Here is a 96749-nt window from a genome sequence, read left to right on the forward strand (position 1 = left end):
GCCGCGTCGCGGGCGAGCGTCAGCCAGGCCAGCCCCCGGGCGCGCTGCACGGTCACGCCCTGGCCGTTGATCAGGAGCTGGCCGAGCAGTGCCTGCGCCGCCGGGTGCCCCTTCTCGGCGGCGAGGTTGAACCAGCGCGCCGCCTGGCGCGGATCCTGGGTCACGCCGGTGCCGTCGAGGTAGAGCCGGGCGAGGTTGTACTGCGCGTTCGGGTCGCCGTAATAGGTCGCGGCGTAGTTGAACATGTCGTAGGCGCGCTCGACGTTCGCGCGGACGTAGGAGCCCTTGATCCCGTCGAGGAAGTAGCGGCCGAGCGCCGTGAAGGCGCTCGCCACCACGCCGGCATTCGGCGCCTCCGGGCCCTCGTCGGCGTTCTCGTCGGCGATCTTCGAGAAGAACTCGAACGCCTTGAGGTCGTCGTGCGGGACGCCGTCGCCCTCCGCGTACATGCGGCCGAGCTTCCACAGCGCCAGGGCGTGGCCCTGGCCGGCGGCGTATTCGAGGGCGCGGGCGGCGCCCTCCTTGTCGCCGGCATTGTAGTCGCGCATGCCCGTCCGCATCGCCTCGCGGGCGTTGCGGTAGCCCACGGCTGCGGGCACCGGGGTCCGGACCGCGGCGTCGAGCGCAGCGGTCGGTCCCGCCCCGGCCATCGTCAGACCGAGGAGCGCGAGGAGGAACCGGCGGCCCGCCCGGGAGGGCAGGCCGGCCTCAGATATCCGCATAGGAGAGCGTCTCCTGGGCCCCGCCCGGATGCGTGACTGCGCCGGTCACCGCCGGGCCGACGGTCTGCGCGTACTTCCACAGGTAGCCCGAGGTCGAATCGTTGGCCCGCGGCTGCCAGGCCGCGCGGCGCTGGGCCAGCTCCTCGTCCGAGAGGTCGACCGAGAGCGTGCCCTGGATCGCATCGATGCGGATCAGGTCCCCGTCTTGCAGAAGGCCGATCGGCCCGCCCACCGCGGCCTCGGGCCCGACATGGCCGATGCAGAAGCCGCGGGTGGCGCCCGAGAAGCGCCCGTCGGTGATGAGCGCCACCTTGTCGCCCATGCCCTGGCCGTAGAGGGCGGCGGTGGTCGCCAGCATCTCGCGCATGCCGGGGCCGCCGCGCGGTCCCTCGTAGCGGATCACCAGGACCTCGCCCTCCTTGTAGGTACGGTTCTTCACCGCCTCGAAGCAGGCCTCCTCGTTGTCGAAGACCCGGGCCGGGCCGGCGAAGCTCTGCTTCTCCGGCGGCATGCCGGCGACCTTCACGATCGCGCCCTCGGGGGCGAGGTTGCCCTTGAGGCCGACCACGCCGCCGGTCGCGGTGATCGGCTGGCTCGAGGGGCGCACCACGTCCTGGTTCGCGTTCCAGGCCACCTTGGCGAGGTTCTCGGCGATGGTGCGGCCGGTCACCGTCAGGCAGTCGCCGTGCAGGTAGCCGCCGTCGAGGAGCGTCTTCATCAGCAGCGGGATGCCGCCGACCTCGAACAGGTCCTTGGCGACGTAGCGCCCGCCGGGCTTCAGGTCGGCGATGTAGGGCGTGCGCTTGAAGATCTCGGCGACGTCGAACAGGTCGAAGCTGATCCCGCATTCATGCGCGATCGCCGGGAGGTGGAGCGCCGCGTTGGTCGAGCCGCCCGACGCCGCCACCACGGTGGCGGCGTTCTCGAGCGCCTTCCGGGTGACGATGTCGCGCGGGCGGATGTTCTTGGCGAGCAGCTCCATCACCATCTCGCCGGCGGTGGCGCAGAACCGGTCGCGGATCTCGTAGGGAGCCGGGGCGCCGGCCGAGTAGGGCAGCGCGAGGCCGATCGCCTCGGAGACGGTCGCCATGGTGTTGGCGGTGAACTGCGCGCCGCAGGCGCCGGCCGACGGGCAGGCGACCTGCTCGAGCTCCTCGAGGTCGTCGTCGCTCATCGCGCCGACCGAGTGCTTGCCGACCGCCTCGAACAGGTCCTGGATGGTGACCGGCTGGCCCCGGAAGGTGCCGGGCAGGATCGAGCCGCCGTAGATGAAGACGGAGGGCACGTTGAGGCGCACCATCGCCATCATCATGCCGGGCAGGGACTTGTCGCAGCCGGCGAGGCCCACGAGGGCGTCGTAGGCGTGGCCGCGCATGGTCAGCTCGACCGAATCGGCGATGACCTCGCGGGACGGCAGCGAGGCGCGCATGCCGCGGTGCCCCATGGCGATGCCGTCGGTGACCGTGATGGTGCAGAACTCGCGCGGGGTGCCGCCGGCCGAGGCCACGCCCTTCTTCACGGCCTGGGCCTGGCGCATCAGCGAGATGTTGCAGGGCGCCGCCTCGTTCCAGCACGACGCCACGCCGATCAGCGGCTGGTGGATCTGCTCGCGGGTCAGGCCCATGGCGTACAGGTACGACCGGTGCGGGGCGCGGTCCGGACCCTCGGTCACGTAGCGGCTGGGCAGCTTCGATTTGTCGGTGGTGTGACGCGCGTCCATGGCCCTGTCCCGTACCCGTGGTTTCTTGAAAGGCCGGTTTTTCCCCGGTCCCGCTCCCTGCACCGCCCTGGGACGGCTCACGCGAAACGAACCCGTCTCCGGGTCAATCCGCCAGCGCCGCCCGCGATCCCCGGGAACACCGGAACACCACGATAAATCACTGTGGGGACAGTCGTTTAACGTAGCCGTTGAGGTGCCGTCGGTTTATGGCGGGAACGCGGCGGAGCAAAGTGCGGTCTGGGGCAAACCTGGGATGCTTTCGGGGTGTTGCGACCTCGCCACAGCTAAGCTTGCGGCCAAGTGCTGACGGCAGGTGAGCGATGCCTTCCGGCGGGTGGGCTCTACCTGACGCGCGTTTGTGCCCGGCGTGAGGCGACGCGAAGGAAATCCAAGGACATGGACATCCGGATCGGCCGGGATCCTGCCCGATTCCGATCGCTGGCGTGACGAAGCCTGGGGGTATTGTCCCCCCGGACCGTATTCGGAAGCCGGCGCCGGCTTATCCCGCGCACGACCTCGGGCGGGATCGCGGTCGATACGGCCTGTTCTCGCCGGGACCCGTCGCGGATACCGAACAAGTCTTTCCTCGTCGACATCCCGATCACGCCGAGCGCGGCGCCGCCACCCTTTGGCGCAGGCCCGCGATCACCGCCCGGAGCGTCCCGATCTCGGCCTCCGGCGCGTCGGTGCGGGCGTAGATACGGTCGTGCACGAAGGAGAGCTTGCCGATCGTCGCCGGCGTCATCCGGAACGGGTACAGGTCCGGCTGGCCCATGCTGCGGTTGAGCGAGTTCATCGCGAAGGTGAGCGGCAGCCAGGCCTCGATCAGCCGGCCGAAATCCGGGCTGCGATAGGGGTCGAAATCGACCTTGGCCGAGAGCTGGATCAGCCCGGCCTGGGCCTGGAGCTTGGGCTGCACCCGCAGGCCGAACTGGCTCGCGGTCTCGAGCGTGTCGACGATGTGCATGTAGTGCGCCCAGGTCTCGGCGAAGTCCTCCCACGGATGCGAGGTCGCGTAGGCCGAGACGTAGGTCTCCTGCCAGCCCTCGTTCGGGCCGTGGGCGTAGTGGCGCTGGAGCGCGGCGCCGTAATCGGCGCGCTCGTCGCCGAACACCGTCCGGAACGCATCGAGGCAGGGATCGGCCCGGACCAGCACGTTCCAGAAGTAGTGCCCGATCTCGTGGCGGAAGTGCCCAAGGAGCGTGCGGTAATGCTCGCCGAACTGCGTGCGCCGGCGCTCGCGCTCGACGTCGTCGGCCTCGGCGATGTTGAGGGTGATGAGGCCGTTGTCGTGCCCGGTCAGCACCGGCGGGCCGATGAGGTAGGATTCGGCCGGGTCGACCAGGAAGTCGAAGGCGAGGCCGGCCGGGTCGTCGCGCCGCGAGGCCAGCGGCAGGCGCAGGCGCAGCATGGCGTAGAACAGCCGGCGCTTGGCCGCCTCGACCTCGCGCCAGCGGGTCTGGTTCCAGGCGATCGACAGGTCCGGCACCACCCGGTTGTGGCTGCAGGCGAGGCAGAAGGTCTCCGGCGAGCCGGCGGGAACCAGCCAGTTGCAGCCGCCCGATTCGCGGTTGGCGCAGGGACGGTAGGTCCGGGCCGTATCCGCGAGCCCGCGCCAGTGCGGGCCGGCGCGCAGCATCGCCGTCATGTCGGCGATCTCCGGATCGTAGCCGAGCCGGCACTCGCAGCTCTCGCAGGCATCGGCCTCGAAATGGGCCGGCTGCGCGCAGGCCTGGCACTGGAAGATCTTCATCGGGCGTCCGGGCAGGCGCCCCGGGGACGGAAGGCGGGACCTGCCTGCACCAAGGGGCAATCCCCGCCCACGGTTCCGTCGGGAGCGGCACGGGACTTGCCTCAATTTTTCGCCCGCTCCCCGCGACGAGGCCCCGCGATGACGCAGAGTGAGAGACGGGATCGCGGTTCACGGGTCCGACGCGGCGGCTGACGCCGGCCCGGCCAAGGTGTAGAACCGGCCGAACGCGCGCGGACGGCGCGGCGGGCTCACCCCTCATCCAGCAGAAGGTTCGGAGTCGTCGTGTCGATCAAGGCCGCCCTGCACCACGTCACGTCCTACACCTACGACCGGCCGATCGCCCTCGGGCCCCAGGTCATCCGGCTGCGCCCCGCGCCGCACACGCGCACCCGGATCGAGAGCTACGCCCTCAAGGTCACGCCGGCCAACCACTTCGTGAACTGGCAGCAGGATCCCAGCGGCAACTGGCTCGCCCGGCTGGTCTTTCCCGAGAAGACGACGCAGTTCCGGATCGAGGTCGACCTCGTCGCCGACCTGTCGGTGATCAACCCGTTCGACTTCTTCGTCGAGGACTACGCCCAGACCCGGCCCTTCGCCTATCCGGACGACCTGAAGGCCGAGCTGGGCCCCTATCTCGCCGTCGAGGCCGGGGGACCGGAGATCGACGCCCTGATGGCGCGGCTGCCGGCCGAGCCGAACACGGTGCAGTTCCTGGTGGCGCTCAACGCGCTCGTGCGCGACACGGTGGCCTACGTCGTGCGGATGGAGCCGGGGGTGCAGACCCCGGCCGAGACGCTCACGAAGGGCAGCGGCTCCTGCCGCGACTCGGCCTGGCTGCTGGTGCAGGTTCTGCGGCGCCTCGGCCTCGCCGCCCGCTTCGTCTCCGGCTACCTGCTCCAGATGGTGCCCGACACCACCGCCGTCGACGGGCCGGCCGGCACCACGACCGACTTCACCGATCTCCACGCCTGGGCCGAGGTCTACGTGCCGGGCGCCGGCTGGATCGGGCTCGACGCGACCTCGGGGCTTCTCTGCGGCGAGGGCCACATCCCGCTCGCCGCCACCCCGCATTACCGCTCGGCGGCGCCGATCGCCGGCCTCGCCGAGCCGGCCGAGGTCGCGTTCGACTTCACCATGCAGGTCACCCGCGTCGCCGAGGCCCCGCGGGTGACGAAGCCGTTCTCCGACGAGGCCTGGGCCGCCCTCGACGCGCTGGGCGAGCGCATCGACCGCGACCTCGCCGACCAGGACGTGCGCCTGACGATGGGCGGCGAGCCGACCTTCGTGTCGGTCGACGATTTCGAGTCGCCCGAATGGAACGCCGCCGCGGTCGGGCCGACGAAGCGGGGCCTCGCCGACCAGCTGATCCGGCGGCTGCGCGAGCGCTTCGGCCCCGGCGGCTTCCTGCATTACGGCCAGGGCAAGTGGTATCCGGGCGAGAGCCTGCCGCGCTGGGCCTTCGCCCTCTACTGGCGCAAGGACGGCGAGCCGGTCTGGCGCGATCCCGCCCTCGTCGCCTCGGAGACCGGCCCGCGCGACGCCGGGATCAAGGAGGCCGAGGCGCTGATCCGCGGCCTCGCCCGGCGGCTCGGCCTCGCGCCCTACGTCCAGCCGCTCTACGAGGACCCGGATTACTGGGAGCGCAAGGCCGCCGAGCTGCCGGTCAACGTCACCCCCCTCGACCCGAAGGTCGGCGACGAGGAATCGCAGCGGCGGATGGCCCGGGTCTACACCCGCGGGCTCGGGACGGCGGCGGCCTACGTCCTGCCGCTCGCCAACATCGCGGTCGGGGCCGACCGGCACTGGGTCTCGGAGGCCTGGCAGCTCAAGCGCGGCGCGATCTACCTGGTGCCGGGCGATTCCCCGGCGGGGTTCCGCCTGCCGCTCGCCTCGCTGCCCTACGTGCCGCCGAGCTCCTACCCGTACTACGCGCCCCAGGACCCCCTGGAGCCGCGCGGTCCCCTCGGCACCGCCGCCGGCGCCAAGCCGGGCCGCAAGCCCGCACCGGTCGGCGTCGCGGTGCGCACCGCGCTCGCGATCGAGCCGCGGGACGGGGTGCTGTGCGTGTTCATGCCGCCGATCGAGCGGGTCGACGAGTACCTCGCGCTCCTCTCGGTCCTGGAGGCGGCGGCGGCCGAGATCGGCCAGCCGCTCCACGTCGAGGGCTACGAGCCGCCCTACGACCCGCGCCTGTCGGTGATCAAGGTCACGCCCGATCCCGGCGTCATCGAGGTCAACGTCCAGCCGGCCAAAACCTGGCGCGAGGCGGTCGAGATCACCAGCGGCCTCTATCAGGATGCCCGCCAGACCCGGCTCGGCGCGCAGAAGTTCATGATCGACGGGCGCCATACCGGCACCGGGGGCGGCAACCACGTCGTGCTCGGCGGGTCGACCCCGGCCGATTCGCCGTTCCTGCGCCGGCCCGACCTCTTGAAGAGCCTGGTGCTCTACTGGCAGCGCCACCCGTCGCTGTCCTACCTGTTCTCGGGCCTCTATGTCGGCCCGACCAGCCAGGCACCGCGGATGGACGAGGCGCGGCACGACGGGCTCTACGAGCTCGAGATCGCGCTCGCACAGGTGCCGCCGCCGGGCGGGCCCGAGCTGCCGCTCTGGCTCGTCGACCGCCTGTTCCGCAACATCCTCACCGACGTCACCGGCAACACCCACCGGTCCGAGATCTGCATCGACAAGCTGTTCTCGCCCGACGGCCCGACCGGGCGGCTCGGCCTGCTGGAATTCCGCTCGTTCGAGATGCCGCCCGAATCGCGGATGAGCCTCGCCCAGCAGGTGCTGCTGCGCGCCCTCGTCGCCTGGCTGTGGCGCGAGCCGCAAGGCGGCAGCTTCGTGCGCTGGGGCACGGCGCTCCACGACCGCTTCATGCTGCCCCACTTCCTGTGGGAGGATTTCCAGTCCGTGCTCGGCGATCTCGGCCGCGCCGGCTACGCCTTCGATCCGGCCTGGTACGAGGCGCAAGGAGAGTTCCGCTTCCCGCGCTACGGCGAGGTCGAGCGCGGCGGCGTGAAGCTCGAGCTGCGCCAGGCGCTGGAGCCCTGGCACGTACTCGGCGAGGAGGGCGCCATCGGCGGCACGGTGCGCTACGTCGATTCGTCGGTGGAGCGGCTGCAGGTCAAGGTGTCGGGGTTCGTGCCGAGCCGGCACGTCGTCACCTGCAACGGGCGGCGCCTGCCGATGACCGATACCGGCCGCTCGGGCGAGGCGGTGGCGGGCCTGCGCTTCAAGGCCTGGCAGCCGGCCTCGTCGATGCATCCGACCCTGCCGGTCCACGCGCCGCTGACCTTCGACGTGCTCGATACCTGGAGCGGCCGGTCGCTCGGCGGCTGCGTCTACCACGTCGCCCATCCGGGCGGGCGCAACTACGAGACCTTCCCGGTCAACACCTACGAGGCGGAGGGGCGCCGCCTCGCCCGCTTCCAGGAGAACGGCCACACCCCGGGCCGGGTGGGCGTGCCGCCGGAGGAGCCGCGGCGCGAGTTCCCGCTCACCCTCGACCTGCGCACGCCCGCGCCCCGGTGATCGCGGCTCCGATGAGCGCGGCCGCGACGGGCGAGGCTCTTGCGGAGGCAGGAGCCGCCGGGGCCGCGCGGGCCGACGGGCCTGCGCAGCGGCTGGCGCGCTGGACGGCGGGCTACGCCCCGCTGCCCGGCCTGCCCGACGAGCTGGTCGCCGGCGACGGCGCCCTGCGCCCGGCCTGGGACCGGTTCCTGCGCCGCCTCGCCGGGCTGCCCGAATGCGAGATCGCCGCCCGCCTCGCCGCGGCCGGGCGGCACATCCACGACACCGGCATCGCCTACCGGGCCTACGGCGAGGCGACCGAGCGCGACTGGCCGATCGGCGCCCTGCCGCTCCTGATCGAGGGGGCGGAGTGGGAGGCGATCGCCGCCGGGGTGGCGCAGCGCGCCGAGCTGCTGGAAGCGGTGCTGACCGACCTCTACGGCGACGGCGCGCTCGCCCGCGCCGGCCTGCTGCCGGCCGCCGCCGCCGCGGGCGATCCGGAATTCCTGCGCCCCCTCGTCGGCGTCGCGCCCCCGGGCGGGCGCCACCTGCATTTCTACGCCGCCGACCTCGCTCGCGGGCCGGACGGCGCCTGGCGGGTCTTGGCCGACCGGACCCAGGCGCCGTCGGGAGCCGGCCACGCCCTCGAGAACCGCCTCGTCATGGCGCGGGCCCTGCCGGAGGTCTACGGCGCGCTCGACGTCGAGCGCGTCGCCTCGTTCTTCCAGGCCTTCCGCGACGGCCTCGCGGCGGCGGCCTCGCGCCAGGACCCGCGCATCGGCCTGATGAGCTCGGGGCCCTACAGCGACACCTACGTCGAGCAGGCGGTGCTCGCCCGCTATCTCGGCTTCGCCCTCGTCGAGGGCGACGACCTCCTGGCCCGCGACGGGCTAGTGTACATCCGCACGGTCGCCGGGCTGAAGCGGGTCGACGTGCTGTGGCGGCGCATCGACGGCGACTTCGTCGACCCCCTGGAGCTCAACCCGGCCTCGCGCCTCGGCGCGCCCGGCCTCGTCGAGGCCCTGCGCGCCGGGGCGGTGGCGATGGGCAACATGCCGGGCACCGGCCTCGTCGAGAGCGCCTGGCTCGCCGCCTCGCTGCCGGCCCTGTGCGAGCGGCTGCTCGGCGAATCGTTGCGCCTGCCCGGCCTGCCGACCTGGTGGTGCGGCGATCCCGGGCAGCGCGAGGCGGTGATGGCGCGGTTCGACGCGCTCGCCTTCCGCCCGGCCGCGGCGCCGGCGCAGGGCGCCTTCACCAGCCGGGCGTTCGGCGAGGGCCGCGACGCGGCCGAGACCGAGCGCCTGCGGGCCGTCCTGCGCGACCGGCCCGGCGACCTCGTCGCCCACGAGCCGGTGCGGCTCTCCACCGCCCCGGTCTGGGACGGCACCCGGCTGGTGCCGCGGCCCTTCGTGCTCAGGGTCTTCGCCGCCGCGACGCCGGAGGGCTGGCGGGTGATGCCCGGCGGCTTCTGCCGCATCTCCGAGACGCCGGAGGGGCGCCCGGTGGCGATGGGGGCGGGGGTACGCGCCGCCGACGTCTGGGTCCTGTCCTCCGGCTCGACCGAGGCGCAGGCGAGCCTCCTGCCGCCGAGCGACCGGGTCGCGGTGCGCCGGGTGCCCGGCCTGCTGCCGAGCCGGGCCGCCGACAACCTGTTCTGGCTCGGCCGCCACCTGGAACGGGCCGAGGCGGTGATCCGCCTCACCGTCTGCCTGCTCGACGGCGCCGGAGCCGTCTCGACCGCCGCGGAGGACCGCGCCACCTCGGCGCGCCTGCGCGCCCTGCTCCATGCCTGGGGCGCCGTCCCGGCGGTCGAGGGCACGGCGGCGGCGCTCGCCCACCACGCCCTGTCGGATGGCGGGCGATGGGGCTCGGCCCTCAGCCACGCCCTCTCGGCCCGGCGCAACGCCGCCTCCCTGCGCGAGCGCCTGTCCGGCGAGGCCTGGCGCGCGCTCTCCGCCCTGCTCGCCGTGCTGGAGGCGCCCGCCGAGGGGCCCGATTCGGAGGCCGTGCTCCTCGACCGGGCCGAGCGCGCCCTGTCGCTGACCGCGTCGCTCGCCGGCCTCGCCCAGGAAAACATGAACCGGGCCGGCGGCTTCGCCTTCGTCGACATGGGACGGCGGGTCGAGCGGGCGGTCAATGCCTGCCGCTTCGCCCTCGATTTCGGCGCCGCGGGGGCGAGCACCGACGATCTCGGGGTGCTCCTCGACCTCGTCGATTCCCGCATCTCCTACGGCGCCCGCTACATCCTCGGCGTGGCGCTGGCGCCGGTGCGCGACATGGTGCTGCTCGATCCCTACAACCCGCGCTCCCTCGCCTTCCAGGTCGAGCGCCTCGCCGAGCGCCTGGCCGGCCTGCCGGCCCTGCGCCCGGACGGGGTGGCGGAGGCGCCGGCGCGCCTGGTGGCGGGGCTGTCGGGCGAGATCGCCGGGGCGGAGGCCGCGACCCTGCCGCTCGACACGGTGGCGGCCTGGGAAACGCGCCTGTGGACGATCGCCGAGGCGATCGGCGCGCGCTACTTCCCCGGCGGGTCGGACGCCGCGCGGCCCGAAACCCTCACCACGCTGGCCTGAGCCCCGCTCGACGAATGCTCTACCGCCTGCGCCACCTGACGGCCTACGCCTACCGCAACCCGGTCGGCTTCGCCCGCTGCTCCCTGCGGCTCGCCCCGGCGGCGGGGGAGGGGCAGGCGCCGCTCTCGCACGAGGTGGTGGTCGAGCCCGCGCCCCGCGCGGCGACCGAGCGCGGCGACTTCTTCGGCAACCGCACGGTCTCGTTCACCGTCGAGACGCCGCATCGCGAGTTCCGGATCGACGCGCGCTCCCGCGTCCGGATCGCGCGGCCGCCGCTGCCCGACCCCGGGACCGGGCCGGCCTGGGAGGCGGTGCGGGACGGGGTCCTCGGCGGCGCGAGCCTCGCCCCGGAGGCGGCCCTGCATTTCTGCGCGCCGAGCCGGCGGGTGCCGCTCCTGCCCGAGGTCACCGACTACGCGCGGGCGAGCTTCCCGGCCGGCGGCGGGGCCTATGCGGGCGCCTTCGACCTGATGCGCCGCATCCGGGCCGACTTCACCTTCGACGCCGAGGCGACCGAGGTCGGCACGCCGCTCGCGCAGGCCTTCGCCGGCCGGCGCGGCGTGTGCCAGGATTTCTCGCACGTCATGATCGCCGCCCTGCGCGGCCTCGGCCTGCCGGCGGCCTATGTCAGCGGGTATCTGCGCACCCTGCCGCCGCCGGGCCAGCCCCGGCTCGAGGGAGCGGATGCCAGCCACGCCTGGGTCGCGGTGTGGTGCGGGGAGGGGGGATGGGTCGGCCTAGATCCGACCAACGGCATCGGCGTGCGGGACGACCACATCGTCGTCGCCCGCGGCCGCGACTACGCCGACGTCGCGCCGGTCGCCGGCATCATCGCCGGGTCGGGCGCGCAGAGCCTGCGGGTCGCCGTGGACGTGGTGCCGGAGGACGAGGACGAGCCCTGAGACGAGGTGGGCGGGCCGGGCCGATGCGCTGAACGTCGAGGAGAGATGTCCCGGCCCGCGGGAGCGACACCAGCCGAGTGCCGTCGGTCGGGACGGGACAGGGCCGGCGTGGCGCGGCAGAGAGTGGGCCGGTTCCCAGGGCCCGTCCTCAACTTGGATCAATCTCCGGCGATTTTGGCGAACCCGCCGGGCGCTCCTGCGTCAGCCTCCCGCCGGGCGGGCGATCGACTGCGGCAGGGCGGGCGGCGCGGGTCCCGCTCCCGGCGGCAACCACGCGGTCGCAGCCATGTGCCTTGCATGCCCCTGGTCGGCGCGACGCGACAGAACCAAGCTAGCGCGGCCCCGTTGCCCCGGCATGGATCTCACGCTCCAGCCCGTTCGCGTCAGGACCGGCAGCGAGGACGAGCAGGGGCTGCTGGTCTTCGCCGACGGCGCGCTCGCGGCCGTACTGGTCTGCCTCTCCGACACGCACGGGGACGATGCCGGCCTGTGGTTCCTCGAGGCCGGGTTCGGCCCGCTCGCCTCGCCGCAGCCGGGCAAGTTCGCCGATCTCGACGCCGTCCAGGACTGGATCGCGGCGCGCCTCGCCGCGGGCGTCACGCCAGGCCGGAGCCTTCGTCGTCCTCCGTGACGGTGTCGGAGAACGGCACGGTCATGACCGGCCGGCCGGCCGCATCCGTCACCTCGAAGGCGCACGTGAACCAATCCCGCACCGAATGCAGTCGCGTCCGGGCGATCAGGTCGTGGGCGGCGGCGAGGGCGCGGGCGCGGGCCTCTGCCGGCCCGGCCAGCTCGTCCCCCTCGGTGTCGACCGCGAGGCCGTCGGCACCGGGACCGTGCCGCAGGTTGAAGAAGTAGAGCGACATCAGGCGCCCTCGATCAGTCGGGCGTATTCGGCCTCGGGGGTACCGTAGCTGCCGTTCGTCAGCGCCAGGAGCCTGTCGCGGTCGAGAATCTCGATCCGCCGACGCTTGGCCCGGATGCGGCCGGCGCCCTCCAGGTTCTGGATCGCCAGCGTCACCCCCGCCCGCTGCACGCCGAGCATCATCGACAGGAACTCGTGCGTCAGCACCAGTTCGTCGCCGTCGGTCCGGTCGTGGCACATCAGAAGCCAGCGCGCGAGGCGGCCCTCGAGGCTCATGGAGGCGTGGGCGTAGGCGGTCTGGGTGATCTGGACGATCTGGACATGGACGTAGCGCAGCAGGAGCCGGCGCAGGACCGGGTTCTCCCGGATCGCGGCGCAGAACGCCTCCCGGCCGATGCTCAGCGCCTCGCCGGAGAGCTGCGCGAAGTAGACGTGGGGCGTCGTCACGCCGTCGAGCGCGACCGGGACCGCGCCGACCAGCCCCTCGCGCCCGACCAGGCCGACCTCGATCCGCCGCTCGTCGTGGGCGGTCGAGATCGAGACCATGCCGGTCTCGATGAAGAAGAGCTCCTCCACCGGCGCGTCCGGGGCGATCACCACCTCGCGCAGCTGCAGCGACACCGGTTCGAGATAGGGCTGCAGCTGCGCGAAATCCTCGGGCGCGAGCACCCTGAGGAGGCGGTTGCACAGCTTGGATTGCTGGGTCAGCGGCACAGTGTCCTCCACGCGGTACGGGCAGCCGGGGCCCCCTGTCCGACCAGGAGGCAGGATGATTCAAGTGCCGACAACATGGAGCGGCACGATGTAAAATCGAGCATTTTATTTGTCAGCATCAAATGACATATCCCTTATCAAAAGATAATTCCGAGAATGTCGCAAAACATGAGAGGCCTCTACGGGAACCCACGTCTCGTGAGCCGATTGTTTGATACAACACCAAAACGCACGACATCTTACAGGCGCCCCAACCTGCGCTTATAAATCTTTGTATCGGCACGCATCCCGTGGGCCCGGGCCGGAGGGATCGGCTTTGCGAGAGGACGAACGCCATCCGATGGTGCTGCTGGTCGAGGAGGAGCCGCTGGCCGGCCTCGATCTCGGCGACGCGCTGAGGGAGGCGGGCTACCGGATCGCCGGGCCGCTGACGGGCCAGGCCGCGGCCCTGGACTGGATTGCGCGATGCAGGCCGGATCTCGCCGTCATCGATCTTCCGCTCCGGGACGGCGACGGCAGCCGGCTGGCAGGGACGCTGCGGGCGCAGGGCGTGCCGTTCCTGGTCCAGGCACACGACGCGCGCGAGGCGGCGGCCTGCGCCGCCCTGCGCGCCGCGCCCCGGCTCGCCAAACCGGCCTGGCACGGGGACCTCGTCCACGTGCTCCGCCAGCTTTCCCGCGAGGCCCGTCGATGACGCCCACGACCCACACGAGCCACCTCGACCCGGCCTGCGGAGCGCAGCGGTCCGCGCAACTCCTCCACCCCGTCGTGCGCAAGCTCTCGGCCTACGGCCCCCTGACGGCGCAGGAGCAGGAGGCGCTGGCCGATCTCGGCGCCGGCGCCCAGCGCGTCGAGGGGCGCCACGACCTCCTGGCCGAGGGCGGGGCGCCCGAGAGCGCGGTACTGATCGTCGAAGGCGTCGCCTGCCGCTACCGCCACCGCCCGAGCGGGGCGCGCCAGATCACCGCCTACCTGCTGCCGGGCGACCTCTGCGATCCCGATTTCGCGCTTCTCGGCCGGATGAACCACAGCGTCGGCACCCTCGGGCCCTGCCGGGTGGCGCGGGTCGCGCGCGAGGCGCTGTCCGGCCTGACCGACCGGCATCCCGGACTCGCCCGGGCGTTCCGCCTCGCCAAGCTCGCCGAGGAGGAGACGACCCGCGAATGGGTGATGAACATCGGCTGCCGCTCGGCGATCGAGCGGGTGTCGCACCTGCTCTGCGAGCTGCACGAGCGGCTGCGCACCGTCGGCTGGGCGACGAAGGGCGGTTACGACCTGCCCCTGACGCAGCAGGACCTCGCCGACACGACCGGCCTGTCGAACGTCCACGTCAACCGGGTGCTGCGGCAGCTACGGCTGATGCGGATCGTCGAGGTCGGCGGCCGGCGGGTCGACATCCTCAACCTGCCCGGCCTGCAGGGCATCGCCGAGTTCCAGGCCGATTACCTGCGCCCCGCCCAGGCCGCCGACCGGCATCCGGCCTTGGCCTGACGTCCCGCGTCAGCCGAGATCGAGTTCCACCGTCACCGGCACGTGGTCGGACGGCTTGTCGAGCCCGCGCAGGTGCTTCTGCACCGAGGCCGAGACCAGCCGGTCGAGGGCCTGCGGCGACAGGAGCAGGTGGTCGATGCGGATGCCCTGGTTGCGCGGCCAGCAGCCGGCCTGGTAGTCCCAGAAGCTGTAGACGCCCGCCCGCCCGTCGCAGGCGCGCAGCGCGTCGGTGAAGCCCTCGTTGAGGAGCGCGCGGAACGCCGCCCGGGTCTGGGGCAGGAACAGCGCGTCGTGCGACCACGCCGCCGGGTCGGCCGCGTCCTCCGGCTCGGGGATCACGTTGTAGTCGCCGGCGAGCACCAGCACCTCCTCGCGCTCGCGCAAGGACACGGCGTGGGCGTGCAGGCGGCGCATGAAGGCGAGCTTGTAGTCGTATTTCGGCGTACCGACCGGATTGCCGTTCGGCAGGTAGATCGAGGCCACCCGCACGGTGGCGGTCGCGGTCGGGATCACCGCCTCGATGTAGCGCGCCTGCTCGTCGCTCGCGTCGCCCGGCAGGCCGCGGCGGATCTCCTGCAGCGGCAGCGGCCGGCGGGCCAGCAGCGCGACGCCGTTGAACGCCTTCTGGCCGTGGGTCGCCACGACGTAGCCGGCCTCCTCGATCTCGGTGCGGGGAAACGCATCGTCGACGCATTTCAGCTCCTGGAGGCAGACCACGTCCGGCTGCGCCTCGGCCAGGAAGCCGAGGAGATGCGGCAGCCGCTGCTTGACCGAGTTGACGTTCCAGGTGGTGATCCGCATCGCGTCCCGCGCCGCTCGCAACCAAGCTCTTGCTGCCTGGATCCTGCCGAAGGTCCCCGTCATCGGGGTTTCGCGCCCCGCTGGCAAGCCGCGGGGCGGCGGTGGAGTGGGGACCGGGCAGCATGGCGTTCGATTGGTGGGATCCGGTCCGCGACTATTGCGAGCGCGCCGGGCCGGAGCTGTGGGCGGAGCCCTTGAACGCGGCCTCGAACGCCGCCTTCGGGGTCGCCGCGTTCCTGCTGTTGCGGCGCGGGCGGGCGCCGGACCCTGCCGCAGACGCCTTCGCCTGGCTCGTCGGCGTGATCGGGCTCGGCAGCGCCCTGTTCCACACCCTCGCCGTCGCGTGGTCGGCGCTCGCCGACGTGATCCCGATCGCGCTGTTCATCCACGCCTACTTCTTCCTCGCCCTGCGACGTTTCCTCGGGCTCTCCGCGCTCGCGGCGCTCGCCGGCACCCTCGCCTTCGCGGCCGGGGCCGCTTTCTTCGAGCCCGTCCTGTCGGACCTCGCCGGGCAGCCGCTCGGGCCGCTCAGCAACGGCTCGGTCGCCTACGCGCCCGCCGCCCTGGCGCTGTTCGGGGTCGGGCTCGCCTCGCTCCGGTTCGGCAAGCGGGACGGCGCCGCGCTGATCGGCATCGGCGGCCTGTTCCTGCTCTCTCTCGCGGCGCGCACGGCCGACGCCGCCCTGTGCCCGGTGGTGCCGTCGGGCACCCACTGGATCTGGCACCTGCTCAATGCCGCCGTGCTGTTCGGCCTCGTGCGGGCGGCGCGCCGCGCCGGGCCGGCCGCGTGACGTTGAAGGAGCCCGCTTGCTCTGGGGCGGGTTCCTTGCACGGGTCCGGAAACCGTTGCAGAAGGACGCCGCTGCGGGGCCGCCACGGTTACGGCCTCCACGCGCCTGCCTGCCCGGATTGCACGCCATGACTCAAGCCCTCCGCCTCGGCATCGCCGGTCTCGGCACCGTCGGAGCCTCCGTCGTCCGCATGGTCGCGCGCCGCGCCGAGGCGATTTCCGCCACCGCCGGCCGGCCGGTCGTCGTCACCGCCGTCGCCGCCCGCGACCGCGCGCGCGACCGCGGCCTCGACCTCGCCGGCGTCGCCTGGTTCGACGATCCGGTCGCCCTCGCCCGCTCGGCGGAGGTCGATTGCGTGGTCGAGCTGATCGGCGGCGCGGAGGGCAAGGCCCGCGAGACCGTCGAGGCGGCGCTCGCCGCGGGCAAGCACGTGGTGACCGCCAACAAGGCGCTGCTCGCCCGCCACGGCCCGGGCCTCGCCCGGGCGGCGGAAGCCGCGAAGGTCGCGCTCGCCTTCGAGGCCTCGGCGGCGGGCGGCATCCCGGTGGTCAAGGCCCTGCGCGAGGCGCTGACCGGCAACCGGATCTCCCGCGTCTACGGGATCCTCAACGGCACCTGCAACTACATCCTCAGCCGGATGGAGCTGGAGGGCCTGACCTTCGAGGCCTGCCTGAAGGACGCGCAGGCGCTCGGCTACGCCGAGGCCGACCCGACCTTCGACGTCGAGGGCTTCGACACCGCCCACAAGCTCGCCATCCTGACCAGCCTCGCCTTCGGCACCGAGCTCGACGCCGAGGGCGTCTCGGTCGAGGGCATCTCGGCGATCACCCCCCTCGACCTGCGCATGGCCGACGAGCTCGGCTACCGGATCAAGCTGCTCGGCGTCGCCGAGGCGACCGCTGCCGGCATCGAGCAGCGGGTCCACCCGACCATGGTGCCGAAATCCTCCGCCATCGCCCAGGTGATGGGCGTGACGAACGCCGTCACCATCGACACCGATGCGCTGCGCGAGCTGACCCTGATCGGCCCCGGCGCCGGCGGCGAGGCCACCGCCTCGGCGGTGGTCGCCGACATCGCCGACGTCGCGGCCGGCCGGGTGCCGCCGGCCTTCGGGCGCCCGGTGGCGGGCCTCACCCCCCCGGCGCGGGCCGAGATGCAGCGCCACGAGGGCGGCTACTACATCCGCCTCACGGTGCACGACCGTCCCGGCGTCGCCGCCGGCGTCGCGACCAAGATGGCCGAGCGCGAGATCTCGCTCGAGAGCATCCTGCAGCACCGCTCCGAGAGCGCCGCGGCGCGCGACCGGCACGGCCGCTCGGGTCTGCCGGTGCCGCTGGTGCTGATCACCTACGCGGCGACCGAGGCGGCGATCCGCGCGAGCCTCGACGCGATGGCGGCGGACGGCCTCCTGTCCGAGCCGCCCCAGCTCATCCGCATCGAGCGCGAGTAAGCCGCGCGGTCATCCGCAAAATCCGTCCTGCGCCGGGTCCACACGATTCGTGTGCGGCCGGTCGACCGATTGATAAAATTCAATTCAGCGGCGCCGGTTTCTCCTTTAAGACCCGGCCTCAAGGACCAGCACGAGGATCACCAACGCATGTCGGACGCCAAGAAGCCGGGACCGAGCCAGGTCATCGAGCGCATCCTGACCCTCGAGCTGGTGCGCGTCACCGAGCGGGCGGCGGTGGCCGCGGCACGCCTGCGCGGCCAGGGCAACGAGAAGGCCGCCGACCAGGCCGCCGTCGACGCGATGCGCCGCGAGCTGAACCGCCTGCCGATCGACGGCACCGTCGTCATCGGCGAGGGCGAGCGCGACGAGGCCCCGATGCTGTTCATCGGCGAGACCCTCGGCAACGGCTCCGGCCCGAAGGTCGACATCGCGGTCGACCCGCTCGAGGGCACCACGTTGTGCGCCAAGGACATGCCGGGCTCGGTCGCCGTGATGGCGATGGCCGAGGGCGGCACCCTGCTCGCCGCGCCCGATGTCTACATGCACAAGATCGCCATCGGCCCGGGCTACCCGGCCGGCACCGTGCATCTCGACGCGAGCCCTGAGGAGAACATCCACGCGCTGGCCAAGGCCAAGGGCGTGCCGCCGTCCGAGATCACCGCGCTCGTCCTCGACCGGCCGCGCCACACCGACCTGATCGCGGCGATCCGCCGGACGGGCGCGGGCGTGCGCCTGATCTCCGACGGCGACGTCGCCGGCGTGATCTTCACGACGATGCCCGAGGAGACCGGCATCGACATCTACCTCGGCATCGGCGCCGCCCCCGAGGGCGTGCTGGCGGCGGGCGCGCTGCGCTGCATCGGCGGCCAGATGCAGGGTCGCCTGATCCTCGACACCGAGGAGAAGCGCGACCGCGCCGCCAAGATGGGCGTCGCCGATCCGAACCGCCTCTACTCCCTCGAGGACCTCGCCCGCGGCGACGTCGTGGTGGCGATGACCGGCGTGACCGACGGGGCGCTCGTCAAGGGCGTCAAGTTCGGCCGCAGCACGATCCGCACCGAGACGGTGGTGTACCGCTCGCATACCGGCACCGTGCGCCGCATCGAGGCCGAGCACCGCGACTTCGACAAGTTCCATCTGAAGTAGGCTCCTCCACGGGGGCCGCGCCGGAAACCCGGTGCGGCCCCCGCGATCGGCCCCTTGATCCGGGAACCTTTCCCCGCGACCCTGCGGCGTCTCTCACCCGAGGATTCGCCGCTCATGCCGAGCCCCATCATCCGTCCGCTGCGCCCCGACGAGCGCGCCGCCTGGGACCCGCTCTGGCAGGGCTACCTGAGCTTCTACGGCGCCACGGTCGCGCCCGAGGTCACCGACCTCACCTGGACCCGCCTGCACGACCCCGCCGAACCGATGCACGCCCTCGTGGCCGAGCAGGACGGCGCCGTGACCGGCCTCGTCCACTACATCTTCCACCGCTCGACCTGGACCGCCGGGCCGTACTGCTACCTCCAGGACCTGTTCACCGCGCAAGCCGCGCGCGGGCAGGGGGTCGGCCGGGCGCTGATCGAGGCGGTCTACGCGGCGGCCCGCGAGGCGGGGGCGAGCCGTGTCTACTGGCTGACCCAGGAGGCCAACGTGACGGCACGCGCGCTCTACGACACGCTGGCCGACCGGCCGGGATTCATCCAGTACCGGAAGGTGCTGTGAGGTCCCGCACCACGATCCGCGGGTAGAACCCTCCCGCGCGGAGGCCGCGCCGTCCGGGGAAGAGGAGGGCGCCGCCCCCCTCGTCCCCACGGGAGAGAGGATCCCGCGCCTTGGGTTCCACGAGGGATTGTCCCCGCACAGCCCTGCCGCAGAGGGAGGAGGGTTCCGCGCAGGTGCGGTGATCGCGCCTGCAAAAAAGGCCCCCGGCGCGCCGGCCGGGAGCCTTCCGATTCGTTAGACTCGGGTTGCCCTACCGGAACAGCGACGCCATCCCGCCCTGCATCCGGCCCAGGCCCTGCTTGGCGATCGCGTTGCCCTGGTCGATGGCGATGGCGCGCTGGTAGCTCTCCGTCGCCTCCTGGCGGCGGTTGGACTTCTCGTAGGCGAGACCCCGGTAGGCCCAGGAATCCGCGTCCTTGTTGTTGACGTTGAGGGCCGCGTTGTAGTCCTCGATCGCCTTGTCGTACTGGTTCGTCGCGATCAGGCTCTGGCCGCGGGCGGCGTAGGGCGCGGCGACGAAGGGGTTGCGGTCGATCGCGGCGTCGAAATCGCCGATCGCGGAGCGGTGCTGCCCTTGCGCCTGCCGCACCAGGCCGCGGGCGTGGTAGGCCTCGGCCGATTCCGGCGTCAGGCGGATCGCCTGGCTGAGGTCGCTGTAGGCCGCCTCGTAGTTGCCGAGGGCCCGCTGCAGGTTGGCCCGGCCGATATAGGCGGCCGAGTAGTTCGGGTCGGCGTTGATCGCCTTGGTGAAGTCCTGCAGGGCCGCGTCGTTGCGGCCGGACTGGCGGTAGGCCAGCGCCCGGTTGCCGTAGGCGGAGGACGAGCTCGGGTTGAGCTGGATCGCCTTGGTGAAGTCGGCGATCGCCGAATCGTAGTTGCCCGCCCGGGCATAGGCCGCGCCGCGGGTGTTGTAGGCCGCCGCGTCGCTCGGATTGCGCTGGATCACGTCGGACAGCGAGGCGATGTTCACCTCGGTCGCGCCGGACTTGTCGGCCTCGACCACCGCGAATTGCCGCGTCGCGGTCGCCCGGCTGACGGTGTCGCAGCCGGCGAGCGTCAGCGCGGTCAGCACGGTCGCCCCCAGCATCCGGGCCGCCGGTGTCACGCGGCTCAAGCCGATCACGTTGTTCATCGCCCGCTCCCCAGGGGCGGCGCATCCTCGTCGCGCCGCACACCATCGCCTCGTCGCACGCGCCCCGCCTCAGCCGAGGTCCCGTCGCCGGAAGACCATTCCGGATCGGGGTGAACGCCGGCTTAAAGGCGATGCGCCCCTGACGCTTGTGCGGGGCGATGTGGCGAAGGTGTGGCCTGCCGGCGCCGCAGGGGCAGGGGAGAGCGTCGCCGGGGCACGGGTGTGGCCGCAGGGCCGCACCCGCCCGGGGTCAGGCCCGGGTCCGCACCCGGGTGAGGTGGCCCATCTTGCGGCCGGGCCGCGCCTCGCCCTTGCCGTAGAGGTGGAGGTGGCTGCCCGGCTCGGCGAGGATCCGGCTCCACGCATCGGCCTCGCCGCCGATCAGGTTCAGCATCTCGACCGAGGCGCCGGCCAACGCCGCGCTGCCGAGCGGCCAGCCGCAGATCGCCCGGACGTGCTGGGCGAATTGCGAGGTCTCGGCCCCCTCGATGGTCCAGTGGCCGGAATTGTGGACCCGCGGCGCGATCTCGTTGACCACCACGCCCGCGCTACCGTCCGGCCGGCGCACCAGGAACATCTCCACCGCCAGCACGCCGACATAGCCGAGCGCGTCCGCGATGGTGCGGGCGATCGCCGTCGCCTCCGCGGCGGTCTCCTCCGTCATGCCGGGGGCCGGCACCACCGTGCGGGCGAGGATGTGGTGGCGGTGCTCGTTGGCGCAAGGGTCGTAGGCCGAGAAGCCGCCTTCCGCGTTGCGGGCGGCCACCACCGAGACTTCGGACTCGAAGGCGACGAAGCCCTCGAGGATGCAGGGCTGGTTGCGTAGGGAGGCCATCACGGCGGCGGGGTCGAAGCCCGATGCTCCGAGATCCTCCCGGCGCAGCATCACCTGGCCCTTGCCGTCGTAGCCGAAGCGCCGGGTCTTGAGCACCGCCGGCAGGCCGATCTCGCGGACGGCCTCGGCGAGCCCGGCCGCGTCGTCCACCGCCCGGAACGGCGCCACCGGGATGCCGAGGCCGGCGACGAAGCTCTTCTCGGCCAGCCGGTCCTGCGTGGTGGCCAGCGCCGAGGCGCTCGGATGCAGCGGGCGGCGCGCCGCCAGGATCTCGGCGGTGGCGCTCGGGATGTTCTCGAACTCGTAGGTCACCACGTCGACGGATTCGGCGAAGGCCTGGAGCGCCGCCGCGTCGTCGTAGGGGGCGATCGTGCGCCGGGCCGCCACGTCGAAGGCCGGGCTGTCGGGATCGGGGCAGTAGATATGGGCCTTGAGGCCGTACTGTGCCGCCGCGACCGCGATCATGCGGCCGAGCTGGCCGCCGCCGATGATGCCGATGGTCGCGCCGGGGGCGATGGCGGGAGCGATGGACGGGGTGCTCACGGTGCGCTCGTATCCGGGTGCTCGGCCACCGCGGCGCTCTGGCGGGCGCGCCAGGCGTCGAGCCGCTGGGCCAGGTCGTCGTCGGTCAGGGCCAGGACGGCGGCGGCCAGCAGCGCCGCGTTGACCGCGCCGGCCCGGCCGATGGCGAGCGTCCCGACCGGGATGCCGGCCGGCATCTGCACGATCGACAGCAGGCTGTCCTGGCCCGACAGCGCCTTCGATTCGACCGGCACGCCGAAGACCGGCAGCGGCGTCATCGCGGCGGCCATGCCGGGCAGGTGGGCGGCGCCGCCGGCCCCCGCGATCACCACCCGGATCCCGGCGGCCTTGGCGCCCTTGGCGAAGGCGACCAGGCGGTCCGGGGTGCGGTGGGCCGAGACGATGCGCGCCTCGTAGGAGATCCCGAGCGCGTCGAGGGTTTCGGCCGCATGGCGCATCGTGGCCCAGTCCGACTGGCTGCCCATGATCACCGCGACGGGGGGCGATGCCGCCATCGTCAAGCGCATCCTCTAGAAAGCGCTGCCAGGCCGCGAGCGGGCCGCAGCCGATCGTGTCGCAGTAGCGGCGCGCCTGCCTTGGTGCAAGCTGCCGCAGGCTTATAACGCTGCCGCAGGCCTATGAGCCGGCGCAGGCTTATGAGCCGGCGCAGGCCTGGAAGCCGCCGGCGGACGTCGTCAGGCGATGATGTCCGGCGTGAGCTGATCCTCCAGGAAGGTGATGCGGTCGCGCAGCGAGAGCTTGCGCTTCTTGAGGCGCTGGAGTTGCAGGCGGTCGCCGGCGATCACCCCGGACAACGCCTCGATCGCGTCGTCGAGGTCGCGATGCTCCTCCCGGAGCCGCGACAGCTCGCTCTCATACTCCGCCGCAGATTCCGCACTCAACTCGAACGCCATCGCCGCCCCAAAGCCTGGAGATATGCGGCGAAGCATGAACCAGCCCCCGGCCTCCGGCAAGGGCGTCGCAGGGGCGGGAGCGGGGTTGTGCAGCCCCTCCCGCGCCTTGCACCGCGGCGCACATTACGCAATTGCAATATGGAATGCCTTAGACATCCGCCACGGGCTGTGGCAGGCTGCGTGTGTCACCTACATGACAGGAGGCATTGGCTGATGTCGCTGCACACGCATCTCACCGAGCTTGAGCGCAAGCACGAGGCCTTGGAGCGTGAGATCCAGGACGCAATCACCCACCTCTCCACCGACGACTTGCGAGTTGTAGAACTCAAGCGGCGAAAGCTTCATTTGAAGGATGAGATCAGTCGTCTGCGGACGACGTCCACCCGCGTGATGCACTAGCCCAGAACAATCGCCCGTGTGCCGCCGCGCCGGCGTTCGGCGCGGCGGCTCCCGAGACTGAAACGAGCCCGAAACGGGCATCGTTCGAGAGAACGGCGGGCCCCCGCGCGAGAGCGCCCGGCCGATCTCCGAGGCACTCCCACGATGCCGCTCCCACGACGTCCTTGCCGTCAGAGCGCTTTCGCCATCTCCCGCAGCACGAATTTCTGCACCTTGCCGGTCGAGGTCTTCGGCAAGTCCGTGAAGACCACGTGCTTGGGCACCTTGAAGCCCGCGAGCGACTGGCGGCACCAGCCGATCAACTCCTCGGCCGAGACCATCTCCGAGCCCTTCAGCTCGACGAAGGCGCACGGCGTCTCGCCCCATGTCTCGTCGGGCTTGGCCACCACCGCGGCCGCCGCCACCGCCGGGTGCTTGAACAGGGCCTCCTCGACCTCGATCGACGAGATGTTCTCGCCGCCCGAGATGATGATGTCCTTCGAGCGGTCCTTGAGCTGGATGTAGCCGTCGGGGTGCTTCACCCCGAGATCGCCCGAATGGAACCAGCCGCCCCGGAAGGCGGCCTCGGTGGCGACCGGATTCTTGAGATAGCCGCGCATCACCACGTTGCCGCGGAACATCACCTCGCCGAGCGTCGCGCCGTCGGCGGGTACCGGCTCCATCGTCTCGGGGTCGAGCACGTCGAGGGCCTCGAGCGGCGGGTAGCGCACGCCCTGGCGCGCCTTGCGGGCGGCCCGCTCGTCCCGGCTTAGGGCGTCCCAGTCGGCATGCCACTCGTTGACCACCGCCGGGCCGTAGGTCTCGGTCAGGCCGTAGACGTGGGTGACGTCGAACCCGGCCTCCGCCATCCCGGCGAGCACCGCCTCGGGCGGCGGCGCGGCGGCGGTGAGGAACGAGACCCGGTGCGGCAGGGCGCGGCGCTCCGCCTCCGGCGCGTTGATGAGGAGCGACATCACGATCGGCGCGCCGCACAGATGGGTCACGCCGTGATCCGCGATGGCGTCGTACATGGCCCGCGCCCGCACCTGCCGCAGGCAGACATGGGTGCCGGCCACCACCGACAGGGTCCAGGGGAAGCACCAGCCGTTGCAATGGAACATCGGCAGGGTCCAGAGATAGACCGGGTGGCGGCCGAGATTGCCCGCCACCACGTTGCCGACCGCGAGCAGCGACGCGCCGCGATGATGGTAGACCACGCCCTTCGGGTCGCCGGTGGTGCCGGACGTGTAGTTGAGCGTGATCGCGTCCCACTCGTCCCCCGGCATCGCCCAGGCGTATCCGGGATCGCCGGTGCCGAGGAAATCCTCGTACTCGAGGCCGCCGAGGCGCTCGCCCGGGCCGTCGTATTCCGGGTCGTCGTAGTCGATGACGAGGGGCTCGACCCCGGCCCGCTTCAAGGCCGGCCCCATGATGCGGGCGAATTCCCGGTCCGTGATCACCACCTTGGCCTCGCCGTGATCGAGGCAGAAGGCGATGATGCCGGCGTCGAGCCGCGTGTTGAGGGTGTTGAGCACCGCGCCCGCCATCGGCACCCCGTAATGGCACTCGATCATCGCCGGGGTGTTGGCGAGCATCACCGCCACCGTGTCGCCCCGCCCGATGCCGCGGGCCTTCAAGGCCGAGGCGAGGCGCCGGGAACGGGCGTAGAGGTCGCGGTAGCTGCGCCGCACGCCGCCATGGATCACCGCGATCCGGTCGGGGAAGACCGCGGCCGCCCGCTCCAGGAAGGTGAGGGGCGTCAGCGGCTGGTGGTTGGCCGGGTTGCGGTCGAGGCCGTGGTCGTAGATCGTCGTGGTCATGGCGGTGGTCATGGCGGCTCCCATGGCGGCTCCCCTCGTGTCCGCTCCTGGAGGGCGGCGCGTCCGGCCGCCCGTCGTCGCGGCGTCCGGCCCGACTGTGCCACCGTTGCGCGGACGTGCCGATGCGAAAAAAGACGGAGGGGGCCGGGCCGGCGGCGCAGCGTCGTCTTGCTGGCGGCGGCGCGTCGAACTACATTTTCGTGTCCGCGAACCCGCGGTTGACAGGGGCGACGATCGTGTCAGGCAGATCTTCCGGCGATCTCTTCGGGTCATTCCTCAGGGTCATGCAGGAACCCGGCAACCAAGGACACGCTTCTGCACGGGCGAGCTACGCCGCGCCGCGGGTCGACGCTCTCTCGACCGTCGTGAAGAGCATCGGGCGCAGCGGACCCGCGACGATCGTCGATCTCGCGCAGCACACCGGCCTGACCATGGACATGCTGGCGCGCACCCTGCAGAACGGCGTCGAGACGGGGCTGATCGCGCCGACCGCGAAGCAGAGCGACAAGGCCTACGACCTCACGACGCTCGGGCGGAAGGTGCTCTGACGCGGCCTCCGCCACGACCCCGAGGGCACCGCAACTTCAGGTTTATGGACGCGCATTCGAACAAGGCTAGAGTATCCCTGCGTCAAGGGCGGGGATGCGCGTCGTGGTCTGGGAACAATGCGCCGGGGCGGTCGGAGCGTGGCTGTCGGCTCCCTGGTCCGACCCGCCCGCCATCTGGGTCGGCCTGATCGGCTTCATGGCCGGCGCCGTCGAGATCGTCGCCCGCTACAAGGGCGATCCGCGCCGCGCGCTCCTCAACCTGCCGGCCCTGCTCTACGTCACGGTCAACGTCCTGGCCTGCCTGGCGATGCTGGCTTGCCTGCGGATGATCGAGCCCGCCTGGCTCTTCGCCGACCTGGCGGGAAAGCCCAACCTGCAGACGCTGTACCTGATCCTGGCCGCCGGCTTCGGGGCGATGACGCTGTTCCGCTCGTCGCTGTTCCGGATCAAGACGGCGGACGGCGAGATCGGCTTCGGGCCGTCGGCCCTGCTCGACACGCTGCTGTTCGCGTCGGACCGTGCCATCGACCGCAGCGTCGCGCCGCCCCGGGGCAGCGCGGTCCAGGCGATCATGAAGGACGTGTCGTTCGAGCGCGCCAAGATCGCGCTCCCGGTCTACTGCTTCGCCCTGATGCAGAACATCCCCGCCCGCGAGCAGAGGGACCTCGCCACGCAGGTCAAGGAGATCGCGCCCCTCGGCGTGCCGCCGGAGGTCAGCGCCGCCAATCTCGGCCTGCTGCTGATGAACGTCGTCGGCACCGACGTGCTGAAGCAGGCCGTGACGGATCTCGGCCCCTATATCGGCTACGATCCCCTGGCGGGAGACAGCCGCACCGACGCGATCGTCACGCTGATGGACGGCTTCGACGTCCTGAAGGCGCAGCAGCTGGCGGATGCCTGCATCAACCTCGGGCGGCCGGTGCCGACGGACGGGGTGGGGGAGCTGCGCATCCGCATCGCCCAGCTCGGCGTCGACGACATCGATCCTCGCCTGAAGGCCTTGATGCTCGGGCGCTGGCTGGTGGACCTCGTCGGCCCTTCGACCGTCGAGATCGCGCTCAGGCACCTGACGGCGGCATCCGGCGGCGGCATGCCGCCGCCCGGGGGGATGCCGGGGGCGGGAGCCGCGCCGCCGCGCGAAACGATCCGCCAGATGCTGTGGCGGTCTCTTGCCCGCCGCCGACGAGTCCGGGACAATCCGCGAAACCGCCGGTGACCCGGCGGATCACCGGAGGAGACGCAATGGCGAGCCCGAGCCGCTACCCGGAGACCTACGCCGCCTGGCAGCGCGACCCGGAGGCGTTCTGGGGCGCGGCCGCGCGGGCGATCGAGTGGGCGACGCCGCCCTCCCGCGTCTTCGCGCCGGAGGAGGGGGTGTACGGCCGCTGGTTTCCCGGCGCCGCGGTCAATGCCTGCCACAACGCCGTCGACCGCCACGTCGCCGCCGGGCGCGGCGAGCAGGCGGCGATCCTGTACGATTCGCCCGTCACCGGGACGAAGCGGCGGATCTCCTACGCCGCGCTCAAGGACGAGGTCGCGGCGCTCGCCGCGGTGCTGCAGGATCTCGGCGTCGGGCGCGGCGACCGGGTGGTCCTGTACATGCCGATGGTGCCCGAGGCCCTGTTCGGCATGCTGGCCTGCGCCCGCATCGGCGCGGTGCACTCGGTGGTGTTCGGGGGCTTCGCCGCCCGCGAGCTCGCCGCCCGCATCGAGGATGCCGAGCCCAAGGTGGTGCTCGCCGCCTCCTGCGGCATCGAGCCGGCGCGGGTCGTCGCCTACAAGCCGCTCCTCGACGAGGCCTGCCGGCTCTCCTCGCACAAGCCCGGATCGTGCCTGATCCTGCAGCGCCCGCAAGGTCCCGCCACGATGGTCGAGGGGCGCGACCGCGACTGGGCCGAGACCGTGGCGGCGGCCAAGCAGGCGGGCCGCGCCGCGCCCTGCATGCCGGTTCCCGCCACCGATCCGCTCTACGTGCTCTACACGTCCGGCACCACCGGCAAGCCGAAGGGCGTGGTGCGCGACACCGGCGGCTACCTCGTGGCGCTCGCCTGGTCGATGCCGAACCTCTACGGCGTCGCCCCCGGCGAGACCTACTGGTGCGCCTCCGACGTCGGCTGGGTGGTGGGCCATTCCTACATCGTCTACGGCCCGCTGCTGCACGGCTGCACCACGGTGCTCTACGAGGGCAAGCCGGTCGGCACGCCGGATGCCGGCGCGTTCTGGCGCGTGATCGCCGAGACCGGGGCGGTGGCGCTGTTCACCGCGCCGACGGCGCTCCGGGCGGTGAAGAAGGAGGATCCGGAAGCGCGGCTGATGGCCGGCCACGACCTGTCGCGCTTCCGCACCCTGTTCCTTGCCGGCGAGCGGGCGGACCCCGACACCGTGGCCTGGGCCGAGCGGGCCCTGGGCGTGCCGGTCATCGACCATTGGTGGCAGACCGAGACCGGCTGGCCGATCGCCGCCAACCCGGTCGGGCTCGGCGCGCTGCCGGTCAAGCACGGCAGCCCGACGGTGGCGATGCCGGGCTGGGACGTGCAGGTGCTCGACGAGGCCGGCCGGCCGGTGCCGGCCAACGCCATGGGGACGATCGCGATCCGGCTGCCGCTGCCCCCCGGGGCGCTGCCGACCCTGTGGCGGCAGGACGAACGCTTCCGCGAGAGCTACCTCGCGACCTATCCGGGCTACTACAACACCCAGGATGCCGGGTTCCTCGACGAGGACGGCTACGTCTCGGTGATGGGCCGCACCGACGACATCATCAACGTCGCCGGCCACCGCCTCTCGACCGGCGGCATGGAGGAGGTGCTGGCCTCCCACCCGGCCGTGGCGGAATGCGCCGTGATCGGCATCCGCGACGCGCTCAAGGGCGAGGCGCCCTGCGGCTTCGTGGTGCTGAAGGCCGGCGCCGCGCAGGGCCCGGACGTCATCGAGCGCGAGCTGGTGGCGCTGGTGCGCGAGCGCATCGGCCCGGTCGCCGCCTTCCGCCTCGCTCTCACGGTCGGGCGGCTGCCCAAGACCCGATCGGGCAAGATCCTGCGCGGCACGATGAAGAAGATCGCCGACGGGGAAGCCTGGACGGTGCCGCCGACGATCGAGGATGCCGGCGTGCTGGAGGAGATCGGCGGGGCTCTGCGGGAGCGGGGGCTGGGATGACGGGCCGGGGTCAGCCCCCGAGGGCGGCGGGCCCGTAGGGCGGAAGGACCGCCGCCTCGCGGAGCGGCATCGGCCGGCCGGTCAGGAAGCCCTGCACCCGCGTCACGCCGATGCCCCGCAGCACCGCGTACTCGGCCGCGGTCTCCACCCCCTCGGCGACGATCTCGCATCCGATCCGCCGGCCGTATCCCGTCAGCGCCTCGGTCAGGGCGCGGCGGCCGGAATGGATGTCGATGGCCCGGATCAGGCTCATGTCGAGCTTGATGATCTCCGGCGCGAGGTCGAGCACGTGCCGCAGCGTCGCGTGGCCGGCCCCGACATCGTCGATGGCGAGGCCCAGCCCCCGGCTCCGGAGCGGCCCCAGCCCGTCGCGCAGGGCCTCGTAGGAGGCGACCGCCGCGTGCTCGGTCAGCTCGACCACCAGCCGGTCGAGCGGCGCGTCCGCCAGCATCTTGGCGAGGCGGGGCGAGACGAGGGCCGCCGGCGAGAGGTTGACCGACAGCCTGACCCCGGCGGGCAGGTCCGGAAACGCGCGCAGGGCCTTGCGCAGGGCGAGGAATTCCAGCTCCTCGCCGAGCCCGACCTCCGCGGCCTGCGCGAACCAGGCATCCGGGCCCATCCCGGGGACCGGCGCGAAGCGCGCCAGGGCCTCGAAGGCGGAGAGGCTCCCGTCGGCGGTGCGGTAGATCGGCTGGAAGACCATCTCGACGGCCTCCGCCGCGACGGCGTCGGCGATGCGCCGGCGCCGCCCCTCCCGTTCGCGCGCCGCGTCGCGGTCGGTCCGCAGGATGGCTTCCACGAGATCCGCGCACAGGCGCAGGATGCCGAGATCGCGCGTCGTGAGGCTGCGGTCCGGCGTGAAGCTGAAGCAGCACAGCGTCCCGTAGACCTCGCCGTCCCGGTGGCGCAGCGGCACGCTCAGATGGGCCCCGACCGGCAGGTCGCGGGTGGCGGCGAGCCCGGCCGCGACCGGATCCTCGGCGGCGTCGTGCAGCAGGCCGGGGATCAACCCCTTCGCCACGTAGTAGCAGAAGCTCCGGTCGAGCGGCGCGTGGTCCCCGATCGCGACCGGGCTGTGCGCCGTTCCGGCATCCGAGAAGCGGAACACCCGATCGCCGGCCACGAATTCCGAGATGAAGCCGACATCCATCGCCAGGTGGCGGCGGACGGCACGCAGAATGGAGACGACCTGTTCGCTGGCGCTCCCGGTCAGGTCGCCGAAAACTGCGTGCAGGGGCATCCTACGATCCGATCCGGCGGTCGACACGATCGTTTCTCAACTTATGATTGTATAAACAACAGGAGCATGGCGGGTCGCATCGTCGTGCAGGGTCGAGCATCGCCCGCATCCCGTCGACCGGCGCACCGGTTTCTCGTCAGGATACGACAGGTCATGTGTGCCCCCAACCTTCCATGACGCAGAGGTCCTGGAGCCGATCGCGCGCCGCGCATGGGCCCGGGATCCGTGGGCGCACCCGCGCAATACGATCGATCTCTTCGCAGGCTCGCCCTGCCGCCCTCGTACGCAACGTCAGAGGGAATAGGATGGTGGTCGAAGAGCGCATTGCGAGACGAGCACTTGATAACATTTGATAGTCGGAAACCAGTAGCCTATGATCGGCACGCAGTCGAGCCGACCCGAGAAGTCGTCATGCTTGGACTAAATACCTACGAAGGGCGGCAACGTCGAGACTGTGCCGCGGGCGACGGCCTCGAAGCGGTGCCGGAATCGCTGAGGGCGCTGGTCGGCAAGGCCGAGCGCGCCATCGCCGACTTGTCCGGCGGCGCCGACGGCCGCGAAACCATGCATGCGCTGCGCAGCAGCGTGTCGGATATCTGCGCCCTGACGCAGGCCGATCCGAAGATGCGGCGCGCCGTCGGGCGGCTCGTCCGCGCGGGCGAGCGGCTGGCGGAGGCGAAGATTCAACCGCTCCGGGCACGGGCGGAAGCGGCGGCACTCCGGGCGGTCCGCAGCCTGGCCCACCTCCTGGTCGATGCCCGCCCGAGCCGGATCGCCGTGAGCCTCGGCCGGGGCTGGTAGGGCCCGGCCCGGTCCCGGGAGTGCGGTGCGCCGGCGCACCCCGCGCGCCGTCGCCGTTGCGCGGGCGCCCTGCGCTGCCGATGCTGGCCCGATCCGGCGCGGCGCGTCACAGTGCGGCCATTCTCTCCCGGAGTACCCGCATGAGCAGCCCCCTCCTGTTCCAGCCCCTGCGCCTCGACGGCCTGGAACTGGAAAACCGCATCGTCGTCGCGCCGATGTGCCAGTACTCGGCCCGCGACGGCGAGGCCACCGATTGGCACATGATGCATCTCGGCCAGCTCGCGGTCTCGGGTGCCGGGCTCCTGACGCTCGAGGCCACCGCCGTGTCGCCGGAGGCCCGCATCACCGCCGGCGATCTGGGCCTGTGGGACGACGGGACCGAGCGGGCGCTCGCCCGGGTGCTCGACGCGGTGCGGGACTACGCACCGGTGCCGGTCTGCATCCAGATCGCGCATGCCGGCCGCAAGGCGTCGAGCGAGCCGCCGTGGCGCGGCGGCCATCAGGTGGCGCCGGACGCGCCCCGCGGCTGGCTCACCGAGGCGCCGTCGCCGCTCCCCCATGCCGAGGGCGAGGTGGCGCCGCGCATGCTCGACCGCGAGGACATGAAGCGCATCCGCGACGGGTTCGCCGCCACCGCCCGGCGGGCGGTACGCCTCGGCATCGAGGCGGCGGAGATCCATGCGGCGCACGGCTACCTGCTGCACCAGTTCCTGTCGCCGCTCGCCAACCGGCGGACCGACGCCTATGGCGGCAGCCTCGAGAACCGGATGCGCTTCCCGCTCGAGGTGTTCGACGCCGTCCGGGAGGTGTTTCCGGCCGGCCGGCCGGTCTGGGCCCGGGTCTCGGCGACGGACTGGGTCGAGGAGGGCTGGGAGGTCGAGCAGACCATCGCCTTCGCGGAAGGCCTGAAGGCGCGGGGCGCGGCCGCCATCCACGTCTCGACCGGCGGCGTCTCGCCCCGGCAGAAGATCGCCGTCGGCCCCGGCTACCAGGTGCCCTTCGCCGAGCGGGTGCGGGCGGCGACCGACCTCGTCACCATCGCGGTCGGCCTCATCACCGAGCCGCGCCAGGCCGAGTCGATCCTGGTCGAGGGCCGGGCCGACGCGGTCTCGCTCGCCCGCGCCCTCCTCTACGACCCGCGCTGGCCCTGGCACGCCGCCGCCGAGCTCGGCGGCCGGGTCCGCGCGCCGAAGCAGTACTGGCGCTCGCAGCCGCACCACCTCAAGGACCTGTTCAAGGAATCGAGCTTCGGCCAGCGCTGAGGCGGGCCGGGTGGGACGGCATCAGCCGTCCTGCCCGTCCTCCAGCAGGATCTCGCGCTTGCCGGCATGGTTGGCGGGACCGACGATGCCCTCGCGCTCCATCCGCTCCATCAGCGAGGCCGCCCGGTTGTAGCCGATCTGCAGACGCCGCTGGATGTAGCTCGTCGACGCCTTCTTGTCGCGCAAGACCACCGCCACCGCCTGGTCGTAGACGTCCGCCGACGGGTCTCCGAAGCCGCCCTGATCCATGACCGGGGTGTCGGCCTCCTCCTCGCCCTCCTCGGCGGTGACCGCCTCGAGGTAGGACGGACGGCCCTGGCGCTTGAGGTGGGCCACCACCTGCTCGACCTCGTCGTCAGAGCAGAACGGCCCGTGCACCCGGGTCGTGCGCCCGCCGCCGGCCATGAACAGCATGTCGCCCTGGCCCAGCAGCTGCTCGGCCCCCATCTCGCCGAGGATCGTCCGCGAGTCGATCTTCGAGGTCACCTGGAACGAGATCCGGGTCGGGAAGTTCGCCTTGATTGTGCCGGTGATCACGTCCACCGACGGACGCTGCGTCGCCATGATCAGGTGCAGGCCCGCCGCCCGCGCCATCTGGGCGAGGCGCTGGATCGCCCCTTCGATGTCCTTGCCCGCCACCATCATCAGGTCGGCCATCTCGTCGACCACGATCACGATGTAGGGGAGCGGGGCGAGATCCATCATCTCGTCCTCGTAGATCGCCTCGCCGGTCTCGCGGTCGAAGCCGGTCTGGACCGTGCGGGTGATCACCTCGCCGCGCGCGCGCGCCTCCGCCACCCGGGCGTTGAAGCCGTCGATGTTGCGCACGCCCAGCTTCGACATCTTCTTGTAGCGCTCCTCCATCTCGCGCACCGCCCATTTGAGGGCGATGACCGCCTTCTTGGGGTCGGTGACGACGGGCGAGAGCAGGTGCGGGATGCCGTCGTAGACCGAGAGCTCCAGCATCTTGGGATCGACCATGATCAGGCGGCACTCCTCCGGGGTCATCCGGTAGAGCAGCGACAGGATCATGGTGTTGATGGCGACCGACTTGCCCGAGCCGGTGGTACCGGCGACGAGCAGGTGGGGCATGCGGGCGAGATCGGCGATGATCGCCTCGCCGCCGATGTTTTTTCCCAAGCAGAGCGCGAGCTTCTGCTTGGTCTCGGCGAAGGCCGGCGAGGCCAGGAGCTCGCGCAGGTACACCGTCTCGCGGCGCGCGTTCGGCAGCTCGATGCCGATGGCGTTGCGGCCCTGCACGACGGCGACGCGGGCGGAGATGGCGGACATCGAGCGGGCGATGTCGTCGGCGAGCGAGATGACGCGGCTCGACTTGGTGCCCGGCGCCGGCTCCAGCTCGTAGAGCGTGACGACGGGGCCCGGCCGCACGGCCAGGATCTCCCCGCGCACGCCGAAATCCTCCAGCGTCGATTCGAGCAGGGTGGCGTTCTGCTCGAGCGCGTCGGTCGACACCGCGGCGCTCGGCGCCGGGTGGCGCGGCTCGGCGAGCAGCGTCAGCGCCGGCAGCTCGTAGGCATCCGGCGAGGCCGGAACGGGAGCCGGCGCGCGGCGGGTCTGGATTGGCGGGGGAGGGGGCGCGACCCGGCCTCGGCCGGCGGGCTCCGGGCCGTCCTCCTCGTCCGCCGCATCGTCGTCGAGTGCCGGCTCGGCCCGGCGCGGGGCCTCGACCCGGCGCGGCGCTCCGTCCGCGAAGACAGGCTCGCGCCGACCCGTCCGGGCGGGACGCTCGGGACCCGCCTCGGGCTCGTTCCAGGCCTCCGCGTCGCCGGGCTCGGCGAAGGCGCGCCGGGCGGCGAGCGCCGGGGAGTTGCCGGAATAGGGATCGGCGGCACCACCGCGCCAGGAGCCGTCGCGCACCGCCTCGATCTTCTGCGCCACGGCGGTGCGGGCGCTGATGGCGAGGTGGGCGAGCGCCCCGAGGGAGGTCAGCCCCAGGCCGGGCGATTCGTCGTCGTGGGGGGCCGGCGCGCGGCGGCCCTGCCGCTCGTCGTAGCGGCTCACCACCGGGGCGAAGGACTCCGCCTCGTCGTCGCCGTCCTCGTCCTCGATCAGCCCGAAGCCGCAGGCGCCGGTGAGGCTCACCACCGCGACCGCCGCGTAGAGGAAGCCCGCGAAGGCGCCCGCCGGCCCGGCGATCGCCTTGGCGGCGGCCAGCAGCGCGTCGCCGGCGACGCCGCCGAGGCCGGTCGGCAGCGGCCAGCGCGCGGTCGGCGGCAGGGCGCTCGCCATGCCGCTCGCCGCGCCGAAGCCGATGATCCACAGCACCAGCCGCAATTGCAGCCGCGCCAGCCGGTGGGTGCGCAGCAACCGCATCCCCCACACCGCCGGCGGCAGCGCGAAGGCGAGCGCGCCGAGACCGAGGAGCTGCATCCCGAGATCCGACACCACCGCGCCGCCGAAGCCGAGCAGGTTGCGGGCCGTGCGCGAGGTAGCGTGGTTGAGGCTCGGGTCGTCGATCGACCAGGTCGCCAGGGCCACCGTGAAGCACGCCGCTCCGACGAGCAGGGACAGGCCGGTGACCTCAGTCGCCCGCCGCGTCAGGAACGCGCGGAGCGTGTCGATGAGGCCATCGTAGGGCGATGCCGAGCGACGAAGCGAACGCATGCGGGACAAGGACCGGTTACGCGAAACTGGACCATGAGGATGCGGCGGTGCGGTTAATGCCCATTTAAGGCTAACCGCCTGTTGCGGCATCGCGGGAGAGCGGCGCGAAGGCGCTGGATCTGCTAGGGTTTCCGGCGGATCGGTGGAATCGGCCCCTCACCGATGCCGCGCGAGGCCTCCCATGCCCGATCCCGTCCTGCCCGATCCCGTCCTGCCCGATCCCGAGACCGCACATGCGGCCCGGACCTTCCTGCACCACATCGCCGGGCGCTATCCGGTGAAGGAGACCGTGCTGTTCGGCAGCCGGGCCCGCGGCACGCACGGCACCGACAGCGACGCCGACCTCGCGGTGATCCTGCACGGCCCCCCCGGTAAGCGGTACCGGATCGCGGGCGAGATGGCGGAGATCGCCTTCATGGTGATGCTGGAAACCGGGATTCTGGTCCAGGCGGTCCCGCTGTGGGAGGACGAGTTCGAGCGGCCGGAGGCCTTCAGCAATCCTGGGTTGATCGATGATATCAGGAGTGAAGGGGTCACGATCGACGTGGTGCCGGCCTACGGCTCCCGCCCGCTGAAAGACACTTTCACTGATGCCGATCGATCTTGATTTTTGAGCGAAAAGGTATCGGTCTCGCCGTCGGCACTCCAGGCAATCTGAAAATCGATCTGCAGGTTGTGACTCGTCTTCCACGCGACGGCGGGGCCGCTCCGCGAGCAGTCCCCCGTAAACACCGCGTATCCGTCGTCCAGGGCATGCGCGCGGCTATCGGTTGCTTGCAGGATCGCGACCGTGTCGGAGCAGTAGGGAGCGAGAAACTGTCCGCCTTCGCGGCGTATAATTACCGCCACCATCTGCCCGTCCGGTGATGGATAGAGTTGGATCGCTGGTTGATCCCCTGCGCGATTCAGTGCTCGCATAAGACAAACACCACCGTACCCCAAGACAGCCACCACGCCGACGAGAATGAGCAGCCGGCGTAGGGTCGAAAAGACCGAGCCGAAGACGGTACTTCTCACTGCCGGCCCTCGGATATCATCAGGGTAATGCGCTCGACCCAGCGGTAGCCTTGCGCCGGCGCTCCATCGAGGTCCGGGCCGGCGGCAGTCTCTGTCAACCTAAGATAAATCGTACCCTGACGTAAGAAAGCCCCGGCGCCGTCGCACCGGGGCTTCCCGCATTCCGACGAGCCGGGGCGCGCACGCCCCGGCTCCGCGTCTCAGTAGTTGTAGGCCCGCTCGCCGTGATCGGCGAGATCGAGGCCCTCGCGCTCCTCGTCCTGGGTCACGCGCAGGCCGACCACCACGTCGACGATCTTGTAGAGGATCGCCGAGCCGATGCCCGACCACAGGATGGTGAAGCCGACCGCCTTGGCCTGGGACAGGAAGGCCGGGCCGAACTCGTAGGCCGCGGCCACCAGCTCGCCGGGCTTCGCCGCGTAGTCGGGGGCGCCGACGCCGCCGAGGGCCGGGTTGACCAGGATGCCGGTGGCGAGCGCGCCCAGGATGCCGCCGACGCAGTGCACGCCGAAGACGTCGAGGGAGTCGTCGTAGCCGAGCGCGTTCTTGACGGTCGAGCACATCACGAAGCAGACGGCGCCGGCGACGAGGCCGAGCACGATCGAGCCCATCGGGCCGGCGAAGCCGCAGGCCGGGGTGATCGCGACGAGGCCGGCGACCGCGCCCGAGAGCATGCCGAGCAGCGAGGGCTTGCCCTTGGCGGCCCACTCCACGAACAGCCAGGACAGGCCGGCCGCCGCGGTGGCCACGAAGGTGTTGATCATCGCGAGCGCGGCCGAGCCGTTGGCCTCGAGGTTGGAGCCGGCGTTGAAGCCGAACCAGCCGACCCAGAGCAGCGCGGCGCCGATCATCGTCATGGTCAGCGAGTGCGGGGCGAGCAGGTCGCGGCCGTAGCCGATACGCTTGCCGATCATCAGGCAGCCGACGATGCCGGCGATGCCCGCGTTGATGTGGACCACGGTGCCGCCGGCGAAGTCGAGGGCGCCCCACTTGAACAGCAGGCCGGCATCGGCGTTGACGGCGTCGAGCGCGTCCTGGGCCGCCTTCTTGGAGGCCTCGTCGGTGGCGGCAGCCAGCGCCTTGGCGGCGTTGCCGACCGCATCGGGGCCGCCCCAGTACCAGACCATGTGGGCCATCGGGAAGTAGATGAAGATCAGCCACAGCGTGCAGAACAGCAGCAGGGCCGAGAACTTCATACGCTCCGCGAAGGCGCCGACGATCAGCGCCGGGGTGATCATCGCGAACGTCATCTGGAAGCAGATGTAGACGTATTCGGGGATGACGACGCCGTTCGAGAACGTCGCCGCGACCGAGTTGGCGTCGACGCCGCGCAGGAACGCCTTCGAGAAGCCGCCGACGAAGTCGTTGAGCCCGCCGCCGTTGGTGAAGGCGAGGCTGTAGCCGAAGAACACCCAGATGATGCAGGCGAGGCAGACGATGGCGAAGACCTGGGTCAGCAGCGACAGCATGTTCTTGGTGCGCACGAGGCCGCCGTAGAACAGCGCCAGGCCCGGCACCGACATCATCAGCACCAGCGCGGACGAGATCAGCATCCAGGCGGTGTCGCCCTTGTTCGGCACCGGCGCCGCCGCCGCGGCCGGCGCGGCCTCGACGGTGGGCGTCTGCGCCAGGGACGGCTCCACCAGCAGAAGCGCCAGCGCGGCGCCTCCCAGGCCGAGAGCCAGGACGTTGCGAAGCTTCATGGAAGAGGAACTCCCGATGGGATCGAAGGCAATGACGGGAAAGGGGTGGCGGGGCGCTCGACGAGGCCCCGCCCGGACCGCCTCAGAGGGCGTCGGCGTCGGTCTCGCCGGTGCGGATGCGCACGGCCTTCTCGAGCGGCATCACGAAGATCTTGCCGTCGCCGATCTGGCCGGTGCGGGCGGCCGCCGCGATGGTGTCGACGACGTTCGCGACGAGGTCGACGGCGACCGCCACCTCGATCTTGAGCTTGGGCAGGAAGCTGACGGCGTATTCGGCCCCGCGATAGATCTCGGTATGCCCCTTCTGCCGGCCGTAGCCCTTCACTTCGGTCACGGTCAGGCCGTGCACGCCGATGCTGGTGAGGGCGTCGCGGACCTCCTCCAGCTTGAACGGCTTGATGATGGCCATGACGATCTTCATGGGACGGGCCCCCTTTCGAATTGGCGCCCCCGCCCGGCGCCGGGGCCGGGTCGGGGCGTGATCCGGAGCCTCCAGGTTGACCCCCTGGTCCCGGCGCCGGTCTCGAATGGGGTAAATCAAGGTTCGTGCCAGAAATCCGCACCGGACCTACGGACAAGCTGCCCGGTTCCTGGGCCGATTGCGGAGATTGAAGCCGCTCCCGGCGGCAATGCAGCTGAAAAAACCGCCAATTGCCCAACAGAGAGGCAGAAACCCGGTCAGGCCTCCGGCTCGGGGGCGACGCGCTTGCGGCGGATCATGCCTTCCTGCGCCACGGAAGCGACCAGGGTGCCGTCGCGGGTGAAGATCAGCCCGCGGGAGAAGCCGCAGCCGCCCGACGCGCTCGGGCTGTCCTGGGCGTAGAGCAGCCACTCGTCGGCCCGGAACGGCCGGTGGAACCACAGGGCGTGGTCGAGGCTCGCCGGCTGGATCTCGCTCTCGAACACCGTGCGGCCGTGGGGGCTGAGCGAGGTGTCGAGCAGCGTCATGTCGGAGGCGTAGGCCAGCACCGCCTGGTGGATCGCCGGATCGTCCGGCAGGGGCGAGGTCGCCCGGATCCAGACGTGGAAGCGCGCCGGCCCGGGCTCGCGTGAGGCGTAGCGGGCGAGCTCGACCGGGCGCAGCTCGATCGGCCGCTCGCGCTCGAAATAGGCCCGCACCGGCTCGGGCATGCGCGGCAGCATCGAGGCCTTGAGGGCGCTTTCGCCCGGCAGGTCCTCGGGCATCGGCACCGCCGGCATCGTCGCCTGATGGTCGAAGCCCGGCTCCTCGACGTGGTAGGAGGCCGACATCGAGAAGATCGGGCGGCCGTGCTGGATCGCCACCACGCGGCGCGTGGTGAAGCTGCGGCCGTCGCGGATGCGGTCGACCTCGTAGACGATCGGCACCTTCGGGTCGCCGCCGAGCAGGAAATAGCCGTGGAGCGAGTGCGGCCGGCGCTCCGGCGGCACCGTCCGGGTCGCGGCGACGAGCGCCTGGCCGATCACCTGGCCGCCGAAGACCCGCTGCCAGCGATCCTTCGGCGAGCGACCGCGGAAGAGGTTCTGCTCCAGCGGCTCCAGGTCGAGGATGTCGAGGAGGTCGGCGACCGCGCGCAAGGGACTATATCCGGGCTGGTGGAGGGGCGCGTAGCTGACGCAGGCCGATGCGCGCCGTCAAGCGACGCAGGGGTCCGCCTTGTGCTATGGCCTGCCCACCGGACGAGCAGCGGGCGAAGCGCGACATGGTGCAGGGTGACGGCGTGAGCGGGCGACGGGGCGCGGCGCGGGAGATCGTGGTCGCGGGCGGGGGATTGCCGGGGCTGGCCCTGGCGCTGGCGCTCCGCCAGGCCCTCGGCGAGGCGGTGCGGGTCACGGTCTGCGACCCGGCCTTCGCGCGCCGGGACGCCCCGGAAGGCGGGAGCGCCCCGCGGGACCTGCGCGCCTACGCGGTCGCGGCCGCGGCCCGGCGGATGCTCGAACGCCTCGGGGTCTGGGACGCGGTGCGCGCCGGTGCCCAGCCGATCACCGAGATGGTCATCACCGACAGCCGGCTCGCCGATCCGGTACGGCCGACCTTCCTGACCTTCGAGGGCGAGGTGGCGGAAGGAGAGCCCTTCGCCCACATGGTCGAGGGCGGCGGCCTGCTGCGGGCGCTGCGCGACGCGGCGGACGCGGCCGGCGTGGTGCTGGAGGCGAGCCCGGTCCTCGCGGCGGTGCCGGAGACCGACGCGATCGTCGCGCGCCTGCCGGACGGGAGGCGGATCCGGGCCGACCTCGTGGTGGCGGCCGACGGCGCCCGCTCGCGCCTGCGCGAGGCCGCCGGCATCGGCTGGGTCGGCTGGTCCTATCCGCAATCCGGCATCGTCGCGACGGTGGCGCACGAGCGCGACCACGAGGGCCGGGCGATCGAGCACTTCCTGCCCTCCGGCCCCTTCGCGGTGCTGCCGCTGCCGCCGGGCGGCCCGCTCGGGCACCGTTCGTCGATCGTCTGGACCGAGCGGCAATCCGAGGTGCCGGCGCTCCTCGGCGGCGGGCCGGACGAAGCGCTGATCGAAGTCGAGCGGCGCTTCGGCCTCGCGCTCGGTCGCCTCGCCCTCGAATCGCCCCTCCGGGCCTATCCGCTCTCCTTCGGGATCGCCCGCCGCTTCGGCGCCAGGCGCCTGCTGCTCCTCGGCGACGCCGCCCACGTCATCCACCCGATCGCCGGCCAGGGCCTGAACCTCGGCCTGCGCAGCGCCGCCGCCCTGGCGGAGGCGCTCGCCGACACGATGCGCCTCGGCCTCGACCCCGGCGGCCCGGAGGCGCTCGAGACCTACGAGCGCAGCCGCCGCTTCGACACCCTCGCGATGGGCGCGGCCACCGACGGTCTCAACCGGCTGTTCTCGACCGACGCCCTGCCGGTCCGCCTCGCCCGCGACCTCGGTCTCGGCCTCGTCGACCGGTTGCCGGGGCTGAAGCGGCTGTTCATCCGCGAGGCGGCGGGCCTGCGGGGGCGGCAGCCGCGGTTGATGCGGGGGGAGGCGTTGTAGGGAACTGCTCTGGCCGGGCCGGCGGCTTCTCTATCCTCCATCGTCGTCCCGGGACCGCGAAAGCGGAACCCGGAATGACGTGGGGTTGCCAGACCGGTCGAGACCGACCGGGACATCGGCGAAAATCTACCGCAGATCCCCCGCATGGCTGACCGCGAAATGCGTCAGCTCCGTCAGCGTCGCGAGCCCGAGGCGTTGGCGCAGGGCGGCGCAGGCATTGGTCACTGTCTTGTAGCTCACCGACAGATCCTCGGCGATCGCGGCGTAACCCCGGCCCTCGGCGAGCAGCGCCAGGACGCGGCGCTCGCGCGGGGTCAGGGTGCCGAGGAGCGAGCGGCGCGGATCGGCCTGCAGCAGGGCGACCTCGGTGGCGAGCTGTCCGTCGAGGTAGGGCCGCCCGGCGCGGACCTGCTCGTAGGCCCGCACCAGGTCGCCGGCGGGCGCGTCCTTGAGGACGTAGCCGACTGCGCCGGCGGCGAGCGCCCGGGCGACGATCGCCGGGTCGGCGTGCATGCTGAACACCAGCACGCGGGTCGCCGGGACCCGCTTGCGCACCCGGCCGACCAGCGCCAGGCCGGCGAGCTCGCGGCCCGGGAAGGCGAGGTCGATCACGGCGACGTGGGGCCGGTGGCGCAGGACGGCGCGGTAGCCCTCCGGCAGGCCGGCGGCAGCCCAGACCTCGGCCCCCGCATCCTCGAGCAGGCGCCGGGCGCCCTGGAGCACGATCGGGTGGTCGTCGACCACGACGACGCGGGTCACGGCGTCTCCTCCGGGGTGTCGGGTTCGGTCGGCAGGGCGATCCGCAGGGACGTGCCCGGGTCGCGCGGCACGAGGGCGAGGGTGCCGCCCAGGGCCTCGACCCGCTCGCGCATCCCGGCCAAGCCCCGGCCTTGGCCCGGCTCACCGCCGAGGCCGCCGCCGTCGTCGTCGACGCTGAGCCGCAGGCCGGCGTCGCGCTCCGCGACCTCGACCGTCACCCGCGACGCGCCGGCATGGCGCAGCGCGTTGGTCAGGCCCTCCTGCACGCAGCGATAGACGGTGAGGTCGACGAGGTCGCCGTAGCCGGGCTTGAGGGCGGCGAAGCGGCCCTCGACGGCGATCTCCGGGTGGTGCCGGGCGGCCTCCCGCACCAGCAGTTCGAGGCAGCGGCCGAGCGGCACCTGGCCGAGGCCGGCCGGGCGCAGGCGGTTGAGGAGCGCCCGGTTGATCGTCTGCACCCGCGTGACGATCGCCGCGATGTCGCCGGTGCGCTCGGTCAGGCGGGTGCGGGCCGGCTCGTCGAGGGTCGCGGCGATGCGGGCGATCGAGGAGGAATTGGCCTCCAGCGCGAACAGGCACGGCCCGAACTCGTCGTGCAGCTCGAGGGCGGTGCGGCGGCGCTCGTCCTCCTCGGCGGTCATGACGCGGCGGTGCAGCCGGAGATTGGCCGCCCGCGCCGCGCCGAGCGCCTCGGCGAGCCGGTTGAACCGCGCCGCGATGACGGCGAGCTCGCGCGTGTCCGGCCGGCCGACCCGGGCGCCGTAATCCTGCTGCTCCAGCCGCGTCAGCCCGGCGGCGAGCTGGGCGAGCGGGCTCAGGATCCGCCCGAAGGCGATGGTGAGGATCGCCAGCATGGCGAGGCTCAAGGCGAGGCCGGTCAGCCCGAGCGCGAGGGCGTAGCCCCAGACCTCGTCGATCTCGTCCGACGGCTCGGCGGTGACGAGCGCCGTGCCGATGCGGGCGCCGCGCAAGCTCAGCGGCACCTCGTGGCGCTGCGCCGGCGGGGCGATCAGGTGCGCGAACCAGGCCGGGGCCCGCCGCGTGCCCTCGCGCCGCGCCCCGGCCGCGACCGGACGGTTTCCGGCATCGAGCAGGGTGACCCGGACGTGGCGCAGGCCCTGGAAGCGGTAGGCGAGGGTGCGGAACAGGCCCGGCAGGGGCGCGTCCTGGAGCGCCTGCAGGGTCTCGGCGACCAGCGGCTCGACCACCGCCAGCGAGGCCGCGGTCTCGACCTCGGTGGCCGTGCGCGCCTTGTGGATGATGACCGCGCCCGAGAGCGCCGCCGCCGCGAGGTTGATGAGCACGACGACGACCATCAGCCGCGCCCGCATCGGCCGGCCGGACCACAGGGCGGGCAGGAGCCGGCGCGGGGCGGCGGCGGGAGGCGGCGAGGCGGGGACGGGACGGGGAGGCAACGGGCTCTCGGGGGAGCGGGGAGGCCCCGCGACACGAGCCCGGCCGCGGGCCTCGTGTCAATGCGGGCGGCCGCTCGCGCGGCCGCCCGGGTCGGTCGCGGTTACCAGGTCATCCGCACGCCGCCATAGACCGAGAGCGGCTGGACCAGGGTGGTGGTGCGGGGGTCGTTCAGCACGTAGCGGCCGGCGAAGTTGTTGCTCGGCTCCAGGAAGGTGCCGAAATTGGCGTAGCGGTTGTTGAAGAGGTTGGTGACCAGACCGAAGACCTGCACGGTCGGCGTCAGCTGGAAGCTGGTGTTGAGGTTGGCGGTGAAGTAGGCCGGCAGCTTGCGATTGAGGTTCGATTCGTCGCCGCGGAAGTAGGACGACGAGAACGCCTGCATGTTCATGCCGAAGCGCCATTGCGGGGTGATGGCGTAGTCGAACCCGGCCTTGAACTGGTGGTCGGGCACCAGCGGCACCTTGTTGCCCGGGCGCACGGTGATCAGCCCGTCGTCGGCGAGCGGGTTGTTGGGCGAGGACAGGTCGCCGCGGAACTGGAAGGTGGCGTCGATCAGCGCGTAGTTGGCGTAGAGGCTCAGGCGCTCGGTGACGTACTCGGCCGCGACCTCGATGCCCTGGCGCCGGGTCGCCGGCACGTTGACGTAGTAGCCGCGCGCCGCGTTGCCCGGCACCGCGACCTGCAGGATGTCGTTGGTGAGATCCGTGCGGAAGGCGCCGAGCTTGTAGTTGAGGAGCCCGCCCTCGTAGAAGTTCGGCACCGCGCCGCGGAAACCCACCTCGTAGGTGCGGGCCTCGACCTGGCGCAGCGGCGGGTCGGCGACGAGGGAGTTCGGCAGCAGGCAGGGCCGGTTCGGGTTGGCGCAGGCGAGCTCGAGCGGCGTCGGCGCCCGGTTGGACTCGGAATAGCCGCCGTAGAGGTTCAGCCAGTCGTAGAACCGGTAGGTCAGGCCGGCGACCGGGTTGATGCGGTTGAAGTAGTGCGTGCCGGTGACATCGGGCGAGAAGCCGGTCAGGTCCTGGGTCGCGATCCGGGCGAAGTTCAGCCGCGCACCGGCGGTGAGCGAGAGCCGGTCGGTCACGTCGAACGTGTCGAGGGCGTAGAGGCCCATGTAGAGGTTCGAGCCGGTGACCTGGCTCGGCGCGATGCCGAGCGCGCCGGCGGTGCGGATCGGCCCGACCCCGAGGCCGGGAATCGTGCCGTAAGTGGGGTTGAGCGGGTTGGTGGTGATGCTCAGGTCGGGGTTGATCACGCCGAGCGTGCTCGCCGACTTGAAGCTGTAATCCGCGACGTCGATGCTGCCGCCGACGATGAAGGTGTTGCCGTGATCGAAGATCCGGTCGCGGTTGGTCGCCTGCAGGCTGCCGCCGTAGCCCGTCGCCTCGGTCCGCACGGTGTCGAGGGTGCCGTAGGGGATGCCGGACCGGAACGGGATCCGCTGGTTCTGCGGCCCGAGGATCAGGAACTGGTTGCGGAACTGCGCCTGGGTCTGGCCCGCCGACGGCGAGAAGCCGTCGTCCTCGAAGCAGAGATTGCCGCGGAAATTGCTCTGCCGGCTGCAATTCTCGAAGTTGCCGTCGTTGCCGTCGACGTATTGCTGGCTGAAGCGGCGAACGTAGGCGTTGCCCGACAGGTCCCAGGTCGGCGAGAGGTTGACCTTGCCGGTGACCTGGATCTGGCCGACCTCGGTGCTGGTGGTCTGGGGATAGGTGAAGATCGCCCGCTGGTCGACATGGGTGAAGTCGACCGGGGTGGCGGCGGCGGCGCCGAAGAACGTCTTGGCGCCCGAGGCGATGACGTGGAACTCGGAATCGAGGGTGCGGTGGCCGATATCGGCGTAGACCCGGCCGATCTCGGAGGGCGAGTTGTAGCGCCAGCCGGCGTCGCGCAGGCCCTCGCCGGCGAAGTAGAAGCTCCAGGGGCCGATCACCTCGCCGTATTGCAGGGTGCCGAGGATGCGGCCGTCCGAGCCGCCCATCACCGAGACTTCCTTGCCCTGCCAGGTGAAGCCGTTCTTCATCTCGATGTTGACCGCGCCGCCGAGCGCGTTGAGACCGAAGATCGGGTTGCCGGTGACGATGTCGATGCGGTTGATCGCGACCTGGGGGATCAGGTCCCAGTTCACGACGTCGCCGAAGGCCTCGTTGATGCGGGTGCCGTTCTGGTAGACGGCGAGGCCCTGCGGCGCGCCCTGGAGCGGCGAGGCGTCGAAGCCGCGATAGGTCAGGGTCTGGCGGAAGCTGTTGCCCTGGCCGTCGGACAGGTTCACGCCCGGCGTGGTGCGGGCCAGCGTGAAGGTCGGGTCGAGGGTGGCGCGGTCCTGCTCGAACTTCCTGGCCGTCACGGTCTCGACGGTGAACGGCACCTTGGCGAGAGGCAGCGCGCCGCCGCCCTCGATCCGCTCGCCCGTGGCCGAGCGGCCGGTGCCGCCGGAGCCGGCCACCGGCGTCACCGGGACGACGTCGATCGTCTCGAGGGCGATGGTGCCCTGCGCCGCCGCCGGCCCGGCGAGCCCCGCCGAGACGAGAGCCGTCGTGACCAGAAATCCCCAGCGCGCCGCCGCCTTGCCCGACATGCTTCCCCGCCCGATTCGTCTTTGCCGCGCCGTCCGGCGCGTTCCCCGTCGAGAGGGATAGCGAGCTTCACCGTTCCGCCGCAATCCCGTCGGACGGGGCATTGCGCGTTCCGGTAGTCATGGGGCAGACTTCCCGGTGGAACGTCGCCCATAGTGACCCAGCGGCAACAATCCGACCGGCAGCAGAAATCTCGTACGGGAATATCTGGCAATCTTTTTTGCTTGAATATCCCGGTCGATCGACTGATGTCAGCCTTGCCCCAGCGCGGCGACCGCCTCCGCCCCGGTGAGCGGCGCGTCGTCCCACTGCGCCGGCCGGTGGATCGCCTCGCGCAGCATCGCCTTGTAGATCTGGCGCGGCACCTCCTCGGCGCCGAACTGGGCGAGATGACTGGTGACGAACTGGGCGTCGAGCAGGGTGTAGCCGCCGCGCTTCAGCCGGGCGGCGAGATGGACGAGCGCCACCTTCGAGGCGTCGCGGGCGATGTGGAACATGCTCTCGCCGAAGAACGCCGCTCCGAGCGAGACACCGTAGAGCCCGCCGACCAGGGTCCGGGGCTCGCCGGCATAGACCTCGACGGTGTGGCAATGGCCGAGATCGAACAGCTCGCCGTAGAGCGCGCGGATGCGGGCGTTGATCCAGGTCCGCGCGCTGTCGCGGCGCGGCGCGGCGCAGCCCTCGATCACCGCGTCGAAGTCGCGGTCGGTCACCACCTCGAAATCGCCTTTGCGCACCGTGCGGGCGAGTCGCTGGCCGAGATGGAACCGGTCGAGGGGCAGGATGCCGCGCTCCTTCGGCTCGACCCAGTACAGGGTCGGGTCGTCCGCGTCCTCCGCCATCGGGAAGATGCCGGCGGCGTAGGCCTTGAGCAGGATCTCGGCGGTGATCTCGACGTTCAGGCTGCCGTGCATCGACGGGGGTTCCGGGCCGGGCGCGCGGAAGGGGCCGTCCCTCCCGGGCCCGCGCCCTGGCAAAGGTAGGGCGCGGCTCGCCGCGCGACGAGAAACGGCCCGCGGCTCGGGGCCGCGGGCCGTTTTCCCCTGTGCGGAGCGGCGGGCGGCCGCTCCGGTCCGATCAGTTCGACGGACCGCCGGCGGTGTTGCCGAGATTCGGGTTCAGGCGGCTCGGCATCGCGGCGTTGCCGCCCTTGGCCGAATCGAACTCGGCCTCGACGGTGTTGCGGCCGACGCCGCCGACGGCGGCCGGACGATACGGGTTCACCACCGTGCCGGTGGTGAGCGGGTCGACCACCGGGGCGACCGGGCTCGGGAGCACCGTGGTCTGGGCGAGGGCGGGGGTGGCCAGCAGGGCGGCCACGGCGGCGAGCTTGATCACGCGCATCGTCAGTCTCTCTCGGCTCTGGATTGTCTCACTACGGCCGTGACTGGATCCGTTCACTGCCTGACGCAGAGATGATCCGGTATGTCCCTGCCGTTGTTGCCTGAAGAACCGACGAGGCGCGGCGCCGTTCCGCAACGCCTGCGAAAAAATTGTGTCCGACGGATTGCTGCGGCGCGGCGACCGGATGCGCGAAGGGGCGCCGGCAGGCGCCCCTTCGGTTTCGTCCGCGCGATCCGTGCCCGACGCCCGTCAGGCGACCTCGAGCCCGCCGGTCTTGAGGAATTCCTCGAGCCAGTGGATGTCGTAGAGGCCGTTCTGGATGTCGGCGTTGCGCACCAGGGTGCGGAACAGCGGCAGCGTCGTGTCGACGCCCGCGACCACGAACTCGTCGAGCGCCCGGCGCAGGCGCATCAGGCACTCGTTGCGGGTGCGACCGTGGACGATGAGCTTGCCCATCAGCGAATCGTAGTGGGGCGGGATGCGGTAGCCCTGGAACGCCGCCGAATCGACCCGCACGCCGAGGCCCCCCGGCGGGTGGAAGTAGGTGATGGTGCCCGGCGAGGGCCGGAAGGTCGCCGGATGCTCGGCGTTGATCCGGCACTCGATGGCGTGGCCCTCGACCCGCACGTCCTCCTGGCGCACCGACAGGGGGGCGCCGGCCGCCACCCGGATCTGCTCGTTGACGAGGTCGATCCCGGTGATCATCTCGGTAACAGGGTGCTCCACCTGGATCCGAGTGTTCATCTCGATGAAGTAGAACTGCCCGTCCTCGTAGAGGAACTCGATCGTGCCGGCGCCGAGATAGCCCAGCTCCTGCATCGCCCGGGCGACCGTGCCGCCGATCTGCTCGCGCATCTCGGCGTTGAGCGCCGGGGAGGGGCCCTCTTCCCAGACCTTCTGGTGGCGGCGCTGCAGCGAGCAATCGCGCTCGGCGAGGTGGATGGCGTTGCCGCGGCCGTCGCCGAGCACCTGCACCTCGATGTGGCGCGGCTTCTCGAGATACTTCTCGAGGTAGACCGCGTCGTCGCCGAAGGCGGCCTTCGCCTCGGTGCGGGCGGTCATCAGCGCGTTCTCGAGGTCGGCCTCGCTGCGGGCGACCTTCATGCCGCGGCCGCCGCCGCCCGACGCCGCCTTGATCAGCACCGGGTAGCCGATGTCGGCGGCGATGCGCTTGGCCTCGTCGGTGTCGGTGACGCCGCCCTCGGAGCCCGGCACGCAGGGGATGCCGAGGCGCTTGGCGGTGCGCTTCGCCTCGATCTTGTCGCCCATCACGCGGATGTGCTCGGCCTTCGGGCCGATGAAGCCGATGCCGTGGTGGTTGAGCACCTCGGCGAAGCGCGCGTTCTCCGACAGGAAGCCGTAGCCCGGATGCACCGCGTCGGCGCCGGTGATCTCGCAGGCGGCGATGATCGACGGGATGTTGAGGTAGCTGTCGCGGGCCGGCGGCGGGCCGATGCAGACGCTCTCGTCGGCGAGCCGCACGTGCATGGCGTCGGCGTCGGCGGTGGAATGCACCGCCACGGTCGCGATGCCGAGCTCCTTGGCGGCCCGCAGGATCCGGAGCGCGATCTCGCCCCGGTTCGCGATCAGGATCTTGTCGAACATGGGATCTTGTCGAACATGGGCGCCCAAGCAGGTTTCGCAGAAGTGGCCGCCGGTCTCGCGAGAAAACCTGCGGCGGAACGAGAATCGAAGCGGATCTGCCCCGGCACGCCGAGGCGGATCCGCCGGGCGGTTCTACGCGGCGGTCACTCGATCAGCAGGAGGGGCTCGCCGAACTCGACCGGCTGACCGTCCTCGATGAAGATCGCCGTCACGGTGCCGGCGCGGGGCGCCACGATGTCGTTGAAGGTCTTCATCGCCTCGACGAGCAGCACCCGGGCGCCGCTCTCGACCCGCGAGCCGACCTCGACGAAGGTCTTCGCCTCCGGCGAGGGCTTGCGGTAGGCGGTACCGACCATCGGCGACAGCACGGCGCCCGGATGGGCGGCGAGCGCCTTCGGGTCGGATTCGGCGGAGAGGACCGGGGCGGCGGCGGGGATCGCGGCGGCCGGCAGGGCGGGGGCCATGGCGGCGGCGACCGGCATCTGGACCTGCTGCACGATCCGCTCGCGGGCGACGCGGATGCGCAGGTCGCCCTTCTCGACCTCGATCTCGCTGAGATCGGTCTCGGCGATCAGGGTCGCGAGCTCGCGAACGAGATCGGGGTCGAAGGGGTCATGCTTGTTGTTGGAGGGCACGGCGGTCTTCGGCAATCGTGAAGGAGGGGCGGGGTGGCCCGCCGGGACCCGCCTGTCGGACGACGCGGGGGCGCGGTCTCGTCCGGCGGGTGATCGGCGGGCCTCTTAGACCATGCGGCCGGCGCGCGATAGGGGCGCCGGACCGGGACGGTCCCGGGGCGTCAGCAGGTGGCGTGGCCGCACTGGCGGACGCCGGCCACCGTCTTGCGGATCGGATCGACGCCGACGGCGCCCGGGATGATCTCGTCGCCGATGATGAAGGCCGGGGTGCCCGACAGGCCGAGCTTGTCGCCCAAGCCCACGTTCTCCTGCAGGGCCGCCTGGATGTCGGGGGCCTGCATGTCCTTCTGCAGCTTGGCGATGTCGAGGCCCATCTCCTTGGCCACCGCGATCGCCCGCTCGCCGTTCACCCGGCCGCGGCTCTCCAGCAGGCGGGTGTGGTAGTCGAACAGCTTGTCGCCCTTGAGCTGCTGCTTGGCGGCGAGCGCCACCTTGCTGGCCTCGAGCGAATCCGGGCCGAGCACGGGGAAGTCGCGCAGGACCACCTTCAGCTTCGGGTCGCCCTTGATCAGGGTCTGCAGGTCGTTGAGCGCCCGCTTGCAGTAGCCGCAATTGTAATCGAAGAACTCGACCAGGGTGACGTCGCCGTTCGGGTTGCCGGCGACGAAGCCGTGCGGCGAGTTGTGCAGGGTGTCGCGGGTTTCCTTCAGGGCGCTGGCCTGGGCCACCTTCTGGGCCTCCTGCTGGCGCTTCTCCAGCTCGGCCATCGCCTCCTGCAGCACTTCCGGGTTCTTGAGCAGGTAGTCCCGCACCACGCCCTCGATCGCCTGGCGCTGGACGTCGGTCATCGCGGCGGCGGGGGCGGCCTGGCTCGGGGCGGCCGGCGTGGTCGTCGGCGACTGCGCCTGCGTCGGGGCGGCGGCGGCGACGAGGCCCGCGACGGCGAGGGCAGGCAGAAGGCGGGGCAGGGGCAGCATCGTCGTCCTCTCGGGGTCGTCCGGCATCGGCGGAGCGCAATCCTCGCGCGCTCCTTGAGCCGCCGGTTAGGCGGTTTCGCGGCAATCTTGTCAAATCACGCCTGCGCCGGCCGCGGGGCGCAATCTCCGGCGAATCCCGCTATGTGCGGGGGCGCACCCGAGACCCCGCTGCCAAGGCCCGCCATGTCCGATCCCGACACCCTCGTCTCTCGCCGCGCCGCCCGCGTCGCGCCCTTCCTGGCGATGGACGTGCTCGCCGCCGCGGCCCGGCGCGAGCGGCAGGGCGGCAGCGTCGTGCACATGGAGGTCGGCCAGCCCTCGGCGCCGGCGCCGCGGAGCGCCATCGCGGCGGCGCAGGCCGCGCTCGGCACGGGCCGCATTCCCTACACCGAGGCGCTCGGCATCGCCCCCTTGCGCGAGCGGATCGCCCGCCACTACGCCGAGGCCTACGGCGTCGCGGTGGCGCCGGAGCGGGTCGTCGTCACCACCGGCTCGTCGGCGGGTTTCGTGCTCGCCTTCCTGAGCCTGTTCGATGCCGGCGGGCGCGTCGCCATCGCGGCGCCCGGCTACCCGGCCTACCGCTCGGTGCTCCAGGCCGTCGATCTCGAGCCGGTGGGCCTCACCCTGCGGGCCGAGGACGGCTTCGTGCCGACGGCCGACGCCCTGCGGGCCGCGCACGCGGCCGCACCGCTGTCCGGCCTGCTGGTGATGAGCCCGGCCAACCCCTCGGGCACGATGATCGACGAAGCGGGCCTGCGCTCCCTCGCCGGGGCCTGCCGCGAGATGAACCTGCGCTTCATCTCGGACGAGATCTATCACGGCCTGACCTACGGCGGGCCCGCCGCCACCGCGCTCGCGGTCGACGCGGATGCGGTCGTGATCAACTCGTTCTCGAAATACTACTGCATGACCGGCTGGCGCATCGGCTGGATGGTGGTGCCCGACGCCCTGGTGCGGCCGATCGAGCGGCTCGCCCAGAACCTCTACATCTCGGCCCCCTACCTGTCGCAGGTCGCCGCGCTCGCCGCCTTCGAGGCGACCGAGGAGCTGGAACTGGTCAAGGCCGACTACGCCCGGGCGCGGTCGGTGCTCCTCGGCGAATTGCCGGGCCTAGGCCTCGGCGACGTCCACCCGGCCGACGGCGCCTTCTACCTCTACGCCGACGTCGCCCGGCTCACCAACGACTCGATCGGCTTCTGCCGCCGGATGCTCGAGGAGGCCGGCGTCGCGGCGACACCGGGCCTCGATTTCGACCCGGAGGCCGGCGCGCATCACCTGCGCCTCTCCTTCGCCGGCGGCGAGGCCGAGGCGCACGAGGCGGTGCGGCGGCTGAAGGGCTGGCTACGCTGAACGGAGAATCGTCGATGAGCGACCTGCATCGGAGCGACCTGCATCCCGCCGCCGCGACCGGCTTCGCCTCGGGCGCCGGGACCTACGCCAAGGGGCGGCCCGACTACCCGGCCGCCCTGACCGGCTGGCTGCGCGAGACCCTGCGCCTCGCGCCCGGCCGGACGGTCGCCGATCTCGGCGCCGGCACCGGCAAGTTCACCGGGCTCCTCGCCGCCACCGGCGCCGCCGTGACGGCGATCGAGCCGGTCGACGCCATGCGGGCCCGCCTCGCCGCCGCGCTCCCCGGCGTGACGGCGCGCGCCGGCTCCGCCGAGGCGATGCCCCTCGCCGACGGCAGCCTCGACGCCCTCGTCTGCGCCCAGGCCTTCCACTGGTTCTCGACCGAGGCGGCGCTCGCCGAGATCCGCCGGGTGCTCGCGATCGGCGGCCGGCTCGGCCTCGTCTGGAACGTCCGCGACGAGGCGACGCCCTGGGTGCGGGAGCTGACGGCGATCATGAACGCCCACGAGGGCGACGCGCCGCGCTACCACACCGGGGCGTGGCGGACCCTGTTTCCGGCCGAGGGCTTCGGCCCGCTGCACGAGGCGGTGTTCCCGCACGGCCATACGGGGAGCCCGGAGCAGGTGATCCTCGACCGCACCCTGTCGGTGAGCTTCATCGCGGCGCTGCCGGAGGCGGACCGGGCGCGGGTGGCGCAGGCCGTGCGCGACCTGATCGCCCGGACGCCGGACCTCGCCGGACGGGCGGAGGTGACCTTCCCGTACCGGACGCATGTCTACTGGTGCGAGCGGCGGGCCTGATCCGCCGCGCGTTCCGACGGTCTCCAACGTCGTCCCGGGGGCCGCGAAGCGGAATCCGGGCCGACGGGGAGCGGCTTGAACCGGTACCCGTGGGGAACAGACGTCACTTCGGTGCCGGCGCGCCCGCCCCGAAATGGTCCGCGAGCTGCGCGCCCGTATAGGTCTCCGAGAAGCTCTCGGCCCGCTCCGGCAGCATGGTGGCGTCCCAGGCGGTCCAGGCCGACTGCAGCCGCGCGAAATCCTCCGGGCGCCGGGCCTTGAGGTTCGCCCGCTCCAGCGGATCGGCGACCACGTCGAACAGGAAGGTCTGGTCGCGGATCTTGAGGTATTTCAGGTCGCCGTCGCGCATCGCGGCTTGCGCGTTGGCGCGGTAGCGCCAGAAGAAGGTGCGGGGCCGCTCCGGCGCCTGCCCGGTCAGGATCGGCAGGAGGTCGATGCCGTCGGGCGGACAGCCCGGATCCGGCGCGGTGCCGGCGGCGGCGAGCAGGGTCGGCAGCCAGTCCATGGTGATCATGGCCTGGTTCGACACCTGGCCGGCCTTCAGCCGCCGCGGCCAGGAGACGAGGGCCGGGATGCGCAGGCCGCCCTCCAGCAGCTCGGTCTTGCGGCCGGTGAACGGCCAGGTATCCGAGAAGCGCTCGCCGCCGTTGTCGCTCGTGAACACCACGATCGTGTCCTCGGCGACGCCGTTCGCCTCCAGGGCGTCGAGGACGCGGCCGACCTGGATATCCATCTCCGCCACGATGCGCCGGTAGGTCGCCTGGGTGCCGCCGTCGAAGTGGCGCAGGTTGCTGCCCGCGATGCGGCGCGACTCGGCCTCGTCCTCGGGAGCCTCCCAGGGCCAGTGCGGCGCGTTGAAGTGCAGGCTGAGGAAGAACGGCCGCCCGGCCTTCGCCGACGCCGCGATCGTCTCGACCGCGTGCCGGCCCAGCAGGTGGGTGGCGTAGCCGACCTCCTCGATCCGCACGTCGCCGTCCCACAGGTCCGGCTTGTCGTCGGTGCCGCGGTGGCTGAAGTAGTCGATCGTGCCGCCGCGAAAGCCCCAGAACGCATCGTAGCCGCGCTGCAGCGGTCCGCAATCCCGCACGCTGCCGAGATGCCACTTGCCGACGAGCGCCGTGCGGTAGCCGGCCTGCCGCAGCAGGCCCGGCAGGGTCGGCTGCTCCGCCGGCAGGCCGCCGGCGAAGCGGGTCGTGACCGGCTCCTCGAGCCCGACGGGCAGGCGGTACTGGTAGCGCCCGGTGATGAGGGCCGTGCGGGTGGCCGAGCACACCGCCGAATTGGCGTAGGCCTGCGTGAAGCGCACGCCCGTCGCGGCGATCCGGTCGATCTGCGGGGTGGCGAGATCGGGCCGGCCGTAGGCGGCGATGTCGGCGTAGCCGAGGTCGTCCGCCATGATGAAGACGATGTTCGGCCCTTGCGCCGCCCGGGCCGCCCGCGGTCCGGCAAGCGACGCCGCCCCGGCGGCCGCGCTGCCCAGCACGCGCCTGCGCGTCATGCCCGTCATCGTCCGCCCTCCGGTGCGCGTTCCTCCCGGCCAGGCTACGGGGCGGCGCACCGGCGGGCAACCGGGCGGTCAGCCGGCGGCGGCGCGCTCCAGGGCCGCGACGTCGATCCGGACCATGTCCTGCATCGCCGCGAAGACCCGGGCGGCGCGGGCCGGGTCCGGATCGGCGAGGAGGCGCGGCAGGATCTCGGGAAAGACCTGCCAGGGCACGCCCCAGCGGTCGCGCAGCCAGCCGCACTGGATCTCGGCGCCGCCCCCGTCGAGCAGGCCCTCCCACAGCCGGTCGATTGCGGCCTGGTCCGGGCAGGCGACGGCGATCGAGGCGGCGGTGCCGTACTCGGCCCGGGTCCCGCCGTTCAGGGCCTGGAAGCGCTGCCCGCCGAGGGTGAACGCCACCAGGATCGCGTCGCCGGGCGCGCCCCCGGGCCACGGCCCCGGCGCGCGCAGGATCGATTCGATGCGCGAATCCGGAACCAGGGAGACGTAAGTACGCACCGCCTCCTCGGCGTCGCGCGCGAACCACAGGCAGGTGCCGACCTTGGCCATGATGCGTCTCTCCCGTCGTCAGAGCCGGGCCGCGAGGGCGGCGAGCTGGTCGGTGCAGCGGCCCCAGCCGTCGTGGAAGCCCATCGCCTCGTGGGCGGCGCGGTCCTCCGCATTCCAGTGCCGGGCGAGCGCCGTGTAGCGGGTGCCGCCGCCCTCGGGCGCGAAGGTGATGATGCCGGTGAAGAACGGCTTCGCCGCCGGCTCCCAGGCGTGCGTATAGGCGTCGGTGAAGACGATGCGGGCATTCTCGACCAGGTCGAGATAGACGCCGGCACTGGCGAACTCGGCGCCGTCCGGGCCCCGCATGACGATGCGGGTGGACCCGCCCGGGCGGGGATCGGTCTCGGCGTCCGCGACCGTGAAGGGGTGGGGGGCGAACCACCGCTTGAGCAGCGCCGGCTCGGTCCAGGCCCGGTAGAGCGCGGCCAGCGGGGCGGGGATCAGGCGGGTGAGGACGAGGTCGCGTCCGGTCGGATCGGTCATCGGCGGGCTCCCGGCGGGGGCAGGGGGGGACGGGGGACCGGCCGCGACCGGTCCCGGCGACGGCTCAGCGCTTCTGCTGGTTCATTGCCCAGACCACCCCGAAGGGGTCGCGCAGCTGGCCGTAGCGGTCGCCCCAGAACATCTCGGCCGGAGGCATGACGGCGGTGGCGCCGGCCTCGACGGCGTGGGCGTAGCGGGCGTCGATGTCCTCGACCATCAGGGTCAGGGTGAAGGCCTGCGGCGCCTGGAGCGCGCAGCCATGCTCCGGGAAGGCGTCGCTCAGCATCAGCGACGAGCCGTTGACGTCGAGGTGCACGTGCGGCGTGCGCCCCTGGGGATCGGCCGGCATCGCCGCGACGATCTCGGCCCCGAAGGCGCGGACGTAGAACTCGGCCGCCTTCAGGGCGCCGTCCAGCATCAGGTAGGTGACGAGGCCGCCCTTCACGGGCGCCATGGTGGGGGTGTCGCTCATGCGGTCCTCTCCTCTCGCGTCGGGCCGGCTCTCGCTACGGCCTCGCTTGCCAGGACGTGCGGGCCGGGCCGTCCCCGACAGCCCCGCCCGGATTTTTTTCGGATGCGTCGGATGCGTCCCGGGCCAGCCGGTCGAGCTGGCGGCGGATATGCGCGGCCTCGGCCGGGGTCGCGGCGAGCGCGATCGCCCGCCCCATCGCCTCCCGCGCCTCGTCGCTCCGGCCGAGCTGCATCAGCAGGGCGCCGCGCAGGCCGTGGAAGTGGAAGTAGCCGTGCAGCGCCCCGGCCAGGGGCTCGACCAGCGCGAGCCCGGCCGCCGGGCCGGCGACCTTGGCGCTCGCCACCGCGCGGTTGAGGGTGACGACCGGCGAGGGCTGCATCCGCTCGAGCGCGGCGTAGAGCGCGTCGATCCCCGCCCAGTCGGTGTCCCGGGCCCGCGCGGCGCGGGCGTGCAGCGCCGCGATCGCGGCCTGGACCTGGTAGGGGCCGGGCCTGCGGTGGCGCATCGCCTTGTCGACGAGGGCGAGCCCCTCGGCGATCATCGGCCGGCGCCAGAGCCCGCGATCCTGGTCGTCCAGGAGGACGATCTCGCCGTCGGCGTCGAAGCGCGCCGGCGCGCGGGCGTGCTGGAGCAGCATCAGGGCGAGCAGCCCCATCACCTCGGGATCGGCGGCGAACAGGCGCAGCAGCAGCCGGCCGAGGCGGATCGCCTCGTCGCAGAAGGCCGCCCGCTCCGAGCCGGTCGCGGCGGAGTAACCGGCATTGAAGACGAGGTAGAGCATCGCCGCGACGGCCGCGAGCCGCTCCGCCCGCTCGGCCGGCCCCGGCGCGCCGTAGGGCACCGGGCTGCGGGCGATGCGCGCCTTGGCGCGGGTCAGGCGCTGCTCCATCGCCGCCTCGCTCACCAGGAAGGCGCGGGCGACGCGGGCGACGGAGAGCCCGGAGACGACCCGCAGGGCGAGGGCGACCTGCTGCGTCGCCGGCAGATCCGGGTGGCAGCAGGTGAACAGGAGCCGCAGGACGTCGTCGCGGTAGTCCCGCGCGTCGATCGCCTCGACGAGCGGCGTCTCGGCATCGTCGAGATCCGACGCCGGATGGTCCGGGAGCGCGTCGTCGGCGGGCAGCGGCGCCTCGCGTGCGAGGCGGCGCCGGCCGTCGAGGGCGGCGTTGCGCCCGACGAGGATCAGCCAGGCGGCGACGTCCCGCGGCGGCCCGGTCCGGGGCCAGGTCCGCAGCGCGCGCAGGCTCGCCTCCTGGAAGGCCTCCTCGGCGGTGTCGAGATCGCGGAACGCCCGCAGCAGGGCGGCGAGCACCCGCGGCCGCGCCGCCGCGAGGGCGGCGGCGAGCCAGGCGGCGTCGGGCGAGGCCTCGCTCATCCGGCTTTCCGGGGATCGGGATTGTAGAGCAGGACCGGCCGCAGCTCGTAGGCGCCGCCGGGATTGGCGGCGGCGAGGTCGCGGGCGATGGCCAGCGCCTCGTCGAGGTCGGCGACGTCGACGACGTAGAAGCCGAGCAGCTGCTCCTTCGTCTCGGCGAAGGGGCCGTCGATCACCAGGGGCGGGTCGCTCGCCTTGCGCAGGGTGGTGGCCGCGGTGGTCGGCAGGAGCCGCAGCGAGGGCCCGAGCTTGCCCCGGCGCTCCAGGTCCTCATGGACGCGGCCGAGCCGCTCCATCACCGCGCCGTCCTCCGCCGCGCTCCAGGCGGCGACGACGTCCTCGTCCTTGTAGCACAGGATGGCGTAGAGCATGGCGGATCCCCCTCTCGTCGCAAGGACGCGCGACGCGGCCCGACTCAGACGAGGATCGCCGAAATATCCGCCCGCGGCGACCGGGTCCGCGGGGCGCCCCGATCAGGGCCGTGCGATGCCCCCGGCGCTGTCCACCATCGTCCTGGCGGCGGCCTCGAAGGCCTGGAAGGCCGGGATCGCCTTGTCCCAGGCATGCACCGCCAGGGCCTCGGTCATCGCGGCGGCGTGACGCCGCGCCTCGGCGCCGGCGGCGAGCAGCCGGGCGGCGGCCGGATCGGCGGCCTCCAGCCCGAGATCCGCCGCGGCCTCGCCGAAGGGCGGCACCGCCTCGCCCGCGGCGCCGAGCCCGACGAGGGCGGCCGCGAGGCGGCGCTTCCAGGCGCCGACATCCGCCGGCAGGCGCACGAGCGCGTAGGCCGGCAGGCCCCGTCCCGCACCGGCATCGAGCGCCGCCTTCGCGGCGGTCTCGGCCCGGACCAGGATCGCCATCAGCCCGTCGATCTCGGTGCGGGTCTTCTGCGCCTTGCCGGCGACGCCCTGGACGCCGGCCGAGATCTCGGCGGTGGCCGATTCCTGCTGGCCCAGCACGTCGGCGAGCGCCCGGATCCCCTCCGCCGAGCGGGCGACGGCCTCGCCTTCCTGCATGACGCGAGCCTCGACGCGGGCGACCGCGGCGGTGCCGCCCGCCACCGCCTGGCGGCTCTCGGCCACCGCGGCCTGGATGGCGGCGAGCTCCTGCAGCAGCACCGCGAGGCGGCCGCGGATCTGCTCGGTCGCCCGGGCGGTCTGGCCGGAGAGCTGCTTGACCTCGGCGGCCACCACGGCGAAGCCGCGGCCCGCCTCGCCGGCCCGCGCCGCCTCGATTGTCGCGTTGAGCGCGAGCAGGTTGGTCTGGCTCGAGATCGCCTCGATCGTGCCGGCCATCTCCTGGATCTGGAGCGCGGCGCCCTCGAAGCCGGTCAGGCGCTGCTCGATCTGCCCGGCATGGGTCTCGATCGCCGCCATGGTGCCGCTCGCCTCGCGCATGTCCGCGGCGCAGGCCGCGATGCCGGCACTCGCCTGGGCGGCGAGGTCGGCGCTGGCCTGCGAGCGGCCGGCGAGCTCCCGGGTCGAGGCGGCGACCTCCTCGACCGCCGCCGCCATGGCGCGGGTCTGCCCGGCGATCTCGCCGGCATCGTGGGTCATCCAGCCGAGGACCGTGGCGCCCTCCGAGGCGTCGGCCGCGACCCGGGCGACGCTGGCGAGGTCCGCGGCGGCGCCCTCCCGCATCTGGCCGAGGAGCCGCCCGAGGGCGACGGCGAGGCGTCCGCTCCCGGGCGCCGCTCCGGCCTCTCCGGCCCGGTCGACGAGACCGGCGAGGCGGTCCTCGACCATCTCCGGCGTCTCGGTCGGAGCGGGTGGAGGCGTGCGGCGGGAGCGGAACATGGCGGTAGCTCTGACGAGGGCAACAGGATCATTTCCCGTACCTCGCGTATCGGTTCGGTTAACGCTGACCCTGACCCTGCGTCTAGCGGGTTAGGTGACCCTAGGTCATTGATCGCGCGTTCGAATCGTCGACTCTCCGGCGGCGGCGGCCACGCCGCACGACCGGGTTCTGCACGCATTCCGTGCAGCGGCGTAAGGCCGCAACGAAACGGGCCGCGCCCCTCCCGGAACGCGGCCCGCCTCGCTTGCATCGGTTCATCGCCCGGACCGGGCGACGCCCGGTCCGCCGGCGGTCACTCGCCGCCGATCGCCGCCTTGGTGCGGGACCACCAGCCGGCCCGCTTCGGACGATCCGGATCGGGCGGGGTCAGCACGACCGCGACCGGCTCGGGCTCCGGCACGGCGGCCGGGGCCTCGGCAGCGGGCTCGGCCGCCGCCTCGGAACCCTGGCCGGGCTCCGTCGTCGGCTCGGACGATCCGGCGGGAGCCTCGATCGCCTCGACGGTCAGGGCCTCGCGCTCGACGGCCGGGAGGTCCGGCGCCGCGACCGGGCCGCCGACGGCCTCGGGACCCGAGCCGGCGATCTCGTCGAGGGCGACGATCTCCTCGGCCAGGGCATCCTGCACCAGGCTGCCGCCGGCCTCGCCCGGCTCGGACCCGGCCACGACCTCGTCGCCGATCGACCCGCCGGTCTCCTCGAAGCGGTCGCGCCCGCGGCCGCCGCGGCGGCCGCGCCGGCGCCGCCGGCTCAGGGCCTCCTCGCGGCTCTCGCGCTCGGGAGCGGCGCCGTCCTCGGTGATCGGGATCGACACCGCCTCGTCCACGGCGCCCTCGGCCGCGGCCTCCTCGGTCTCGCCCTCGGCATCGCCGGCCTCGCCGCGCTCGCCGCGGCCGCGACGGCGGCGACGGCGGCGGCGGCGCTTGCCCCCGCCCTCGTCCTCGCCGCGCGGCGCACCCTCGGCGGCCTCGTCGTCGGTCTCGGTCTCGATCTCGGCCTCGTCGCCTTCGACCTCGGCCTCGGCCTCGCCGGTCTCCTCGACGATCTCCTCGTCCTCGTCATCCTCCTCGAGCGGCGGCGGCAGCACCGCCTCGGCGCGGATGCTGGTCACCGGGCGCGGCTCGATCCGCTGGGCCGGCTCGCCGCGCTCGAGGTGGAAGGCCGAGGTAGCGGCGAGCCGCTCGTCGGCCGCGATGATGATCGCGGCACCGTACCGGGCCTCGAGCTCGTGCAGGTGGGCGCGCTTCTGGTTGAGGATGTAGAGCGCGACCTCGGTCCGGGTGCGCAGCACCAGGTTGTGGCTGCTCGACTTGATCAGCGCCTCCTCGATCGCCCGCAGGATCAGCAGGGCCACCGAGGCGGTCGCCCGCACGAAGCCCGAGCCGCCGCAATGCGGGCAGGGCACCGAGGACGATTCGAGCACGCCGGTACGGATGCGCTGGCGCGACATCTCGAGCAGGCCGAAGGGCGAGATCCGGCCGACCTGGATGCGGGCACGGTCGTTCTTCAGGCACTCGTTCAGCTTCTTCTCGACGGCGCGGTTGTTCCGCTTCTCCTCCATGTCGATGAAGTCGATGACGATGAGGCCGGCGAGGTCGCGCAGGCGCAGCTGGCGCGCCACCTCCTCGGCGGCCTCCAGGTTCGTCTTGAGCGCGGTGTCCTCGATGTCGTGCTCGCGGGTGGCGCGCCCCGAGTTCACGTCGATCGAGACCAGCGCCTCGGTCGGGTTGATGACGAGGTAGCCGCCCGAGCGCAGGGAGACGTGGTTGGAGAACATCGCATCGAGCTGCTGCTCGATCCCGAAGCGGGCGAAGAGCGGCGACGGGTCGCGGTAGGGCTTCACCACCTTCGACTGCGTCGGCATCAGCATCCGCATGAAGTCCTTGGCCTCGCGGTAGGCGTCGTCGCCCGCGACCAGAACCTCGTCGATGTCCTTGTTGTAGAGGTCGCGGATGGCGCGCTTGATCAGCGAGCCTTCCTCGTAGACGAGCGCCGGCGCCGAGGACGACAGCGTCAGCTCGCGCACGCTCTCCCACAGCCGCATCAGGTACTCGAAGTCGCGCTTGATCTCCGGCTTGGTGCGCGAGGCGCCGGCCGTGCGCAGGATGACGCCCATCCCCTCGGGCACCTCGAGGTCGGTGGCGATCTCCTTCAGGCGCTTGCGGTCGGCCGCGCTGGTGATCTTGCGCGAGATGCCGCCGCCCCGGCCGGTATTGGGCATCAGCACCGAGTAGCGGCCGGCCAGCGACAGGTAGGTGGTGAGCGCCGCGCCCTTGGTGCCGCGCTCCTCCTTGACGACCTGGACCAGGATGACCTGGCGGCGCTTGATCACCTCCTGGATCTTGTAGTGCCGGCGCGGGGTGCGGGGGCGCTCGGGGATCTCGGCCAGCGCGTCGCCGCGGCCGCCGACCTGCTCGACGACGGCCTCCTCGTGATCGTCCTCGTCGTCGTCCTCGCCGTCCTCGTCCTCGTCCTCGTCGGACTCGTCCTCATCCTCGTCCGCGTCGTCGTCCTCGTCCGAATCGTCGTCCTCGTCGGACTCGTCCGCATCCTCGTCGGCCGCGATCTCCGCGGCATCGACCGGCTGCGAGGCGGCGACGGGCTGGGGCAGGGCGGCCTCGACGGGCGCGTCCGTCCCGGCGGTCTCGGTGGTCTCGGCGGTCTCGTCGACGCCGGTCCCGACGGCAGCGGGCTCCGCCGACACGGCGGCGGCGATCGCCGCCGGGGTCTCGGCGCCGGCCTCGCCCTGCACCGGGGCGGCCTCGTGCTCGGCGGCGGGCGCCTGCTGCGCCGAATCGGGCTGCACCGCGTCGTGCTGCACGACGGCCTCGTCGGCCTGGACCGCGACCGGCGCATCGACGGACGACCCGTGCGGCTCGGCCGCCGGGGTCTCGCCGGCCGAGGCGGTCTCCTGCGCCGGGTGCTCGCCGCCCTCGGCCTCGAAGCCCTCCGGCCGCGGGGCCTCCTGCGCGAAGGTCTCCTGCTCCAGCGTCTCCCGGGGATGCGCGTCCTGCCAGCCGCTCTCCCGGGTGCCGGTCTCGTGGGCGCCGCTCTCCTGGGCACCGCTCTCCTGGGCGCCGTGCTCCTGCGCCTCGTCGGCGGGAGCGCTCACCACGGCGTCGGCCGGGCGCGAGGAGGCCTCGGCCCGGCGGCCGCGCCGGCGCCGGCGCCGCGGCTGGTCGCCGCGCTCCTGGCGCTCGCCGCGCTCGCCGCGCTCCTGGCGCTCGGGACGCTCCTCGTGCTCGCGCTCGGCCCGCGCCTCCTCCTCGAGGAGCGCCATCCGGTCGGCGATCGGGATCTGGTAGTAGTCGGGATGGATCTCGCTGAAGGCGAGGAAGCCGTGGCGGTTGCCGCCGTACTCGACGAAGGCGGCCTGCAGCGACGGCTCGACCCGCGTGACCTTGGCGAGATAGATGTTGCCCCGCAGCTGGCGGCGGCTAGCGGATTCGAAGTCGAATTCCTCGATCTTGGAACCCTTGACCGTCACCACCCGAGTTTCCTCCGGGTGGGCGGCATCGATGAGCATCTTGTTGGCCATGACGAACTTTCGGCATGGCGATCGACGGCAGCGCCGCGGGACGGGGCCATCCGGGAACAGGCCGTGAGGCTGTGCGCCTCAGGGAGCCTGGCCGTGCGCGGGAGGACGAGCCTCCGTAGTCCGGTGCCGCCCCGGGCGCGGAAACCCGTGCCGGGTGGGCTCTCCCGTGCCGTGCCCGGTCGGGCGCGGCGGATGATGTCGTGCGGGGGGTGCCGTCAATCGCCGCTGCGCGCATCCACGCGCGCGAGGGGTTGACGATGGCCGGGGGCAGGGAGCGCGGACGGGCGCGACGCCGGACGCGCGCGCCGGGGACGGCAGCTTCGAAATCCGAGGCTGTGCGTCCACGCATACTCCCACCGACCTTTCGAATCGAGGCGCCGGGACACGAGGGTCCGGCCGCCGGTAAAAACGGGCGACGACGTTGGCGAACGCCGCCGCGGATCAGCGACACCTGCCCGGCTCGCGAGATCGTCGGACGATCCGCCGGCGGCCGGCCTGCGCCGAAGCCGCTGCTGGAGCGCCCGGGCGAGCCCGTGGGCCGCGGCGAGAAGCCGGCGGCAACGGGCAGGGGTCATCATCATTACAGAGTGTCCGGCGGAATTTGCAAGCATCATTGCCGGGGGAACGACCCGCCTCCCGTCCTCCGCCTGTCCCTTCTTCGCCACAGCCGGGCGACGGCGATCCGAACGGCTTTGCGATGCGTTAACCATGACGCGGTTATCGCGTAACTGGGATGCCGCCTGAAGTCGCCGCGAGACCATGCCGACACGCGCACGTCCGATCCGCCCGATGCTCCGCGCCGTCGCCCTGGCGGCGGCCTGCCTCGCCCTGCCCGCCGCCGGCCTCGCCGCCGACCAGGCGGTCCAGGACCGTCCCGCTCAGGACCGTCCGGCTCAGGACCGCCCCGCGGTGGCGATCGCCGCCGAGACGGCGGCGGCCCCGGAGGGCGGCACCCGCCTGACCGTCGTGCTGTCGCGGCCCGTCGAGGCCCGGGCCTTCGTCATGGAGCGGCCGGACCGGGCGATCGTCGACCTGCCGGAGGTCAACTTCCAGCTTCCCCCCGAGGCCGGGCGCAAGCGCGACGGCCTCGTCGCCTCCTACCGCTACGGGCTGTTCGCCCCCGGCCGCTCGCGCATCGTCATCGACCTCGCCCAGGCCGCCACCGTGGCGCGGGTCGCCACCACGACCCGCCCGCGGGACGGGGCGACCCTGCTGACCGTCGATCTCGCCCGCGCCGACCGCGAGGCGTTCCGGCGCGCGGCCCAGCCGCCCGAGCCCGCCCGCCCGGCGGGCCCGCCGGCCCGCGAGGCGGGCGATTCGCGTCCCCTCGTCATCGTCGATGCCGGCCACGGCGGCATCGATCCGGGTGCCATCGCGGGCAACGGGGTCTTCGAGAAGGACATCGTGTTCGGGGTCGCCCAAGGGCTGGTGCAGCGGCTCGAGGCCGGCGGGCGGTTCCGGGTGCAGATGACCCGCGACCGCGACGTGTTCGTGCCCCTGGCCGAGCGGGTGCGCATCGCCCGCGACGCGCGGGCCGACCTGTTCGTGTCGATCCACGCCGATTCGATCTCGGCCGCCCCGCAGGTGCGCGGCGCCACGATCTATACCGGCTCGGAGAAGGCCACCGACGCCGCGTCGGCCCGGCTCGCCGACCGCGAGAACAAGGCGGATGCCGCCGCCGGCGCCGACCAGGGCGACGGCCCGGGCGACGTCGCCGACATCCTGCAGGAGCTGACCCTGCGCGAGACCCGCGGCTTCTCCGCCCGGTTCGCCCAGGGGCTGCTCACCCGCCTCTCCGGCGTGATGGAGATGAGCGTGAAGCCCCACCGCGAGGCGGGGTTCCGGGTGCTGCGCTCGCCCGACGTGCCCTCGGTGCTGGTCGAGCTCGGCTACCTGTCGAGCAAGCGCGACCTCGACCTGCTGCTCTCCGACGAGTGGCGGGCCCAGGTCACGGCGCAGATGGCCGGGGCGATCGAGACGTTCTTCGCCGCCCGCCTGCCCCCCGCCGTCACCGCCCGCGGGGCGGAGGCGCCCGGCGCCGGCCGCGCCGCCCAGATCGGCCGCGCCGCGCAGATCGCGCCGGGCCAGATCGGACCCGCCCCAGTTTCACCATAGATCCCGTGTCGATAGAGCCCCGTCGGCCCCTCGCTGTCCTGGATTTCGCGTTCCTCCTCCGCTAAGCGCGGGTGCGGCAGCGCGTCGTCGTGACGGTCGCGTTCTCGTGAGGAGCCGTGCCCGGGCGTGGCCTCCGCCACCTGTCTCGGGCTACAGAGCAGGCCTTACGGGCCGTGCGGCATCATCGACGGATCGGGTTTCGATGCGCTTCATCCTCCGCTTCTTCGGCTTCCTGTTCAGCATCGGCGCGATGGCGGTCGTCGTCGGTGCCGCGGCGGGCGGCTACTTCTTCTGGAAGTACTCGCGCGACCTGCCCGACCACGCGGCGCTCGCCAACTACGAGCCGCCGGTGATGACCCGCGTCCACGCCGCCGACGGCAGCCTGCTCGCCGAGTATGCCCGCGAGCGCCGGCTCTACCTGCCGATCCAGGCGATGCCGAAGATCGTCATCGCGGCCTTCCTGTCGGCCGAGGACAAGAACTTCTACAAGCACGGCGGCATCGATCCCGAGGGCATCGTCCGGGCGGCCCTGACCAACGCCTCGAGCGGCAAGAAGCAGGGCGCCTCGACCATCACCCAGCAGGTCGCCAAGAACTTCCTCTTGTCGAGCGAGCAGACCTTCGACCGCAAGATTCGCGAGGCGCTGATCGCGCTGCGCATCGAATCGACCTACTCGAAGGACAAGATCCTCGAGCTCTACCTCAACGAGATCTTCCTCGGCACGATCGTGCCGGGCCGCAACCTGCACGGCATCGCGGCCGCCGCGCTCGACTATTTCGGCAAGTCGGTGCACGAGCTGACGATCCACGAGGCGGCCTATCTCGCGGCGCTGCCCAAGGGCCCGAACAACTACCACCCCTACCGCCGCACCCAGCAGGCGCTTGCGCGCCGCAACGAGATCATCGGCCTGATGGCCCAGAACGGGTACATCACCAAGGAGGAGGCCGAATCGGAGCGCAAGCTGCCGCTCGGCGTCAACCCGCGCTCCGTCTCGCCGAACACCGCCAACGCGAACTACTTCGCCGAGGAGGTCCGGCGCGAGATCTCCGAGCGCTACGGCGAGAAGAAGCTCTACGAGGGCGGCCTGTCGGTGCGCACCACCCTCGACCCGAAGATGCAGGCGATGGCCCGCAAGGCGCTCGTCGACGGCCTGGTGCGCTACGACCAGGCCCGCGGCTGGCGCGGCGCCAAGACCCGGGTCGAGCTCGCCGGCCGCGACTGGGGCATGGCGGTGGCCGAGGTGCCGGCGCTCGGCGACGTGCAGCCCTGGCGGCTCGCGGTGGTGCTCGACACCTCGGGCGGGCGGGCGACGATCGGCCTGCAGCCGAAGCGCGAGAGCTCGGGGCAGGTCTCGAAGGACCGCGAGACCGGCCTGATCACGGCCGAAGGCGTGCGCTGGACCGGCCGCGGCGTCGCCGCCGCGCTCAATCCCGGCGACGTCGTCTATGTCGAGCGGCTGGAGGGCGCGGGCAACGCCTACCGGCTGCGCCAGATCCCCGAGGTGTCGGGCGCCATCGTGGCGATGGACCCCTATACCGGTCGCGTCCACGCGATGGTCGGCGGCTTCTCCTACGACGAGAGCGAGTTCAACCGCGCCACCCAGGCGATGCGCCAGCCCGGCTCGTCGTTCAAGCCGATCGTCTACTCGGCGGCGCTCGACAACGGCTACACCCCGTCCTCGCTCGTGCTCGACACGCCGATCACCATCGAGGCGGGCCCCGGCCAGGAGGCCTGGACCCCGACGAACTACGGCGGCAAGGCCGGCGGGGGCCCCCACACCCTGCGCTACGGCATCGAGCACTCGAAGAACCTGATGACGGTGCGGCTCGCCAAGGACGTCGGCATGCCGTTGATCGCCGAGTACGCCCGCCGCTTCGGCGTCTACGACGACATGCTGCCGGTGCTGCCGATGTCGCTCGGCGCCGGCGAGACCACCGTGATGCGGATGGTCACCGCCTACTCGATGCTCGACAACGGCGGCCGGCGCATCCGCCCGACCCTGATCGACCGGATTCAGGACCGCAACGGCGAGACCATCTACCGCCACGACACCCGCAAGTGCATCGGCTGCGACGCCGACAAGTGGTCGGGCCAGGACGAGCCGAAGCTGGTCGACGATTCCGAGCAGGTCCTCGACCCGCTCACCGCCTACCAGATCGTCTCGATCATGGAGGGCGTGGTCCAGCGCGGCACCGCCACGATCCTGAAGGAGATCGGCAAGCCGCTCGCCGGCAAGACCGGCACCACCAACGACTCCAAGGACGCCTGGTTCGTCGGCTTCTCGCCCGACCTCGCGGTGGGCATCTACATCGGCTACGACAAGCCCCGCTCGCTGGGCGACAGCGCCACCGGCGGCGGGCTCGCCGCCCCGGTCGCCCGCGACTTCCTGAAGGCCGCCCTGAAGGACAAGCCGCCGACGCCGTTCCGCGTGCCCCCGGGCATCAAGCTGATCCGCGTCAACCTCGCCTCCGGCACCCGCGCCGGCGGCTCGGAGGGCGGCATCCTCGAGGCGTTCAAGCCCGGCACGGCCCCGCCCGACAGCTACTCGGCCCCGGCCAGCGCCCAGCCGGCGGCGCCGGCGGCGGTGCCGGCCGATGCGGACCGGGCGGCCCAGGCGGGCGGGCTGTACTGAGGTCTCCGCTCACCCCATGTTCCCGACTGTGCTACGATGCGTAGCAGAGTCGGGGACGTGGCAGATGTCGATCATCGCGAAAATTCGTGAGCAGGACGGCGCACGTGTCGTGACCTTGCCGAGCGAACTCCTGGAGAGCATCGGCGCCGGTGTGGGGACAGCACTCGCGCTGAAGGTGAAGGACGGCGCGATCGTCGCGGTGCCGATTCCCGAGCCTGCATCTCAGAGACGGCGACGCTATACGATGGCCGAACTTCTCGTCGGTGCCGAGCATCTGCCCGAGATCTATGAAGGAGTTGCCGGTGCGCTCGATGGTGAGCCAGCCGGACGTGAGCTGGGCTGATGGGGCCTCGCCCGAGAGCTCCGAAGCGCGGTGAGATCTACTCCATCGATCCCAATCCGGTCGTCGGACGCGAAATGCGAGACCGGCACTACTGGATCGTTTTGACGCCCGAAGCGGTGAACGTCCACGGTGTTGCGGTTGCCGTGGTAATTTCGACGGTTGCGGCCGGAGCGCGCGCTGCCGGGCTCGCCGTACCGGTCCGCGGGGGCGGTGTGACGGGCGTCGCCATCTGTACGCACCTGCGCAGTTTCGATCTCCGCTCCCGTCTGGCGGATGATTCGGCGCGCCTCGCAGGCACCGTCGATGCCGCGACCGTCGATGAGATCGCAGCCCGGGTGGCGAGTTTGTTCGATCCCGAGCCGGGCGCCTGAGAGCGCCCCGCCGTTTACACCCGGCGCCCCCGGCGCTATCACCCGGCACCCCACCTCACGTGAGTGAACCCACACCAGATGCGCGCCGAGATCGAGCAACTCTCGGATGCCGCCAAGCAGTCGATCGGACTGCTGAGGAGGCATCTTTGACTGGGATACCGTTGACAAGCGCCTCGCGGAGCTAAACGCCCGCTCGGAGGACCCCTCGCTCTGGAACGATCCGGAGGAGGCCCAGAAGGTCATGCGCGAGCGCACGCAGCTCGACGAGGCCGTGACGGCGATCCGTCGCCTCGAGCAGGGGCTGGATGACGGCGCGACGCTGATCGAGCTCGGCGAGATGGAGGGCGACACCGCCAGCATCCGCGAGGGCGAGGAGCAGATCCGCGCCGTGCAGGCGGAAGGCGCGCGCCGGCAGATCGAAACCCTGCTCTCGGGCGAGGCCGACGGCAACGACACCTATGTCGAGGTCCATGCCGGCGCCGGCGGCACCGAGAGCCAGGACTGGGCCAACATGCTCCAGCGCATGTATGCCCGCTGGGCCGAGCGCCGGAAGTACAAGGTCGAGATCGTCGAGTGGTCGGACGGCGAGGAGGCCGGGATCAAGGGCGCCACGCTCCTGATCAAGGGCCACAACGCCTATGGCTGGCTCAAGACCGAATCGGGCGTCCACCGCCTGGTGCGGATCTCTCCTTACGATTCCAACGCCCGGCGACACACCAGCTTCGCCAGCGTCTGGGTCTATCCGGTCATCGACGACCGGATCACGATCGAGATCAAGGAATCGGATTGCCGGATCGACACCTACCGGTCGTCGGGCGCCGGCGGCCAGCACGTCAACACCACCGATTCGGCGGTGCGCATCACCCACAACCCGACCGGGATCGTGGTGGCGTGCCAGCAGGAGCGCTCGCAGCACAAGAACCGGGCCACCGCCTGGAACATGCTGCGCGCCCGCCTCTACGAGCTCGAGCTGAAGAAGCGCGAGGAGAAGGCCAACGCCGAGGCGGCCTCGAAGACCGATATCGGCTGGGGCCACCAGATCCGCTCCTACGTGCTCCAGCCGTACCAGCTGGTGAAGGACCTGCGCACCGGCGCCCAGTCGACCAGTCCCGACGACGTCCTCGACGGCGACATCGACGACCTGATCGAGGCCTCGCTCGCCCACCGCGTCTATGGCGGGGCGGACGCGGTCGAGGATATCGACTGAGGGTGTCTCGCAGTCGCGGATGACGACGGGGCGCGGTGCCTCCTCCGGACGGGGGAGGGGCCGCGCCCCGTCTCGTTCGACCGACCCGTCCTCCCGCGCGGTCCGCTCTCGACGCCGCGGCGAGGAGCGGACGGGGCGCGTTCCGATTCATCCGGAAGCGCCAGCGGCGACGAATCCCGGGTTCTCGGCCGGCACCGTCCGCGGAATGTCGGAGGAGGGGCTTCAGCCGCCGAACGGTCGGCGGCGCGGCCCCTGGAGCACTTCACGATCGCGTTGCAATCGCGAAGCTCTCTAGGTCTTTGCTTTTGCCGCATTTTCTGAGACGAACCTGTATCCACTTCGTCGGAAAATGCTCTAGCGGCAGGGCGGCGCGCCCGGATGGCCGCAGCCGCGGCCCGGGGGCGGCGCGTGGGGGGCGGGGCGCGGGCCGGCCTGCGGTGGATGCGGCTGCATCAGCTGCGGACGCGGCGCCATCATCTGAGGCTGGCGCATCGCCTGGGCCTGCTGGCGCCGCATCGCGTCCTGCACCTGCTGCTGCTGGCGCTGCATCATCTGCTGCGCCTCGACGCGCTGGCGGGCCTGGGCTTGCGCCTGCTGGCGCGCCGCCTGCTCCATCCGCATCCGCTGCAGGCCGTCATCCGGCCGCGGCGCGCGGACGGGCGCGGCCATGCGGGGCGGCTGGGCGAGCGGGGGTCGCACCGCCTGGCGGGGGACTTGGCGCAGGTCCTGGACCGGCGCCGGCCGCATCGGCTGCACGCTGCGCAAGGGCGCGACCGGGGGACGCTCGCCGCCGGGCGGCAGACCGGACGGCGGCGCCTGCGGCGGGCGGGCGGCCAGGGCGGCGGGAGGCGCGGGCCGGGGCGCGGCCGGAGGTGGGCCGGCGGGTGATGCCGCGGCCGGCGGGATCTGGCCGAGCCCGACCGGCCGGCCGGCCGGCGGCGCACCGGCGGCGGCGCCCGGGCGGGCGGCGAGGGCCGGCAGCGGGGTGCCGCCCGCGCCGGGCAGCGCCTGCGCGGGGTTCGGGCGGGAACCGGCCGGTGCCTGGGGCGGGATCTGCCCGGGCAGGCTCGGCCGCAGGGCAGTCGCGCCCGGGGGCGGGCCGCCCATCGGCCCGGTCGCGCGCGGGATCTGTCCCAGCCCCGGCTGGCCGGGAGCCGCCTGGGGCGCCGGGCGCAGGGCGGCCTTCTGGGCGAGAGCCGGCGGCAGGGCGACCCGTGCCGCAGCGGCCCCGAGCGCCGCTCCCGCCACGGCGCCGACGACCGGCGCCCCGAAGCGGGCCGTCCCGGGTTGCGCGGGATCGGGGGTGTGCCCGTTGACGACGGTGACGGCGGTGACGTGGAGGTTCTGGAACAGCACCGGGTTCGGCGGCGGCGCCACGGCGGGCGGCGCGACCACGTAGGTCGGCACCGGGACGTAGGCCGGCACCGGCAGGATGTAGGCCTCGCGAGGGGGCGGGGGCGGGGCCAGCTCGACCAGCACGGTCGGGCGCGGCGGCAGGAAGACGACCGGCGGCGGCGGCAAAGCGTAGACCGGATCGTCGAGGTAGAGCGCCGGCCGCTCGACGAAGACGACCTCGTCCGGCGGCGGCGGCGGCACGTCGTAGGCGAGCACCCGGTAATCCGCCGGCGGCTCGAAGGCGGCGGCGAGCGCCGACAGGCGCCGGCGGGCATCCCAGGCGTGGGGGCCGCGGGGATAGCGGGCGAGGTAGGACCAATAGCCCTCCCGCGTGTCGGCGAGCGCGCTGCGGCGCCAGGTCAGGGCCTCGCGCCGCGCCGCGATGATCGCCCGCACGCGCCGGGCCAGCGGATCGCGCGGGTAGGCGGCGACGAACTCCTCGTAGGCCGGCAGGGTGTCGCGCCCGAGGCAGGCGGCGTAGGCCTCCCGCGCGCCGATCTCGCCGAGCGGCTTTGCCGGCGGATCGAACCCGGCGAGCGACGGCGCCCCGGCCTCCCGCTCGAGGAAGACGAACGGCGCGTCGATCCGCGAGGCGCTCCACGGCACCTCGGCCCCTCGCGTCGTCTCGGCGACCCGCAGGCGCACCCGCTCGAACAGGGCGGCGGGCGCCAATCCCCCCTCGCGGATCATCTCGACGAGGGCCAGCGCGTAGGCACCGTAGGGCCCGGTCTCGGCCGGGCCGACGGTGCCGGGCGCGGCGTTGTACGCAATCAGACTGCCGGGCTCGGCCTCGACCAGGGGCAGGCCGCCGGCGAGCGGATCGCCCCTGAGGCGGAACGGTGCGGTCCGGGCGGCGTCGAGCACCACGAACCGGGCCTTGAGCGGCAGCGCGGCGAGACGCTTGACGTAGTCCGAGACCCGCAAGGCCTGGAGCGGCACGTCGGAGGCGGTCTCGATCCGGGCGTCGACCGGCGCGAAATAGGCCTCGTTCTCGAGCTGCAGGCCGTAGCCGGCGAGATACAGGAAGGCGACCGTGTCGGGCCCGGCCGCCGCGGCCTTGTCGGTGAAGTCGCGCAAGCTCCGCCGCAGCGAATCCTCGTCGAGGTCGCGGGCGCCGACGACGTCGAACCCCGTCGCCTGCAGGGTCTGGGCGACGAGGCCGGCATCGTTGGCCGCGGTGGGCAGGGCGCCTGCCGCGTAGGCGCCGTTGCCGACGACGAGGGCGATGCGGCGCTCGGCCGGGGCGGCGGCCGCCGGGAGGGCGGCGGCGGCGAGGCCGGCGAGGGCCGCGAGGGCCAGCGCCAGGGCGAGGACCGGATGGCGGAGCGGCGGCATGGCGTTGCCCTCCCGTTGGCTGGCGAGCGGGGGCGCCGGGTTCGCGCGCACCCACGAGGTGTCACAGCACATCGCCGCCGTTCCGGGCAGCACGATGGCCGGCCGCATCACGAACCGTCGCGCTTGAACCGGCACTGAACGATGCGGCATCAGGCTTGCTGGGACCTGACGATGGGGAAAGACCTGATGCCGGACCGCCTGATCCACGCCGCCGCCAGCATCGCGCTGCTGATCGCGGTCGCGGTGCTGTTCTCGACCGACCGCCGGGCGATCCGGCCGCGGGTGGTGCTGTCGGCGCTCGCCGTGCAGGTCGCCCTCGGCGCCCTGGTGCTGTTCTGGCCGGCCGGCCGCACGGCGCTCGGCGCCGTCGCCGACGCGGTCCAGGCGGTCCTGTCCTACGGCGACAAGGGCACGGCGTTCCTGTTCGGCGGCCTCGTCGAACCGAAGATGTTCGAATTGTTCGGCGGCGGCGGCTTCGTGCTGGCCCTGCGGGTGCTGCCGCAGATCGTCTACGTCTCGGCGCTGATCGCGGTGCTGTATCACTTCGGCGTGATGCAGGCCCTCGCCCGGGGCTTGGGGGCGGCGTTGCAGCGGGTGCTCGGCACCTCGCGGATCGAGACCTTCTCGGCGGTCATCACCATCTTCATCGGCCAGAGCGAGATCGCCGTGGCGTTGCGCCCGTTCCTGGCGCTCCTCACCGGGGCCGAGCTGTTCGCCGTGATGACGAGCGGCGCGGCCTCGACCGCCGGCTCGATCCTCGCCGGCTACGCCGCGCTCGGGGTACCGATGCCGTACCTGCTGGCCGCCTCGTTCATGGCGATCCCCGGCGGGCTCCTCTACGCCAAGATCCTGGTGCCCTCGACCGAGCCGAGCCGGGTCAAGACGATGCGGGTCACCTTCGGCGAGACCCGGGCGGTCAACGTGATCGAGGCCGCCGCCGACGGCACCCAGAAGGGCCTTGCCGTCGCGGTCGCGGTCGGCGCGATGCTGATCGCCTTCGTGGGGCTGATCGCGCTCGTCAACGGGATCGTGGCCTATGCCGGCGGCCTCGTCGGGGCGCCCGGCGCCTCGATCGAGGGGATGCTCGGCGTCGCGCTCGCGCCGCTGGCCTGGCTCCTCGGCGTGCCGTGGGACCAGGCGACGCTCGTCGGCGGCGCCATCGGCCAGAAGCTCGCCTTCAACGAGTTCCTGGCCTACGCCAATCTCTCGCCGGTGCTGAAGAGCGGCGAGCTCGGGACCCGCAGCACCGCGATCCTGTGCTTCGCGCTGTGCGGCTTCGCCAACCTGTCGTCGATCGCGATCCAGCTCGCGAGCTTCGGCAGCCTGGTGCCCGAGCGCCGGTCCGAGGTCGCCGCCTACGGCCTGCGGGCGATCCTCGCCGGGACCCTGTCGAACCTGACGAGCGCGGCGATCGCCGGGGTCTTCATCGGGGCGTGAGGTGACGGCCCCGCGCGGACCCGTCACGGGTTCGCGGTCTCCGGCGCGGCGGCGCCCTGGCGGCGCGCCTCCTCCTCGGCCCGCTGGCGCGCCGCTTCGGCCGCGCGGGCCGCCTCCGCCGCGCGGGCGACTTCCGCGGCGCGGGCCGCCTCGGCGGCCCTGGCGGCCTCCTCGGCCCGCTGGCGCGCGGCGTCCTCCGCCCGCTGCCGGGCCTGCCGCGCCTCCTCGGCGGCCCGGGCGCGGTCCATCTCCAGGCGGCTGCGGCGGCGGGCGAGCTCGGTGCGGTCGGCCTCGACCGTCTCGATCTTGTCGAGCTCGCGCTGCAGCACCACCGCCGCCAGCACGTTGGCGAGCGGGACGAGGTCGAGCTCGCGCTGCGGCTTCGCCAGGGGCCCGACCAGCGCCAGGCCGAGGGCCGGCGCCGGGGCCGTCCAGGCCCGGGGCGTCGCGGTGGCGACGAGGGTGCCGCGGACGTCGAGGCGCAGGGACCTCGCGTCGACCTGGATCAGGCCGGTCCAGGTCGCCGGCCCGAGATCGAGGGTGAGGGCGCCGGTGCGCAGCACGCCGCCGACCATCGAGGCCGGCACCGAGACCGGCCCGGCGACGACCAGCGGCCCGCGGTCGAGCTCCTCCGACACCACCCGCTCGACGCGGCCGGACCGCAGCGGGTCCTCCTCGGTCAGCAGCCGGGCGAGGGCGCGCTGGATCGCGGCCGGATCGAGGTCGCGCAGGGTCAGCCCGGCGAGGTCGAGGCTGCCGCTGCCGGCGAGGTTGCCGACGAGGGCGGCCGGGCTGTCGCCCGCCGCACCGAGGCGCAGGCGCATCCCGACCTGCCCCCGCACGGCCTCGCCGCCGGTGAGCGCGGCGAGGGAGGCCGCGGTCAGGCCGCCCTCGGCGGAGACCGTCGCCTGGGTGCCCTGGCGCGCCAGGGTGACGCTGCCGGACAACCGCCCGCCGGCGAGGCCGGCCGAGAAGTCGCGGATGGCGAGGCCGTCGCGCCCGAGCCCGAGCGCGAACCGCGCCCATTCCGCCGCGAGGCCGCGGCCGAGATCGAGGCGACGCACCGTCATGGCGACCTGCCCGACGACGGGCGGCGCGGGGGCGGGGCCGAACCGGGCCGGGCTCCAGGCTTCCGGGCCGGCGGGCGCGGCGCCGCCGTTCAGCACCAGGGCGTCGGCGAGCCAGGGCAGGGAGAGCCGCTCGAGGGAGACGCTGCCGGAGACGTCGCCGCCCGCCGGGCGGGTCAGCGCGGCGTCGACGGCCGCGCCCGCGAGCGTGCCGGTCACGGCGAGGCGCGGGGTGTCGCCGCTGCGGGAGAATCCGAGGCTCAGCCGCGCCGGCACCGGCTCCGGCGGGGTCGCAGGCCGGCCGAGGAGGCCGGCGAGCGGCTGCAGGTCGGGCGAGGCCAAGGTCAGGACGCCGTCCTGGAACGGACCGCCCGCGGCGGGCAGGAGCAGCGGCCGGGCGGTGCCGAGCGTCGCCCCGGCGATCGCGGCGTCGAGGGTCAGGCTCAAGGGCCGGTCGTCGTCGCGAGCGCCCGCCTCGGCCCGTCGCCCGGCGAGATGCACGCTCGCCGGCCCGGCGAGGGCCGGATCGTCCGGGCGGCCGAGCCAGCGGCCGGAGGCGACGCCGTCGAGGCGCGCATCCAGGCGCTCGAGCCGGCCGGATCGGGCGGCGAGGGTCAGGGCGAGGCGGCCGCCGGCGGCGCTGCCGCGGGCCTCGCCGCGCAGGGGAGCGTCCTCGGCGCCGGAATCGCGCTCCAGCGTCACGTCGAGGGCGACCGGGCCGTCGCGCAGGAAGCCCGGCAGCAGCCGCGCCTCGTCGACGAAGGTGCGCGCCGTGAGGTCGACCAGCGGGGCGGCCACCGGCGCGCTCACCCGCCCGGCGATGCGGCCGGTGCCGTCGGCGGCGATCCGCCCCGACAGGCTGGCCCGGGCGCCGGCGAGGTCGCGCACCTCCAGGCTGTCGAGCCGGATCGCGGCGCCCTCGGATTGCAGGCTGGCGGCGATCTCGCCGGTCCTCGTCCCGGTCGGGCCGTAGCGCAGGTCGCGGGCGAGGAGGGTGAGGCCGACATCGTGGTCGTGCAGGGCCGCGATGGCGCCGCGCATCGGCGGCAGTTCCGCGACGTCGAGCCCGTCGGCGATGACCTGGGCGTCGAAGCGCGGGCGGGCCTGGTCGGGCCCGGCCGGGCTGTAGCGGGCCGAGCCGGTGATCTTCGCGCCGCCGAGCGCCACCCGGGCGTTGCGCAGCGAGAATACCGGCAGGGCCGCCGCCACGTCGGCCGCGGCCGAGAACGGCCTGCCGTCGAGGAGCCCGAGCAGGGGACCGCCGAGGCCGAGACGGTCGAGGAGGCGCGCGAGCCGGTCCGAGGCCGGCGCATCGAGGGCGGCGTGGCCCGAGAAGCCGCCGCTCGGCGTCACGTCGCCGGAGAGCGCCAGCGCCAGTCCGCCGGCGGCCGTGCCGGAGAGGCGGCGCACGGCGAGGGCGCCCGAGGGCCGCACCGTCGTGCTCAAGGCCGCGCCGGTCCATTCCTCCCGGGCGAGGGTCAGGCTGTCGACCGCGACGTCGAGGGCGAGGGTGCCCGGCAGGAGGGCGGGGGACAGGGGCTTGCGGAGGAGCGCCTGCCCGGTGGCGCTCATCAGGAAGCCGTCGAGGTCGAGGCGGCGGGCCTCCAGGCTCATCGTCGCCCGCGCCGCCGCGAGGTCGAGGCTGCCGCGGCCGGTGAAGCGCAGCGGCACCTCGCCCGGCACCTCGACGGCCAGGGCCTCGAAGGTGGCGAGCCGCCCCTTCGCCTTGAACCCGCCCTGCACCGAGACCGGCAGGGCGGCGCCCGCGACCTGGGCCGGCGGCCCGACGACGAGGCGGGCCTGGCCCGCGGCCTCCGGGACCCCGCCGCCCTCGGGGCCGGGGGCGAAGCTCACCCGGGCGTCGAGGTCGAGGCGGGGCACCGTGTCGCCGCCGGCCCCGAGCTTGACGGGAATGACCCCGTCCGGGCCGGGCGCCCCGGTGGTGAGGCGGAACGGCACCGCCTCGACGTTGCCCTCCGCCCGCCACGGGCCGGCGAGGCGCGGCGCGGACAGCCGGACGTCCTCGGCATAGACCTGGTCGGTGCGCCCGGTCGCCGGCACCCGGGTGGTGACGAGGAGCTGGGACACCCGCAGGTCCTCGACCGCCAGGTCGCGGGTCTCACCGAGGCGGGGCGGCGGCACGAAACCACCGGCCTCGGTCGTCGGCAGGGTGACCTCGCCGCGGCCGATGCGGGTCTCGGTGAAGCGGATCTCGCCGGAGAGGAGCGGCGTCAGGGCGATCTCGGCCTTGACGAAGCGGGCGTCGAGGGAGGGCCGGTCGCGCCCGGTCGCGAGCACCAGATGGTCGATGCGCAGCCGCGGCGAGGGCAGGAGGCGGATCTCGAGGCGGCCGTCGCTGCGGGCCTCGACGCCGAGCGACCGGCCGAGCGCCGCGTCGACGGTGCCGCGATAGGCCTCCCACGGCACGAAGGGCGGCGCGACCAGGGCCGCGGCGAGGATCAGGATGACGAGGCCCGCCAGGGCGGTCAGGATGTCGCGCACCTTGAGCTTCCGTGCCGCCCCGCGAGGAGAGCGCCGCCTCATGTTCCGTCGACGGCCCGACGGGCCGTACCCCGATGACAGCGCTAGCATATCGGCACCGGAAACGTGGGCGAAATCCGGGGCGATCACGCAGGGAGAGCCGCCCGCCGATGCGCGCGGGCAACGCCGGGCCCGGCCTGACAGGCCCGGCCGACGCTGGTAAGGCGGCGGCGTGAGACGACAGACGGATCCGATGCGCTATTATCTCGGCCTCGCCACCACCTTCCACGACCCGGCCCTCGCCCTGGTCGGGCCGGACGGCACGGTGCTCTTCGCCGAGGCGACCGAGCGCTACCTGCAGTACAAGCGCGCCCCGAACTGCGAGCCCGATTCGGCGCCCCGCATGGCCGGCCTGCTGAAGGCCCACCTGCCGCCCGGCGCCGAACTGGTGATCGCCACGACCTGGGGCCCCGCGTTCAGCCGCTACCTCGCCGACCAGGCGACGACCGGCGCCTTCGGTCTCGACGCCCTGCGGGCGCATTCCCCCGCCCTCAACCGCTCGCTGGTGCCCGAGCGGTCCGAGCGCACCTTCATCGCCGAATTGGCGCTGGCGCAGGGGAGGGCCGGCTACGGCACGCTGCTCGGCCTCGACCGGGCGCATGGCGGCCGCTCGACGATCGCGGCCCTGCGCCGCTACCCCCACCACCTGACCCATGCCGCCTACGGCCTGTGGGGCTCGCCGTTCCGGGACGCCACCTGCCTCGTCGTCGACGGCATGGGCGAGACCGGCGCCTCGGCGATCTACCGGATGGAGGCGGGGCGCCTTCGGGAAGTGAAGCGCCACCGGGGGCGCGAATCGGTCGGCTTCTTCTTCGGCCTCGTCACCGACCTCGCCGGGTTCGACCAGGCCAAGGGCGAGGAATGGAAGATCATGGGGCTCGCGCCCTACGGCCGGCAGGAGCCCGGGCTGATGGCCGCACTCCGCCGGCTCTACCGGATCGAGAACGGCCGCCTGCGCTTCTCCGACGCCGCCACCGTGCAGGCGGTGGCCGAGGAGATCCGGACCTTGCGCCCGGCCGACGCCGACGAGGAGGGCTGGGCCGACCTCTCGGCCTGCGGCCAGGCGATCTTTTCGGAGATGATGGACGCGCTGGTCGCCGAGGCGTGGCGGCTCTCCCCCCACGAGAACCTCGTCGTCACCGGCGGCTGCGCGCTGAACTCGTCGTATAACGGCCGGCTCCTCGCGCGCAGCGACTTCCGGCAGCTGCACGTGCCCTCCGCCCCGGCCGACGACGGCAACGCGCTGGGTGCGGCCTGGCTCGCCTTCGGGGAGGACAACCCGGACTGGACCGGCCCTGGGGCGCTCGCCAGCCCCTATCTCGGCTCGCGCGTCTCGACCGAGCCGCTGGAGCGGATGGTCGACTGGGAGCCGCGGCTGCGCCGTCTCGGCCATGACGGGGTGACGCAGGAAGCGGCCGCCATCCTGGCGGCGGGCGGCCTCGTCGGCTGGGTCCAGGGGCGGGCGGAGTTCGGGCCGCGCGCGCTCGGCAACCGCTCGATCCTGGCCGATCCGCGCCCCGCCGACGCCAAGGCGATCCTGAACGGCAAGGTGAAGTACCGCGAGGCGTTCCGGCCCTTCGCGCCCTCGATCCTGGCCGAGGCCGGGCCGGACTGGTTCGCGGATTACCAGGACAGCCCCTACATGGAGCGCACCCTGGTCTGGCGGCCCGAGATGCGGGCCCGCGTGCCGGCGGTGGTCCACGAGGACGGCACCGGGCGGCTCCAGAGCGTGACGCCGGAGCGCAATCCGGCCTACGCCGCCCTGATCCGCGCCTTCGCCGAGCGGACCGGCGTGCCGATCCTGCTCAACACGAGCTTCAACGTGATGGGCAAGCCGATCCTCCACACCGCCGAGGACGCGATCCTGATGTTCTCGACCACCGGGCTCGACGCGGTGGTGATCGAGGACTGGATCCTGGTGAAGGACGGGGTGAAGACGTGAGAAGGACCGGCCCCGTCCCCGGGTGCCGGCCCCTGATCGTCCTGTGCGGGAGGGTCTGCGGTTACTCGCAGACCTCGACGCGCTTGTAGGTGAAGGACTCGTCGTCGAGCCACACCTTGCGGCGCTCGAAGTGGCAGATCGGGCCGCGGCGCGGGCGCACGATCACGGTCTCGGGCTCCTCGACGTAGACGCGGCGCGGCGGCGGCACGACGTAGGCCGGGGGCGGCGGGGGAGCCGCCTGGGCGCCGTTCATGATCGCGCCGGCGGCGACGCCGCCGAGGACGCCGGCCGCCGCGCCGCCGAGGATCGCCGCGCCGACATTGTCGCGGGCCTGGGCCTGGGGCGCTGCGGTGACGAAGAGGGCGGCGACGAGCGCCGCGCCCGCGCCGAGGCGCGGAAGGCCGTTGAGGGTCAGAGCGCGCACGCTGAGGATCTCCCGAAGGGTGTTGGCGCGAGAATGCGAGTGAGTGCTTAACGAAGTGCCAAGCTTGCCGCCCGGACGAGCGCCGGACGACACGGCCCGGGGCCGACGAAAGCCTCGCGCCGTCGAGGCCGAGACCTGACGCCGGTTTGCGGCGATTTCCGGGTATGCCCGCGGTTCGGCCGGGGGTGTGTATTTCGGGTGACGGTGGCGGGGGCGGATCGACGAAAGGCCTGCCTCGACAGCGCTGTCGAGCGCGACACTGGCTTTGGACGGAGACCCGATCGGCGAGGCGACAGGTCGAGACGGCGACGGCGAGATCGGCGTCGCCGGGCTAATCGGTTCGGCGCGTCAGCTGGCGATACTGCGCCGGTGTTACTCCATGATGTTTCTGCATGCTTCGGGACAAGGCGCTCTGGTCGGCGTATCCGGACAGGGAGGCGATTTCAGGCGCCGTTTTTTGTGTCGTTTTCAGAAGAAGCATTGCGTATTCGATGCGCTTTGCAACGATGTACGAATGCGGTGTTGTGTTCAGATGATCGACAAAAAGCGAATGAAGGGATCTCTCGCTGACTCCGGTTTCTTTGGCAATCGCCGACACGGCGATCTTTCGTGAAAAATTTGCGTCAATATATTCAAGCGCCCTGTGAATTGACCGTGCTTTCATGGAAAGTTGAGATTTTGAAAAATCGACAAGCTCAGAAATGATCAACGTTGCCCAGGCCTTGCGAGCGAGGGATTGATCTTTATTCATGGTTTTTGCAGAAGCATAGCTCGCCAGATGTCTGATTTTGTCGTCGACCCGAAAAAACTTGCGATCGGTAAGATGCCCGAATGCGTCGGGGTCGTGGCATAGGCCGATTGATTGGCCATCTGAGATATCCAACACCAAAAACATGCCGCCATCGACGCAACAGAATTCGTGCCGGTCGCTTGATGCGATGAATGCGCCCTGGCCCTGGTCTATCATACCAGAGCAGCCCTCGATTTCGATCTCCATTTTTCCGCAATTAGATAAAACTATTTGGTGATAATCGTGCCTATGTTCGGCCACGCTGGCGTCATACCGCCTGCACTCAACACTTAAGCCGTCAAAATCGGTGTTCATGTTGATGTCACGTTAAAATTATTGCGGGATTTTACAACATATCACCATTCGAAATGACTTTCCAGCTTCGCTCGCGGCGCACGGAAAGGTGTATCCCATAAATTTCGCACCGGCGCGCTGCCATACATTTGCAGGATCGATCAATCGATTTGCGGCTTTTGCCGCCGCCAAATGGGGCACAGCCTGATACCGAATGGCGGGGCAATCACCTGTTCGACAGACATGGCCAAATTGAATATTTACTCGACCCAGCCGCTGGAAAGCACCAAGGCGCAGAGCACGGCGACCGGTATCGGTGTCGTTGCGATCGTCCTCTGGTCGTCTCTCGCGCTGCTGACCAAATTTTCTGGAAATATTCCGCCATTTCAACTACTATTTCTAAGTTTTTTCATTGCGTTTCTATCGAGTTTAGCGATCTTATTTAAGAGAGGGCGCGCTTCATTTCGGCTTTGGAGACAATCGGCTCAAGTATGGGCGTTCAAATTCGCTGCAATATTTTTTTATCATGCTTTGTATTTTTTCGCATTACAATCTGCGCCGCCGGCGGAGGCAAGTCTGCTTGCTTATCTATGGCCACTACTGATCGTTATATTTTCGATTTTTGTAGAACGGAAAACATTTCAACCCAAGCATTTAGTCGGCGCGGCGCTCGGATTCGGCGGATGTGCGGTCGCGATCCTCGGTCAGTCCGTCCCTTTGAGCGGAACATGGAATTATGGTGGTTATGCTGCCGCTTTGTTATGTGCGTTGGTTTGGTCGGGATATTCCGTCATCAATCGACGCTACGCCGATGTTCCGAGCGAGATCATGGGTGGTGTGTGCGGTCTCGTCGCTCTGGCCGCGCTACCGATCCATCTCATGACGGAAAGCACCGTTTTTCCCACGATCTCCCAGTGGATATCGGTGATGTTGCTCGGCGTGGGACCCACCGGATTGGCATTTTTTGCTTGGGATTATGCTACGAAGCACGGAAGATTGTCGACCATTGGCGCTTTGTCTTATTTATCTCCTCTTTTCTCAACGCTTCTATTGATCGCCGCCGGATGGACAGCGCCTCACTGGGCCATCGTCGTGGCGACGCTTCTGATCGTCGTCGGAGCCGTGATCGCAACCTTGGATCGGAAAAGATTTCCCTTCGGACAAGCCAACCGTAACGGAGTTTGAGATGCGGTCCTGTCTTCCGGCAATTCGAAGAGCCCTCGATTTACTTATGTTTCTTCCAGATAGGCTCTCCGTTTCTAACTGCATGAGCATATTATCTAACAATAAAGATTTGCCAAGCAGATTAAACTTGATGCCGCTGCCAAATTTTGCATTGCCGAATATGGATCGCTATCTCCAAAATTATCATTCGTCTGGCGCGCGCGTCCGCGCCCAAGGCACATGGGCTCACACATTTTCGACCATCGTTTGCAACGTCGAATGCAGTTTCTGCTATGCTCCGAAGATCAATGGCTCTTGGCGAGATTTTAGGCTGGTTCACCCCTCCATCGCGATCAATGCCGCATCACCCCCCGCCGCGGCGGTGTTCACCGTCACGGTCTGCTCGGTGGAAAAGCGCGCGAGGTAGTGCGGCCCGCCGGCCTTCGGGCCGGTGCCGGAGAGGCCGTGGCCGCCGAAGGGCTGCACGCCGACCACCGCGCCGATCATGTTGCGGTTGACGTAGACGTTGCCGGTGGAAAGCCGCGCCACCACCCGCTCCACCGTGGCGTCGATGCGGGAATGCACGCCGAGCGTCAGGCCGTAGCCGGTGGCCTCGATCGCCTCGAGCACCCGGTCGAGATCGGCGGCCTTGTAGCGCGCGACGTGCAGGATCGGCCCGAACACCTCTTCCGTCAGGGCGTCCGGGCCGGCGATCTCGTAGATCTGCGGCGCCACGAAATGGCCCGCGCCCGGCACCTCGCCGACGTAATGGGCCTTGGCGGAGCGGCGCATCGCGGCGCCGTGGCGGTCGAGGCGGGTGCGGGCCTCGGAGTCGATCACCGGGCCGACATGGGTGGCGGGGTCGCGCGGATCGCCCAGCCGCAGTTCCTGCGCGGCGCCCGCCACCATGCCGATCACCTTGTCGGCCACGTCCTCCTGCACCATGAGCAGGCGCAGGGCCGAGCAGCGCTGACCGGCGGAGCGGAAGGCGGAAGTGACGACGTCGTCGGCGACCTGCTCGGGCAGCGCCGTGGCGTCGACCAGCATCGCATTGATGCCGCCGGTCTCGGCGATCAGCGGCACGATCGGGCCGTCCTTGGCGGCGAGCGCCCGGTTGATGTGGCGCGCCACCTCGGTCGAGCCGGTGAAGACCACGCCGGCGACGTCCCGGTGCGCGACGAGCGCCGCCCCGACCGCGCCGTCGCCGGGCACGAGGTGGAGGGCCGCCGGCGCGATGCCGGCCCGGTGCAGCAGGCGCACGGCCTCCGCCGCGACGAGCGGCGTCTGCTCGGCGGGCTTGGCCACCACGGCGTTGCCGGCCATCAGCGCCGCGGCGACCTGGCCGACGAAGATGGCGAGCGGGAAGTTCCACGGCGAGATCGCCACGAACACGCCGCGGCTGCGAAGGCCGAGGCGGTTGCTCTCGCCGGTCGGGCCCGGCAGGACCTGGGGCGCGCCGAAGAGCGTGCGCCCCTGCACCGCGTAGTAGCGGCAGAAATCCACCGCCTCGCGCAGCTCCGCCACCGCGTCGTCGAGGGTCTTGCCGGCCTCGTCCTGGAGCAGGTGGATCAGCCGGCCGCGGGAGGCCTCCATCGCGTCGGCGGCCCGGTCCAGGGCGGCGGCGCGCTGCTCCGCCGGGACCTTGCCCCAGGCGGCGGCCCCCTTGCGGGCGGCCCGCATCGCGGCGGCCGCGATCTCGGGCGAGGCCTCGGCGACGGTGCCGACGATCCGGCTGGGATCGCTCGGGCTCGCGACGTCGCGCGGCGTGCCGGCCTGGACGGCGCCGTCGATCACCGGCGCGGCCTCGGCCGGTCCGCGGGCGGCGGCGACCTCGTCCGTCAGGCGCTCCAGGGCCGCCCGGTCGCCGAACTCGACCCCGGCGGAATTGACCCGCTCCGGCGCGAACAGCTCGGCGGGGCGGCGGAGCCTGGCGTGCCGGGCGCGGTCGGGATTGCCGACGCTCTCGGCCGGGCGGCGCAGCAGGCTCTCCACCGGCACCGCCGGGTCGGCGGCCTGGGAGACGAAGGACGAGTTGGCGCCGTTCTCGAGCAGCCGCCGCACCAGGTAGGCGAGGAGGTCGCGGTGGCCGCCGACCGGCGCGTAGGTGCGGCAGGCCGCGCCGGGCACGCTGGCGAGCAGCCGGGCGTAGAGCGCCTCGCCCATGCCGTGCAGGCGCTGGAACTCGTACGTTCCGGCTTCCGGCCCGGCCCGCTCGACGATGGCCGCGACGGTGAGTGCGTTGTGGGTGGCGAATTGCGGGAAGAGCCGCGGCCGGTGGGCCAGCATCCGCTCGGCCGCCGCCAGGTAGCTCAGGTCCGTCATGCTCTTGCGGGTGAAGACCGGGAAATCGGGAAGTCCCCGCTCCTGCGCCCGCTTCACCTCGGTGTCCCAGTAGGCGCCCTTGACGAGGCGCACCATCAGCCGCCGGTCGAGGCGGGCGGCGAGATCCGCGACGTGGTCGATGACCGGGATGCAGCGCTTCTGGTAGGCCTGGACCGCGAGGCCGAAGCCGTCCCAACCCGCGAGCGAGGGATCGCCGAGGACGGCGGCGATCACGTCGAGGGAGAGCTCCAGCCGGTCCGCCTCCTCGGCATCGACCGTGAAGTTGAGGTCGTAGCTCTTCGCGGCCTGCGCGAGGCGCAGGAGCACCGGCACCAGCTCCGCCATCACCCGGTCGCGACCGACCGCCTCGTAGCGCGGATGCAGCGCCGAGAGCTTGACCGAGATGCCCGGCCGGTCCGGCAGCGGCTTGTTGCCGGCGGCGCGCCCGATCGCCTCGATGGCGGCGGCGTAGGAGGCGGCGTAGGCCTTCGCGTCCTCCGCCGTGCGGGCGCCCTCGCCGAGCATGTCGAACGAGTAGCGGTAGAGCCGTCCCTGTCCGCTGGCCGAGCGCTTGAGCGCCGCCTCGATCGTCTCGCCGAGGACGAAATGCCCGCCCATTACCCGCATCGCCTGGCGGGCGGCCTGGCGCACGGCGGGAAGCCCGAGGCGCTTGGCGAGACCGGCCAGGATGCCCTCCGGCGTGTCGCCGGGCTGGATGATCCGGGCCGAGAGGCCGAGCGCCCAGGCCGAGGAGCGCACCAGCAGGGCGTCCGAGCGGGTGGCGTGCTGCTCGAACCCGCCGAAGCGCAGCTTGTCCTCGATCAGGCGGTCGGCGGTGGCGGCGTCGGGCACCCGCAGCAGCGCCTCCGCCAGCACCATCAGGGCGAGGCCCTCCTTGGTCGAGAGCGAGTATTCGCGCAGCATCGCCTCGACGCCGCCCAGGCCCCCGGTCTCCTGCCGGATCGCCCCGACGAGGTCGCGGGCCAGCGCATCGACCCGGGCCTCGCGCTCGGGCGGCAGGCCACCCCGCTCCAGGAAGGCGCGGGCGAGGACGGCGTCGTCGGCGGCGTACGGCGCGTGGAAGACGGGGAGCGGGGTGGGCATCGGGGCGAGTCCGGACGGGGCTGACGATCGTCAGCCTATTCGGCCTTTCGCCGCGCTTCGATGGCGCATATCCGGGTTCGGCCGCAGGATCGGCGGCAAAATCGGGTTTTGGCAGCGAGAATGACGGACACGCTCGACCGGGTCGACCGGCAGATCCTGAAGATCCTCCAGCGCGAGGGCCGCATCCCGAACGTGGAGCTGGCCGAACGGGTCGGCCTGTCGCCCACCGCCACCGGCGAGCGGCTGCGCCGGCTGCAGAAGGACGGCGTCATCACGGGGTTCGGGGCGCGGCTCGATCCGCAGCGCCTCGGCCTGAGCCTGCTCGTCTTCGTCGAGGTCTCGCTCGACAAGACCACGCCCGACGCCTTCGCGCGCTTCGCCGCGGCCGTGCGGCGCGCACCGGAAGTGCTGGAATGCCACATGGTCGGAGGCGGGTTCGACTACCTGGTCAAGGCCCGCGTCGCCGACATGCCGGCCTACCGCCGCTTCCTCGGCGAGGGACTTTTGTCGCTGCCGGGGGTCAACAACACCCGCACCTACGCGGTGATGGAGGAGGTGAAGAGCGAGGGGGTATTGCCGCTCTGATCCGCCGCTCCGATCACCGCGTTCCATGCGCGGCGGGCATGGCGCGGCTGCGACATAACGGAGCTTTGCAGCTCCTGCAGAGTTGGCACCGGGCGCAACATGTCGCAGTCTCGCGTGACTGAGCCGCCAGAGAGCGGCCCGACGAGGACGGAGGTACGCCGATGGTCAATCCGAACCGTTTGGTGAAATCAGCCTGGATCGCCGCGGAAGTCTCGCGCGAGAAATCCGAGAAGGTGCTGGTCGTCGAGGCCTACATCGCGGTCAGCCCGCTCGAGAGCGGCTACGACGCCGGCCGCTACGGCCGCCTCGTCGAGGATGTCCGCCGCATCCTCGCCGACAACCCGGATATCGACCGGGCCTCGATCCTCAGCGTCCACCGCGAGTCGCGCTGCGCCGCCCTGTTCCGCCGGGGCGCCTGCGAGGAGGAGCACCACGGCGAGCGCCGGCCTGAGCTGGTGGCCTGAGCGGTCGATGAGGCGGGGCCGTGCGGCCCCGCCCCGGAAAGCCTCAGAGGCCCTCGAACAGGGCCGACGAGATGTAGCGCTCGGCGAACGAGCAGGCGACCGTCACGATCCGCTTGCCCTTGAACTCCGGCCGGGCCGCGATCTCGAGCGCCGCCGCGACGTTGCCGCCGGTCGAGATGCCGCCGGGGATGCCCTCGACCCGGGCGAGCAGGCGGGCGGTGTCGAAGGCGGTCTGGTTGGAGACCGTCACCACCTCGTCGATCACGCCGCGGTCGAGCACGCCCGGCACGAATCCGGCGCCGATGCCCTGGATCTTGTGCGGGCCGGGCTGGCCGCCGGACAGGACCGGGGAATCCTCCGGCTCGACCGCGACGACGTGCAGCGACGGCAGGCGCTGCTTGATGACCTGGCCGACGCCCGTGATGGTGCCGCCGGTGCCGACGCCCGCCACGAAGGCGTCGATCCGGCCGTGCGTATCGTTCCAGATCTCCTCCGCGGTGGTCTTGCGGTGGATCTCGGGGTTCGCCGGGTTGTTGAACTGCTGGGGCATGATCGCGCCCGGGATCTCCTTCAGGAGTTCCTCGGCCTTGGCGATCGCGCCCTTCATGCCCTGCGGGCCGGGGGTCAGCGCCAGTTCGGCCCCGAGATAGGCCAGCATCTTGCGCCGCTCGAGCGACATCGTCTCGGGCATGACCAGGATCAGCCGGTAGCCGCGGGCGGCGGCCACGAAGGCGAGCGCGATGCCGGTATTGCCGGAGGTCGGCTCCACCAGGGTGCCGCCGGGCTTCAGGACGCCGGAGGCCTCCATGGCGTCGATCATGTTGACGCCGATGCGGTCCTTCACCGAGGCGATCGGGTTGAAGAACTCGAGCTTCAGCAGGATCTCGGCGTCGATCCCGCGCTCCTTGGCGAGGCGGTTGAGGCGCACCAGCGGGGTGTTGCCGATGGTCTCGGTGATCGACTCGTAGACCCGGCCGTGGCCGATCCGGCGGCCGGTCTCCGAAGTGGCGGTAGCGTCGGCCATGGTGTGTCTCTCCCTCGAGGATGGGTCGTCCGCCGCACGGGTAGCGGAAATCCGGTCTGCCGTCGAGGTATACCGGATTATACAGATTTCGACTGTGAATTACGCCGTCCCGGGCTTCGAAGTGCAACCGAGGCCTGCTGGAACGGTGCCCGCGCCTTCCGGTTGATTCCAGGCGCGCCTGCGGCGGCGAGGGGGGACCAGTGGGGGGCTTTTCGCCCGGCGCCGGACCCGTAACCTTGGGGGAGAGGGCCGGTTCGACAAGTCCCCGACGGGCGAGTTCCCGACGGGCGAGTGTCCCACCGGCCCGTCCCCGACCGGCGCGTCGCGAGCCGCCCGTACCGTCGAAGAGAGCCGCATGTCCGAGCCCCTGCACCGCACCGCCCTCGATGCCGCCCCGGCCGCGACCGGCGGGCCGGGGCGGTCGCCGCCGGGGGAGGCCGGGCCGCACCGGGTGGTGATCGTCGGCGGCGGCTTCGGCGGGCTCACCACGGCCCGGGGCCTCGGCGGGGCCGAGGGCATCGCCGTCACGCTGATCGACCGGCGCAACCACCACCTGTTCCAGCCGCTGCTCTACCAGGTCGCGACCGCGGTGATCGCGCCGGGCGAGATCGCCGAGCCGATCCGGGCGATCCTGCGCCGGGACCGCAACGTCAGCGTGCTGATGGGCGAGGTCGTGGGCGTCGACGGGGAGGCGCGCGCGGTGCGCCTGCGCGACGGCACCCGCATCCCCTACGACACGCTGGTGCTGGCGACCGGCGCCACCCACAGCTATTTCGGCCACCCGGAATGGGAGCGCTACGCCCCCGGCCTCAAGACCCTCGACGACGCCCGCCGCATCCGCGCCCGGGTGCTGCTGGCCTTCGAGGCCGCCGAGCGCGAGGAGGATCCGGCCGCCCGCGACCGCCTGATGACCTTCGCGGTGATCGGCGGCGGGCCAACCGGGGTCGAGATGGCGGGCGCCATCGCGGGCCTCGCCCACCACGCCCTGTCGCAGGATTTCCGCCGCATCGACCCGAAGCAGGCCCGCATCCTGCTCATCGAGGCCGCCTCCCGGGTGCTCGGCACCTTCACGGAGGATCTGTCGGCCTATGCGAAGCGCGCGCTCGAGCGCCTCGGCGTCACGGTGCTGACCGACCATGCCGTCGAGGACGTGTCCGAGGAGGGCGTCACCGTCCAGGGCAAGCTGATCCCGGCCGCCACGATCGTCTGGGGCGCGGGCGTGCGCGCCTCGCCGGCGGGGGAGTGGCTCGGGATCGAGACGACGCGCCAGGGCCACGTGCCGGTGGGGCCGGACCTCGCGGTCCTCGGCCGCCCGGGGGTCTACGCGCTGGGCGACCTCGCGATGGCCAAGGCCGAGGACGGCTCGGCCCTGCCGGGCCTCGCGCAGGTCGCCGACCAGCAGGGCCGCTACCTCGGCCGGGCGCTGCGCGACCGCATCCTGCACGGGACGGCACCGACGCCGTTCCGCTTCCGCAGCCGCGGCAACCTCGCGATCATCGGGCACAATTCCGGCGTGGTGCAGTGGGACCGCGTCAAGCTCAAGGGGATCCTGGCCTGGCTGGTCTGGGGCGTCGCCCACATCTACCTGCTGGTCGGCTTCCAGAATCGGCTCGTCGTCACCCTGCGCTGGCTCTGGGCCTATTTGAGCTTCCAGCGCGGCGCCCGGCTGATCTCCGAGCGCGACGAGGCCGTGATGGCGCTGATCCGCGGCACCCCGCCGGGCCGCATCCCCCCGCCGTGACGCCCCGAACGAGAACCGCGACGGCGCGCCCCGTCCGGCCTGCGGTCCCACCGGTCGCCCGGCCGCACCGGGGCCGGGCGCGCCTACGCCGATCGGCGGGGCGGGGCCTCCCTCGAAGGCCGTAGGCGCCTACCGCTCGCCGGCACGGCCCCCGCCATGAGAGCCTGCGCGCATCCTGCCGGACCGGACCGCGAGCGGACAGCACCAGCATGTCACCCTCCAGCATCCCGCCGTCCCAGGCGTCGGCGTCCCGCGCGTCGCCGGCCCGGACCCCGCTGTCCTGGGCCCTCGCGGTCTCCACCTGCAACCGGGGCGACGCGCTCCTGGAATGCATCCGCCTCGCGCTGCTGCAATCGCGCCCGCCGGTCGGCATCGTCGTCGTCGATGCGAGCGACGACTGGGCGGTGAACCGCGATCGGGTCGTGGACCTCGCCGGGCCCTCCGGCGTGCCGCTGCACTACCGTCGGGCGGCGATCAAGTCGCTGACGATGCAGCGCAACCAGGCGATGGAGCTGGTCCGCGCCGACGTCGTCTTCCTCATCGACGACGATTCCTTCATGTACGACGATTGCGCCGCGGAGATCCTCGCCGTCTACGAGAAGGACGAGGCCGGCGCGATCGCGGCGGTCGGCGCCTGCGGGGTCGAGGCGAGCCCGACCGCCCGCTCGCGCGACTTCAGCCTGAAGGTCACCGGCCATGCCAGAGGCGGGTTCGGCGCCGCCGTCGCGCGGTCGGCGGCGGGGCGCTTCGTCTACCGCCACGTGCTGATGATGGGTTACGAGCAGACCTTCGTGCCCTACGACACGCTCGGCTTCCCGCCGCTCGCGCTTCCCGCCACCGTCTCGCCGGACGACGCCGTCCCGGTCCGCAGCATCTCGGGCTACGCCCTGACGGTGCGGGTCGACATCGCCCGGCGCGAGCCGTTCGACCCGAGCCTGCGGCACTACGCGGCGCTCGAGGACGCCGATTTCTGCCACCGGATCGCACGCCACGGTGCCCTGGTGCTGGCCCGGCGCGCGCGGCTGCACCATTTCCAGATCTCGGGCGGCCGCCTGCCGCGCAAGACCGTCATCACGCTGCAGCTCCTCAACCTGGCGTTCTTCCTCAAGCGCCACTCGCGGATGCTGCCGGCAAAGCGGATGCAGTACCGCCTGATGCTGCTGCGCCGCCTCGTGGCGGAGTTCGCCAAGGACCTGCTCTCGCGCCGGTTCGCGCTGCCCCAGTTCCGGGGCGTGCTGCGCGCCATGGCCCTCCACCGGACGATCTTCAGCACGCCGACCGACGAGATCGTGGCGCGCTACCCCGAGATCCAGCTGCGGATCATCGAGCGGGGCTGAGCGGGCTCACCGCGCCTCCCGCCGCACGAAGAACGGCGTCGGCTCCAGCTCCGCATCCTCGTGCGCCATCATGCGGGGGAAATGCGCGTCGGCCTGCGACACGAACAGGTCGCGCACCAGCGCCTGGGCGAGCCGCGTCGCCCCGATGCCGAGGCCCGGGATGTCGCCGGCGAGCGCCCCGTGGCTCAGGGTGACGCCCCAGTTGAAGACGTGCAGCAGGCCGAGCTCGGGCAGCCGGCCCGGCTCCCGCTCCAGCATCTGCATGCCGTCGCCGAGATAGGGGAAGCGCGCGGCTTCCGGATGCGCCGCCGCCTCGGCCGGGGCGACCCGCTCGCCCCAGGTCAGCACCGCGTCGCGGAACTCCGCCAGCTCCGGGCGCCGGGTCAGGTCGATGTCGAAGCCGATCGCCACCACGGCGGCATCGGCCGGGTAGCGCCCCTTGGGCGTCTCGATCACCAAACCGTCAGGCGCCTCAGCGATCCCGGTCCAGCCCTCGTCGAAACGCACCGCGAAGTTGGGGTGGCGGGTGCAGCGCAGGACCGATTCGTGCGGCGGCGGCGTGCCCTCGCCCATCAGGGCGGTGGTGAAGGCCCAGCGCCGGGCGTCGTCGAGGGCGGCGTAGCCGCGCAGGAAGCCCGGGAAGGCGGCCCATTTCGACTTGTTGACCTGCGGGAAGTACGCCCGGCGCACGAACAGCGTCACCGCGGCGGCGCCGGCCTCGAGCGCCGTCGCGGCGTTGTCGATCGCCGAGGCGGAGGCGCCGAGCACCGCGACCCGGCCGCCGCGGAAGCGCGCGAAGTCGATCGGGTCGGAGGAATGGAACAGGCGTCCCTCGCCGCCCCGCGCGAAGGCCGGCATCCGCCGCCCGCCCGAGCCGTCGCGGCCGCAGGCCAGCACCACCTTGCGGGCATGGACCGTCTCGGGGCCGCCCGGTCCCTCGATCTCCGCCCCGATCAGCCCACCCGCCGGCCACAGCCGCACGAGGCGGGTGTCGTTCTCGACCGGGATGCCGGCGGTGTCGCGCACGAACAGCAGGTAGCGCAGCCAGTCGAGGCGGGGGATCTTGTAGAGGGCGCGCCAGCCCTCCTCGCCGGCTTGCGCCTCCCACCAGGCCCGGAAGGTGAGGGAGGGGATGCCGAGATCGGGACCCGTCAGGTGCTTGGGCGAGCGCAGGGTCTCCATCCGGGCGAAGGTGCCCCACGGCCCCTCCGCGCCGCGCGGCGCCTGGTCGATCACCCGGAGGTTCGCGACCCCTTCGCGCAGGAGCGCGAAGGCGGCGGTCTGCCCGCACATGCCGGCCCCGACCACCAGCACGTCGAGGGCGGGGCGCCCGTCCGGGCCGGTCACCGGCAGGGTCCAGGGCGCGGGCGGATGATTCAGGCGGGCGAGGTCGCGGCGCACCTCGGCGGCGAGCGCTGTCAGACCCTTCACGGCCGCGTCGTCCTGGTGGATATCCATGCCTCGCCCGTTCCCTCGCTCGTCCCTTCGCCCGTCCCGGATGCCCCGATGATCGAACTGTCCTGCTTCTACAGCCTGTCCTCGCCCTGGGCCTATCTCGGCGGCCCGAAGCTCCAGGACATCGTGCGCCGCCACCGCGCCCGGCTGGTGCTGAAGCCCTACGACTTCCAGGAGGTGGTGCCGAAGACCGGAGGCGTGCCGCTCCGGACCCGGCCGCAGCCGCGTCGCGATTATCATGCCGTCGAGCTCGCGCGCTGGAGCGACTATCTCGGCCTGCCGCTCAACGTGACGCCCCGGCACTACCCGACGCGGAATCCGGCACCGGACTGGAACAAGCAGGCCGGCTGGACCGTGATCGCCGCGCAGGCGGCCGGGCTCGACGCCTTCCCGCTCTCGCACGCGATCCTGCGCGCCCTGTGGGCCGAGGAGCGCGACATCGCCGATCCGGCGGTGCGGCGGGCGATCGCCGACGAGGCCGGCTACGACGGCGCCGCCCTGGTCGCGGCCGAGGGCAGCGAGCCGGTGCAGGCGGAGTATCGCCGCAACGGCGACGAGGCGGTGGCGCTCGGCGTGTTCGGCTCGCCGACCATCGTGCTCGACGGCGAATTGTTCTGGGGCCAGGACCGGTTCGACTTCGTCGACCGCGCGCTGGCACGGCGGGGCTTCCGGGACAGAGGCTAACGCCGCGCAGGCCTGGGCCGAGCCGGGCGCATGGCGCCCGGCCCCCATCGTGCGACAAGGGGCGGGGGCGAAAGCCTAACAACGTCCCGACAGCGCGAGGAAACATGCACAACGGCGAGGCGATCTGGCGGCACGTCGAGGAGCACGCGGCGGCGTTCACGGCCTTCTCGGACCGGGTCTGGGAGATGCCGGAACTGAACTTCCAGGAGGTGCGCTCGGCGGCCGAGCACACCGCGATGCTGCGCGCCCACGGCTTCCGGGTGACCGAGGGCATCGACGGCATGCCGACCGCCATGATGGGCGAGGCCGGCGAGGGCGGTCCGGTGATCGCGATCCTGGGCGAGTACGACGCGCTGCCGGGCCTGAGCCAGGAGGCGGGCGTGGCCGAGCACCGGCCGCGGCCGGGGGAGGGCGCCGGCCACGGCTGCGGCCACAACCTGCTCGGCGCCGGGGCGCTGCTGGCCGCGACCGCGGTCAAGGACTGGCTCGCTGCCGAAGGCCTGCCCGGCCGCGTGCGCTACTACGGCTGCCCGGCCGAGGAGGGCGGGGCCGCCAAGACCTTCATGGTGCGCGACGGGGTGTTCAGGGACGTCGACGTCGCGATCACCTGGCATCCGGGCCCGTTCGTGTCGATCTGGGAGCCGGTCTCGCTGGCGATCCAGCTCGTCGACTTCAGCTTCGCCGGCAGGGCCTCGCACGCGGCGGCGGCGCCGCATCTCGGCCGCTCGGCCCTCGACGCGGTCGAGCTGATGAATGTCGGCGTCAACTACCTGCGCGAGCACATGCCGAGCGACGCGCGGGTGCACTACGCCTACCTCGATGCCGGCGGCATCGCCCCGAACGTCGTCCAGGCGAGCGCCACGGTGCGCTATCTCGTGCGCGCCGCCGACCTGCCGTCCCTCCTCGACCTCGCGGCGCGCGTCGGCCGGATCGCGGACGGCGCGGCGCTCATGACCGAGACCACGGTGACGAGCCGGGTGGTGAGCGCGATGTCGAACCTGCTGGCGAACCCGCCGCTGGAGCAGGCCCTGCACGCCAACCTGATGCGGCTCGGCCCCCCGCCCTTCGACGCCGAGGACCGCGCCTTCGCCGAGAAGATCCGGGCGACGCTGACCCGGGAGGACATCGTCTCGGCCCATCGCCGCTTCGGCGTGCCGGTGACCGATGCGCCGCTCTGCGACACGGTGGTGCCGCTCGGCGCCAACGGCGAACGGATGATGGGCTCGACCGATGTCGGCGACGTGAGCTGGGCGGTGCCGACCGTGCAGGCCCGCGGCGCGACCTACGCCATCGGCACGCCGGGCCATTCCTGGCAGCTCACCGCCCAGGGCAAGACCCCGGCGGCGCACAAGGGCATGGTCCACGTCGCCAAGGCGATGGCCGGCACCGCGGTCGACGTCCTGCGCGACCCGGATCTGCTGGCCCGCGCCAAGGCCGACCACGCCGAGCGCCTGGCGCGCACGCCCTATGTCAGCCCGCTGCCGGCGGACCTGGCGCCGCCGCTCGACATGGCGGGGTAGAGAGCCTCGGCCGGGCAGGGCATCACGCGAGCAGGTCGCGATGCTCGCGGTGGCGGCGCAGCCACGCCGCCGCGTAGCCGCAGAGGGGGCGGATGCGCGTTCCCTCCGCCCGCGCGGCCTCGGCCACGCCCTGCATCAGCCGCTCGGCGGTGCCGGTGCCGCGCAAGCGGGGCGGCGCGTAGACGTACGAGATGACGAGGGTGCCGGGCTGGCGGCGGTAATCGGCGTAGGCGATCTCGCCGTCCACCTCGAGCTCGAACCGGCTCCGCTCCGGGTTGTCGCGCATGGGGGTTGTCCGGGTTCTCGGTCTCGGGGCAAGCGGTGACGGCTGGCGCGGTTCCGGGTTTCCCGTCACTCCTCCGGCACCAGCCGTCCGGCGAAGGTCAGGCACAGGCAGACCGCCCCGAGGGCGAATTCCCAGCGGCGGATGTCGCCGCCGATCGAGGCGACCACCGCCTGCCCGATCAGCACCACGCCGATCAGCGGCGGCACGACCGTGAGGACGAGGCGCAGGACCCTGAGCCAGGTCCGGCCGGAGGCGCGCCCGGTCGCCATCGCCTCAGCGCCCGGGCCCGCCGGCGACCAGGGTCGCCTTGCGCCCGTTCGGGGCGGTCGTCTCGTCGAGGTCGCTCATCCGCCGCTCCGGGGCTCGCCGTCATGGCTGCCGCGGAGGTGGCGCGCCGGCCCGGCCCGGTCAAGCCGCGCCGGGCGCAGGGCAGAGGATCGAACGGGACCCGCCCCTTCGCAAATCTGATATATCAAACTAAGCTGTGCATCCGGGAGGCCCTCCGGGTCGAGCGCGGCGAAGAACGCGCCGCGGGCGAGGGCGAGGCGAGCACGATCACCGACCATGGACCCCATCCGCACCGTTCCCCGCCACGAAGCCAGACAAGATCCCTGCCAAGATCCCTATTTCTGCCAAGACCCTCATCGCTGCCAAGACCCCCGTCCGGATCCGCGCCAAGTCCCCCGCAAGGCGCCGATCCGCATGCCGAGCCGCGTTCCCGAGCGGCCGCCCACGGCCTCGGCGGTGATCCGCCAGGAGCTGCGCGCCCGCATCGTCTCGCTGGCGATGCGCCCCGGCGAGCCGATCAACGAGAAGGCGCTGGCGCGCCGCTACGGCGTCAGCCGCACGCCGGTGCACGAGGCGGTGCTGAAGCTCGCCGAGGAGGGCCTGGTCGCGATCTTCCCGCAATCCGGCACCTTCGTCGGGCTGATCCCCTACGCTGACCTGCCCGAGACGATCATCATCCGGCGCTCCCTCGAGGAGACGAGCGCGCGCCTCGCCGCCGAGCGCGGCGACGCGGCGGGCCTCGCGGCGATCGACCGGGCGATGGCGGTGCTGGCGGTCGCCGACAAGGACGACCACGAGGCGTTCCACCAGGCCGACGAGGCGTTCCACGCGGGCGTCGCCCGGGCCGCCGGCCATCCGGGCATCTGGCGGCTGGTCCAGCAGGTGAAGGTGCAGGTCGACCGGTTCCGCCGCCTCACCCTGCCGCAGGCCGGCCGCCTCGACCGGGTCGTCGCCGAGCACGGGGCGGTGCGCGACGCGATCGCCGCCCGCGACCCGGAGGCGGCGGCGCGCCGGATGGGCGCCCATCTCGACGGGCTCCTGGCCGATCTCGGCGGCATCGCGGGCCTCAATCCCGACTATTTCGACGGGCCCGGCCGGCGCGACGAGGGGGAGCAGGGACGACCGTTCCCACCGTGAGGTCCGGCCGGGCGCGTGAGCGCCGGCCGCGACGCCGCGGCCGCGCCGGACGGCGAGATTTTTGTGCTCCCGCGTGTGGCGTTTCCCTTGCGACGGCCTACCTGCCGGCCTTGAGAACCGAGCCGAGATCCAGGCGGAGCGCACCATGACCCACCATCCCGCACTCGCGAAGGGCCGCGTCGCGGTCGTCACCGGCGCGGCGAGCGGCATCGGCCTCGCCGCCGCCAGGGCCTTCGCGCAGGCCGGGATGCGGGTGGTGCTGGCCGACCTGCCCGGCGAGGCGCTGACGCAGGCCGCCCGCGAGGTCGCCGGCGCGGCACCGGGCGGCGAAGCGGACGTGCGCGCGGTCGCGACCGACGTGGCGAAGCCGGAGGCGCTGGAGGCCCTGCGCCGCGAGGCCGCCTCCCTCGGCGCGGTGTCGCTGCTGATGGCCAATGCCGGCATCGAGGCCGGCGGGCGGTTCTTCTCCGACGCACCGACCTGGCACCGCATCCTCGACACCAACCTGTGGGGCGTGGTCAACGCGGTCCAGGCCTTCGTGCCCGGCATGATCGAGGCGGGAGAGCCCGGGGCGGTGATCGTCACCGGGTCGAAGCAGGGCATCACCACGCCGCCCGGCAACACGCCCTACAACGTCAGCAAGGCGGGCGTGAAGGTGACGACCGAGGCGTTGAGCCACGAGCTGCGCGAGGCGGGCTCGCCGGTCACCGCCCACCTGCTGGTCCCGGGCTTCGTCTATACCGGCCTCACCCGCGCCCGCGGCGTCGCCGAGAAGCCGGCCGGCGCCTGGACGCCGGAGGAGACCGTCGCCTTCCTCCTGGAGAAGATGGCGGAGGGCGACTTCTACATCCTGTGCCCGGACAACGAGACGACCCGGGAGATGGACGAGAAGCGGATGCGCTGGTCCTCCGACGACGTGATCCGCAACCGTCCGGCCCTGTCGCGCTGGCACCCCGACCACAAGGCCGCCTTCTCCGCCCACATGGAGGCGCCGCTCGAGGGCGGCGGCAGCGGTGCGGATGCGGGCGTGAAGGAGGCCGCGGCGACGCCGGCCTCGTACTGAGCGCCGCCGCACCACGCGACGAAGGCGGATGCCGGAGCCCCGCATCCGCCGGAGACACGGACTGGCCGCGCCCTTGCAGGGACGGCCGGAGAGAGCGGGAGACCCGTCACCCGATGCACAAGATCATCCCCGTCGCCCCCTTCGATGCGGTCGTGTTCGGCGCCACCGGCGACCTCACGATGCGCAAGCTGCTGCCGGCGCTCTACACCCGCTTTCGCGACCGGCAGATCCCGGAGGAGAGCCGCATCGTCGCGGCGGCGCGCACCCCTCTCGGCACCGGCGAGTACCGCGACCTCGCCGCGGCGGCGCTCGAGCGCCACGTGCCGGCGACCGACCGCGATCCCGACACGGTGACGCGCTTCCTCGACCACCTGCGCTACGTCGCGGTGGACGGCGCCGGCGACGCCGGCTGGGAGGAGCTGGCGAACCTCCTGTCGGAGCATCCGGACCACGTGCGGCCCTACTACCTCGCCACCTCGCCGAGCCTGTACGGCGCGATCTGCCGCAACCTCAGTGCCCACGGGCTGATCGGCGAGCGCTCCCGGGTGGTGCTGGAGAAGCCGATCGGCCACGACCTCGCCTCGGCCCGCGCGATCAACGACCAGGTCGGCAAGGTCTTCCCCGAGAACCAGATCTTCCGCATCGACCACTATCTCGGCAAGGAGACGGTGCAGAACCTGCTCGCCCTGCGCTTCGCCAACACGATCTTCGAGCGGCTGTGGAACGCCGACGTGATCGACCACGTCCAGATCACCGTGGCGGAGACCGTCGGGGTCGAGGGCCGCGGCGGCTACTACGACACCTCCGGCGCCCTGCGCGACATGCTGCAGAACCACATGCTGCAGCTTCTCTGCCTGCTCGGCATGGAGAGCCCGCTCTCCCTCGACGCCGACGCGGTGCGCGACGAGAAGCTTAAGGTGCTCCGCGCCCTCAAGCCGATCCCCGCCCACGAGGTGCCGATGCGCACCGTGCGCGGCCAGTACGTCGCCGGTGCGGTCAACGGCCAGCCGGTGCCCGCCTACGTCGTCGACCTCGCCGAGGACCGCTCGAGCCTGACCGAGACCTTCGTCGCCCTGAAGCTCGAGCTGATGACGCCGCGCTGGGCCGGGGTGCCGTTCTACCTGCGCACCGGCAAGCGGCTGCCGCAGAAGGTCTCCGAGATCGTCGTCCAGTTCCGCTCCTCGCCGTTCAGCATCTTCTCCGACGAGTTCGCCCGCGAGCCGAACCGCTTGGTGATCCGGCTGCAGCCGCAGGAGGGCATCAAGCTCGAGGTGATGACCAAGGAGCCCGGCCCCGGCGGCATGCGCCTGCGGTCGACCGGCCTCGACATCTCGTTCGAGGAGACCTTCAACCAGCGCTATCCGGACGCCTACGAGCGCCTGCTGATGGACGTCGTGCGGGGGAACGCCACCCTGTTCATGCGCCGCGACGAGGTCGAGGCCGCCTGGGCCTGGGCCGACACCCTGCTCAACGCCTGGGCCGACCGTCCGGAACCGCCGCGCCCGTACCCGGCCGGCACCTGGGGGCCCACCGCCGCGATCGCGCTGATCGAGCGCGACGGCCGCACTTGGCACGAGGACATCGGCTGAC

At 72.3% G+C, this 96749-nt stretch carries 78 protein-coding genes (1 of these 78 only partly in view); 37 read left to right on the top strand and 41 right to left on the bottom strand.

Annotation, left to right across the window (positions count from 1 at the left end):
• The 3 genes from A5481_RS05195 to A5481_RS05205 form a co-directional block, all read right to left on the bottom strand.
• A protein-coding gene (locus tag A5481_RS05195) for a tetratricopeptide repeat protein (RefSeq protein ID WP_048435376.1) crosses the window boundary here: on the bottom strand, positions 1–722 show its 5' portion. It extends 130 nt beyond the left edge of the window; only the first 722 of its 852 coding nucleotides appear in the window; it begins with the start codon at positions 720–722; its stop codon lies beyond the left edge, outside the window.
• Complete coding sequence (gene ilvD / locus A5481_RS05200) at positions 709–2442, bottom strand: dihydroxy-acid dehydratase (protein ID WP_048435375.1); 1734 nt, start codon at positions 2440–2442, stop codon at positions 709–711. Before ilvD ends, A5481_RS05195 begins: the two co-directional genes overlap by 14 nt.
• Positions 2443–3043: 601 nt before the next feature.
• Positions 3044–4195, bottom strand: coding sequence for a zinc-binding metallopeptidase family protein (locus A5481_RS05205; protein WP_048435374.1), 1152 nt, complete (start codon positions 4193–4195; stop codon positions 3044–3046).
• A 282-nt stretch (positions 4196–4477) separates the two neighbouring features.
• Between A5481_RS05205 and A5481_RS05210 the strand changes: the two genes are divergently transcribed.
• The 4 genes from A5481_RS05210 (at position 4478) to A5481_RS05225 (ending at position 11811) form a co-directional block, all read left to right on the top strand.
• Positions 4478–7729, top strand: a complete 3252-nt coding sequence (locus tag A5481_RS05210; RefSeq protein ID WP_048435373.1) for a transglutaminase family protein — start codon at positions 4478–4480, stop codon at positions 7727–7729.
• An 11-nt stretch (positions 7730–7740) separates the two neighbouring features.
• Entirely contained in the window at positions 7741–10278 is a 2538-nt protein-coding gene (locus A5481_RS05215; RefSeq protein ID WP_048435372.1) for a circularly permuted type 2 ATP-grasp protein, read from the top strand.
• Positions 10279–10292: 14 nt separating this feature from the next.
• A complete protein-coding gene (locus A5481_RS05220) occupies positions 10293–11180 on the top strand; it encodes a transglutaminase family protein (RefSeq protein WP_048435371.1) in 888 nt (295 codons plus the stop codon).
• 355 nt (positions 11181–11535) lie between these two features.
• Positions 11536–11811: a hypothetical protein gene (locus A5481_RS05225; protein WP_048435370.1), complete on the top strand. Its 276-nt coding sequence runs from the start codon at positions 11536–11538 to the stop codon at positions 11809–11811.
• Here A5481_RS05225 and A5481_RS05230 read toward each other — a convergent pair.
• Entirely contained in the window at positions 11777–12046 is a 270-nt protein-coding gene (locus tag A5481_RS05230) for a DUF6894 family protein (protein ID WP_048435369.1), read from the bottom strand. The two genes, A5481_RS05225 and A5481_RS05230, sit on opposite strands and share 35 nt — an antisense overlap.
• On the bottom strand, positions 12046–12759 hold the full coding sequence (locus A5481_RS05235) for a Crp/Fnr family transcriptional regulator (protein WP_048435368.1): 714 nt from the start codon (positions 12757–12759) through the stop codon (positions 12046–12048). The genes A5481_RS05230 and A5481_RS05235 overlap by 1 nt, the downstream gene beginning before the upstream one ends.
• Positions 12760–13075: 316 nt before the next feature.
• Between A5481_RS05235 and A5481_RS05240 the strand changes: the two genes are divergently transcribed.
• Together A5481_RS05240 and A5481_RS05245 are read left to right on the top strand one after the other, a co-directional pair.
• Positions 13076–13453, top strand: coding sequence for a response regulator (locus A5481_RS05240; protein ID WP_156311955.1), 378 nt, complete (start codon positions 13076–13078; stop codon positions 13451–13453).
• Positions 13450–14250, top strand: a complete 801-nt coding sequence (locus A5481_RS05245) for a Crp/Fnr family transcriptional regulator (protein ID WP_082173262.1) — start codon at positions 13450–13452, stop codon at positions 14248–14250. The genes A5481_RS05240 and A5481_RS05245 overlap by 4 nt, the downstream gene beginning before the upstream one ends.
• Positions 14251–14259: 9 nt before the next feature.
• On the opposite strand, the gene xth is transcribed toward A5481_RS05245, so the two are convergent.
• Positions 14260–15051, bottom strand: coding sequence for an exodeoxyribonuclease III (gene xth / locus A5481_RS05250; RefSeq protein WP_048435366.1), 792 nt, complete (start codon positions 15049–15051; stop codon positions 14260–14262).
• A 122-nt stretch (positions 15052–15173) separates the two neighbouring features.
• Between xth and A5481_RS05255 the strand changes: the two genes are divergently transcribed.
• The 4 genes from A5481_RS05255 (at position 15174) to A5481_RS05270 (ending at position 18999) form a co-directional block, all read left to right on the top strand.
• Positions 15174–15842 carry a hypothetical protein gene (locus A5481_RS05255; protein ID WP_048435365.1) on the top strand — a complete coding sequence of 223 codons (669 nt, stop codon included), beginning with the start codon at positions 15174–15176 and terminating at the stop codon, positions 15840–15842.
• A 127-nt stretch (positions 15843–15969) separates the two neighbouring features.
• Positions 15970–17292 carry a homoserine dehydrogenase gene (locus tag A5481_RS05260; RefSeq protein WP_048435364.1) on the top strand — a complete coding sequence of 441 codons (1323 nt, stop codon included), beginning with the start codon at positions 15970–15972 and terminating at the stop codon, positions 17290–17292.
• Positions 17293–17439: 147 nt separating this feature from the next.
• A complete protein-coding gene (gene glpX / locus A5481_RS05265; RefSeq protein ID WP_048435363.1) occupies positions 17440–18438 on the top strand; it encodes a class II fructose-bisphosphatase in 999 nt (332 codons plus the stop codon).
• 114 nt (positions 18439–18552) lie between these two features.
• Positions 18553–18999 carry a GNAT family N-acetyltransferase gene (locus A5481_RS05270; protein WP_048435362.1) on the top strand — a complete coding sequence of 149 codons (447 nt, stop codon included), beginning with the start codon at positions 18553–18555 and terminating at the stop codon, positions 18997–18999.
• A gap of 250 nt (positions 19000–19249) precedes the next feature.
• Here the strand turns inward: A5481_RS05270 and A5481_RS05275 are convergent, their stop codons facing one another.
• The 4 genes from A5481_RS05275 to A5481_RS05290 all read right to left on the bottom strand — a co-directional run bounded on the left by A5481_RS05275 (position 19250) and on the right by A5481_RS05290 (position 22402).
• Entirely contained in the window at positions 19250–20131 is an 882-nt protein-coding gene (locus tag A5481_RS05275; RefSeq protein WP_048435361.1) for a tetratricopeptide repeat protein, read from the bottom strand.
• A gap of 250 nt (positions 20132–20381) precedes the next feature.
• A complete protein-coding gene (locus A5481_RS05280) occupies positions 20382–21431 on the bottom strand; it encodes a 5-(carboxyamino)imidazole ribonucleotide synthase (protein ID WP_425339753.1) in 1050 nt (349 codons plus the stop codon).
• Between the two features lie 74 nt (positions 21432–21505).
• On the bottom strand, positions 21506–22003 hold the full coding sequence (gene purE / locus A5481_RS05285) for a 5-(carboxyamino)imidazole ribonucleotide mutase (RefSeq protein ID WP_048435359.1): 498 nt from the start codon (positions 22001–22003) through the stop codon (positions 21506–21508).
• A 180-nt stretch (positions 22004–22183) separates the two neighbouring features.
• Positions 22184–22402: a YdcH family protein gene (locus tag A5481_RS05290; protein WP_048435358.1), complete on the bottom strand. Its 219-nt coding sequence runs from the start codon at positions 22400–22402 to the stop codon at positions 22184–22186.
• Positions 22403–22615: 213 nt separating this feature from the next.
• Between A5481_RS05290 and A5481_RS05295 the strand changes: the two genes are divergently transcribed.
• Positions 22616–22801, top strand: coding sequence for a YdcH family protein (locus A5481_RS05295; RefSeq protein ID WP_048435357.1), 186 nt, complete (start codon positions 22616–22618; stop codon positions 22799–22801).
• 170 nt (positions 22802–22971) lie between these two features.
• Here A5481_RS05295 and A5481_RS05300 read toward each other — a convergent pair whose 3' ends face one another.
• Entirely contained in the window at positions 22972–24612 is a 1641-nt protein-coding gene (locus A5481_RS05300) for an acyl-CoA synthetase (protein WP_425339752.1), read from the bottom strand.
• Positions 24613–24716: 104 nt separating this feature from the next.
• Between A5481_RS05300 and A5481_RS33270 the strand changes: the two genes are divergently transcribed.
• The 3 genes from A5481_RS33270 to A5481_RS05315 all read left to right on the top strand — a co-directional run bounded on the left by A5481_RS33270 (position 24717) and on the right by A5481_RS05315 (position 28301).
• A complete protein-coding gene (locus A5481_RS33270; protein WP_210179212.1) occupies positions 24717–25148 on the top strand; it encodes a MarR family winged helix-turn-helix transcriptional regulator in 432 nt (143 codons plus the stop codon).
• Positions 25149–25251: 103 nt separating this feature from the next.
• Positions 25252–26364 (top strand): hypothetical protein, encoded by a 1113-nt coding sequence (locus A5481_RS05310; protein WP_156311953.1) that lies wholly within the window; start codon positions 25252–25254, stop codon positions 26362–26364.
• Between the two features lie 26 nt (positions 26365–26390).
• Positions 26391–28301: a propionyl-CoA synthetase gene (locus A5481_RS05315; RefSeq protein ID WP_048435355.1), complete on the top strand. Its 1911-nt coding sequence runs from the start codon at positions 26391–26393 to the stop codon at positions 28299–28301.
• Between the two features lie 10 nt (positions 28302–28311).
• Here the strand turns inward: A5481_RS05315 and A5481_RS05320 are convergent, their stop codons facing one another.
• Positions 28312–29541 carry a sensor domain-containing phosphodiesterase gene (locus A5481_RS05320; protein ID WP_053082460.1) on the bottom strand — a complete coding sequence of 410 codons (1230 nt, stop codon included), beginning with the start codon at positions 29539–29541 and terminating at the stop codon, positions 28312–28314.
• A 324-nt stretch (positions 29542–29865) separates the two neighbouring features.
• Between A5481_RS05320 and A5481_RS05325 the strand changes: the two genes are divergently transcribed.
• Together A5481_RS05325 and A5481_RS05330 are read left to right on the top strand one after the other, a co-directional pair.
• Positions 29866–30342 carry a hypothetical protein gene (locus tag A5481_RS05325; RefSeq protein ID WP_245238988.1) on the top strand — a complete coding sequence of 159 codons (477 nt, stop codon included), beginning with the start codon at positions 29866–29868 and terminating at the stop codon, positions 30340–30342.
• A gap of 140 nt (positions 30343–30482) precedes the next feature.
• Positions 30483–31604 (top strand): NADH:flavin oxidoreductase/NADH oxidase, encoded by a 1122-nt coding sequence (locus A5481_RS05330; protein ID WP_048435353.1) that lies wholly within the window; start codon positions 30483–30485, stop codon positions 31602–31604.
• A 21-nt stretch (positions 31605–31625) separates the two neighbouring features.
• Here the strand turns inward: A5481_RS05330 and A5481_RS05335 are convergent, their stop codons facing one another.
• Entirely contained in the window at positions 31626–34229 is a 2604-nt protein-coding gene (locus A5481_RS05335; RefSeq protein ID WP_048435352.1) for an FtsK/SpoIIIE family DNA translocase, read from the bottom strand.
• Positions 34230–34410: 181 nt separating this feature from the next.
• On the opposite strand from A5481_RS05335, the gene A5481_RS05340 reads away from it, so the two are divergent.
• Positions 34411–34836, top strand: coding sequence for a nucleotidyltransferase domain-containing protein (locus A5481_RS05340; RefSeq protein ID WP_064503809.1), 426 nt, complete (start codon positions 34411–34413; stop codon positions 34834–34836).
• A 610-nt stretch (positions 34837–35446) separates the two neighbouring features.
• On the opposite strand, the gene A5481_RS05345 is transcribed toward A5481_RS05340, so the two are convergent.
• The 3 genes from A5481_RS05345 to tesB all read right to left on the bottom strand — a co-directional run bounded on the left by A5481_RS05345 (position 35447) and on the right by tesB (position 38506).
• Positions 35447–36949, bottom strand: coding sequence for an ammonium transporter (locus A5481_RS05345; protein WP_048435351.1), 1503 nt, complete (start codon positions 36947–36949; stop codon positions 35447–35449).
• Positions 36950–37031: 82 nt separating this feature from the next.
• Positions 37032–37370 carry a P-II family nitrogen regulator gene (locus tag A5481_RS05350; protein ID WP_048435350.1) on the bottom strand — a complete coding sequence of 113 codons (339 nt, stop codon included), beginning with the start codon at positions 37368–37370 and terminating at the stop codon, positions 37032–37034.
• A gap of 257 nt (positions 37371–37627) precedes the next feature.
• Entirely contained in the window at positions 37628–38506 is an 879-nt protein-coding gene (tesB, locus tag A5481_RS05355; protein WP_048435349.1) for an acyl-CoA thioesterase II, read from the bottom strand.
• 125 nt (positions 38507–38631) lie between these two features.
• On the opposite strand from tesB, the gene A5481_RS05360 reads away from it, so the two are divergent.
• Positions 38632–39918: an FAD-dependent monooxygenase gene (locus tag A5481_RS05360; RefSeq protein WP_048435348.1), complete on the top strand. Its 1287-nt coding sequence runs from the start codon at positions 38632–38634 to the stop codon at positions 39916–39918.
• 126 nt (positions 39919–40044) lie between these two features.
• Here the strand turns inward: A5481_RS05360 and A5481_RS05365 are convergent, their stop codons facing one another.
• From A5481_RS05365 to A5481_RS05400, 8 genes are all read right to left on the bottom strand, one after another.
• Positions 40045–40677: a response regulator gene (locus tag A5481_RS05365; protein WP_048435347.1), complete on the bottom strand. Its 633-nt coding sequence runs from the start codon at positions 40675–40677 to the stop codon at positions 40045–40047.
• On the bottom strand, positions 40674–42092 hold the full coding sequence (locus tag A5481_RS05370; RefSeq protein ID WP_064503810.1) for an ATP-binding protein: 1419 nt from the start codon (positions 42090–42092) through the stop codon (positions 40674–40676). Before A5481_RS05370 ends, A5481_RS05365 begins: the two co-directional genes overlap by 4 nt.
• 101 nt (positions 42093–42193) lie before the next feature.
• Positions 42194–44668: a TonB-dependent receptor gene (locus tag A5481_RS05375; RefSeq protein WP_048436717.1), complete on the bottom strand. Its 2475-nt coding sequence runs from the start codon at positions 44666–44668 to the stop codon at positions 42194–42196.
• A gap of 249 nt (positions 44669–44917) precedes the next feature.
• Positions 44918–45580, bottom strand: coding sequence for a leucyl/phenylalanyl-tRNA--protein transferase (gene aat, locus A5481_RS05380; protein ID WP_048436716.1), 663 nt, complete (start codon positions 45578–45580; stop codon positions 44918–44920).
• Positions 45581–45743: 163 nt separating this feature from the next.
• Entirely contained in the window at positions 45744–46010 is a 267-nt protein-coding gene (locus A5481_RS05385) for a hypothetical protein (RefSeq protein ID WP_048436715.1), read from the bottom strand.
• A 249-nt stretch (positions 46011–46259) separates the two neighbouring features.
• The gene (accC, locus tag A5481_RS05390; protein WP_048436714.1) at positions 46260–47615 is read right to left on the bottom strand and encodes an acetyl-CoA carboxylase biotin carboxylase subunit; all 1356 of its coding nucleotides are present in this window, start codon (positions 47613–47615) and stop codon (positions 46260–46262) included.
• Positions 47616–47758: 143 nt separating this feature from the next.
• Positions 47759–48250 (bottom strand): acetyl-CoA carboxylase biotin carboxyl carrier protein, encoded by a 492-nt coding sequence (accB, locus tag A5481_RS05395; protein WP_064503811.1) that lies wholly within the window; start codon positions 48248–48250, stop codon positions 47759–47761.
• A gap of 161 nt (positions 48251–48411) precedes the next feature.
• Positions 48412–49227: a DsbA family protein gene (locus tag A5481_RS05400; protein WP_048436673.1), complete on the bottom strand. Its 816-nt coding sequence runs from the start codon at positions 49225–49227 to the stop codon at positions 48412–48414.
• 183 nt (positions 49228–49410) lie between these two features.
• Here A5481_RS05400 and A5481_RS05405 point away from each other — a divergent pair, with 183 nt between their 5' ends.
• Entirely contained in the window at positions 49411–50577 is a 1167-nt protein-coding gene (locus tag A5481_RS05405; protein ID WP_048436672.1) for an aminotransferase class I/II-fold pyridoxal phosphate-dependent enzyme, read from the top strand.
• Between the two features lie 14 nt (positions 50578–50591).
• A complete protein-coding gene (locus A5481_RS05410; RefSeq protein WP_048436671.1) occupies positions 50592–51377 on the top strand; it encodes a class I SAM-dependent methyltransferase in 786 nt (261 codons plus the stop codon).
• Positions 51378–51480: 103 nt separating this feature from the next.
• Here A5481_RS05410 and A5481_RS05415 read toward each other — a convergent pair whose 3' ends face one another.
• From A5481_RS05415 to A5481_RS05450, 8 genes are all read right to left on the bottom strand, one after another.
• The gene (locus tag A5481_RS05415) at positions 51481–52875 is read right to left on the bottom strand and encodes a sulfatase family protein (RefSeq protein ID WP_048436670.1); all 1395 of its coding nucleotides are present in this window, start codon (positions 52873–52875) and stop codon (positions 51481–51483) included.
• Positions 52876–52953: 78 nt separating this feature from the next.
• Positions 52954–53430 carry a VOC family protein gene (locus A5481_RS05420; protein ID WP_048436669.1) on the bottom strand — a complete coding sequence of 159 codons (477 nt, stop codon included), beginning with the start codon at positions 53428–53430 and terminating at the stop codon, positions 52954–52956.
• An 18-nt stretch (positions 53431–53448) separates the two neighbouring features.
• Positions 53449–53913 (bottom strand): SRPBCC family protein, encoded by a 465-nt coding sequence (locus A5481_RS05425; protein WP_064503812.1) that lies wholly within the window; start codon positions 53911–53913, stop codon positions 53449–53451.
• A gap of 64 nt (positions 53914–53977) precedes the next feature.
• The gene (locus A5481_RS05430) at positions 53978–54385 is read right to left on the bottom strand and encodes a VOC family protein (protein WP_048436454.1); all 408 of its coding nucleotides are present in this window, start codon (positions 54383–54385) and stop codon (positions 53978–53980) included.
• A gap of 34 nt (positions 54386–54419) precedes the next feature.
• Entirely contained in the window at positions 54420–55760 is a 1341-nt protein-coding gene (locus A5481_RS05435) for an RNA polymerase sigma factor (protein WP_048436453.1), read from the bottom strand.
• Positions 55757–56131, bottom strand: coding sequence for a YciI family protein (locus A5481_RS05440; protein ID WP_048436452.1), 375 nt, complete (start codon positions 56129–56131; stop codon positions 55757–55759). The genes A5481_RS05435 and A5481_RS05440 overlap by 4 nt, the downstream gene beginning before the upstream one ends.
• Before the next feature lie 102 nt (positions 56132–56233).
• Positions 56234–57556 carry a methyl-accepting chemotaxis protein gene (locus A5481_RS05445; protein WP_064503813.1) on the bottom strand — a complete coding sequence of 441 codons (1323 nt, stop codon included), beginning with the start codon at positions 57554–57556 and terminating at the stop codon, positions 56234–56236.
• A gap of 293 nt (positions 57557–57849) precedes the next feature.
• Complete coding sequence (locus tag A5481_RS05450) at positions 57850–61092, bottom strand: Rne/Rng family ribonuclease (protein ID WP_048434956.1); 3243 nt, start codon at positions 61090–61092, stop codon at positions 57850–57852.
• Positions 61093–61851: 759 nt separating this feature from the next.
• Between A5481_RS05450 and A5481_RS05455 the strand changes: the two genes are divergently transcribed.
• The 5 genes from A5481_RS05455 (at position 61852) to prfB (ending at position 67760) form a co-directional block, all read left to right on the top strand.
• Entirely contained in the window at positions 61852–63207 is a 1356-nt protein-coding gene (locus tag A5481_RS05455; protein WP_064503814.1) for an N-acetylmuramoyl-L-alanine amidase, read from the top strand.
• Between the two features lie 202 nt (positions 63208–63409).
• Positions 63410–65839, top strand: coding sequence for a penicillin-binding protein 1A (locus tag A5481_RS05460; protein WP_064503815.1), 2430 nt, complete (start codon positions 63410–63412; stop codon positions 65837–65839).
• A gap of 64 nt (positions 65840–65903) precedes the next feature.
• Positions 65904–66182 carry an AbrB/MazE/SpoVT family DNA-binding domain-containing protein gene (locus A5481_RS05465; protein ID WP_048437595.1) on the top strand — a complete coding sequence of 93 codons (279 nt, stop codon included), beginning with the start codon at positions 65904–65906 and terminating at the stop codon, positions 66180–66182.
• Entirely contained in the window at positions 66182–66553 is a 372-nt protein-coding gene (locus A5481_RS05470; RefSeq protein ID WP_048437596.1) for a type II toxin-antitoxin system PemK/MazF family toxin, read from the top strand. Before A5481_RS05465 ends, A5481_RS05470 begins: the two co-directional genes overlap by 1 nt.
• Positions 66554–66631: 78 nt before the next feature.
• A protein-coding gene (gene prfB, locus A5481_RS05475) for a peptide chain release factor 2 (protein ID WP_156312226.1) occupies positions 66632–67760 on the top strand; the annotation gives its coding sequence in 2 pieces (ribosomal slippage) (positions 66632–66700 and positions 66702–67760; 1128 coding nt in all).
• 354 nt (positions 67761–68114) lie between these two features.
• On the opposite strand, the gene A5481_RS05480 is transcribed toward prfB, so the two are convergent.
• Entirely contained in the window at positions 68115–70490 is a 2376-nt protein-coding gene (locus tag A5481_RS05480; protein WP_064503826.1) for a caspase family protein, read from the bottom strand.
• 186 nt (positions 70491–70676) lie between these two features.
• Between A5481_RS05480 and A5481_RS05485 the strand changes: the two genes are divergently transcribed.
• Positions 70677–71927, top strand: a complete 1251-nt coding sequence (locus tag A5481_RS05485; RefSeq protein ID WP_048432569.1) for a NupC/NupG family nucleoside CNT transporter — start codon at positions 70677–70679, stop codon at positions 71925–71927.
• Between the two features lie 23 nt (positions 71928–71950).
• Here the strand turns inward: A5481_RS05485 and A5481_RS05490 are convergent, their stop codons facing one another.
• Positions 71951–75496 (bottom strand): AsmA family protein, encoded by a 3546-nt coding sequence (locus tag A5481_RS05490; protein ID WP_064503816.1) that lies wholly within the window; start codon positions 75494–75496, stop codon positions 71951–71953.
• Positions 75497–75728: 232 nt separating this feature from the next.
• Here A5481_RS05490 and A5481_RS05495 point away from each other — a divergent pair, with 232 nt between their 5' ends.
• Complete coding sequence (locus tag A5481_RS05495; RefSeq protein WP_048432571.1) at positions 75729–77477, top strand: carbamoyltransferase family protein; 1749 nt, start codon at positions 75729–75731, stop codon at positions 77475–77477.
• A 61-nt stretch (positions 77478–77538) separates the two neighbouring features.
• Here A5481_RS05495 and A5481_RS05500 read toward each other — a convergent pair whose 3' ends face one another.
• Positions 77539–77901, bottom strand: a complete 363-nt coding sequence (locus A5481_RS05500) for a hypothetical protein (RefSeq protein WP_048432572.1) — start codon at positions 77899–77901, stop codon at positions 77539–77541.
• Positions 77902–78232: 331 nt separating this feature from the next.
• On the bottom strand, positions 78233–79006 hold the full coding sequence (locus A5481_RS32150; protein ID WP_082172973.1) for a helix-turn-helix domain-containing protein: 774 nt from the start codon (positions 79004–79006) through the stop codon (positions 78233–78235).
• A gap of 222 nt (positions 79007–79228) precedes the next feature.
• Between A5481_RS32150 and yddG the strand changes: the two genes are divergently transcribed.
• Positions 79229–80170 carry an aromatic amino acid exporter YddG gene (yddG, locus tag A5481_RS32155; RefSeq protein WP_082172974.1) on the top strand — a complete coding sequence of 314 codons (942 nt, stop codon included), beginning with the start codon at positions 79229–79231 and terminating at the stop codon, positions 80168–80170.
• Positions 80171–80485: 315 nt separating this feature from the next.
• On the opposite strand, the gene putA is transcribed toward yddG, so the two are convergent.
• On the bottom strand, positions 80486–83575 hold the full coding sequence (putA, locus tag A5481_RS05505) for a bifunctional proline dehydrogenase/L-glutamate gamma-semialdehyde dehydrogenase PutA (RefSeq protein WP_048432573.1): 3090 nt from the start codon (positions 83573–83575) through the stop codon (positions 80486–80488).
• 120 nt (positions 83576–83695) lie between these two features.
• Here putA and A5481_RS05510 point away from each other — a divergent pair, with 120 nt between their 5' ends.
• Entirely contained in the window at positions 83696–84160 is a 465-nt protein-coding gene (locus tag A5481_RS05510) for an Lrp/AsnC ligand binding domain-containing protein (RefSeq protein WP_048432574.1), read from the top strand.
• A 161-nt stretch (positions 84161–84321) separates the two neighbouring features.
• Positions 84322–84624, top strand: coding sequence for a hypothetical protein (locus A5481_RS05515; protein WP_048432575.1), 303 nt, complete (start codon positions 84322–84324; stop codon positions 84622–84624).
• 43 nt (positions 84625–84667) lie between these two features.
• Here A5481_RS05515 and cysK read toward each other — a convergent pair whose 3' ends face one another.
• Entirely contained in the window at positions 84668–85648 is a 981-nt protein-coding gene (cysK, locus tag A5481_RS05520) for a cysteine synthase A (protein ID WP_048432576.1), read from the bottom strand.
• A 355-nt stretch (positions 85649–86003) separates the two neighbouring features.
• Here cysK and A5481_RS05525 point away from each other — a divergent pair, with 355 nt between their 5' ends.
• Positions 86004–87389: an NAD(P)/FAD-dependent oxidoreductase gene (locus A5481_RS05525; RefSeq protein WP_082172975.1), complete on the top strand. Its 1386-nt coding sequence runs from the start codon at positions 86004–86006 to the stop codon at positions 87387–87389.
• A gap of 209 nt (positions 87390–87598) precedes the next feature.
• On the top strand, positions 87599–88726 hold the full coding sequence (locus A5481_RS05530; protein ID WP_053082594.1) for a glycosyltransferase family 2 protein: 1128 nt from the start codon (positions 87599–87601) through the stop codon (positions 88724–88726).
• Positions 88727–88732: 6 nt separating this feature from the next.
• Here the strand turns inward: A5481_RS05530 and A5481_RS05535 are convergent, their stop codons facing one another.
• Positions 88733–90184, bottom strand: coding sequence for an NAD(P)-binding domain-containing protein (locus A5481_RS05535; RefSeq protein WP_048437161.1), 1452 nt, complete (start codon positions 90182–90184; stop codon positions 88733–88735).
• A gap of 48 nt (positions 90185–90232) precedes the next feature.
• Between A5481_RS05535 and A5481_RS05540 the strand changes: the two genes are divergently transcribed.
• Both A5481_RS05540 and A5481_RS05545 read left to right on the top strand, forming a co-directional pair.
• Positions 90233–90865 (top strand): 2-hydroxychromene-2-carboxylate isomerase, encoded by a 633-nt coding sequence (locus tag A5481_RS05540; protein ID WP_048437160.1) that lies wholly within the window; start codon positions 90233–90235, stop codon positions 90863–90865.
• A 104-nt stretch (positions 90866–90969) separates the two neighbouring features.
• Positions 90970–92385 carry a M20 family metallopeptidase gene (locus A5481_RS05545; protein ID WP_048437159.1) on the top strand — a complete coding sequence of 472 codons (1416 nt, stop codon included), beginning with the start codon at positions 90970–90972 and terminating at the stop codon, positions 92383–92385.
• Between the two features lie 22 nt (positions 92386–92407).
• Here the strand turns inward: A5481_RS05545 and A5481_RS05550 are convergent, their stop codons facing one another.
• A complete protein-coding gene (locus tag A5481_RS05550; protein ID WP_048437158.1) occupies positions 92408–92671 on the bottom strand; it encodes a GNAT family N-acetyltransferase in 264 nt (87 codons plus the stop codon).
• A gap of 65 nt (positions 92672–92736) precedes the next feature.
• A complete protein-coding gene (locus A5481_RS05555) occupies positions 92737–92940 on the bottom strand; it encodes a hypothetical protein (RefSeq protein ID WP_048437157.1) in 204 nt (67 codons plus the stop codon).
• A gap of 433 nt (positions 92941–93373) precedes the next feature.
• Between A5481_RS05555 and A5481_RS05560 the strand changes: the two genes are divergently transcribed.
• The 3 genes from A5481_RS05560 to zwf all read left to right on the top strand — a co-directional run bounded on the left by A5481_RS05560 (position 93374) and on the right by zwf (position 96748).
• Positions 93374–94096, top strand: coding sequence for a GntR family transcriptional regulator (locus A5481_RS05560; protein WP_048437156.1), 723 nt, complete (start codon positions 93374–93376; stop codon positions 94094–94096).
• Between the two features lie 145 nt (positions 94097–94241).
• A complete protein-coding gene (locus A5481_RS05565; protein ID WP_082173576.1) occupies positions 94242–95159 on the top strand; it encodes an SDR family NAD(P)-dependent oxidoreductase in 918 nt (305 codons plus the stop codon).
• 113 nt (positions 95160–95272) lie between these two features.
• The gene (zwf, locus tag A5481_RS05570; protein ID WP_048437155.1) at positions 95273–96748 is read left to right on the top strand and encodes a glucose-6-phosphate dehydrogenase; all 1476 of its coding nucleotides are present in this window, start codon (positions 95273–95275) and stop codon (positions 96746–96748) included.
• The last annotated feature ends 1 nt before the right edge of the window (position 96749 follow it).

This window comes from Methylobacterium platani (genome assembly GCF_001653715.1).
In the GTDB taxonomy this organism is placed as follows: Bacteria; Pseudomonadota; Alphaproteobacteria; order Rhizobiales; family Beijerinckiaceae; genus Methylobacterium; species Methylobacterium platani.

What these genes read in the sequence shown, in the direction of transcription:
- A5481_RS05495 (WP_048432571.1), top strand. Translation starts at nt 75,729, where the DNA reads ATGCGCTATTATCTCGGCCTCGCCACCACCTTCCACGACCCGGCCCTC.
- A5481_RS05375 (WP_048436717.1), bottom strand. Translation starts at nt 44,668, where the DNA reads ATGTCGGGCAAGGCGGCGGCGCGCTGGGGATTTCTGGTCACGACGGCT.
- A5481_RS05290 (WP_048435358.1), bottom strand. Translation starts at nt 22,402, where the DNA reads ATGGCGTTCGAGTTGAGTGCGGAATCTGCGGCGGAGTATGAGAGCGAG.
- A5481_RS05565 (WP_082173576.1), top strand. Translation starts at nt 94,242, where the DNA reads ATGACCCACCATCCCGCACTCGCGAAGGGCCGCGTCGCGGTCGTCACC.
- A5481_RS05295 (WP_048435357.1), top strand. Translation starts at nt 22,616, where the DNA reads ATGTCGCTGCACACGCATCTCACCGAGCTTGAGCGCAAGCACGAGGCC.
- A5481_RS05535 (WP_048437161.1), bottom strand. Translation starts at nt 90,184, where the DNA reads ATGGATATCCACCAGGACGACGCGGCCGTGAAGGGTCTGACAGCGCTC.
- A5481_RS05545 (WP_048437159.1), top strand. Translation starts at nt 90,970, where the DNA reads ATGCACAACGGCGAGGCGATCTGGCGGCACGTCGAGGAGCACGCGGCG.
- A5481_RS05260 (WP_048435364.1), top strand. Translation starts at nt 15,970, where the DNA reads ATGACTCAAGCCCTCCGCCTCGGCATCGCCGGTCTCGGCACCGTCGGA.
- A5481_RS05300 (WP_425339752.1), bottom strand. Translation starts at nt 24,612, where the DNA reads ATGACCACCGCCATGACCACGACGATCTACGACCACGGCCTCGACCGC.
- A5481_RS05335 (WP_048435352.1), bottom strand. Translation starts at nt 34,229, where the DNA reads ATGCGTTCGCTTCGTCGCTCGGCATCGCCCTACGATGGCCTCATCGAC.
- A5481_RS05275 (WP_048435361.1), bottom strand. Translation starts at nt 20,131, where the DNA reads ATGAACAACGTGATCGGCTTGAGCCGCGTGACACCGGCGGCCCGGATG.
- A5481_RS05320 (WP_053082460.1), bottom strand. Translation starts at nt 29,541, where the DNA reads ATGCCCCTGCACGCAGTTTTCGGCGACCTGACCGGGAGCGCCAGCGAA.
- glpX (WP_048435363.1), top strand. Translation starts at nt 17,440, where the DNA reads ATGTCGGACGCCAAGAAGCCGGGACCGAGCCAGGTCATCGAGCGCATC.
- A5481_RS05430 (WP_048436454.1), bottom strand. Translation starts at nt 54,385, where the DNA reads ATGAGCGACACCCCCACCATGGCGCCCGTGAAGGGCGGCCTCGTCACC.
- A5481_RS05425 (WP_064503812.1), bottom strand. Translation starts at nt 53,913, where the DNA reads ATGACCGATCCGACCGGACGCGACCTCGTCCTCACCCGCCTGATCCCC.
- A5481_RS05515 (WP_048432575.1), top strand. Translation starts at nt 84,322, where the DNA reads ATGGTCAATCCGAACCGTTTGGTGAAATCAGCCTGGATCGCCGCGGAA.
- A5481_RS05555 (WP_048437157.1), bottom strand. Translation starts at nt 92,940, where the DNA reads ATGGCGACCGGGCGCGCCTCCGGCCGGACCTGGCTCAGGGTCCTGCGC.
- zwf (WP_048437155.1), top strand. Translation starts at nt 95,273, where the DNA reads ATGCACAAGATCATCCCCGTCGCCCCCTTCGATGCGGTCGTGTTCGGC.
- ilvD (WP_048435375.1), bottom strand. Translation starts at nt 2,442, where the DNA reads ATGGACGCGCGTCACACCACCGACAAATCGAAGCTGCCCAGCCGCTAC.
- putA (WP_048432573.1), bottom strand. Translation starts at nt 83,575, where the DNA reads ATGCCCACCCCGCTCCCCGTCTTCCACGCGCCGTACGCCGCCGACGAC.
- A5481_RS05450 (WP_048434956.1), bottom strand. Translation starts at nt 61,092, where the DNA reads ATGGCCAACAAGATGCTCATCGATGCCGCCCACCCGGAGGAAACTCGG.
- A5481_RS05220 (WP_048435371.1), top strand. Translation starts at nt 10,293, where the DNA reads ATGCTCTACCGCCTGCGCCACCTGACGGCCTACGCCTACCGCAACCCG.
- A5481_RS05540 (WP_048437160.1), top strand. Translation starts at nt 90,233, where the DNA reads ATGATCGAACTGTCCTGCTTCTACAGCCTGTCCTCGCCCTGGGCCTAT.
- aat (WP_048436716.1), bottom strand. Translation starts at nt 45,580, where the DNA reads ATGCACGGCAGCCTGAACGTCGAGATCACCGCCGAGATCCTGCTCAAG.
- A5481_RS05315 (WP_048435355.1), top strand. Translation starts at nt 26,391, where the DNA reads ATGGCGAGCCCGAGCCGCTACCCGGAGACCTACGCCGCCTGGCAGCGC.
- A5481_RS05485 (WP_048432569.1), top strand. Translation starts at nt 70,677, where the DNA reads ATGCCGGACCGCCTGATCCACGCCGCCGCCAGCATCGCGCTGCTGATC.
- A5481_RS05330 (WP_048435353.1), top strand. Translation starts at nt 30,483, where the DNA reads ATGAGCAGCCCCCTCCTGTTCCAGCCCCTGCGCCTCGACGGCCTGGAA.
- yddG (WP_082172974.1), top strand. Translation starts at nt 79,229, where the DNA reads ATGGCCAAATTGAATATTTACTCGACCCAGCCGCTGGAAAGCACCAAG.
- A5481_RS05270 (WP_048435362.1), top strand. Translation starts at nt 18,553, where the DNA reads ATGCCGAGCCCCATCATCCGTCCGCTGCGCCCCGACGAGCGCGCCGCC.
- A5481_RS05460 (WP_064503815.1), top strand. Translation starts at nt 63,410, where the DNA reads ATGCGCTTCATCCTCCGCTTCTTCGGCTTCCTGTTCAGCATCGGCGCG.
- A5481_RS05410 (WP_048436671.1), top strand. Translation starts at nt 50,592, where the DNA reads ATGAGCGACCTGCATCGGAGCGACCTGCATCCCGCCGCCGCGACCGGC.
- cysK (WP_048432576.1), bottom strand. Translation starts at nt 85,648, where the DNA reads ATGGCCGACGCTACCGCCACTTCGGAGACCGGCCGCCGGATCGGCCAC.
- A5481_RS05420 (WP_048436669.1), bottom strand. Translation starts at nt 53,430, where the DNA reads ATGGCCAAGGTCGGCACCTGCCTGTGGTTCGCGCGCGACGCCGAGGAG.
- A5481_RS05215 (WP_048435372.1), top strand. Translation starts at nt 7,741, where the DNA reads ATGAGCGCGGCCGCGACGGGCGAGGCTCTTGCGGAGGCAGGAGCCGCC.
- A5481_RS05245 (WP_082173262.1), top strand. Translation starts at nt 13,450, where the DNA reads ATGACGCCCACGACCCACACGAGCCACCTCGACCCGGCCTGCGGAGCG.
- A5481_RS05415 (WP_048436670.1), bottom strand. Translation starts at nt 52,875, where the DNA reads ATGACGCGCAGGCGCGTGCTGGGCAGCGCGGCCGCCGGGGCGGCGTCG.
- A5481_RS05360 (WP_048435348.1), top strand. Translation starts at nt 38,632, where the DNA reads ATGGTGCAGGGTGACGGCGTGAGCGGGCGACGGGGCGCGGCGCGGGAG.
- A5481_RS05280 (WP_425339753.1), bottom strand. Translation starts at nt 21,431, where the DNA reads ATGATCGCGGTCGCGGCGGCACAGTACGGCCTCAAGGCCCATATCTAC.
- purE (WP_048435359.1), bottom strand. Translation starts at nt 22,003, where the DNA reads ATGGCGGCATCGCCCCCCGTCGCGGTGATCATGGGCAGCCAGTCGGAC.
- A5481_RS05445 (WP_064503813.1), bottom strand. Translation starts at nt 57,556, where the DNA reads ATGTTCCGCTCCCGCCGCACGCCTCCACCCGCTCCGACCGAGACGCCG.
- A5481_RS05230 (WP_048435369.1), bottom strand. Translation starts at nt 12,046, where the DNA reads ATGTCGCTCTACTTCTTCAACCTGCGGCACGGTCCCGGTGCCGACGGC.
- A5481_RS05350 (WP_048435350.1), bottom strand. Translation starts at nt 37,370, where the DNA reads ATGAAGATCGTCATGGCCATCATCAAGCCGTTCAAGCTGGAGGAGGTC.
- A5481_RS05405 (WP_048436672.1), top strand. Translation starts at nt 49,411, where the DNA reads ATGTCCGATCCCGACACCCTCGTCTCTCGCCGCGCCGCCCGCGTCGCG.
- A5481_RS05470 (WP_048437596.1), top strand. Translation starts at nt 66,182, where the DNA reads ATGGGGCCTCGCCCGAGAGCTCCGAAGCGCGGTGAGATCTACTCCATC.
- A5481_RS05205 (WP_048435374.1), bottom strand. Translation starts at nt 4,195, where the DNA reads ATGAAGATCTTCCAGTGCCAGGCCTGCGCGCAGCCGGCCCATTTCGAG.
- A5481_RS32150 (WP_082172973.1), bottom strand. Translation starts at nt 79,006, where the DNA reads ATGAACACCGATTTTGACGGCTTAAGTGTTGAGTGCAGGCGGTATGAC.
- accC (WP_048436714.1), bottom strand. Translation starts at nt 47,615, where the DNA reads ATGTTCGACAAGATCCTGATCGCGAACCGGGGCGAGATCGCGCTCCGG.
- A5481_RS05530 (WP_053082594.1), top strand. Translation starts at nt 87,599, where the DNA reads ATGTCACCCTCCAGCATCCCGCCGTCCCAGGCGTCGGCGTCCCGCGCG.
- A5481_RS05225 (WP_048435370.1), top strand. Translation starts at nt 11,536, where the DNA reads ATGGATCTCACGCTCCAGCCCGTTCGCGTCAGGACCGGCAGCGAGGAC.
- A5481_RS05345 (WP_048435351.1), bottom strand. Translation starts at nt 36,949, where the DNA reads ATGAAGCTTCGCAACGTCCTGGCTCTCGGCCTGGGAGGCGCCGCGCTG.
- A5481_RS05525 (WP_082172975.1), top strand. Translation starts at nt 86,004, where the DNA reads ATGTCCGAGCCCCTGCACCGCACCGCCCTCGATGCCGCCCCGGCCGCG.
- A5481_RS05400 (WP_048436673.1), bottom strand. Translation starts at nt 49,227, where the DNA reads ATGCTGCCCCTGCCCCGCCTTCTGCCTGCCCTCGCCGTCGCGGGCCTC.
- A5481_RS05550 (WP_048437158.1), bottom strand. Translation starts at nt 92,671, where the DNA reads ATGCGCGACAACCCGGAGCGGAGCCGGTTCGAGCTCGAGGTGGACGGC.
- A5481_RS05385 (WP_048436715.1), bottom strand. Translation starts at nt 46,010, where the DNA reads ATGCGCGTGATCAAGCTCGCCGCCGTGGCCGCCCTGCTGGCCACCCCC.
- xth (WP_048435366.1), bottom strand. Translation starts at nt 15,051, where the DNA reads ATGCGGATCACCACCTGGAACGTCAACTCGGTCAAGCAGCGGCTGCCG.
- A5481_RS05465 (WP_048437595.1), top strand. Translation starts at nt 65,904, where the DNA reads ATGTCGATCATCGCGAAAATTCGTGAGCAGGACGGCGCACGTGTCGTG.
- A5481_RS05435 (WP_048436453.1), bottom strand. Translation starts at nt 55,760, where the DNA reads ATGAGCGAGGCCTCGCCCGACGCCGCCTGGCTCGCCGCCGCCCTCGCG.
- A5481_RS05480 (WP_064503826.1), bottom strand. Translation starts at nt 70,490, where the DNA reads ATGCCGCCGCTCCGCCATCCGGTCCTCGCCCTGGCGCTGGCCCTCGCG.
- A5481_RS05510 (WP_048432574.1), top strand. Translation starts at nt 83,696, where the DNA reads ATGACGGACACGCTCGACCGGGTCGACCGGCAGATCCTGAAGATCCTC.
- A5481_RS05455 (WP_064503814.1), top strand. Translation starts at nt 61,852, where the DNA reads ATGCCGACACGCGCACGTCCGATCCGCCCGATGCTCCGCGCCGTCGCC.
- A5481_RS05255 (WP_048435365.1), top strand. Translation starts at nt 15,174, where the DNA reads ATGGCGTTCGATTGGTGGGATCCGGTCCGCGACTATTGCGAGCGCGCC.
- A5481_RS05440 (WP_048436452.1), bottom strand. Translation starts at nt 56,131, where the DNA reads ATGCTCTACGCCATCCTGTGCTACAAGGACGAGGACGTCGTCGCCGCC.
- A5481_RS05560 (WP_048437156.1), top strand. Translation starts at nt 93,374, where the DNA reads ATGCCGAGCCGCGTTCCCGAGCGGCCGCCCACGGCCTCGGCGGTGATC.
- A5481_RS05340 (WP_064503809.1), top strand. Translation starts at nt 34,411, where the DNA reads ATGCCCGATCCCGTCCTGCCCGATCCCGTCCTGCCCGATCCCGAGACC.